At 72.1% G+C, this 115,343-nt stretch carries 88 protein-coding genes and 3 pseudogenes (1 of these 91 running past the window's edge); 47 read left to right on the top strand and 44 right to left on the bottom strand.

Annotated features, from left to right (window positions below; all coding sequences use genetic code 11):
* Both ACFY3I_RS02130 and ACFY3I_RS02125 read left to right on the top strand, forming a co-directional pair.
* Positions 1–1,602 carry the 3' portion of a hypothetical protein gene (locus tag ACFY3I_RS02130; RefSeq protein ID WP_390858928.1) on the top strand. It extends 1,338 nt beyond the left edge of the window, so 1,602 of the gene's 2,940 nt are visible here — the last part of the coding sequence; the start codon falls outside the window, past its left edge; the stop codon is at positions 1,600–1,602.
* Positions 1,603–2,153: 551 nt separating this feature from the next.
* On the top strand, positions 2,154–5,480 hold the full coding sequence (locus tag ACFY3I_RS02125; protein ID WP_390858927.1) for a GH92 family glycosyl hydrolase: 3,327 nt from the start codon (positions 2,154–2,156) through the stop codon (positions 5,478–5,480).
* Between the two features lie 257 nt (positions 5,481–5,737).
* On the opposite strand, the gene ACFY3I_RS02120 is transcribed toward ACFY3I_RS02125, so the two are convergent.
* Positions 5,738–7,444, bottom strand: a complete 1,707-nt coding sequence (locus ACFY3I_RS02120) for a carbohydrate binding domain-containing protein (protein WP_390858926.1) — start codon at positions 7,442–7,444, stop codon at positions 5,738–5,740.
* 311 nt (positions 7,445–7,755) lie between these two features.
* Positions 7,756–9,018 carry an MFS transporter gene (locus tag ACFY3I_RS02115; RefSeq protein ID WP_390858925.1) on the bottom strand — a complete coding sequence of 421 codons (1,263 nt, stop codon included), beginning with the start codon at positions 9,016–9,018 and terminating at the stop codon, positions 7,756–7,758.
* A gap of 933 nt (positions 9,019–9,951) precedes the next feature.
* Between ACFY3I_RS02115 and fusA the strand changes: the two genes are divergently transcribed.
* From fusA to ACFY3I_RS02075, 8 genes are all read left to right on the top strand, one after another.
* Complete coding sequence (fusA, locus tag ACFY3I_RS02110; RefSeq protein WP_390858924.1) at positions 9,952–12,000, top strand: elongation factor G; 2,049 nt, start codon at positions 9,952–9,954, stop codon at positions 11,998–12,000.
* A gap of 619 nt (positions 12,001–12,619) precedes the next feature.
* Entirely contained in the window at positions 12,620–13,936 is a 1,317-nt protein-coding gene (locus tag ACFY3I_RS02105; RefSeq protein ID WP_365288433.1) for a sugar ABC transporter substrate-binding protein, read from the top strand.
* Between the two features lie 5 nt (positions 13,937–13,941).
* Entirely contained in the window at positions 13,942–14,934 is a 993-nt protein-coding gene (locus ACFY3I_RS02100) for a sugar ABC transporter permease (protein WP_365288435.1), read from the top strand.
* Positions 14,927–15,787 carry a carbohydrate ABC transporter permease gene (locus ACFY3I_RS02095; protein WP_390858923.1) on the top strand — a complete coding sequence of 287 codons (861 nt, stop codon included), beginning with the start codon at positions 14,927–14,929 and terminating at the stop codon, positions 15,785–15,787. Before ACFY3I_RS02100 ends, ACFY3I_RS02095 begins: the two co-directional genes overlap by 8 nt.
* 38 nt (positions 15,788–15,825) lie before the next feature.
* Positions 15,826–17,184: a GH1 family beta-glucosidase gene (locus ACFY3I_RS02090; protein ID WP_390858922.1), complete on the top strand. Its 1,359-nt coding sequence runs from the start codon at positions 15,826–15,828 to the stop codon at positions 17,182–17,184.
* 147 nt (positions 17,185–17,331) lie between these two features.
* Complete coding sequence (locus ACFY3I_RS02085; protein WP_390859411.1) at positions 17,332–19,206, top strand: discoidin domain-containing protein; 1,875 nt, start codon at positions 17,332–17,334, stop codon at positions 19,204–19,206.
* Between the two features lie 269 nt (positions 19,207–19,475).
* Positions 19,476–20,165, top strand: a complete 690-nt coding sequence (locus ACFY3I_RS02080; RefSeq protein ID WP_390858921.1) for a hypothetical protein — start codon at positions 19,476–19,478, stop codon at positions 20,163–20,165.
* Between the two features lie 51 nt (positions 20,166–20,216).
* Positions 20,217–20,936, top strand: a complete 720-nt coding sequence (locus tag ACFY3I_RS02075; RefSeq protein ID WP_390858920.1) for a YcnI family protein — start codon at positions 20,217–20,219, stop codon at positions 20,934–20,936.
* Positions 20,937–21,465: 529 nt separating this feature from the next.
* Here the strand turns inward: ACFY3I_RS02075 and ACFY3I_RS02070 are convergent.
* Positions 21,466–22,218, bottom strand: a pseudogene (locus tag ACFY3I_RS02070) (CDP-alcohol phosphatidyltransferase family protein); the annotation flags it as partial.
* Positions 22,219–22,339: 121 nt separating this feature from the next.
* On the opposite strand from ACFY3I_RS02070, the gene ACFY3I_RS02065 reads away from it, so the two are divergent.
* From ACFY3I_RS02065 to ACFY3I_RS02045, 5 genes and pseudogenes are all read left to right on the top strand, one after another.
* Complete coding sequence (locus tag ACFY3I_RS02065) at positions 22,340–23,323, top strand: dehydrogenase (protein ID WP_390858919.1); 984 nt, start codon at positions 22,340–22,342, stop codon at positions 23,321–23,323.
* A 150-nt stretch (positions 23,324–23,473) separates the two neighbouring features.
* Entirely contained in the window at positions 23,474–23,872 is a 399-nt protein-coding gene (locus tag ACFY3I_RS02060; RefSeq protein WP_390858918.1) for a 6-pyruvoyl tetrahydropterin synthase family protein, read from the top strand.
* Positions 23,869–25,080, top strand: a complete 1,212-nt coding sequence (locus ACFY3I_RS02055; RefSeq protein ID WP_390858917.1) for a glycosyltransferase family 4 protein — start codon at positions 23,869–23,871, stop codon at positions 25,078–25,080. Before ACFY3I_RS02060 ends, ACFY3I_RS02055 begins: the two co-directional genes overlap by 4 nt.
* Positions 25,081–25,196: 116 nt before the next feature.
* On the top strand, positions 25,197–26,144 hold the full coding sequence (locus ACFY3I_RS02050; RefSeq protein ID WP_390858916.1) for an SAM-dependent methyltransferase: 948 nt from the start codon (positions 25,197–25,199) through the stop codon (positions 26,142–26,144).
* A pseudogene (locus ACFY3I_RS02045) lies at positions 26,141–27,022 on the top strand (YbhN family protein); the annotation flags it as partial. The gene ACFY3I_RS02050 and the pseudogene ACFY3I_RS02045, both read left to right, overlap by 4 nt.
* A gap of 98 nt (positions 27,023–27,120) precedes the next feature.
* Here ACFY3I_RS02045 and ACFY3I_RS02040 read toward each other — a convergent pair.
* Positions 27,121–27,879 carry a creatininase family protein gene (locus ACFY3I_RS02040; RefSeq protein ID WP_390858915.1) on the bottom strand — a complete coding sequence of 253 codons (759 nt, stop codon included), beginning with the start codon at positions 27,877–27,879 and terminating at the stop codon, positions 27,121–27,123.
* 38 nt (positions 27,880–27,917) lie between these two features.
* On the opposite strand from ACFY3I_RS02040, the gene ribA reads away from it, so the two are divergent.
* Entirely contained in the window at positions 27,918–28,577 is a 660-nt protein-coding gene (ribA, locus tag ACFY3I_RS02035) for a GTP cyclohydrolase II (protein WP_365288459.1), read from the top strand.
* A 276-nt stretch (positions 28,578–28,853) separates the two neighbouring features.
* Here ribA and ACFY3I_RS02030 read toward each other — a convergent pair whose 3' ends face one another.
* Positions 28,854–30,077, bottom strand: coding sequence for a serine hydrolase domain-containing protein (locus ACFY3I_RS02030; RefSeq protein WP_390858914.1), 1,224 nt, complete (start codon positions 30,075–30,077; stop codon positions 28,854–28,856).
* A 303-nt stretch (positions 30,078–30,380) separates the two neighbouring features.
* Between ACFY3I_RS02030 and ACFY3I_RS02025 the strand changes: the two genes are divergently transcribed.
* The 3 genes from ACFY3I_RS02025 to ACFY3I_RS02015 all read left to right on the top strand — a co-directional run bounded on the left by ACFY3I_RS02025 (position 30,381) and on the right by ACFY3I_RS02015 (position 31,709).
* Positions 30,381–30,806: a PPOX class F420-dependent oxidoreductase gene (locus ACFY3I_RS02025; protein WP_390858913.1), complete on the top strand. Its 426-nt coding sequence runs from the start codon at positions 30,381–30,383 to the stop codon at positions 30,804–30,806.
* A gap of 105 nt (positions 30,807–30,911) precedes the next feature.
* Complete coding sequence (locus ACFY3I_RS02020; protein ID WP_390858912.1) at positions 30,912–31,322, top strand: VOC family protein; 411 nt, start codon at positions 30,912–30,914, stop codon at positions 31,320–31,322.
* 45 nt (positions 31,323–31,367) lie between these two features.
* Positions 31,368–31,709, top strand: coding sequence for a VOC family protein (locus tag ACFY3I_RS02015; RefSeq protein WP_390858911.1), 342 nt, complete (start codon positions 31,368–31,370; stop codon positions 31,707–31,709).
* Here ACFY3I_RS02015 and ACFY3I_RS02010 read toward each other — a convergent pair.
* The 3 genes from ACFY3I_RS02010 to ACFY3I_RS02000 form a co-directional block, all read right to left on the bottom strand.
* Positions 31,606–32,820 carry a glycosyltransferase gene (locus tag ACFY3I_RS02010; protein ID WP_390858910.1) on the bottom strand — a complete coding sequence of 405 codons (1,215 nt, stop codon included), beginning with the start codon at positions 32,818–32,820 and terminating at the stop codon, positions 31,606–31,608. The two genes, ACFY3I_RS02015 and ACFY3I_RS02010, sit on opposite strands and share 104 nt — an antisense overlap.
* Positions 32,821–32,895: 75 nt before the next feature.
* Complete coding sequence (locus ACFY3I_RS02005) at positions 32,896–34,218, bottom strand: nucleotide sugar dehydrogenase (protein WP_365288471.1); 1,323 nt, start codon at positions 34,216–34,218, stop codon at positions 32,896–32,898.
* A gap of 79 nt (positions 34,219–34,297) precedes the next feature.
* Positions 34,298–35,719, bottom strand: coding sequence for a glycosyltransferase family 4 protein (locus ACFY3I_RS02000; protein WP_390858909.1), 1,422 nt, complete (start codon positions 35,717–35,719; stop codon positions 34,298–34,300).
* A gap of 101 nt (positions 35,720–35,820) precedes the next feature.
* Between ACFY3I_RS02000 and wecB the strand changes: the two genes are divergently transcribed.
* From wecB to ACFY3I_RS01980, 4 genes are read left to right on the top strand one after another with little or no spacing between them, the layout of a single operon-like run.
* Positions 35,821–36,909, top strand: coding sequence for a non-hydrolyzing UDP-N-acetylglucosamine 2-epimerase (gene wecB, locus ACFY3I_RS01995; RefSeq protein WP_365288475.1), 1,089 nt, complete (start codon positions 35,821–35,823; stop codon positions 36,907–36,909).
* The gene (locus ACFY3I_RS01990) at positions 36,902–37,573 is read left to right on the top strand and encodes a class I SAM-dependent methyltransferase (protein ID WP_390858908.1); all 672 of its coding nucleotides are present in this window, start codon (positions 36,902–36,904) and stop codon (positions 37,571–37,573) included. Before wecB ends, ACFY3I_RS01990 begins: the two co-directional genes overlap by 8 nt.
* Entirely contained in the window at positions 37,573–39,381 is a 1,809-nt protein-coding gene (locus ACFY3I_RS01985; protein ID WP_390858907.1) for a hypothetical protein, read from the top strand. Before ACFY3I_RS01990 ends, ACFY3I_RS01985 begins: the two co-directional genes overlap by 1 nt.
* On the top strand, positions 39,378–41,564 hold the full coding sequence (locus ACFY3I_RS01980; RefSeq protein ID WP_390858906.1) for a glycosyltransferase: 2,187 nt from the start codon (positions 39,378–39,380) through the stop codon (positions 41,562–41,564). The genes ACFY3I_RS01985 and ACFY3I_RS01980 overlap by 4 nt, the downstream gene beginning before the upstream one ends.
* An 86-nt stretch (positions 41,565–41,650) precedes the next feature.
* Here the strand turns inward: ACFY3I_RS01980 and ACFY3I_RS01975 are convergent, their stop codons facing one another.
* Positions 41,651–42,655 (bottom strand): acyl-CoA desaturase, encoded by a 1,005-nt coding sequence (locus ACFY3I_RS01975; protein WP_390858905.1) that lies wholly within the window; start codon positions 42,653–42,655, stop codon positions 41,651–41,653.
* 227 nt (positions 42,656–42,882) lie between these two features.
* Here ACFY3I_RS01975 and ACFY3I_RS01970 point away from each other — a divergent pair, with 227 nt between their 5' ends.
* Complete coding sequence (locus tag ACFY3I_RS01970) at positions 42,883–43,188, top strand: hypothetical protein (protein WP_390858904.1); 306 nt, start codon at positions 42,883–42,885, stop codon at positions 43,186–43,188.
* Positions 43,189–43,231: 43 nt separating this feature from the next.
* On the opposite strand, the pseudogene ACFY3I_RS01965 reads toward ACFY3I_RS01970, so the two are convergent.
* Positions 43,232–43,891 (bottom strand): annotated as a pseudogene (locus tag ACFY3I_RS01965) (TetR/AcrR family transcriptional regulator); the annotation flags it as partial.
* 290 nt (positions 43,892–44,181) lie between these two features.
* On the opposite strand from ACFY3I_RS01965, the gene ACFY3I_RS01960 reads away from it, so the two are divergent.
* Positions 44,182–46,047: an ArnT family glycosyltransferase gene (locus ACFY3I_RS01960; protein WP_390858903.1), complete on the top strand. Its 1,866-nt coding sequence runs from the start codon at positions 44,182–44,184 to the stop codon at positions 46,045–46,047.
* A 186-nt stretch (positions 46,048–46,233) separates the two neighbouring features.
* Here ACFY3I_RS01960 and ACFY3I_RS01955 read toward each other — a convergent pair whose 3' ends face one another.
* The 7 genes from ACFY3I_RS01955 to tkt are packed head-to-tail and all read right to left on the bottom strand — an operon-like array spanning position 46,234 to position 55,105.
* Positions 46,234–46,827: a histidine phosphatase family protein gene (locus ACFY3I_RS01955; protein WP_365288489.1), complete on the bottom strand. Its 594-nt coding sequence runs from the start codon at positions 46,825–46,827 to the stop codon at positions 46,234–46,236.
* Positions 46,828–46,833: 6 nt separating this feature from the next.
* Positions 46,834–47,712, bottom strand: a complete 879-nt coding sequence (gene gnd / locus ACFY3I_RS01950; RefSeq protein WP_365288571.1) for a phosphogluconate dehydrogenase (NAD(+)-dependent, decarboxylating) — start codon at positions 47,710–47,712, stop codon at positions 46,834–46,836.
* 6 nt (positions 47,713–47,718) lie between these two features.
* On the bottom strand, positions 47,719–49,359 hold the full coding sequence (gene pgi, locus ACFY3I_RS01945) for a glucose-6-phosphate isomerase (RefSeq protein ID WP_390858902.1): 1,641 nt from the start codon (positions 49,357–49,359) through the stop codon (positions 47,719–47,721).
* The gene (gene opcA / locus ACFY3I_RS01940; protein WP_390858901.1) at positions 49,352–50,287 is read right to left on the bottom strand and encodes a glucose-6-phosphate dehydrogenase assembly protein OpcA; all 936 of its coding nucleotides are present in this window, start codon (positions 50,285–50,287) and stop codon (positions 49,352–49,354) included. The genes pgi and opcA overlap by 8 nt, the downstream gene beginning before the upstream one ends.
* Entirely contained in the window at positions 50,284–51,852 is a 1,569-nt protein-coding gene (gene zwf, locus ACFY3I_RS01935) for a glucose-6-phosphate dehydrogenase (RefSeq protein ID WP_365288495.1), read from the bottom strand. The genes opcA and zwf overlap by 4 nt, the downstream gene beginning before the upstream one ends.
* A complete protein-coding gene (gene tal / locus ACFY3I_RS01930) occupies positions 51,852–52,994 on the bottom strand; it encodes a transaldolase (protein ID WP_390858900.1) in 1,143 nt (380 codons plus the stop codon). Before tal ends, zwf begins: the two co-directional genes overlap by 1 nt.
* A gap of 32 nt (positions 52,995–53,026) precedes the next feature.
* Positions 53,027–55,105, bottom strand: coding sequence for a transketolase (tkt, locus tag ACFY3I_RS01925; RefSeq protein WP_390858899.1), 2,079 nt, complete (start codon positions 55,103–55,105; stop codon positions 53,027–53,029).
* 145 nt (positions 55,106–55,250) lie between these two features.
* Between tkt and ACFY3I_RS01920 the strand changes: the two genes are divergently transcribed.
* The gene (locus ACFY3I_RS01920) at positions 55,251–56,147 is read left to right on the top strand and encodes a helix-turn-helix domain-containing protein (protein ID WP_390858898.1); all 897 of its coding nucleotides are present in this window, start codon (positions 55,251–55,253) and stop codon (positions 56,145–56,147) included.
* A gap of 54 nt (positions 56,148–56,201) precedes the next feature.
* Here the strand turns inward: ACFY3I_RS01920 and ACFY3I_RS01915 are convergent, their stop codons facing one another.
* On the bottom strand, positions 56,202–57,614 hold the full coding sequence (locus ACFY3I_RS01915) for a glycoside hydrolase family 16 protein (protein WP_390858897.1): 1,413 nt from the start codon (positions 57,612–57,614) through the stop codon (positions 56,202–56,204).
* Between the two features lie 612 nt (positions 57,615–58,226).
* Here ACFY3I_RS01915 and ACFY3I_RS01910 point away from each other — a divergent pair.
* Positions 58,227–60,920 (top strand): FAD/NAD(P)-binding protein, encoded by a 2,694-nt coding sequence (locus ACFY3I_RS01910; protein WP_390858896.1) that lies wholly within the window; start codon positions 58,227–58,229, stop codon positions 60,918–60,920.
* A gap of 574 nt (positions 60,921–61,494) precedes the next feature.
* Positions 61,495–63,279 carry a sulfatase-like hydrolase/transferase gene (locus ACFY3I_RS01905; RefSeq protein ID WP_390858895.1) on the top strand — a complete coding sequence of 595 codons (1,785 nt, stop codon included), beginning with the start codon at positions 61,495–61,497 and terminating at the stop codon, positions 63,277–63,279.
* A gap of 7 nt (positions 63,280–63,286) precedes the next feature.
* On the opposite strand, the gene ACFY3I_RS01900 is transcribed toward ACFY3I_RS01905, so the two are convergent.
* The 9 genes from ACFY3I_RS01900 to ACFY3I_RS01860 all read right to left on the bottom strand — a co-directional run bounded on the left by ACFY3I_RS01900 (position 63,287) and on the right by ACFY3I_RS01860 (position 76,267).
* Positions 63,287–64,618, bottom strand: coding sequence for a lanthionine synthetase LanC family protein (locus ACFY3I_RS01900; RefSeq protein ID WP_390858894.1), 1,332 nt, complete (start codon positions 64,616–64,618; stop codon positions 63,287–63,289).
* 9 nt (positions 64,619–64,627) lie between these two features.
* Positions 64,628–65,356, bottom strand: coding sequence for an IclR family transcriptional regulator (locus tag ACFY3I_RS01895; RefSeq protein ID WP_390858893.1), 729 nt, complete (start codon positions 65,354–65,356; stop codon positions 64,628–64,630).
* Positions 65,357–65,504: 148 nt separating this feature from the next.
* A complete protein-coding gene (locus ACFY3I_RS01890; RefSeq protein ID WP_390858892.1) occupies positions 65,505–67,175 on the bottom strand; it encodes a histidinol-phosphatase in 1,671 nt (556 codons plus the stop codon).
* A 23-nt stretch (positions 67,176–67,198) separates the two neighbouring features.
* Positions 67,199–69,031 carry a LamG-like jellyroll fold domain-containing protein gene (locus ACFY3I_RS01885; RefSeq protein ID WP_390858891.1) on the bottom strand — a complete coding sequence of 611 codons (1,833 nt, stop codon included), beginning with the start codon at positions 69,029–69,031 and terminating at the stop codon, positions 67,199–67,201.
* A gap of 49 nt (positions 69,032–69,080) precedes the next feature.
* Positions 69,081–72,008 carry a glycoside hydrolase family 2 TIM barrel-domain containing protein gene (locus ACFY3I_RS01880; RefSeq protein ID WP_390858890.1) on the bottom strand — a complete coding sequence of 976 codons (2,928 nt, stop codon included), beginning with the start codon at positions 72,006–72,008 and terminating at the stop codon, positions 69,081–69,083.
* Complete coding sequence (locus ACFY3I_RS01875) at positions 72,005–72,865, bottom strand: carbohydrate ABC transporter permease (protein WP_365288516.1); 861 nt, start codon at positions 72,863–72,865, stop codon at positions 72,005–72,007. Before ACFY3I_RS01875 ends, ACFY3I_RS01880 begins: the two co-directional genes overlap by 4 nt.
* Before the next feature lie 14 nt (positions 72,866–72,879).
* A complete protein-coding gene (locus ACFY3I_RS01870) occupies positions 72,880–73,836 on the bottom strand; it encodes a carbohydrate ABC transporter permease (protein ID WP_390858889.1) in 957 nt (318 codons plus the stop codon).
* Complete coding sequence (locus ACFY3I_RS01865; RefSeq protein WP_390859410.1) at positions 73,836–75,122, bottom strand: ABC transporter substrate-binding protein; 1,287 nt, start codon at positions 75,120–75,122, stop codon at positions 73,836–73,838. The genes ACFY3I_RS01870 and ACFY3I_RS01865 overlap by 1 nt, the downstream gene beginning before the upstream one ends.
* Before the next feature lie 125 nt (positions 75,123–75,247).
* Positions 75,248–76,267 (bottom strand): carbohydrate kinase family protein, encoded by a 1,020-nt coding sequence (locus ACFY3I_RS01860; RefSeq protein WP_390858888.1) that lies wholly within the window; start codon positions 76,265–76,267, stop codon positions 75,248–75,250.
* Between the two features lie 126 nt (positions 76,268–76,393).
* On the opposite strand from ACFY3I_RS01860, the gene ACFY3I_RS01855 reads away from it, so the two are divergent.
* The 5 genes from ACFY3I_RS01855 to ACFY3I_RS01835 all read left to right on the top strand — a co-directional run bounded on the left by ACFY3I_RS01855 (position 76,394) and on the right by ACFY3I_RS01835 (position 83,902).
* A complete protein-coding gene (locus ACFY3I_RS01855) occupies positions 76,394–77,158 on the top strand; it encodes a DeoR/GlpR family DNA-binding transcription regulator (RefSeq protein ID WP_390858887.1) in 765 nt (254 codons plus the stop codon).
* Complete coding sequence (locus tag ACFY3I_RS01850) at positions 77,155–78,492, top strand: 6-phospho-beta-glucosidase (protein WP_390858886.1); 1,338 nt, start codon at positions 77,155–77,157, stop codon at positions 78,490–78,492. The genes ACFY3I_RS01855 and ACFY3I_RS01850 overlap by 4 nt, the downstream gene beginning before the upstream one ends.
* Before the next feature lie 43 nt (positions 78,493–78,535).
* Positions 78,536–81,580: an alpha-mannosidase gene (locus ACFY3I_RS01845; protein WP_390858885.1), complete on the top strand. Its 3,045-nt coding sequence runs from the start codon at positions 78,536–78,538 to the stop codon at positions 81,578–81,580.
* 4 nt (positions 81,581–81,584) lie between these two features.
* Positions 81,585–82,835 (top strand): alpha-L-fucosidase, encoded by a 1,251-nt coding sequence (locus ACFY3I_RS01840; RefSeq protein WP_390858884.1) that lies wholly within the window; start codon positions 81,585–81,587, stop codon positions 82,833–82,835.
* 176 nt (positions 82,836–83,011) lie between these two features.
* Complete coding sequence (locus ACFY3I_RS01835; RefSeq protein ID WP_390858883.1) at positions 83,012–83,902, top strand: sulfotransferase family protein; 891 nt, start codon at positions 83,012–83,014, stop codon at positions 83,900–83,902.
* Positions 83,903–83,930: 28 nt separating this feature from the next.
* On the opposite strand, the gene ACFY3I_RS01830 is transcribed toward ACFY3I_RS01835, so the two are convergent.
* Positions 83,931–85,613 carry a carbohydrate binding domain-containing protein gene (locus ACFY3I_RS01830; protein ID WP_390858882.1) on the bottom strand — a complete coding sequence of 561 codons (1,683 nt, stop codon included), beginning with the start codon at positions 85,611–85,613 and terminating at the stop codon, positions 83,931–83,933.
* Between the two features lie 205 nt (positions 85,614–85,818).
* A complete protein-coding gene (locus ACFY3I_RS01825; protein ID WP_390858881.1) occupies positions 85,819–86,949 on the bottom strand; it encodes an ATP-grasp domain-containing protein in 1,131 nt (376 codons plus the stop codon).
* Positions 86,950–87,305: 356 nt separating this feature from the next.
* Between ACFY3I_RS01825 and ACFY3I_RS01820 the strand changes: the two genes are divergently transcribed.
* Both ACFY3I_RS01820 and ACFY3I_RS01815 read left to right on the top strand, forming a co-directional pair.
* Positions 87,306–88,211 (top strand): metallophosphoesterase, encoded by a 906-nt coding sequence (locus ACFY3I_RS01820; protein ID WP_365288536.1) that lies wholly within the window; start codon positions 87,306–87,308, stop codon positions 88,209–88,211.
* A complete protein-coding gene (locus ACFY3I_RS01815) occupies positions 88,159–88,839 on the top strand; it encodes a 4'-phosphopantetheinyl transferase (protein WP_390858880.1) in 681 nt (226 codons plus the stop codon). The genes ACFY3I_RS01820 and ACFY3I_RS01815 overlap by 53 nt, the downstream gene beginning before the upstream one ends.
* 4 nt (positions 88,840–88,843) lie before the next feature.
* Here the strand turns inward: ACFY3I_RS01815 and ACFY3I_RS01810 are convergent, their stop codons facing one another.
* From ACFY3I_RS01810 to ACFY3I_RS01800, 3 genes are all read right to left on the bottom strand, one after another.
* Positions 88,844–89,074 (bottom strand): hypothetical protein, encoded by a 231-nt coding sequence (locus tag ACFY3I_RS01810; protein ID WP_360488262.1) that lies wholly within the window; start codon positions 89,072–89,074, stop codon positions 88,844–88,846.
* Between the two features lie 350 nt (positions 89,075–89,424).
* Positions 89,425–89,994, bottom strand: a complete 570-nt coding sequence (locus tag ACFY3I_RS01805; protein WP_390858879.1) for a toxin-antitoxin system, toxin component — start codon at positions 89,992–89,994, stop codon at positions 89,425–89,427.
* Between the two features lie 30 nt (positions 89,995–90,024).
* Positions 90,025–90,681: a helix-turn-helix transcriptional regulator gene (locus ACFY3I_RS01800; RefSeq protein WP_365288542.1), complete on the bottom strand. Its 657-nt coding sequence runs from the start codon at positions 90,679–90,681 to the stop codon at positions 90,025–90,027.
* Positions 90,682–90,928: 247 nt separating this feature from the next.
* Between ACFY3I_RS01800 and ACFY3I_RS01795 the strand changes: the two genes are divergently transcribed.
* A complete protein-coding gene (locus tag ACFY3I_RS01795; protein WP_390858878.1) occupies positions 90,929–91,597 on the top strand; it encodes a hypothetical protein in 669 nt (222 codons plus the stop codon).
* Positions 91,598–91,721: 124 nt separating this feature from the next.
* Here the strand turns inward: ACFY3I_RS01795 and ACFY3I_RS01790 are convergent, their stop codons facing one another.
* Positions 91,722–92,501 (bottom strand): cache domain-containing protein, encoded by a 780-nt coding sequence (locus ACFY3I_RS01790; protein WP_390858877.1) that lies wholly within the window; start codon positions 92,499–92,501, stop codon positions 91,722–91,724.
* Between the two features lie 39 nt (positions 92,502–92,540).
* Positions 92,541–93,281, bottom strand: coding sequence for a GntR family transcriptional regulator (locus ACFY3I_RS01785; RefSeq protein WP_365288548.1), 741 nt, complete (start codon positions 93,279–93,281; stop codon positions 92,541–92,543).
* A gap of 123 nt (positions 93,282–93,404) precedes the next feature.
* Here ACFY3I_RS01785 and ACFY3I_RS01780 point away from each other — a divergent pair, with 123 nt between their 5' ends.
* The 9 genes from ACFY3I_RS01780 (at position 93,405) to ACFY3I_RS01740 (ending at position 103,434) form a co-directional block, all read left to right on the top strand.
* The gene (locus ACFY3I_RS01780) at positions 93,405–94,436 is read left to right on the top strand and encodes an ABC transporter ATP-binding protein (protein ID WP_390858876.1); all 1,032 of its coding nucleotides are present in this window, start codon (positions 93,405–93,407) and stop codon (positions 94,434–94,436) included.
* A 77-nt stretch (positions 94,437–94,513) separates the two neighbouring features.
* Positions 94,514–95,704, top strand: coding sequence for an ABC transporter substrate-binding protein (locus ACFY3I_RS01775; RefSeq protein WP_390858875.1), 1,191 nt, complete (start codon positions 94,514–94,516; stop codon positions 95,702–95,704).
* Positions 95,705–95,707: 3 nt separating this feature from the next.
* Entirely contained in the window at positions 95,708–96,571 is an 864-nt protein-coding gene (locus tag ACFY3I_RS01770; protein ID WP_390858874.1) for an ABC transporter permease, read from the top strand.
* Positions 96,572–96,582: 11 nt separating this feature from the next.
* Positions 96,583–97,398 (top strand): ABC transporter permease, encoded by an 816-nt coding sequence (locus ACFY3I_RS01765; RefSeq protein WP_390858873.1) that lies wholly within the window; start codon positions 96,583–96,585, stop codon positions 97,396–97,398.
* A 55-nt stretch (positions 97,399–97,453) separates the two neighbouring features.
* The gene (locus ACFY3I_RS01760; RefSeq protein ID WP_351314784.1) at positions 97,454–98,449 is read left to right on the top strand and encodes a LacI family DNA-binding transcriptional regulator; all 996 of its coding nucleotides are present in this window, start codon (positions 97,454–97,456) and stop codon (positions 98,447–98,449) included.
* A 150-nt stretch (positions 98,450–98,599) separates the two neighbouring features.
* Positions 98,600–99,955, top strand: coding sequence for an ABC transporter substrate-binding protein (locus ACFY3I_RS01755; protein ID WP_390858872.1), 1,356 nt, complete (start codon positions 98,600–98,602; stop codon positions 99,953–99,955).
* 6 nt (positions 99,956–99,961) lie between these two features.
* Positions 99,962–100,918, top strand: coding sequence for a carbohydrate ABC transporter permease (locus ACFY3I_RS01750; protein WP_390858871.1), 957 nt, complete (start codon positions 99,962–99,964; stop codon positions 100,916–100,918).
* Positions 100,915–101,796, top strand: coding sequence for a carbohydrate ABC transporter permease (locus tag ACFY3I_RS01745; protein WP_365296527.1), 882 nt, complete (start codon positions 100,915–100,917; stop codon positions 101,794–101,796). Before ACFY3I_RS01750 ends, ACFY3I_RS01745 begins: the two co-directional genes overlap by 4 nt.
* Before the next feature lie 30 nt (positions 101,797–101,826).
* Positions 101,827–103,434 carry a glycoside hydrolase family 13 protein gene (locus ACFY3I_RS01740; protein ID WP_390858870.1) on the top strand — a complete coding sequence of 536 codons (1,608 nt, stop codon included), beginning with the start codon at positions 101,827–101,829 and terminating at the stop codon, positions 103,432–103,434.
* Positions 103,435–103,444: 10 nt separating this feature from the next.
* Here ACFY3I_RS01740 and ACFY3I_RS01735 read toward each other — a convergent pair whose 3' ends face one another.
* The 8 genes from ACFY3I_RS01735 to ACFY3I_RS01700 all read right to left on the bottom strand — a co-directional run bounded on the left by ACFY3I_RS01735 (position 103,445) and on the right by ACFY3I_RS01700 (position 110,973).
* Complete coding sequence (locus tag ACFY3I_RS01735; RefSeq protein WP_390858869.1) at positions 103,445–104,239, bottom strand: ABC transporter ATP-binding protein; 795 nt, start codon at positions 104,237–104,239, stop codon at positions 103,445–103,447.
* Between the two features lie 24 nt (positions 104,240–104,263).
* Complete coding sequence (locus tag ACFY3I_RS01730) at positions 104,264–105,040, bottom strand: ABC transporter permease subunit (protein ID WP_365296521.1); 777 nt, start codon at positions 105,038–105,040, stop codon at positions 104,264–104,266.
* On the bottom strand, positions 105,037–105,828 hold the full coding sequence (locus tag ACFY3I_RS01725; RefSeq protein WP_365296519.1) for an ABC transporter permease: 792 nt from the start codon (positions 105,826–105,828) through the stop codon (positions 105,037–105,039). The genes ACFY3I_RS01730 and ACFY3I_RS01725 overlap by 4 nt, the downstream gene beginning before the upstream one ends.
* Positions 105,825–106,790 (bottom strand): ABC transporter substrate-binding protein, encoded by a 966-nt coding sequence (locus ACFY3I_RS01720; RefSeq protein WP_390858868.1) that lies wholly within the window; start codon positions 106,788–106,790, stop codon positions 105,825–105,827. The genes ACFY3I_RS01725 and ACFY3I_RS01720 overlap by 4 nt, the downstream gene beginning before the upstream one ends.
* A gap of 156 nt (positions 106,791–106,946) precedes the next feature.
* A complete protein-coding gene (locus ACFY3I_RS01715) occupies positions 106,947–107,885 on the bottom strand; it encodes a PDR/VanB family oxidoreductase (RefSeq protein WP_390858867.1) in 939 nt (312 codons plus the stop codon).
* Positions 107,882–108,052 carry a hypothetical protein gene (locus ACFY3I_RS01710; protein WP_390858866.1) on the bottom strand — a complete coding sequence of 57 codons (171 nt, stop codon included), beginning with the start codon at positions 108,050–108,052 and terminating at the stop codon, positions 107,882–107,884. The genes ACFY3I_RS01715 and ACFY3I_RS01710 overlap by 4 nt, the downstream gene beginning before the upstream one ends.
* Positions 108,049–109,113 carry a Rieske 2Fe-2S domain-containing protein gene (locus ACFY3I_RS01705; RefSeq protein WP_390858865.1) on the bottom strand — a complete coding sequence of 355 codons (1,065 nt, stop codon included), beginning with the start codon at positions 109,111–109,113 and terminating at the stop codon, positions 108,049–108,051. The genes ACFY3I_RS01710 and ACFY3I_RS01705 overlap by 4 nt, the downstream gene beginning before the upstream one ends.
* A gap of 288 nt (positions 109,114–109,401) precedes the next feature.
* Positions 109,402–110,973: an oxidoreductase gene (locus ACFY3I_RS01700; protein WP_390858864.1), complete on the bottom strand. Its 1,572-nt coding sequence runs from the start codon at positions 110,971–110,973 to the stop codon at positions 109,402–109,404.
* A gap of 329 nt (positions 110,974–111,302) precedes the next feature.
* Here ACFY3I_RS01700 and ACFY3I_RS01695 point away from each other — a divergent pair, with 329 nt between their 5' ends.
* Positions 111,303–113,036, top strand: a complete 1,734-nt coding sequence (locus ACFY3I_RS01695) for a protein kinase (RefSeq protein WP_390858863.1) — start codon at positions 111,303–111,305, stop codon at positions 113,034–113,036.
* 286 nt (positions 113,037–113,322) lie between these two features.
* A complete protein-coding gene (locus tag ACFY3I_RS01690; protein ID WP_390858862.1) occupies positions 113,323–114,045 on the top strand; it encodes a hypothetical protein in 723 nt (240 codons plus the stop codon).
* A gap of 206 nt (positions 114,046–114,251) precedes the next feature.
* On the opposite strand, the gene ACFY3I_RS01685 is transcribed toward ACFY3I_RS01690, so the two are convergent.
* Both ACFY3I_RS01685 and ACFY3I_RS01680 read right to left on the bottom strand, forming a co-directional pair.
* Positions 114,252–114,803: an RDD family protein gene (locus ACFY3I_RS01685; protein WP_390858861.1), complete on the bottom strand. Its 552-nt coding sequence runs from the start codon at positions 114,801–114,803 to the stop codon at positions 114,252–114,254.
* Between the two features lie 243 nt (positions 114,804–115,046).
* Entirely contained in the window at positions 115,047–115,208 is a 162-nt protein-coding gene (locus ACFY3I_RS01680; RefSeq protein WP_365294217.1) for a hypothetical protein, read from the bottom strand.
* Between the last annotated feature and the right edge of the window lie 135 nt (positions 115,209–115,343).

The raw sequence follows: 115,343 nt of genomic DNA, 5'->3' as shown, positions 1-115,343 counted from the left end.
GACCTGCTGGCCGACGAGGCGGCCCGGGTGGGCGACAAGGAGGACTTCGACGGGGCGGCCGCGCTGTGGCAGGAGGCCGCGAGCCGGTACGACGAGGCCGGGGAGCCGGGGCACGCGGCGCTCGCCCGGGCCTGCGCCCTGCTCCCCGCCTCCGAGATCCCCACGCCGGACGGCGACCAGGAAGCCGGGGCGAAGGCCGCCGCGCTGACCGCCGCCCACCGGGCCCTGGTCCGGCTGCACGAGGAGGAGGCGGCCGGCCTCGCCCCGTACCAGGAGGCCCGGCTGCTGCGGCTGCGGGCGAGCGCGCTCGGCCTGCGGCTGCAGGAGACGAGGAACGAGGAGGACATCGCGCCGGTCCTCGCCGAGGTGGACCTGCTCCTCGACTTCGCGACCCGGCACGGCATCGCCGGACAGGCCTCCGGCGCCCGGCTGCTGCGGGCCACCACGCACGCCCTCTCCGGCGACCTGGACACCGCGGTCGAGCAGACCGACGCCCTCGTCGCCCGCCTGCGGGAGGACGGACCCGCCTGGCACCTGCCCCGCACGCTCGGCCTGCGCGGCCGGCTCCGGCTCGGCCTCAAGGACGCCCAGGCCGCGCACGCCGACCTGACCGAGGGCCTGCGGCTGGCCGCGGACTGGCCGTCCGACTCGTCCGACACGGCACGCCTGTACACCGACCTGGCCCAGGCCTGCATGCGCCTGGACCGCCCCGGTGAGGCGCTGCGGCACCTGACCCGGTCGGCGGAGCTGGCACTGCGCCACGGCAGCCGGACGGAGGCGTTCTGCACCTACGGGACCGCGGCCCAGATCAGCCTCGAACTCGGCCGCGTGGAGGACTGCATCGCGCTGCTCGACTCCGTCCTGGCCGAACCGGACGTCGCCGCGGGCGAGGTGGACGACCGGCTCGTCGCCCAGCTGCGCCTGTACCGGGCCCGCGCCCTGCACGCGGGGGAGGACCTCAAGGCCGCCACCGCGGAGTTCGCCGCTCTCGCGGCCGAGTCGGCAGGGTGGGACGACGACCCCGGGAGCCACGGCCTGATCGCCGCGGAGACCGCCGTACTCCTCGCGGAGTCCGGTGAGTTCGGCCGCGCCCGCGAGGCCGTGGACCAGGCACTCGCCGCCCACGCCCTGGCCCCGAACCACGAGCAGCTCAGCAGCAGTCTGCGTGAGATCGCCCGCCTCCAGGCGCAACGGCACGGTGCCGAGGCGCTGGCCGACGCCCGCGCCCTGCTCGACGACGCGGGCAAGGTCGCCGACGAGGCGCGGGACGCCGGGTACGAGGCCCGCGACCGTTCCCTGGACAGCGCCCTCGCCTACGAACACGGGCGGGTCAACGCCTACGCGGGTGAGTACGGGACCGCCCTGGCCGCACTCGAGCGGGCCCTCGGCCTGCTCGGCGAACCGGGACCCGGCGACGGCCACGCCGGCGAGTGGGCCGAGTGCGTCCGGCTGGCGTCCGTGGTGGAGGGCCTCTACCTGGAACGCCCCGCCCCGGCCCTCGCCCGTCTGGACGCGGCCGTCGACCGCCTCACCGCCCTGGGGCGGACCGAGGAGACCGAGTCGCTGACCTCGCTCGCGGCCCAGCTGCGCGACGAGGGGTGAGCGCGAGGGGTGTGGGGGCGGTGCGCCGCCCCCACACCCCGGCGCACACCGGCCGTGAGCTGGCACTTCCGGGTCAACTGGCCAACCCTGCCGAGGCCTTCGGCCGCCGGGCCAGGGCTGTTTGCCGCGGATCCGTAACTCCCGCAAGGAATGGCGTGGTTCGGGCCCGGGCTCCGGGCCGTTCCGCGGCGGGGGCGGTGCGGTTCGGCGAGGGCCCGGACCGGCGTGGATGGTCCGGCTCGGCCCGGCCGCCGGGGACTCCGGTACCTCATACCGTGAACTTCGCGCTCAGAAAGTCTTGTTGGCCTCGTTGACAGTCCGCAAGCGCAGGCGTTTCACTCGACACTCGTGCATGGCAACGTTGTCAGGCCGTGAGAGCGGCCCGAACCGTTGCCTGTCGCCGGCATTCCGGTGTTTTTCGGCGCGCCGACACCTGATGTGCGAAGCACGAACCGCTGCGGAGGCAACCGATGGTGAGACCCCGACGTCCAGTAGCACCAGCCGACCGAGCCAGATTCCGCCGACGGCTGGTCGCCGTGTGCGTCCTGGGCATGGCAGCACTGCCGCTCCAGGCGGTCGGCAGTGCCCAGGCCGCGGGCAACGCGACACCGCCCCTCGTGAAGGATCCCGCGTCCCTCGTCAACCCCCTCATCGGCACCTCCGGTGCGGTGGACACCTTCCCCGGCCCGGACATGCCGGCGGGCATGGTGCAGTGGGGCCCCGACACCACGCCGCACCGCCCCGACGGCGGCGGCTACGAGTACGCCGACAGCAAGATCTCCGGCTTCAGCCTCACTCACATCTCCGGCCCCGGCTGCCCCGTGGCCGGCGACCTGCCGGTGCTGCCGGTGACCGGCGCCCTGTCGGGCGACCTCGGCAGCACGTCCGTCGGCTTCGGCCACGACAAGGAGCAGGCCGCCATCGGCTCCTACAAGGTCACCGACGCCAACGGGGTCGCGACCGAGCTGACCGACACCACCCGGGCCGGCATCGGCACCTTCACGTTCCCCGCGGACCGGCAGGCGAACCTGCTGTTCAAGCTCAGCGGGGGTGCCACGCAGGTGGACGGAACCCGCGTCCAGGTGGTGAACAGCAAGGAGATCAGCGGCGCGATCGACAGCGGTCACTTCTGCGGCGCCGCCAACCGGTACACGCTGCACTTCGACGTCAAGTTCGACCGGCCGTTCACCGCCAGCGGCACCTGGGTCGGCAGCACCGTCACCCCCGACGCCACGTCGCTGAAGGCGGGCAAGGTGGCGCAGACCCCGAAGAAGTCCACCTCGGCACCGCTGAAGGAGAAGCACTTCACCGTCCCGGCGAAGCCGGCCCCGACCGTCCACCGGAGCGCCGCCAAGTCCTCCTCCACGGCCTCCCCGGCGCCGGTGTCCGGCGCGGTGGCCCGGTTGTCGAAGGCGGCCGGAGCGGCCCAGCCGCCGACGACCGGCGCGAACGGCATGTACCTCACCTTCGACACCTCCGCCAACCCCAAGGTGACGGCGAAGGTCGGCATCTCGTACACGAGTGACGCGAACGCCTCGGCCAACCTCGGCGCGGAGATCGGCGGCTGGAACGTCGCCGCCGTCGAGAAGGCCAACCACGACGCCTGGAACACGGTGCTGAAGAAGCTCCAGGTCGGCGGCGGATCCACCGACCAGCAGACGCAGTTCTACACCGCGCTCTACCACGCGCTGCTGCACCCGAACGTCTTCTCCGACACCAACGGCCAGTACATGGGCATGGACAACCAGGTCCACAAGCTCGCCAAGGGCCAGCAGGCCCAGTACGCCAACTACTCGGGCTGGGACACCTACCGCTCCCAGACCCAGCTGATGGCGCTGGTCGAGCCCAAGGTCGCGAGCGACGTCGTCACCTCGATGCTCAACGGCTACGACCAGACCGGCCTGCTCCCCAAGTGGGCCTCCAACAACGGCGAGAGCTACGTGATGGTCGGTGACCCGGCCGCCGGCATCATCGCCGACGCGTACGCCTTCGGTGCCACCGACTTCGACACGGCCAAGGCCCTCGCGGCCCTCCAGCACGAGGCCACCGTCCCGAACAACGACCGCCCGGGCGAGTCGGTCCGGGACGACAAGGGCTACCTCCCACTCGACGGGAGCTACGGCTGCTGCAACTTCTACGGCCCGGTCTCCACCCAGCTGGAGTACGACTCCGCCGACTACGCGCTCGCCGCCTTCGCCAAGTCGCTCGGCAAGACGTCCGTCTACGAGAAGTTCGCCACCCGCGCCCAGGACTGGATGAACGTCTTCAACCCGCAGTCCGGCTACCTCCAGGCCAAGAACAAGGACGGCCAGTTCGCGACCGGGTTCACCCCCGGCACCTCCAACGGCTTCGTGGAGGGCACCTCGGCCCAGTACACCCCGATGGTCCCCTTCAACCTGAAGCAGCTCATCCAGGCCCGGGGCGGCGCCAAGGCGTACTCGTCCTACCTGGACAGCCTGCTCGACGACATCACCGCTCCCGGCGGCACCGACGCCGACCTGAGCAACGAGCCCAGCGTCGAGATCCCCTGGGAGTACAACTACACCGGTGAGCCCTGGAAGACCCAGGCCGCCGTCCGTGACGCCCAGCAGGGCCTGTACTTCAACGCCCCGGTCGGCTCGTTCGGCAACGACGACCTCGGCGCCATGAGCAGCTGGTACGTCTGGTCCGAGCTGGGCATGTACCCGGAGACCCCGGGCGCGGACACCCTGGTGCTCGGCAGCCCGGTCTTCCCCGTGGCCCAGGTGACCCTCGGCAACGGGAAGACGGTGCGGATCAACGCCCCGCAGGCCGCGACCGACGCGCCGTACGTGCAGTCACTGAACGTCAAGGGCAAGGCCTGGAACGCCTCCTGGCTCACGTACCAGCAGTTCAAGGGCGCGGGCACGCTCGACTACACGCTCGGTACGCAGCCGAACACCGCCTGGGCGTCCGCCCCGTCGGCGGTGCCGCCCTCGGACACCACGGGCGGCGGCCGGGTGCTGGCGGCGACCGGGCCCGGCAACGGCCTGGTCCTCCAGCCGGGCGCGAGCGGCGACGCCACCCTCGACCTGACCAACCTCGGCGACAAGGCCGTCACGGTCGACTGGACGGCGACGGCACCGGTCGGCGTCACCGTGGACACGGCGTCCGGCTCGCTGACCGTACCCGCCTCGGGCAGTGCCGAGGCGAAGGTCCGCGTCACCGCGGGCCAGGACGAGGGCACGTTCCCGGTCGCCTTCGCCCTGACCGACCACGGCAGCGGTACGGCCCTGTCCGGGGCGGCCCTCAGGGTCGCCGTGGCCAAGCCCGGCGCCCTGTGGCCCTACGACACCAACGAGGGCGTCTACCCCGACGGCAGCACCTACTCGGGCGGATTCGACGGCGGTGGCTGGGCGTACTCGCAGAACGCGCTGTCGGCGGCGGGTGTCGGCAGCGGCTCCGCCCTCACGGTGGACGGAGTCGCCTACACCTGGCCGACGGTGAAGTCCGGGCAGGCCGACAACCTGGAGATGGCCGGCCAGACCATCCCCATGCCGGCCGGCACCTCGGGTGCGTCGCTGGGTCTGCTGGGGTCGGCGGCCAACGCGCCGACGGACGGCAGCGGGACCTCGGGCACGCTGACCGTCACCTACACGGACGGCAGCACCGCGCGGGCCACGGTCGGCTTCTCCGACTGGACGCTCAACGGAGGGTCGGCCAAGCCGCTGCCGAGTGACACGACGGCGGTCACCACCGGCTACCGCAACACCGGAAGCGGCGGGCGGGACAACGTGAAGACCTTCGTCTTCGCCACGAAGGTCCCGCTGGACCCGGCCAAGCAGGTGGCGTCGGTGACGCTGCCGGTGACCGGCTCCACCGGCACCGCCCACCTGTTCGCCTACGGCTTCGGCCAGTAGCCGGTACCGCGGCACGGAAGAGGGGGGCGGGGGGGGGGGGGGGCGGGGCGGGGGGGGGGGCCCCGCGGGGGGGGGGGCGGGGGGGGCGGGGGGCCGCGGCCGCCCCCCGCCCCCGGGGGGGCGGGGCCGGCCCGCCCCCCCCCCCCCCCCCCCCCGGGGGGGCCCGGGGCCCGGGGGGGGCGCCCCGCCGCCCGGGGGGGGGGGGGGGGCCCGGGGGGCCCCCCCCCCCCCCCGCCCCCCTCCGTGATGTGCCGCTCTCAGCTCAGACTGAAGTCGTCCGCGTTCACGTTGCCCTGGCCGTACCAGCCGTGTACGAAGACGGTGACGGTGCCGTCGGCGCCGGTGGTGAAGGTGACCTTGAGCTGGTTCCAGCTCGTGCCGTTCGACCAGGTGCTCGCGGTGGCACCGCCGCTGACCCCGACGTAGGCGTACGGGCCCTGCACCCAACCGGACAGCGTGTAGGTGTGGTTGGGGGAGAGGGTGACGGTCTGGTCGCACTCTCCGGTGGCGCCGGCGCTCGGCGTCACCTGGAGGCTGTGGCCGCCGCTGTGGACCGGAGCGGAGACGACCGAGCTGCCGCCGGTGCAGGTCCAGGGGCTCGGACTGCCGCTCTCGAAGCCCGCGTTGGAAAGTGAACCGCCGCCTCCACCGCCACCGCCGCCGGACGAGGTGACCGTGAGGGTGTAGGTCGCGCTGTGGCTGCCGCTCGCGGCCGTCCCGGTCACCGTGACCGGGTAGCTGCCCACGGCCACCGACGAGCCGACCGTCGCCGTCAGCGTCGAACCGCCCCCGGACGTCACGGATCCGGGGCTGAAGGAGACGGTGACGCCGGAGGGCGCGCCGGAGGCGGAGAGCGCCACGGACTCGGCGCCGCCGGAGGTGACGGCGGTGCCGACGGTCGCGGTCGCCGAGCCGCCCTGGGCGACCGAGGCGGAACCCGGCGACAGGGAGAGGGAGAAGTCGGTGGCGCCGCCGCCTCCGCCGCCCGAACCCGCGTAGGGCACGAAGGCGTCGGTGAAGGCGAGCGGGCTCTGGCTGATCTGGCTGCAGGTGGAGAGGGAGTTGGCGTTCCCGCCGCACGGCTGGTCGCGGTTGGCCGACCAGAAAGCCAGCCGTCCCACGCCGTTCTGCGCCGCGAAGCTCTCCACCGTCTGGGCGTCGGCCAGGGTGAAGGTGGATCCGTCGTCGTTCTTGCCGATCATCGGGGTGATGCCGAGGTTGGCGTAGCCGTAGCCGGAGTCCACGGACTGCATCTGCGCCAGGGTGGCACGGGCCGCGGAGAGGGCGGCCTGGCCCATCTGGGTGCCGGTGCCGGCGTAGTAGTCCATGGTCATGATGTTGACGACGTCGATCTTGACGCCGGCGTTCTTCGCGGCCTTGAGGATGTTGACGCCGTCGCCGGTCAGCCCGCTCGTCAGCACCGGCAGGGTCATGGAGAACTGGAGGCCGGGGTTGGCGGCCTTGAGGTCCTTCATCGCCTGCATCTGACGGGCCGCGGCCGCGGTGTCGGCCACGGCGGCGCCCTCGACGTCGAAGTCGAGCCGGGTGACGCCGTAGTCGTCGATGATGGCCTGGTACCCGGCGTCGATGCTGCCCTGGTTCGAGCACGTCCACGCCAGCGGTTCGCCGCTCGCCCCGCCGGAGGAGATGATCACGGAGGCGCCCTCGGCCTTCGCCCGGGCGATCTCGGGGTCGGTGAAGGAGTCGTTGCCGATGGGGAGCGTGTCGCCCCAGATCTGGTTGCAGCCCACGCCGAGGACGAAGGCCGCCGTGTAGGCCTTGAGGCGGTGGCCGGTGATGGCGGTGTCGAGCAGGCCTTCCTGACCGTTCGACATGTCGACGTAGGGAGCGACGGAGTAGACGCTGCCCGCCGCGGCGGTGCCGGCGGGGGCCACGGCGACGGCGGCGCCGGTGGCCGCGAGGGCCAGGGCGCACGCGGAGGCCGCAAGTCTTGCCAGGTGCATGACAGTTTCCCTTTCGGGATGCCCGGGGAGGGCGGAGGAGTGGGGGTGGACCCGAGCGGTATTGGTACATACCAAACTCCCCGTGGTCTTCGCCGTCAAGAGGACTAGACCAAAGGCTCCGTCAAGACACGTGTCTGCCAGGCTCGTCGGCGGACAGCGGCCGGCCCACGGTCCTGGTGTCGCCGGCACCGCAGTTGAACACGATGCCTACGGCGCCCGCGTACTCGTGACCGCCCGCCGGGCAAGGTGGCCCGAGCGGGGTGAGGCCGACCGGCAGGCGGCTCGGGGACCGGCGCGTCCGCTCGGGACGCTCAGGCCGGTGGCGGCGACGGCGTGGAGGGCGCCGGGGGCTCCGTGACCGTGCTCTCGCCGCGCCGGGCGAAGGCCAGGCCCGCCCATGCCATGGCGACCAGCGGGATGACTCCCGAAACGATCACCTGGCCCTGGCTGGAGACCAGGCCGTTCGGGGTGCCCAGCAGATAGCCGACGCCGATGCAACTGCGGGACAGCGCCTGGAAACACGCCCAGGCACTGCCGTGCACCTCGGCCGGGACCCGGGTGTGCACGGCGTTGCGCAGACCGACGTTGCAGGCGCCGTTGCCGAAACCGGCGATCAGGAACAGCGGGAAGATCACCCCGGCGACCGGTATCAGACCGGTGAGGAGCAGGCCCAGACCGATGCCCCCCACCCCGCCGACGATCAGCAGGGTGTGCCGGTCCGCCCAGCCGGCGCGGCCCGCGAGCAGGGCGCCGGGGACGGACCCCAGGGCCCAGGTGGCCAGGAACAGCCCGAAGACGGTGTCGTTGCCGTTGACCACGTCACGCAGGTAGAAGACGCCCGCGACGCTCTCGATGCTGGTGGCCACCATCGCCGCCGCCAGGGCCGGCATCAGCGTGCCCACCACCGGGGCGTCACGCAGCGCCCGGTAGCCGTCCGCCAGCTTCGTGGCGGGGCGGCGGCCGATCGACACGTCCACGGAACCCGGCACCGCCAGCATGGTGCAGCCCGCGAGCACGAGGAAGGACACGGCGTCCACGCCGAGGAGTACGCCCGTGCCCCACCGGGAGTTGAGGAAGCCTGCCAGGGGAGGGCCGAGCAGTCCCGCCACGGACAGCCCGGCGGTCAGCAGGCTGTTGGCCCGGCCGGTGTGCCGGTCACCGGCGACGGCGGGCAGCATCTTGAACCCGGCCGCCACCGAGGCCACTCCGGCCAGGGCGGACAGTGCGATGAGCGCGACCCTGACATGGAATCCGCCGGTCGCGGTCGCCGCCCCCAGGAACAGGGACTGGGCCAGCAGTGCCCACAGGCAGACCGCCCGGGCGCTGAAACGGTCCACCAGGGAGCCGATCAGCGGAGCCGCGAGGACCGTCGGGATGAGTTCGGCGAGCATCACCTCGGTCACCCCGAACCGGATGTCCCGGTCCGCGGCGTGCAGCACCAGTCCCAGCGAGGCGAGGCTGTCGCCGAACCGGGAGAACAGCGTTCCCGCGATGAGCACTTGCGCGGCCACCGGCATGGCGGTGGTCCGGCGCGGCGCGCTGAACGGCGTTCTCCTCGTCTTGTGCGTGTCCAAGCCAGTCCAATCCGTCCACTCGCCGTGCCCGTCCAGTCTGCTCGCCGATCAGATTAGGCCTGCTCGTGAAGTGGTGGAGCGTCCACCGGCCATCGGGACGGGCTGCTTTCCGGCCTTTGGGCGGACGTTCGGAGGCTCATGGGCGATCCCGATTTCTCGGCCACGAACGGTGCTTCACCGAATATCCACACATGTTCCATGTCCCCTGCGGCCGGACCGGAAGCAGCAGGTGCGTCCCCTGTTGCCACCCGCGACGATGTGCATCCGGGGCGTACCGGACGTCCATTCCCGAGTCGGCGGGACCGGCGGCGGGGATGGGTGTGCCGATGTCCCGCTGGGTACTGGAAAGCGTGCTTTCGGCCAATCGCTTGAGTTGCGCCGATCTCTTCCGGCGAACCTCTTCCGCGCCGTTCGCCGAACCGGAAAGCGCCTTCCGTGGCGGCGGAGTTATCGAGGCCGTCCGGATGAATGTCCGGAAAATGTCGGGACAACGGCACACTCCTTTCCATGACGGGTACCGAAACGGGAACGAACCGGCCGGGGGGAAGCGCAAGTCCGCTGGTGGGAAAAGCGCGTGCCGAGTCCGGCGCCGACCGCCTACACTCGCCCGGTATCACGCACCGTAGCCGCGGAAGACGAACGCGGCGCACCGGTGCGACGAGTTCGGGCGATTGAGGGGAGAGGGCCATGCGTGACCGCGCGAGCGCCGTCTCTTCCCGTTCCCGCTACGAGGTGATCCTCGTGTCCCCGTCCCTCCGGTACCCGCCGCGCGGCCGGTACCGGACTCCGTGACGCCCCACCGGGACCTTCAACTCTTGTCATGAGTACGGGCATTGACATGCCGTCAGTCGTGAACCGGTGAACTCCGCAGCACGGAAATTGCGCGCCCATTCCAGGAACCCTCCGGGAACCGCATTCGAAAGGCAACGGGCCATGCGCGCCGAACTCCACCCGAACTCCGTCACCTCCCTCGCGGCCGTTCGCAACCTGGGCATCCTCGCCCACGTCGACGCCGGAAAGACCACCGTCACCGAACGCATCCTCTTCGCCGCCGGTGCCATCCACAAACGCGGCGAGGTGCACGAGGGCACCACCGCCACCGATTTCGACCCCCAGGAACGGGACCGCGGCATCACCATCTTCGCCGCCGCCGTCAGCTGCGCGTGGGCCGGACACCGCGTCACCCTCATCGACACCCCCGGCCACGTCGACTTCGCCGACGAGGTCGAACGCTCCCTGCGCGTCCTCGACGGCGCGATCGCCGTGTTCGACGCGGTGGCCGGCGTGGAGCCGCAGAGCGAGTCGGTGTGGCGGCAGGCCGACCGGCACGGCGTCCCCAGGATCGCCTTCGTCAACAAGCTGGACCGGGCGGGCGCCGACCTCGACGGAGCGGTCGAGTCGATCCGCCGCCGGCTGCACCCGGCGCCGCTCGTCGTCCAGCTGCCGATCGGCACGGAGGACGGCTTCATCGGCGTCGTCGACCTGGTGCGCATGCGTGCGCACACATGGCCGGACGGCGAGGGCACGGCGGTGCCGGGGCCGGTCCCCGACGGGCTGCGCGCGGAGGCGGAGCGCCGGCGGCGCGCGCTGGAGGAGGCGGTGGCCGCCCTGCACCCGGGCGCGCTCGACGAGTTCTGCGGGCCGGCCGGGCGCCTCTCCGACGGCACGCTGCACACCGCCCTGCGCGACCTCACCCTGACCGGTGAGGGACTCGTCGTGCTGTGCGGCTCCGCCTACCGCAACCGGGGCATCGAACCGCTGCTGGACGCGGCGGTGGCCTGGCTGCCGTCCCCGCTCGACGTCCCCGCCGTACGCGGTGTGCACGAGGGCGTCGAACGGCGGCGGGCCGCCGACCCCGAGGAGCCGTTCGCGGCGCTCGCGTTCAAGGTGACCGTGACGCCCACCGGGCGCCTCACCCACCTCCGCGTCTACTCCGGCACCGTCGAGAAGGGAGACACCGTGTGGGACCCCGCGACCCGTCGCACCGAACGCGTCGGCCGCGTCCTTCGCGTCATGGCCGGGCGCCACGAGGCCGTGGACCGGGCGGTGGCCGGTGACATCGTCGCCGTCGCCGGACCGAAGGCGGCCCGCCCCGGCTCCACGCTGTGCGCGCCGGACGCCCCGCTGCTCCTGGAGCCGCCCCACGCCCCGGAGCCGGTGGTGTCCGTCGCCGTCGAGGCCCGCCGCGGCACCGACACCGGCCGGCTGGCCCAGGCGCTGGCCCGGCTGACCGAGGAGGACCCCTCGCTGGTGGCGCGCACCGATCCGGAGACGGGACAGACCGTGCTGTCCGGGATGGGCGAACTGCATCTGGAGGTCGCCGTGGCGAAGATGCGCGGGGACGGCGGCCCCGAGGTCGCGGTGGGCCGGCCACGGGTCGCCCTGCGGGAGGCCGTGGTGCGCGGGGTGACCGGCTTCGTCCACCGTCATGTCCATCAGACGGGCGGCGCCGGGCAGTTCGCGCACGTCGTGCTGGACGTCGAACCGCTGGACCACGAGGCGGGCTTCGAGTTCAGGTCGGCGGTCGTCGGCGGCCGGGTGCCCCAGGAGTACGTCCGCGCGGTCGAGGCCGGCTGCCGGGACGCGCTCACCGAGGGTCCTCTCGGCGGGCACCCGGTCACCGGGCTGCGGGTCGTCCTCACCGACGGCTCGACGCACGTGAAGGACTCGTCCGACACGGCGTTCCGCACGGCGGGCAGGCTGGGTCTGCGCGAGGCCCTGCGGGACTGCGTAATGGTCCTGCTGGAGCCGGTCGCGGACGTCACGGTGACCGTGCCCGAGGACGCGGTCGGCGCGGTACTGGGCGATCTGGCAGCGCGGCGGGGCAGGGTCACCGGTTCCGTGGCGCGGGGCGGGTCGGCGGTGCTGACCGCCACCGTGCCGCTGGCCGAACTCTTCGGCTACGCGACGCGGTTGCGGGGTCGCACCCGGGGCCGGGGCACCTTCACCACCCGCCCGACGGGCTACGCCCCGACCCGCTGACCCCGCGACAGCGGGCGCCCGGTGTCCGACTCCCTCGGCCACGGGCGCCCGCTGTCCGACTCCCGCAGCCACGGGCGCCCGCACCCCGGCAGGCCCACGGCGCCCGGAGCCGGTCCCTCCGGGCGCGACGGCGGGCCCGGGACGCGGGTCACCGCGACGGGCGTCGCCCGGAGCCGGGCCGGTTGGCGCGCAGTACCGGATCGGTCGGCGTGCGGGGGTCGGGCCGGTCGTCGCGCGGAGCCGGGCCGGTCCTCATACAGGACCCGGCGCCGGGCCTCAGGCGGGGCATGCGTCGGGCGGCAACCCCGCGTCGAAACACAACCGTTGTGGAACGCCCCGTGGGCGGTCTTCGCCCCGGTTGCCCGGCTCCGGCGCAGGTCACGCCGTATGGGGTGGGTGCGGCAGCGGGGCGGAACCGGCTGTTCCCCGTCCCGCCTGCGCGGATACCCGTGCCGGATCCCTTGACGAGTCACTGATCGGGGGATTAACTCACGTCCTAAATTAAGCCATGAGGGGGCTTCCGAAGCCGAACGGTCGTCTCGGTCTCCGCACCTGCGGGCACCGGCCGCCGCGAAGCCCTCTCGGGGTTCTCGACTCCCGGAAAGGCACAGCTGGAGCCATGCGCAGCATCCGAGCCGCGGCCGTAGGCGCCGTCACCATGTCTCTCGCCCTCGCGGCCACGGCCTGCGGTGGCGGTTCGTCCACCGGGGGCGGGTCCAACGACTCCCCGAAGACGCTCACCTACTGGGCCTCCAACCAGGGCGCCAGCATCGAGATCGACAAGAAGACGCTCCAGCCGGAGCTCGACAAGTTCCAGAAGCAGACCGGCATCAAGGTCAAGCTGGAGGTCGTGCCCTGGTCCGACCTGCTCAACCGCATCCTGACCGCGACCACCTCCGGCCAGGGCCCCGACGTGCTGAACATCGGCAACACCTGGAGCGCCTCGCTGCAGGCGACCGGCGCGCTGCTGCCCTGGGACGCCAAGAACTTCGACAAGATCGGCGGCAAGGACCGGTTCGTCGACTCCGCGCTCGGCTCCACCGGTGCCGAGGGCAAGGACCCGGCGGCCGTCCCGCTGTACTCGATGGCCTACGCCCTCTACTACAACAAGAAGATCTTCGCCGACGCCGGCATCGCCAAGCCCCCGGTCACCTGGGACGAGCTGGTCGCCGACGGCAAGAAGATCCAGGCGAAGGGCAAGTCGGTCCTCGGCGCCGAGGGCGGCAACGTCTCGGAGAACATCCACCACGTCTTCGTCTTCGCCAAGCAGCACGGCGCGGACTTCTTCACCGCCGACGGCAAGCCCAACTTCACCGATCCGAAGGTCGTCGACGCGGTCAAGCAGTACGTCGACCTGATGGCCAAGGACAAGGTCATCCCGACCGGCGACGCCGAGTACGCGCAGAACCAGTCCGTCAGCGACTTCGCCAAGGGCAAGCAGGCGATGCTGCTGTGGCAGTCGGCGTCCGCCAACCTCAAGTCGCAGGGCATGAGCGAGAGCGACTACGGCATCGCCCCGGTGCCCGTCCAGTCCGGCACCCCCGGCACCGGTGCCCAGGTCAACTCGATGGTCGCCGGCATCAACATCTCCGTCTTCAAGAACTCCAAGAACCTCGACGGCGCGACGAAGTTCGTGAAGTTCATGACCAGCGACGACGAGCAGAAGATCCTCAACACCGCCTACAGCTCCATCCCGCCGGTCAAGGCCGCCCAGGAGGACGCCGCCTTCAACTCGCCGGCCAACGCGGTGCTCAAGAACACCCTCGCCACCTCCGCCGCCGCGCTTCCCCAGGTGGCCGCCGAGTCGCAGTTCGAGACCACCGTCGGTACGGCCGTGAAGAACCTGTTCGCCGCCGTCGCCGCCGGTCACGCCGTCACCACCGACTCCGTGAAGGCCGAGCTGGAGAAGGCCCAGCAGCAGATGCCGGCGGCCTGAACGCGATGACGACCACCACCACCGCCGTAACCGAGCCGGTGCGTGCGAACTCCCCCGGGACGGCGGGCGGCTCGGGCCGCCGTCCCGGGCGGATCCGCCGGATCGGACTGCCCTACCTGCTGCTCCTGCCCGCGCTGCTGCTCGAACTCCTCGTCCATCTGATCCCGATGGTCATCGGCGTCGTGATGAGCTTCAAGGAGCTGACCCAGTTCTACATCCGCGACTGGACCACCGCCCCCTGGAGCGCGTTCGACAACTACAAGATGTCGGTCGACTTCGACGCCCCGGTCGGCAAGGCCCTGTTGCACTCCTTCTTCGTCACCGTGACGTTCACGCTGCTGTCGGTCGGCCTGTGCTGGCTGATCGGCACCGCGGCCGCCGTGTTCATGCAGGACACCTTCAAGGGCCGCGGCCTGCTGCGCGCCCTGTTCCTGGTGCCGTACGCGCTGCCGGTCTACGCGGCCGTCATCACCTGGGTGTTCATGTTCCAGCACGACAACGGCCTGGTGAACCATGTCCTGCACGACCAGTTGCACCTCACCGACAAGCCGTCGTTCTGGCTGATCGGTGACAACAGCTTCTACGCGCTGCTGATCGTGTCGGTGTGGAAGGGCTGGCCGTTCGCCTTCCTGATCGTGATGGCCGGCCTGCAGAACATCCCGAAGGAGCTCTACGAGGCGGCCGCGCTGGACGGCGCCGGCATGTGGCAGCAGATCCGCCGCATCACGATGCCGTCCCTGCGCCCGGTCAACCAGGTGCTCGTCCTGGTCCTGTTCCTGTGGACGTTCAACGACTTCAACACGCCCTACGTGCTGTTCGGCAAGTCCGCGCCCGAGGCCGCCGACCTCATCTCCGTCCACATCTACCAGGCCTCCTTCGTCACCTGGAACTTCGGCACCGGCTCGGCCATGTCCGTGCTCCTGCTGCTCTTCCTGCTGGTGGTGACCGGCGTGTACCTGGTGTTCACCTCGCGCGGACGGAGGACCGCCGATGTCTAGCCCCGCCTCGCCCATGGCCCCGCCGCGCTCCTTCCTCTGGGCCCGGGGGATCTTCCTCACGCTGCTCACCGGGTTCGTGCTGATCCCCGTGTACGTGATGATCTCCAGCTCGCTGAAGCCGCTCGCGGACGTCACCAGCAAGTTCCGCTGGCTGCCCAGTGGCCTTACCATCCGTCCGTACATCGACATCTGGTCGACGGTCCCGCTCGCCAAGTACTTCGTGAACTCGCTGATCGTGTCGGTCGCGGCCACCGTCTGCTCGGTCGTCGTCGCGGTGTTCGCCGCCTACGCGGTGAGCCGTTACGAGTTCCGCGGCAAGCGGGTCTTCACGGTCACCGTGCTGTCCACCCAGATGTTCCCGGGCATCCTCTTCCTGCTGCCGCTGTTCCTCCTGTACGTCAACATCGGCAACGCCACCGGCATCGCCCTGTTCGGCTCCCGCGGCGGCCTGATCCTCACCTACCTGACGTTCTCGCTGCCGTTCTCGATCTGGATGCTGATCGGGTACTTCGACTCGGTGCCCAGGGACCTGGACGAGGCGGCGCTGGTGGACGGCTGCGGGCCGCTCGGCGCGCTGCTGCGGATCGTCGTACCCGCCGCGATCCCCGGGATCGTCGCGGTCGCCGTCTACGCCTTCATGACCGCCTGGGGCGAGGTGCTCTTCGCGTCGGTGATGACCAACGACACGACCCGCACCCTGGCCGTCGGCCTCCAGGGCTACTCCACCCTCAACGACGTGTACTGGAACCAGATCATGGCCGCCTCGCTCGTGGTGAGCGTCCCCGTGGTGGCCGGCTTCCTGCTGCTCCAGCGCTACCTCGTCGCCGGGTTGACGGCCGGCGCCGTCAAGTGAAACCCCCTAGTTCCGAAGCTTGTCGCGAAAGGAATTCCGTGACCATCGACCTCGCCGCACTCCCGCACGACTTCCTGTGGGGAACGGCAACCGCGGCGTACCAGATCGAGGGAGCCGTCGCCGAGGACGGCCGCGCACCCTCCATCTGGGACACCTTCTCGCACACCCCGGGGAAGATCGCGGGCGACGACAACGGCGACATCGCCTGCGACCACTACCACCGCTGGCGTGAGGACATCGGCCTGATGGGCCGGCTCGGCACCAACGCCTACCGGCTGTCGGTCGCCTGGCCGCGGGTGCGGCCCGGCGGCGACGGCCCGGTCAACGCCAAGGGCCTCGACTTCTACGACGAGTTGATCGACGCCCTGCTTGCGGCGGGGATCACCCCGTCGGTCACGCTCTACCACTGGGACCTGCCGCAGGCCCTCCAGGACCGGGGCGGCTGGCCCGAGCGGGAGACCGCCGAGCACTTCGCCGCCTACGCCTCCGTCGTCGCCGAACGCCTCGGCGACCGGGTCAAGCACTGGACCACGCTCAACGAGCCCTCCTGCTCGGCCTGGATCGGACACCTGGAGGGCACGATGGCCCCCGGCTGGACCGACCTGACGGCCGCCGTCCGCGCCTCCTACCACCTGCTCCTCGGCCACGGCCTGGCCGCCCAGGCGATCCGCGCCGCCGCGCCCGGCGCCGCGGTCGGCATCGTGAACAACCTCTCCACGGTGTTCGCCGCCTCGGACCGCCCCGAGGACCAGGCCGCCGTCCGCCGCCACGACGGGCACGTCAACCGCTGGTGGCTGGACCCGGTGCACGGCCGAGGCTTCCCGGCCGACATGGTCGAGACGTACGGCGTCGAACTCCCCGTGCGCCCCGGCGACCTGGAGACGATCGCCACCCCGCTCGACTGGCTGGGCCTGAACTACTACTTCCCGGCCTACATCGAGGACGACCCGAACGGTCCGGCCCCGTACGCCCGTTCCGTGCACCGTCCCGACGTGCCGCGCACCGGGATGGACTGGGAGATCGACGCGAGCGGCATCGAGACGCTGCTGCTGCGCCTGACGAACGAGTACGGCGCGCGCAAGCTCTACGTCACCGAGAACGGCTCGGCCTACCCGGACGTGATCCGCCCCGACGGCACGATCGACGATCCGGAGCGCCAGGAGTACCTGATCGGCCACCTCGCCGCCTGCGCGTCGGCGGCCCGCAAGGGCGCCCCGCTGGCCGGCTACTTCGCCTGGTCGCTGCTGGACAACTTCGAGTGGGCCTACGGCTACGACAAGCGGTTCGGCCTGGTCCACGTCGACTACAAGACCCAGGTCCGCACCATCAAGGGCACCGGCCACCGGTACGCGGACGTCATCCGCGAGCACCGGGGACAGGCCCGCCAGGCGGCCTGACCTGATCGGCGGTGGACGCGGTCCAGGGGAGTTCCGCGTCCACCGCGCCATCCCGCTCCTTTGCGCGCATGCACGACGGGCCGCGAACACCGCCCTCTGATCTGTCATGAACACAACATGTGCACCATGGACACTCAGGAGACCCGCATGCCGACCAGCGTTCCCCGCACCCTCCTGGCCGCCCTCGCGACGGCGGCCCTGCTCGCCTCGGGTCCGGTCCTGGCCGCCCCCGCGTCCGCCGCCGCGGCCGCCGTGACCTGGGACACCGACCGCGCGAACACCGCCTTCACGGCGAACCCGAACGCCGTCACCGCCTCCGGCAGCGAGAACGGCGGCACCACGCCCGGCCTGGCCTTCGACGGCAACGGCGGCACCCGCTGGTCCAGCAACTTCGCCGACGACGCCTGGATCCGCATCGACCTGGGCACCACCCTCCGCATCGACCGGGTGGTCCTCGACTGGGAGGCCGCCTACGGCAAGAGGTACGTCCTGGAGGCCTCGAGGAACGGCACCGACTGGACGCCGTTCTACACCGAGACCGCGGGCACCGGCGGCTCCGTCACCGCGAGCACCTACCCGCAGGAGGTCACCGGCCGCTACGTCCGGATGCGCGGCATCGAGCGCGCCACCCCCTACGGCTACTCCCTGTGGAACTTCAAGGTCTACGGTGGCGAACCCGCCCCGGCCTCCTCGGCCGTCACCAACCTCGCCCTCAACCACCCGGCGTTCTCCAACTACTACCAGCACGCGGGCAACTCGCCGGCCTTCGCCACCGACGGCGGCTGGCCCGCCGACCTCAAGGGCGACTCCACCCGCTGGTCCAGCGACTGGAACGCCGACCGCTGGATCTCCGTCGACCTCGGCGCCCGGTCCACGATCTCCTCGGTGGACCTCTACTGGGAGTCGGCGTACGCCGTGGACTACCTCCTCCAGGTCTCCGACGACAACACCAACTGGCGCACCGTGTACGAGCCGTCGGCCGCCCAGATCGCCTCCCGCCGCGCGAACGTCGCCGCCCCCGGGGACGCGGTGGGCCTGCACGACACCGTCACCCTCCCCTCCCCGGCCACCGGCCGGTACGTCCGGATGCTCGGCAAGGAACGCCGCAGCTTCTACAACCCGGCCCCCTACACGGCCCAGTTCGGCTACTCCCTCTACGAGTTCCAGGTCTGGGGCACCGGCGGCAGCGCGGCGGCCGCCTACCCCGCCCTCCCGGCCGACCAGTCCGGCGCCTACCAGACCACGTTCTTCGACGACTTCACCGGCAGCTCCCTGGACCGCTCCAAGTGGCGGGTGGTGCGCACCGGCACCGAGATGGGCCCGGTCAACGGCGAGTCCCAGGCGTACGTCGACTCGCCGAACAACATCGTGACGCAGAACGGCGAGCTGCTCCTCAAGGCGAAGTACTGCAAGGGCTGCACCCAGGCGGGCGGCGGCACCTACGACTTCACCTCCGGCCGCATCGACACCAACACCCACTTCGACTTCACCTACGGCAAGGTCAGCGCCCGTATGAAGCTGCCCGTCGGCGACGGCTACTGGCCGGCCTTCTGGCTGCTCGGCAGCAACGTCGACAACCCCTCGGTCTCCTGGCCGGCCTCCGGCGAGACCGACATCATGGAGAACATCGGCTACCCGACCTGGACCAGCACCGCCCTGCACGGCCCCGGCTACTCGGCCGACGGCAACATCGGCGCCCGCCAGACCTACCCGAACGGCGGCACCGCCGACCAGTGGCACACCTACGCGGTGGAGTGGACGCCGACGGGGATGCGCTTCTACGTCGACGACATCCTGGTCCAGGAGACCACCCGCAACAAGGTCGAGTCCACGCGCGGCCAGTGGGTCTACGACCACAACCAGTACGTCATCCTCAACCTCGCCCTGGGCGGCGCCTACCCCGCCGGCTGGAACCAGGTCACCACCCCCTACTGGGGCCTCCCGCAGTCCAGCGTCGACAGGATCGCGGCCGGGGGAGTGCAGGCGGAGGTGGACTGGGTGCGGGTGGAACAGAAGAAGTAGCGGCACGGGAGGAGCGGGGCGCGCGCGGACGGTGCGTCACCGCACGCGGTCGTTCCGCGCGCGGTGCGCCGGTCCCGCCGCCGGGCCGGGCGCGTCGATCGCGGGCGGTGACATGCCCTGACACGCCCGGACGTATCCGGGGGGCGGACGTACGCGGGGGTGGCCGGAGGTGCCGCACCGCACTGGACGGTCACCCCCACGGGCCCGGCCCGCCGTGAACGCGCCGTCCGCGCCGCGCGTATCTCCCCACCGTGGGAGGATCACTCACCATGAGTGCGTCACCGGCGGTACGGAGCCTGCGTGCCGCGGTGTTCGCCGCGGTGTGCGTGCTGCTGGCCGCCGCCGGACACGCGCTCGCCATGGGCCGGATGCCGCCGCTGTGGGCCGACGCGGCCGGGCTCGTCGCCGTGTTCGGCCCGGTGCGCGCCCTCGCGGGGCGGGAGCGCGGGCTCCCGGAGATCGCCGTCGGCATGCTGCTCACCCAGACGGGCCTGCACTTCGGCTTCGCCGCGACGACCCCCACTCCGCCGGGCACCATGAGCATGGCGGGCATGTCGACCGCAGGCATGTCGACCGCAGCCATGTCGGCACCACACATGTCGGCAGCACACATGTCGATGGGACACATGCGGATGCACGGCGATGCCATGGTGGCCATGGCGCAGCGGTATCCGCAGGCCCACGCCCTGACCGCGCACGCCACCCTCGCCCATGTGCTCGCCGCCCTGGTCGCATCCTGGTGGCTGCGCCGAGGCGAGGCGGCACTGTGGTCGCTGCTGCGCCGAGCGGTCGCCCTCGTACCCGGCCTGGCGGCCTGGTGGCGTGACGCCCCACTGCCCAGCCCGGCCACCGGCCCGCGCCGCGCCCCCGCCGGGCCGGCCCGCCCCCGCCGACTGCGCGCCCTGCGGCACGCGGTGAGCCGGCGTGGCCCGCCAGCCGTGATCCCGTACCCGGTCTGACACCCGCAGTACCGTCCACCCAGACTTCACCCGTACGGAGATCACTCACCCATGTCTGCCAACTCCGCCCTGCGCCGCGCCGGCGCCGTCACCGCGCTCACCGCCGCCTCGGTCCTCCTGGCCGCCGGCGTCGCCTCCGCGCACGTCACCGTCCACCCCGAGAGCTACGCCAAGGGCGCCACCGACGGCGTCCTGACCTTCCGCGTGCCCAACGAGGAGGACACCGCATCCACCACCAAGGTGCAGGTCTTCCTGCCCACCGACCACCCGGTCCTCGGCGTCCTCGTCTCCCCGCGTGACGGCTGGACCGCGAAGGTGACCACCACCAAGCTCAAGACGCCCGTCAAGACCGACGACGGCACGATCACCGACGCCGCCTCCGAGATCACCTGGACCGGCGGGAAGATCGGCGCCGGGCAGTTCGAGGACTTCGACGTGGCGTTCGGCCAGCTTCCCGAGGACACCGGCCGGCTGACCTTCAAGACCCTCCAGACGTACTCCGACGGCAAGGTCGTCCGCTGGATCGAGGAGGCCGCGGACGGCGCGGAGGAGCCGGAGAACCCGGCGCCGACGCTCGAGCTGACGGCGGGCGGCGGCGACACCGCCCCGACCGCGCCGACGAAGAGCAGTGCGAAGGCGACGCCGGCCGCGGCGGCCGACGCCAGCGACTCCACCGCGCGGGGCCTCGGCATCGCGGGCCTGATCGTCGGCGTACTGGGCCTGGCGGCGGCCACGTTCGCCTTCGTGCGTACGCGGGGAGCGCGGTCGTAGGCCTGGATTCATAGGCAAACGCCGGGTTGGCAAACGCCCACAGGTCAAGGCCGGTTGGCCAACGTCCGTGGGTGAACACAGGTTGGCAAACGCCGGTGGGCCAACGCCCGTGGGCAAGTGCCGCTAGGTCAGCGCCCGTTGGCAAACGCCCGTTGGCCAACCCTGGTAGGCCAACGTCCGTGGGTAAACGCCGGTTGGCCAACGTCCGTAGGCCAACACCCGTGGGTCAACGCCGGTAGGCCAACTCCAGTAGGCCAACACAGGTAGGCCACCCCCGGCCAACACCCGCAGGCAAACGGCAGGGCCCGGACCATCCCCCGGTCCGGGCCCCGCGTCGTGCTCGGTCAGTTCGTCGGGCGGATCACCGTACCGCCGCCGCCAGTTCCCGCATCTTCCGCTCCTCCGTGCGCACCGCGACCCGCGCCCTCGCTCCCGCGCGCACCGTCAGCCGCAGCCCGGCCGCCCGGGCCGCCCCCGGCCCCTCCTCCGTGCCCGCGGCCACCGCGGTCACCGCGGGCTTCGCCGCCGGCACCGTCTCCGTGTCCGGTGCCTCCGACCGCGCCCGCGCGGTACGCGAGTTGTGCCACAGCCAGATCACGTCCCGGCCGAAGGACCACACCAGGGAGCCGAGGGCCAGCAGTACCACGGCCAGGTTGGCCAGGTGGGGGAGCAGGTCCGCGCCCGCGAGGAGCAGGAAGACGCCCTGCACCGCGGCGACGGTCTTGCGGGCCATCGACGGCGGCAGCGCGGCGTTCAGCCAGGGCGCGACCTTGGCCACCGCGACGAACACGTAGCGCATCGCGCCGATCAGGAGTACCCAGGCGCCCAGTTGCGTGGAGACGTACACGCTCAGCACCAGGATGAGGAACGCGTCGACCTCCATGTCGAAGCGCGCGCCGAGGGCCGTCGAGGTACCCGTGTGCCGGGCCACCTTGCCGTCCACGCCGTCGAGGATGAGCGCCACGGCGGTCAGGCCGACCAGGAGCGAGACCGGCGGGGAGCTCTCGAAGGAGTCGGCGACCAGCGCCGTCACGCCGCCGACCAGGATCGCGCGGCCGAGGGTCACCCGGTTCGCGGGGCCGAAGGAGCGCGGGCGGGTGCGGTGCAGGGCCCGGGAGAGCACCGCCCAGGTGGCTATCGCGAACGCGAGCCCCGTCAGCCATCCGGCCGGCCCCATGCCGATCGCCGACCCGAGCAGGGCCAGCAACAGGATCTGTACGCCCGCTCCCACAGCGGTCTCCTGCTGGACCAGCCTGGCTTCGTATGTGTTGTTCAGGGCCACCGCACGTCCTCCGGCCGAGTGACAGAGTCGATCATCGCCGCGTACTGTGCGCGGCCTGTGCACTTCTCGCTGTGCACAACTCGGTACGTGAACAACTTCCCGATCGTTCAGGAGGAAGCCGATGAACCGCTCGGCCCGTGCGTTCTGGCTCCGCTCCCCGGGCCACGGAGAACTGCGTGACGTCGCCCTGGCGGAGCCCGCCGAGGGCGAGGTGCTGGTGCGCGCGCTGTACTCCGGGGTCAGCCGGGGCACCGAGACCCTGGTCTTCCGGGGCGGGGTGCCGGAGAGCCAGCACGCGGTGATGCGGGCGCCCTTCCAGGAGGGCGAGTTCCCCGGGCCGGTCAAGTACGGCTACCTGAGCGTGGGTGTCGTGGAGGCGGGCCCCGCCGAGCTGACCGGCCGTACGGTGTTCTGCCTGTACCCGCACCAGACGCGCTACGTCGTCCCGGTGAGCGCCGTGACGGTGGTACCGGAGCGGGTACCACCGGCGCGCGCGGTACTCGCGGGCACCGTGGAGACCGCCGTGAACGCGGTGTGGGACGCCACCCCGCTGATCGGCGACCGGATCGCGGTGATCGGCGGCGGCATGGTGGGCTGCTCGGTCGCCGCGCTGCTCGCCAGGTTCCCCGGCGTGCGGCTCCAGCTGGTCGACGCCGATCCGGCCCGCGCCAAGACCGCCGAGGCGCTGGGGGTGGACTTCGCGACACCCGAGGACGCTCTCGACGGCTGCGACCTGGTGGTCCATGCCAGCGCCACCGAGCAGGGTCTCAACCGCGCCCTGGAACTCCTCGCCCCGGAGGGCACGGTCGTCGAACTCAGCTGGTACGGCGACCGGCGGATCACCCTCCCGCTCGGCGAGGCCTTCCACTCCCGCCGCCTCACCGTGCGCAGCAGCCAGGTCGGCACCGTCTCCCCGGCCGCCCGCGCCGGCCGCGGTTACGCCGAACGGCTGACGCTGGCCCTGGACCTGCTCGCCGATCCGGCGCTGGACGCCCTGATCACCGGGGAAAGCGCGTTCGACGAGCTGCCGGAGGTGCTTCCGAAGCTGGCCTCCGGGGAGATTCCGGCGCTGTGCCACCGGGTCCGCTACGGCGATCCGCACTGACGCGACGTCCAATACGGTCCGCCAAGAGGTCCTGACCTGAGAAAAGAGTCAGAGTGGACTGAACGGCGGAACGCCAAGCGCCGTATTAAGGGCATCCCCCGGCAGGGATCCGCCGGGGGACCAGACGCGCCGCACCTGGAGGGTCGTCCGTTGTTCAGCATCACCGTCCGCGATCACATCATGATCGCCCACAGCTTCCGCGGCGAGGTGTTCGGGCCCGCGCAGCGACTGCACGGCGCCACGTTCCTGGTGGACGCCACCTTCCGGCGTGAACAGCTGGACGACGACAACATCGTCGTCGACATCGGTCTCGCCACCCAGGAACTCGGTGCCGTGGTCAGCGAACTGAATTACCGGAACCTCGACAACGAGCCGGACTTCGCCGGTGTCAACACCTCCACCGAGTTCCTGGCCAAGGTCGTCGCCGACCGGCTGGCCGAACGGATCGCGAAGGGCGCCCTGGGCGAGGGCGCCCGGGGCCTGGCGGGCCTGACCGTCACCCTGCACGAGTCGCACGTCGCCTGGGCGAGTTACGAGCGTGCCCTGTGACGGACGTGACCGTCGGCCGGCCACCGGCCCTGACCTACGTGCCCGCGCAGCGCGCGGCGACCACCGACCCGGCCGGCGAGAACGCCCCCGCGAACATCGGGATCCTCCCCATGTCCCTGCGCATCGTGCACTTCGTCATGCCCGGCGGTGTCGACGACACGGCCAACCCGAGCGGCGGCAACGCCTACGACCGGCGGGTCTGCCTGGACCTGCCCGGCTTCGGCTGGCAGGTCAGCAGGCACGCGGTGCCCGGTTCCTGGCCACGCCCCGACGCGGCCGGGCGGGACGCCCTGGCCCGCACCCTGCGGGGGCTGCCCGACGGCGCGGTCGTCCTCCTCGACGGCCTGGTGGCGTGCGGGGTCCCGGAGATCGTGGTCCCGGAGGCCGAACGCCTGCGACTGACCGTCCTGGTGCATCTGCCGCTCGGCGACGAGACCGGGCTGGACCCGGCCGTGGCCGCCGACCTGGACGCCCGGGAGCGGGCGGTGCTGCGTGCCGTGCCGGCCGTGGTGGCGACCAGCGACTGGGCGGTACGACGGCTGGTCTCGCACCACGGCCTGGCACCCGAACGGGTGCACGTGGCCACCCCGGGCGCCGACATCGCTCCCCTGGCCGGAGGCACCGACGGGGTCTCGCACCTGGTGTGCGTCGCCGCCGTCACCCCGCGCAAGGGCCAGCACCGGCTGGTCGAGGCGCTCGCCGCGGTCCGGGACCTGCCGTGGACCTGCACCTGCGTGGGCGGTCTCGGCCAGGACCCCGAGTACGTCGCCCATCTGCGGTCACTGATCGCCCGGCACGGCCTGACGGACCGGCTGCACCTCGTCGGCGCGCGCTCCGGCGCCGACCTGGACGCCAGTTACGCCGCCGCCGACCTGATGGTCCTCACCTCCTACGCCGAGACGTACGGCATGGCGGTCACCGAGGCCCTCGCCCGGGGCATCCCGGTGCTCGCCACCGACGTCGGGGGCCTTCCGGAAGCGGTGGGGAGGGCGCCCGACGGCGGGGTACCCGGCATCCTGGTGCCGCCGGAGGATCCCGCCGCGCTCGCCGCCGAACTGCGCGGCTGGTTCGGCGAGGCGGACGTACGCCGTCGCCTGAAGGCCGCCGCGCGCGGCCGGCGGGCGGCGCTCGACGGCTGGGCGACCACCGCGCGCAGCCTGGCCGGGGTCCTGCTGAGGCTCCCCGACGAACCCCGGAGGGCGGCATGACCGGCGACACCACGACGACCACGGCGACCACGGCGACCACGACCACCCCGGTCGGCGCGATCCCCGCGCAGCCCGGGCCCGGGGATGTCACGGACGCGGGGACGCAAGGAGAGCGCATGGATGCCACAGCCTCAGGTGAGCCGGGGCGGTCGGAGGTCATAGCCGGCGCCGGTCCGGTCGTCCGGCTGGGCGAGCGGGCCACCGTACGCCTGCGCGAGAACGCGCCCGAGGAGCCCGCCCGGTACGCCCCCGAGTGGCTGGAACTGCGGGAGAGCGCGGACGCGGCCGCCCGGTCGAACGACCTGCTGGACCCGCTGCGGATCCGGCTGGCCAACCTGCCCGGCAGGGCGGGCGGTCTGGTCGTGCACGACCTCGGCTGCGGCACCGGGTCCATGGGCCGCTGGCTTGCGCCCCGGCTGGACGGCGCCCAGCACTGGATCCTGCACGACCGTGACCCCTACCTCCTGCACTTCGCCGCCGTCGCCTCGCCCCGGGTGGCCGCCGACGGCAGCCGGGTCACGGTGGAGACCCGCCGGGGTGACGTCGCGCGGCTCAACCCCGACGCGCTGAAGGGTGCCTCGCTGGTGACCGCCTCCGCGCTGCTCGACGTGCTCACCCTGGAGGAGATCGACACCCTCGCCGAGGCCTGCACCGGCGCCGGCTGCCCCGCGCTGCTCACCCTCTCGGTGGCCGGGCGGGTCGAGTTCGGCACCCCGCACCCGCTGGACGCGGAGCTGACGGAGGCGTTCAACGCCCACCAGCGGCGCGGCGGGATGCTCGGCCCGGACGCGGTCACCGTCGCCTGCGAGGCGTTCGCCGACCGTGGCGCCACCGTGAAGCTGAACCCGAGCCCCTGGCGGCTCGGCCCCGACGAGAAGGCGCTCACCGAGCAGTGGCTGCGCGGCTGGGTCGGCGCGGCCGTGGAGGAGCGCCCCGAACTGGGCGCCCGCGCCGAGGCCTATCTGGCCGAGCGGCTCGCCGCCTGCGCGGCCGGGGACCTTCGGGTGGTCCTGCACCACAGCGACCTGCTGGCGCTGGCCCGGCCGACCGGAGGCCACTCGTGACCACCCCCACCCTGGTCCGCGAGGCGGCACCGGCCGCTCCGGAGGCCGTGGCCCGGCGCCGCACCCTCCGCGCCGTCCGCACCCATCTGGGCACCGTCGCCGGAGCCGCCATCATCGCCGTGCTGCTGTGGCGGCTCGGCACCGGCGTGTTCTTGGACGGACTGCGCCGCATCGACACCCCGACGCTCCTCGTCGGTCTGGCGATCGGCGCGGTCACGACCGTGCTCAGTGCCTGGCGCTGGCAGTTGGTGGCGCGCAGCCTCGGGCTGCGGCTGCCGCTCGGACCCGCCGTCGGCGACTACTACCGCGCGCTGTTCCTCAACGCGGCCCTGCCCGGCGGGGTGCTCGGCGACGTGCACCGGGCGGTCAGGCACGGGCAGAGCGAGGGCGACATCGGGCGGGGGGTCCGCGCGGTCGTGCTGGAACGCGCCGCCGGACAGATCGCGTTGACGGTGTTCGGCGCGGCCGCGCTGCTGATCCTGCCCTCGCCGGTCCGTGAACAGGCCCGCAGCTTCGCCCCGTTGGTGGCGGCCGCGCTGGTGGGCGCCTGCGCGATCGCGGTCGCGGTCCGGATGAACAGGTCCCCGGGCAAGCGCGGCGGCGCCCTGCGCGCGACGCTCGCCGAAGCCCGCCGGGCGCTGTTGTCACGCCGGAACGGGCCCGGTGTCGCGCTGTCCTCCGCGTTGATCCTCGCCGGTCACGTCGTGATGTTCGTGGTGGCCGCGCGGGTCGCCGGCTCGGCCGCCTCGGTGGCCGAGCTGACGCCGATCGCGGTGCTCGCCCTGGTCGCCATGGGCCTGCCGCTGAACGTCGGCGGCTGGGGTCCCCGGGAGGGCGTCACCGCCTGGGCGTTCGCCGCGGCCGGCCTCGGCGCGGACAGCGGGCTCGCCACCGCCGTCGTCTACGGCGTCCTCAGCTTCGTGGCGGCCCTGCCGGGACTGGTGGTCCTGGTCGTCCGCTGGTATGCCGGGATGCGCTACTCCCGTTCGGAGACGAGCAGTTCGAAGACCGCGCCGAAGGACTCGGCGAGGCTCGCCAGGAGTTCCTTCCCCTTTTCCGCCGACCCCAGGGAGGGGCGGCCGATGACACCCGACTCGGTATAGGCGGACATTCCCAGGGTGAGGAGATGGCGACGGTCGTCAGCGGTGAAATCGGCGGACTCGTGACCAGGGCGGACCAATTCGGGATGAGCGTGCAGCAGAATCGAGGTCTCGATTTCTCCCGCGTGCATGTCGGTGAGTGCCGAGGTCTGCACTCCGGCCCGCGAAAGCGCCGTCTCCCAGTCCTCCGCGGCCGGGTAGAGCGCCATCCGCTCGCCCCGCGCGGACGCCTCCTGGACGACGTTGCCCAGCACGTAGTTGCCGCCGTGGCCGTTGACCACGACCAGCGCCCCGACACCCGAGCGGCGCAGCGATTCCGCTATGTCCCTGACCACCGCGTGCAGGGTCACCGCGGAGATGCTGACGGTCCCCGGCCAGGCCGCGTGCTCGTGCGAGCAGGACACCGTCACCGGTGGAAGGAGGTGCACCGGGAAGCTGTCGGCGATCTCCCGGGCCACGGCGCAGGCGACGAGCGTGTCCGTCGCCAGCGGAAGGAAGGGGCCGTGCTGTTCGAAGCTCCCCACGGGAAGGACGGCGACCTGAGTTGAAACGCCCGCGCCTCTGGTCCGTACCTCTTCCGTGGTGTCCGTCGGCAACCAGCCGTATGCCGCCGTAAGCGCGCCCGAACCATTCATCTTTTCAAGGCCTTTCGTCTCCTCTTAGGAATCAGATCATGACAGAGAACATCGGCGTACTCGGCAAGAAGTCCCCACGGCGTTCGGGCGTGGAACGCGTCGTCAATGCACCGCTGCCCACCGTCTACGGGAAATTCCAGGCGATCGGCTACCTGGACCACGACCGCGGTGACGAGCAAGTGGCCCTGGTCTACGGGGACATCGGCAGCGAGCGGGTGCTGACCCGGCTGCACTCGGAGTGCCTCACCGGTGACGCCTTCGGCTCCCAGCACTGCGAGTGCGGCGACCAGCTGTCCGCCGCCCTGCGCGCGGTCGTCGCCGAAGGCAGCGGCATCGTCGTCTACCTGCGCGGTCACGAGGGCCGTGGCATCGGACTGCTCGGCAAGCTGCGTGCCATGGCGCTCCAGGCGGAGGGCCTCGACACGGTCGAGGCCAACCTCGCGCTCGGCCTTCCCGTCGACGCCCGCGACTACGGTGTCGCCGCCGGGATCCTGCGCGACCTCGGGGTGGCCTCGGTCCGCCTGATGTCCAACAACCCGCGCAAGCGCGAGTCGCTGGTGCGGCACGGCATCGAGGTCGCCGAGACGGTTCCGCTGCTCATAGAGCCGTGCGAGAACAACATCACCTACCTGCGGACCAAGCGCGAGCGCCTCGACCACGTGCTGCCCCACCTGGACGCGGTCGCCCACTGGTCCTGAGGGTGCCGGACGGCCTCCCGGGAAGGGACCGGAGGAGAGCGACGGTGCGCGCCCGGATCCCCGCCGAGCTCGACGCCCGGACGGGCGCGCGGTCCGGAGCCCCTCGTCCGCCTCGGCGGGGAGACCGGGTGCGGCATCGGGCCGGGCCGCGCCCCCTCGGGGACGTCCGCCCGCTCGGCGCCGACCGGTTCGCGGCCGGCGCGGCCCGCCCGGAGACCGGCCCCGGGTGAGCGGCCCGGGTGAGTGGACCCGGGTGAGCGGGCCCCGGTCCGGGACTCAGTCCAGGATCGTCTCGTGGACCAGCCGGCGCAGCTCCGGGAGGACCCTCAGGGACTTCGGCCGCAGCTGGGTGTGGAACTGCACGGTCAGGTCGTGCGTGGGGTCGACCCAGAAGGCGGTGGTGGCCGCGCCGGTCCAGCCGTAGGTGCCCATGCCGCTGGGCGACAGGGTGCGGGCGGGGTCGATCACCACCGAGACGCCGAGGCCGAAGCCGAGGCCGTCGTTGCCGGGCTCCTGGTGGGGCGGGGCCCCGAAGGCGCGCAGATCCGTGCCGCCGGGCAGCTGGTTGGCGGACAGCAGCCCCACCGAGGCGGGGGAGAGCAGGCGTACGCCGTCCAGTTCGCCGCCCCGGCGCAGCATCTCCGCGAACCGGTGGTAGTCGTACGCCGTCGCCGCGAGGCCGCCGCTGCCGGACAGCAGCCGGGGCCGGCCGCGCAACGGCAGTCCGGGGATCGCCTCGATGCCGCCGTCCTCGGTCTCGCCGTACAACTCCGAAAGCCGGTCCGCCTGTTCGGGCACGATGTGCAGACCCGCGTCCGGCATGCCGAGCGGGCCGAAGATCCGGTCGGCGAAGAACTCGTCGAGCCGCTGTCCGGAGACCACCTCGATGACCCGGCTGAGCACGTTGAAGCCGACGGAGTAGTTCCACTGCGTGCCCGGCTCGAACTGGAGGGGCATCCGCGCGTACACCTCCATCGTCTCGGCCAGGTCCGCGCCCGCCGGTACCGAGAACTCCAGCCCGGCCTCCCGGTAGCGGGCGTCCACCGGGTGCGAGTGGTAGAACGCGAAGGTCAGCCCGGCGGTGTGGGTGAGCAGGTGCCGGATCAGGATCGGACCGTCGGCCGGCCGGGTCACCATGTCCGCGCCCGAACCGCTCACGTACACCCGGGGCTCGGCGAACTCCGGCAGCAGGCGGCCGACCGGATCGTCCAGCGACAGCAGCCCGTCCTCGACCAGCAGCAGGACGGCCACCGCGGTGACCGGCTTGGTCATCGAGTACACCCGCCAGATGGTGTCCGGCTCGACCGGAAGCCCGGCCGCGCGGTCACGGTGGCCCTGCGTGGTGAGGTGGGCGACGCGGCCGCCGCGCGCCACGGCCACCAGGTAACCGGGCAGGCGCCCTTCGTCGACGTAGTGGGCGAAGTGCTGGTCGAGGCGGTCCAGGGCCTTCACGTCCAGCCCGACCTCACTGGGGTCGACTTCCTGTCGCAGCTGTGCCATCGCTCTCCTCCGGTCGTGTCGTCCCGCCGTGCGGTACGACCTCGGGCCTCATCGTCGCGCAGGAGGCGGGGGACCGGCCCGCTCATCCGCGTGTGGTGTGACGGACGCTATAGAAGAGGCGCCGGGTGCGGGGATCGCGACCGCCACGCCGGACGCGGCCGGGAACGCCCGTACGAGCGGCGGTCTCACGGTCCCGGACCCCGACAGGCCGCCCCCGTGTACATGCCCCCGTCTTCCCGTGTCCACTCCGGGTACACCCGGTCCGCCGGGGAATGCGGGCCGGGCCGGGCGGGTTCTCCCCCCATGACCCAGGACGCGCTCGTGAAGCTGCTCGCCGAAGGCCACGACGGGGTGCTGGTCACCCTCAAGAGCGATGGCCGCCCCCAGCTGTCCAATGTCAACCACGCCTACTACCCCGACGAGCGGACCGTGCGCGTCTCGCTCACCGACGACCGCGCCAAGACCCGCAACCTCCGCCGGGACCCGCGCGCCTCCTACCACGTCACCAGCGCCGACCGCCGGGCCTACACGGTCGCCGAGGGCACCGCGGAGCTCTCACCGGTCGCGCGGGACCCGTACGACGAGACCGTCGAGGAGCTCGTCCGCCTCTACCGGGACGTCCGGGGCGAGCACCCGGACTGGGACGACTACCGCGCCGCGATGGTCCGCGACCGCCGACTGGTGCTGCGGCTGCGCGTGGAGCGGGCGTACGGCATCCCACGCGCCTGAGGCGACGGCCTACGACCTCTGGACCAGGGCGATCGGCCGATGGCCGGGCGTGGGATGGCCGCCTAGGCTTCCGGACAGGGAACGGCGGTTCAGGAAGAGGTCACCATGCCCGTCAACGGACGCAGTCATCTCCGCGTGGCCCGGCCCTCCCGGGACCTGGCCGCGGCCGAGCGGTTCTGGGTGCGCGGGCTGGGCCTCGGGGTGGTCTGGCGGGCCGAGGCCGGACCGGAACCCGGCGAGCACGACCTGCTGATGCTCGGCTGGCCGGACGCCGGCTGGCACCTGGAGCTGGTGCGCGACCCCGCCGGGCCGGTGGAACCCCGGCCCACCGAGGAGGACCTGCTGGTGATCTACGTCGACGGCCCGGTGCCGGAGGAGCTGGTGGCCCGCCTGGAGGAGCACGGTGGCAGACGGGTGCCGTCACCCAACCCGTACTGGAACCGCTGGGGCGTCACCGTCGAGGACCCGGACGGATACCGGCTGGTGCTCTGCGAGCGGGGCTGGTCCAACACGTAGTCGCGGACGCTTGCCGCACGCCCGCGCCGCCGCTAGCCTCCGCGCGTGATCAATGGGGCACATGTGGTGATCTACACGCGCGACGCGGACGCGGACCGCGCCTTCCTCCGGGACGTCCTGGGCTGGCCGCACGTCGACGCCGGAGGCGGCTGGCTGGTCTTCGGGCTGCCGCCGGCCGAGGTGGCCTGCCACCCGGCCGACGGCGAACCGTCGCACGAACTGATGCTGATGTGCGACGACCTCGAAGCCACCACCGCCGAACTCGCCGCGAAGGGCGTGGATTTCAGCCGACCCGTCCAGGACGCGGCCTGGGGCCGGGTGACGGGCTTCCGGTTGCCGGGCGGAGGCGAGGTCGCCTTGTACGAGCCGCGCCATCCGCGCGCGTAGCACCGCTCTCCTCCCGCGCCCAGGCCTCCAGTGTGTGGATGAACTCGGCTGCCTTGTCGGGCCAGTTGAAGTGGGTCACCGCTGCCTCCCGGCCGCGCTGGGCCGCGGTGTGCCGCAGGATCGCGTCGCCGCTCAGCCGTCGTATCGCCGCCGCGGCGGCGCGCGGGTCCTCGTACGGGACGACGAGCCCGCAGCCGTGCCGTTCGACCATGTCGGCCGCCAGCGGGGTCGGCGTGGTGACGACGGGCACGCCGTGGGCCATGTACTCGACGACCTTGGTGGGCCGTGAGTGACGGTAGTTGGGCTGGTCGTGCAGGAGGGAGAGGCCGGCCAGCGCGCCCGTGAGCAGTTCCAGCGCGCGGTCGTTGGGCAGGAAGCCGTGCCAGCGCAGCACGCCGTCCCGGTCGGCCGCCGTCAGCGCGTCCCGGACGTCCGGGTCGGCCGCGCCGGCCACCTCCACGCGCAGCCCGGGTCCCAGGTGCCGGGCGGTCTCGATCAGGTCCAGCGCGCCGCGGGCCCGGGACAGGTGGCCGACGTAGACGACGCGTTCGCTGCCCGGTGGCTCGGGAGCCCGCAGGGGCGCCGTCGTGAAGTTGGGCACCACGGGGTGCACGCGGCGGAACCGCTCCTGGTAGGAGTCCTCGGCCAGCAGCAGCCGCAGATGGCGTTCCGCCAGCCGTTCGGCCGCCCGCACCCCGAGGCGCAGCGGCGACCGCAGCACTCGGGGCACCCAGCGCTTCATGGCGAGGGCGGCGGCGGTGTCCTCGTGGACGTCCCAGACGACCACGGGGGCCGCGCCGGACCGCCGCCACCGGCGCAGGGTGCCGGGCAGGGTCAGCAGCAGCTCCGGGTCGTGCAGGAGGATCACGTCCGCCTCGTGACCGCGGTCGGCGAGCAGGGCGCGGGCCGCGCCCACCGCCGCCCGGCGGCTGCGGCCCGCCGCCCGGGGCAGGTCGATGCCCTCGAGGTCCGCGCGCGGCCGTGCCTCGCGCGCCGAGAACGGTGCCGCGTAGACGACGTGGTGGCCCCGGTCCCGCAGGGCGGTGATCTGCCGGTGGAGTATCCGCGCGTCCTCGGGGTGGTGGACGACGGTGACGACGAGTATCCGCATCTGAGCGCCTTTCGACGCCGCCGCCCGGAGCCCTCGGACTCCGGGCGGCGGCTGGGGAGTTGCCGCGGAGGCGGCCTACAGCACCTCGACGCCGGGCCGGAAGATCCGCCCGCGGGTGTCGAAGAGCAGCCGGGCCTCGTCGCCGATGGCCGGCAGGTCGTAGGCGGAGTGGTCCTGGAGCAGGATCGTCAGGTCGTGCGAGCGCACGGCCGCCATGACGTCGGTGACCCGCGGCACGGCCTCGCCGTCCACGAACCAGGCGGGTACGAACGGGTCGTGGAAGGCGACGTCGGCCTCCCGGGCCCGCAGCAGCCGGGCCACCGGCACGGCCGGCGCCTCTCGCCGGTCGGCGACGTCCGGCTTGTAGGTGACGCCGAGCAGCAGCACCCGGGAGCCGTGCAGCGCGCGGCCCTCGTGGTTGAGGAGGTCCTGCGCGCGCCGGACGACGTACTCCGGCATGTGCGCGTTGATCTCCCGCGCCAGTTCGACGAACCGGAACTCGTAGCCGATCGAACGCACCTTGTACGAGAGGTAGTTGGGGTCGATGGGTATGCAGTGGCCGCCCACCCCGGCACTCGGCCGGAAGGCCTGGAAACCGAACGGCTTGGTGCCGGCGCAGCGGATCGCGTCCCATACGTCGACACGCAACTCCTGGCACAGAATGGCCAGTTCGTTGACCAGGGCGATGTTGACGTGCCGGTAGGTGTTCTCCAGGAGCTTGGCCATCTCGGCCTCGCGGGTGCCCTTGGCCTGCACGACGGTGTCCACGACCTTGCCGTAGAAGGCGGCCGCCCGCGCCGAGCACGCCGGGGTGAGGCCGCCCACCACCTTCGGGGTCTCGCGCAGCCCGTGGGTGGTGTTGCCGGGGTCGATCCGCTCGGGTGAGAACGCCAGCGCGAAGTCGTCGCCGGCCCGCAGCCCCGACTCCTCCAGGATCGGCTTCACCACCTCCTCGGTGGTGCCCGGATAGGTCGTCGACTCCAGGACCACGAGCCGCCCGCGGCCCAGCCTGCGGGACACCGCCCGCGCGGCGGAGGTCACCGCGTTCAGGTCGGGACCGCCGTCCTCGCTGAGCGGGGTCGGCACACAGATCACGATCGTCTGCGCACGGGCGAGGCAGGCGTCGTCCGTGTACGCGGTGAAGCCGGCCTGCCGCATGCGGGCGACGTCGTCGTCCGAGACGTCGTCGACATGGGAGTGCCCGGCGTTGAGGCCTTCCACGATCCGTGGGTCGAGGTCGAGCCCCGCCACTCTCAGCCCGACCAGCGACGCCTCCCGCGCGAGCGGAAGTCCGACGTAACCGAGCCCGATGACGGCCAGTTCGTAGCCGTCGGTCCGTTCCTCATCCCCGAGCGATTCGCTCGATTCCCCGAGCGGTACGGCCTTTTCGACCTGCATAGGGACACTCCGCCCTCAACGGCAGACGCCGTGTGGATCCGAAGGGCCCGGACGGTGCGATTCCGGGCGACGGCGGGCCTCAGACACTTCCAAGAGCGCGATACGCCTCTCGGGTCGTGGCAGCGACCCTCTTCCAGGTGCGATCACGCGCCACCAGAGCGCGGGCGGATGCTCCCCATTCATGCCGCCGTTCTCGACTGTAAAGCAATACTTCGAGAGCTTCTGCCCAAGCATGGGGGGATTCGGGCGTGATCAGCTGTCCGTTGACCTCCGGCTGGACAACTTCCCGCAGCGCGGTGAGATCGCTGGCCGCGACCGGCACACCGCTCGCCATCGCCTCGACCGGCTTGAGCGGGGTGACCAGACGGCAGACCCGTTCGTCGGTGCGCGGCACCGCGAAGACGTCGAGAACCGCGTGGTAGGAGCGCACCTGGCGGTGCGGCACGCGCCCGGTGAACAACGCGACGCCGGCGCCGAGCCCCAGCCGTTCGGCGAGTGCCTCCAGCGCCCCGCGCTCGGGTCCGTCACCGACGATCAGCAGCCGCAGCGGTACCCCCCGGCGGCGCAGTTCGGCACCCGCATGGAGCAATGTGCCGATTCCCTCGTGTGGAGTAAGGGTGCTGACGGTGCCCACCACGTAGTCGTCCGCCGCGATGCCGAGCCGGGCGCGCAGCTCCGCCCCGTCCGGCGGCGGGGCGAGGAAGGTGTCGTCCACCGCGTTGGGCACCACCAGGACCCGGTCTTCCGGCACCCCGCGGGACACGATCTCGGCCTTCATCGCCGCTCCGAGCGTCAGCACCAGGTCGGCCTGGCGCATGCAGTACGTCTCCAGGGCGCGCCGCGCACGGTAGGTCCGGTCGTCCGGAGTACGGCCCGCCGCCTGGGTCAGCCAGGTCTCCTCCAGGAAACCGCGCACCTCGTACACCACCGGCAGCCCGTAGGTCTCCCGCAGGGCCAGCGCCACCCGCCCGTTGCCGTGGTCGGTCGCCGCGTGCAGCACCGCGGGCCGCAGCCGCTCCACCAGGCGTCCGGCCAGCTCCGCGTTGCGGGCCAGCACCGGGCCCTGCCCGTACGGCAGGAGCAGCGGCAGCAGCCGGTGCTGCGGCACCCCGTTCACGATCTGCAGCGGACGGGCGTCCAGGACCCCCTGCGCCACCGGGAACCCGACACGTGTCACCACGTGCGGATCCAGCCCGGCCGCCCGCTGGGCCTCGGCGAGGGCCTGGGTGCGCACCGTGTAGCCGGCGTGCTTGAACGGCAGCCCGTTGGTGACCAGATGCAGCACCCGGCCCGGCTCGGGACGCACCGGCCGCCCCGCGGGCGGCCGCACCCGGGCGGCGGACGGCGCCGCGGCCGGACCGGCCGTCCGGGCCCGGCCGGCGAGCCGCCGCTCGACCGGCCGCAGCCCGCGCCGCACCCGTACCGGCAGCAGCCGCACCCCGAGCAGCGCCGCCCGGGCCGGGTCGCCGCGCAACTCGCCCCATGCGACGGATGCGGCCAAGCTGAGTGCACGGGGGATCCAGAGAACACGGCGCGGCACGGGACGGAACAGAAGTCGGGCCATGTCGTCAAGGTAGGCCGACAGAGCGGAGAACGTACGACATGAACGGCCGCGTACTCCATGTCGTAGGGACCAGACCGAACTTCGTGAAGGCCGCGCCCGTCGTCGCCGCCCTGCGCACCACCGGGCACGACCAGGTCCTGGTGCACACGGGCCAGCACTACGACGAACGGATGTCGCACGTCTTCTTCCGGGAGCTGGGCCTGCCCGCCCCGGACACCGATCTCGGCGTCGGCTCCGGCAGCCAGGCCGGGCAGACCGCCGACCTGCTGGTGGCGCTGGAGCGCGAGCTGCTGGCCCGCGCCCCGGCCCTGGTCGTCGTGTACGGCGACGTGAACTCCACCCTCGCCGCCGCGCTGGCCGCCGCCAAGCTCTCCATCCCCGTCGCGCACGTCGAGGCGGGCCTGCGCAGCTTCGACATGACGATGCCGGAGGAGGTCAACCGGCGTCTGGTGGACCAGCTGGCCGAACTGCTCTTCGCGACCAGCCCGGAGGCCGTCGGCCACCTCGCCCGCGAGGGCGCCGACCCGGGCCGGGTGCACCTCGTCGGCAACCCGATGATCGACACCCTGCTCACCCATCTGGACCATTTCGACCCGGCCGCCGCGCGCGCCGCCCACGCGCTGCCCGAACGCTACGGCGTGGTCACCCTGCACCGCCCGGCCAACGTCGACGACCCCGAGGCGGCCGCGGCCGCCGCCCGCGCCCTGACCGAGGCGGCCGGCCAGCTCGACCTGGCCGTGCCCCTGCACCCGCGCGGCCGGGAGGCGCTGCGTGCGGCGGGCCTCGCCGACGCGCCCGGCATCCACCTGCTCGAACCGCTCGGCTACGTCGAGTTCATGGGCCTGGTGCGCGGCGCCGCCGCCGTGATCACCGACTCCGGCGGTGTCCAGGAGGAGACCACCGTGCTGGGCGTCCCCTGTCTGACACTGCGCACCACGACCGAACGCCCGGTCACCGTCACCCACGGCACCAACCGCCTGGTCAGCCACGGCGAACTGGTGCCCGCCCTGCGCAAGGTCCTGGACGGCCGTCCCACCGCCGGCCCCGAGGGCCCACCGCTGTGGGACGGCAAGGCCGGCCCCCGCATCGCCCGCGTGCTCACCGAGTGGCTGGAGCGCCATGACTGACGCCACCCGCACCCGCCCCGACGGTCCCCGCCCCCTCGGGCACACCGTCCGCAGCTACTGGGACACCCGCCACCGCGAGCGCGACGACCTCGCCTCCGGCGGCCACATCGGCCTCGACCGGCCCGGCAACGAGATCTTCTACGCGGTACGCCTCGGCCAGCTCCTCACCCTGATCGGGGACCTGTCCAGCCCGGCCTCCCCGCTGTTCGTGCTCGACGCCGGCTGCGGCAAGGGCCACTTCGCCCGCGCACTGGCCCGCTGCGGCCACCACGTGGACGCCTTCGACGCCAGCGAGGAGGCCATCGCCCAGGCCCGGGCCGAGGGCGGCGGCCCCCGCTACAGCCTCGCCTCCCTCGACGAGTGGCGCAGCCCCTGGCTCTACGACGTGGTGATGGGCGTCGACGTCCTCTTCCACGTCATGGACGACGCGCGGTGGGCGGCCGGACTGCGCAACCTCGCCTCGCTGGTCCGCCTCACCGGCCGGCTGATCGTCACCGACGAGGACACCGACGAATCGGTGGAGCGCGGCGACTACATCGTGCACCGGCCGATCGCCGCCTACCGCGAGGAACTCGAGCCCGTGGGCCTGACCCACTCCCTCTTCCGGCCCTACGGCTTCCGCGAGAACCGGGTCGGCTTCCACGTCTTCACGAGGACCAGCTGATGCGCCTGACGGATCTGCTCCACCCGCACCTGAACGATGTGACCTCGGTCGTGGACGCGACGAGCGGCGGCCTGCGTCTCGACCCCTACCTGCACCTTCCGCCGGGCGTCGACCTGACCCGGCACGAACGGCCGGTCGGCGAGGGGGAGCTGATGCTCCTCTGCCACGGCCCGGACCCCGCCCTGCACGGCGACGAGACGGACTGCCTCACCGCCCTGGAACGGATGCGGCCCGGCGGCCGCGGCCTGATCGTCTTCGGCCATCCCGGCACAGACCTGCCCTACCACCGGCTCCTGGACGCGCTGGTGGCCCACCGCTGCCAGGTGCTGCACGCCGCGGCGCTCGGCTACACGCATCTGCACGCGGGCGCGGTGTTCGCCTGCACCGAGGAACTCCTGCCGCCGCACGACTGGTTCGGGCGCCCCCTGCCGGCCGACGGCTTCGCCACCGCCCTGCGGATCGCCGACGAGTACGTGCTCGCCGACTTCGTCTCCCGCTCCCAGCGGGCCCGGCTGATCGACCTGGAGCGGGCGGCCGAGGAGAGCGCCCGCGCCCTGGAGACCGCCCGCGAGGACGGCCTCGCCGAACGGCTGGCCGCCGCCCTGCGCGACAAGGACCAGCTCTCCTCCGCCCTGCGCGGGGCCCGGGCCAGGAACGGGGTGCTGGAGGCCCGGGTGGCCATGCTGGAGGGCTCGACCTCGCTGCGGGTCGGCAAGGCGCTGGTGTCGGCGGCCCGGTCGCCGAAGCGCGGCGCCACCCGGCTGCCCGGGGAACTGTACGGGCTGTGGCGGCAGCGGAAGGCCAAGGGGCGGCCGGTGCGGGCCGCGAGCGCCGCCCCGGTACCGGAGGCGCCCGGCGACGACCGCTTCCACCTCTCCCACCGCGCCCTGTCCGTGGCACCCCGCGACCGGCTGGTGATCACCGGCGTGCTGACCGACCGCACCGCCGCCGACTTCGCGGCCGACGCCGTGGTCAGCCAGGTGCTGCCGCACGACGGCCGGCTGCTGGTCGAGCGCACCGACCCGGACGTCTTCCTCGTCCAGCTGGGCGCGTGCACCGGCGAGGCCGGTCCCTGGACGCTCACCGGCACCGGCCACGCCCCCGACCTGGACCGGTGCCTCGCCGAACTGATCGGTCAGGCAAGGGGACTGGGCCGGAAGGCGGTGCTGTGGCGGGACGGTCCGGCCTCGTCCGCGCCGGGTCTGTCCAGGCTCCCCTGGGACGCCGTCCTGGACGGCGACACCGGGACGGCGCTGGCCCGGCTGGACCCGGTCACCGACGGCCGCGACCGGCTCCGGGACGTCTTCCAGGCGGACAGCACCCGGGTACGGCTGGGCCGCCTCGCCGCGCTGGCCGGGGCCCCCGACCCGACGGCCGAACGCCGGGTCGCCGTCCTGGCCGCGCCCCGGAACGCCACCGACGTGGCCCGGCTCGTCGCCCAGACGCTCTGCCAGCTGCACCGGCCGGTCGAGGTGGTCGTCGCCGACCCGGCGGGACTCGACCTCGGGGAACTGACCGCCGCCGCGGTCACCGTGCACTCCGGGGCGCCCACCGCGCCCTGGGTCGCCGACTGGACGGACCTGACCGAGGACCGTCCCGACACCCTGCTGCTCGACCTGCTCTGCGCCCAGGAGTTCTCCGGCGCCGACGCGGTGGGCCGCACCCCCGCCTCCGACGACTACGCCTTCGTGCCGACCCTGACACCGCTGCTCGTCCGCCGGGCCCTGCTGGACTCCGGCACCCCGCCGGACAACTGGTCGCGGGCCGGGCACCGCCTGTTCGCCGTGCGTGGAAAGGAACCCTCATGACCCGCACCCTCCGGGCGCTCGTCTACGGCGACGTGGACCTCAACCTCATCGACGGTTCCGCCGTCTGGGCCCAGTCGACGGTGCAGGCGCTGTCCCGCGCGGGCTGCCGGACCCGGCTCGTCCTGAAGGCCCCCGTGGAGACCGGCCGGCTGACCGACCCGCTGGCAGGACTGCCGGGCGTCACCGTGGTCCGCCCGTACGAGGAACATCTCGTCCCGGGCCAGGGCGCGCATCCCCTGTCCCCCTACCAGGCCTCGCAGTTGCTCACCCGGCTCGACGCGGAGGAGCCCTGCGACCTGCTGGTGCTGCGCGGCCGCCGGCTGGTCAAGCAGATCGTCGGCGACGGCCGCTTCGACGGGCGCATCTGGGCCTATCTCACGGACATCCCCCAGTCCCCGGCCGAGATGACCGAGCAGGACCGCGCCGACCTGGCCCGCATCGCCGGCGCGTCCCGGCAACTGCTGTGCCAGACGGAGGAGTTGCGCTGCTTCCTGGAGGCCTGGGTGCCGGAGGCCTGTGGCCGGGCCGTGCTCTGCCCGCCCGCGGTGCCCGACCCCGGCTTCGCCGTGCCGCGCCGCGACGCGCCGCACGATCCCGTACGCCTCGTCTACACCGGCAAGTTCGCGCCCCGCTGGAACACCCTGCCCATGACCCTGCTGCCCGCACGGCTCGCCGAGCGCGGCATCCGGGCCGAACTCCACGCCGTCGGCGACAAGATCCACAAGGATGCCGCCCACCCCGGCTTCGACACCGCCATGGCCGAGGCGCTGCGCACCACCCCCGGGGTGGTCCACCACGGCGGGGTGCCCCGCGAGGAGGCCATGCGGATCGCGGCCGACTGCGACCTCGGCCTCGGCTGGCGCGACTCCTCCCTCGACTCCAGCCTCGAACTCTCCACCAAAGTGCTGGAGTTCGGCTCCCTCGGCCTGCCCGTCGTGCTCAACCGCACCCCCGCCCACGAGGCACTCCTCGGCACCGACTACCCGCTGTTCGTGCCCGGCGACGCCGCCCTCGCGGACGCGGTGGACGCGGTCGCCGCGGGCGTACGCGACGCGGGGGCCAGGCAGCTCGCGGCCGAGCGGTGCGCGGCGGCGGCCCGGCAGTACACGATGGACGCCGCGGCGGCCCGCTGGCGTGCCCACCTCGACGGCGCCTTCCCCGCCGCGCCGGCCGCCGTCGCCTCCCGCGGCCGCCCGCTGCGGATCGGCGTGGCCGGCCACGACCTCAAGTTCCTCACCCGGCTGCTCGACCACTTCCGCGCCCTGCCCGGCTTCGACGTACGTGTCGACGCCTGGCCCGCACTCGCCCAGCACGACCCGGTCGCCAGCCGTGAACTCGCCGACTGGGCCGATGTGGTGGTCGTCGAGTGGTGCGGTCCGGCGGCGGTCTGGTACAGCCGCCACAAGCGGCGCGGCAGCAGGCTGATCGTCCGCCTGCACCGCTTCGAACTCGACGCCGGCTACCCGCAGCAGGTCGACATCGACGCCGTCGACCAAGTGGTCTGCGTCAGCCCCTACTACGCCCGCAGCACCCGGGAGCGCACCGGCTGGCCCGCCTCGAAGATCACCACGATCGGCAACTGGGTCGACGTCGACCAGCTCGACCGGCCGAAGGCGCCCGGCGCCCACCACCGCCTCGGCATGATCGGCATCGCGCCCAGCCGCAAGCGCCTCGACCTCGGGCTCGACGTGCTGGAGGCGCTGCGCGCCCACGACCGGCGCTGGCACCTCTCGGTCAAGTCCAAGCCGCCGTGGGAGTACTGGTGGATCTGGAACAAGCCCGAGGAACGCGCCCACTACGAGGCGATCCTGCGCCGCATGCAGACCTCACCGCTGCTCGAAGGGGCCGTCGTCTTCGACCGGTTCGGCCCGGACGTGCCGAACTGGCTGCGCCGCGTCGGGCATGTCCTGTCCACCAGCGACGACGAGAGCTTCCACCTGGCCCCGGCCGAGGGCATGGCCTCCGGCGCGGTGCCCGCGCTGCTGCCGTGGCCGGGCGCGGACGAGATCTACGACCGGCGCTGGATCCACGACACCCCGGAGGCGATGGCCGACTCGATCGCTCGGCTGGGCGAGCGGGAGGACTGGCGGACGGCCGGGGAGACGGCCCGCGGGCAGGTACGCGAGGGCTTCTCGCTGGACCGGGTGGCCGGGCAGTGGACGGACCTGCTGGTCTCCGGCTGAGCCGGCCTCCGGTCGCGGTCGCGGGGCCGCCCACGGCGCGAGCGCCGTGGGCGGGTACCGGGTACTGGGTGCCGGGGCAAGGGGTGTCAGGCCGCGGACTCCTGCTGGGCGGCGGCCGGTTCGGGCAGCAGGCGGGCGCTGAGCCGGTCCGGGCTCGGCCAGCGGACGTCGTGCGCCCAGCCCAGCTTCTCGAACATCCAGATCAGGCGGGCCGACGGGTCGATCTGACCCGGCAGTACGCCGTGCCGCGCGCCCGTGGGGTCGGCGTGGTGCGAGTTGTGCCAGCTCTCGCCGAAGGACAGCAGCGCGAGCGGCCAGAAGTTGGTGGCCTTGTCCCGGCTGGCGAACGGGCGCCTGCCCGTCACGTGGCAGACCGAGTTCACCGACCAGGTGACGTGGTGCAGCAGCGCCATCCGCATCACACCGGCCCAGAAGAACCCGGTCAGCGCACCCGCCCAGGTCCCGGTGACGAGCCCGCCGACCAGTGCGGGAGCCAGCAGCGAGACGACGGTCAGCGGACCGAACAGCCGGCCGATCAGGCGCAGGTCGGGATCGGCGGCGATGTCGGGCGCGAACCTGGTCCGGTTGCTCAGCTCGCGCTTGAGCATCCACCCGATGTGCGCGTGCAGCAGCCCCTTGAGCAGCGCCCGCGTGTCGGTCCCGAAACGCCAGGGGGAGTGCGGGTCGCCCTCGCGGTCGGAGAAGGCGTGGTGGCGGCGGTGGTTGGCGACCCACTGCACCGGCGAGCCCTCGACCCCCAGCGAGCCCGCGACGGCCAGGGCGATCCGCAGGCCCCGCTTCGCCTTGAACGACCGGTGTGTGAACAGGCGGTGGTAGCCGACCGTGAGGCCGAAACCCGACACCAGGTAGGCGACCGCGGCCATGGTGACGTCCAGCGCGGACAGGCCCCGTCCCCACACCAGCGGCACGGCGACGACCAGGCAGAGCAGCGGGCCGATGACGAAGATCCACATCGCGACGCCGGCCGCGGCGTTCTGCGGGGCGTCCAGGAGCGGCCTGGCCCCTGACGCGGTCTCGGCGTCGCCGTCGGCGACGGTGTGTTCCAAACGATCGGCTTTGCTCGGGTTCATCGGTTCCCCGCCATTGCTCAAGGGTGTCGGACACGGTGCCGGACCGACCGGCGGCCTACGGCACACCATCGCACCGGACGGCATCCCCGCAGGTCACCACTCATGTCCAGGGTGTGAACGGCGCGGGACCAAATCGGCGTCGCCGCACGGCCGGAACGCTTGATCTCAAGTCCGCTCGAGGTTCTAGAGTCGACTGCGCTGACGCCGAGCTACGGGAGGGAACGGCCATGAGGACACTGGTGCTCGGGAGGATGCCCGCGAGGGTGCGGGCCGTGCTGGCGACGCTGCGCGCGGACGGCTTCGAGGCCGAGGGGGTGAGCACCGACGACGAGGCCAGGAGCCTGCTGGCCACCGGGGAGTTCGGGGTGCTGATCATCGGCGGCGGGGTGGGGCCCGAATCCCGGGCCGGGATCAAGGAGTTCGCGGCCGGGCACCGGGTGCGGCGAGTGATCGACGGGGCGCTGTCGGAGCCGTTCGACGTCTACGTGCGGCGGGAGTTCGAGCCGCTCATCCGGGAGGCCGCCGCGGGGTGACGGCCGTGTCCGCCCGGGCACCGGTCCGGGCGGACACGGGGGGTGCCGCCCGCTCCGCGGTGAGGTAGGCGATCACCATGTCGCCGAGCATGGTCCGGTAGTGCCCGCGCCGCGCCGGGTCCACCAGGTCACGGCCGAAGAGGGCGCCGAACGTGGCCCGGTTCGCGACCCGGAAGAAACAGAACGAGCTGATCATCGCGTGCAGGTCCACCGCGTCGACGTCGGACGTGAACAGGCCGGACTCCCGGCCCTGGTGCAGGATCCGGCGGATCACCTCCAGGGCCGGCGAGCCGATCGTGCCGAGTTTGTCCGAGGCCCTGATGCGCCCGGCGCCGTGGATGTTCTCGATGCCGACCAGGCGGACGAAGTCGGGGTGCCGTTCGTGGTGGTCGAAGGTGAGTTCCGCGAGCTTGCGGATCGCCGCGACCGGGTCGAGGTGTTCGACGTCCAGCTGCTGCTCGGCCTCCCGGATCACGCCGTACGCCCGTTCCAGGGCCGCCGTGAACAGTTGCTCCTTGCCACCGAAGTAGTAGTAGATCATCCGCTTGGTGGTGCGGGTGCGGGCCGCGATCTCGTCGACGCGGGCGCCGTCGTAGCCGGCCCGGGCGAACTCCCGCGTGGCCAAGTCGAGGATCTCGGTCCGGGTGCGGGCGGCGTCGCGGACCCGTCCGCCTGTCTGTGCCGGTTCGTCGACGCTCGTCATCGGGTTCCTTCGGGAGTGCGGCTCCGGTGCCGGCGATTCTAGAAGGCGGGCCCGGCCCGGCCGCCGGGTGAGCCCGTGGTGGGGGACGGGGTGAGCCCGCGGTGAGAGGCGGGTGAGACACGGCCCGGATTCCGGCCGCGTGACGGCACGTCGGCGGATACTCACGAAGGTCCGGAATGTTCTTACCGTTCCGGATGTGACCTTCGTCGACTTCCGCCCGTCCTAGAGGCCGTAGCGATCCAGGACGTACCGGAAGTCCTGGAATCCGGGAGTCCTGGAGGCCGCCTCCGATGCCGAGCCCAGCCGTCACCGCGCCGCACGTCCGTGTCCCGCCCCCGCCGCCTCCGCCGACCCCGGCGCGGACCTGGGCCGAGCGCCACGAGCGCCCGCTGCTCGGCGCCGTCGCCGCCGTCGCCGCGCTCCTGTACTTCTGGGGCATCTGGCACAGCGCCTACCACGCCTTCTACGCGAGCGCGGTCCGCAGCATGACCGACAGTCCGCTCGCCTTCCTCTACGGCTCCTTCGACCCGGCGGGCTCCATCACCCTCGACAAACTGCCCGGATTCCTGTGGCCGCAGGCCCTGTCGGCGCTGCTGTTCGGCTTCCACCCCTGGGCGCTGGTGATCCCGCAGGCCCTGGAAGGCGTCGCCGCCGTCCTGCTGCTGCACGTGGTGGTACGCCGCTGGGCGGGCCCGACGGCCGGACTGCTGGCCGCCCTGTTCCTCACCCTCACCCCCGTGACGGTGGGCCTGGCCCGGTCCGTCACCGAGGACGCGCCGTTCGTGACGGTGCTGCTGCTGGCCGCCGAGGCCGCCCAACGGGCCACCGCCCGCGCCCGGTTGCGCACCCTCGTCCTGGCGGGCGGCTGGGTCGGGGTGGCCTTCCAGTGCAAGATGCTGGAAGCCTGGGCCGTGCTGCCCGCGCTGGCCGTGCCCTACCTGGTGGCCGCGCCGACGTCACTGCGCCGCAGGATCCGCGACCTGGCCGTGTCGGGGGCGGTCATGCTGGCGGTGTCCCTGTCCTGGATGCTGGTCGCCACGCTCACCCCGTCGGCCGCCCGCCCCTACCTGGACGGCACGACCGACAACTCGCCGTTCGGGCTGGTGGTCGGATACAACTTCCTGACCCGTTTCCGGGAGCTGGGCGTCGACGCGGCCGGCACCGGCAGCATCGTCGCCGACCGGGCGCACGGCAGGGTGCCGGCGGGCATGGGGGACGGCGCCTGGAAGATGTTCAGCCCCGGAATCGCCACCCAGACCGGCTGGCTGTATCCGCTGGCGGCGCTCGGCCTGGCGGCCGGACTGGTGACGCTGTGGCGGCGCCGCGTCCCGCGCACCGACCCCGCCCTGGCCGGACACCTGATGTGGGGCGTCTGGCTGGTGACCTTCTTCCTGGTCTTCAGCTTCGGCAGCGTGACCGGGCACACCTACTACATGGGGGTGGTGGCGGTGGCCCTGTCCGCCCTGGCCGCGGCCGGCGTGACACAGGTGCGCGGGCGCCGGCTGCTGTGCGCGGTGTTCGCGGTCGACGTCGCCTGGTGCGCGGCGCTCGCCCTGACCTGTCCGCGCTTCTTCCCGTGGTCGGCCGCCGTCGCCGCGGGCCTGTGCCTGCCGGGCCTCGCGCTGCTGGTCGCGGACCGGCGGTCCCGGCACCGCACCGGCCTCGCCCTCGCGCTCGCCGCCGTCCTCGTCGTCCCCACGGTGTGGTCCGCGTCCGCGCTGTCCCTGCGCTACAACCAGCCCGGCGGCTTCGGCCGGGTGGGCCCGGACAGCGTCCGCGTCCACAACCCCGCCTCCGCGCTGACCCCGGCCCAGCGGCGGGTGCTCGCCTACCTCACCGCACGTCGCGACGGCGCCAGGTATCTGGCGGCCGTGCCCCGCTGGCAGGCGGCGGCACCGTACATCCTCGCGGCCGACGCCCCGGTCCTGCCGGTCGGCGGCTTCACGGCCCGTGTGCCCTACCCCGCCGCCCCGGCCTTCCACCACCTGATCGCCACCGGCGGGCTCCGGTACGTGGTCCTGGGCCGCGCCGACCTCACCCGTCGCGCCCGGGGTGCCAGGACCCCGGGGCGCGCCCTGATGCGCTGGGTGCTCGGCCACTGCGCGCCAGTCCCCGTCTCGGGCTACACGGTCTACCGCTGCGGGCCGGGCGGGTGACCGGTCGGCCCCCGGAGAGGAAGAGGAGGAAGAGGAGGACGAGCGGCGGCGGCAGGACCGGGACGGCGGTGGCCCCGGGGATCCGGTGGAAGCCCACCCATCGGACAGGTGCTCCGGGGGCGGGGAAGACCCCGGCACGTGCGAACGGCCCGTCGGTGGTCACCGACGGGCCGTTCGGAGAACTGTCTACGGCTGCTTGTTCCACTCGGCGACCACGGGCCACCCGTGTTCCATGGACAACCGGCTGACCGTCCCGGTCGCCAGCTGGAACAGCCGGCCCTCGGCCGGCGGCAGGCCCAGCCTGCGGGCGGTGAGCACCCGCAGGAAGTGCGCGTGCGCCACCAGCACCACGTCACCGCCGCCGTCGGCGAGCGCCCGTTCCACGGTGGCGAGCACCCGGTCGGCGCGGGCCCCGATCTGCTCCGGCGACTCGCCGGGGTGCCCGGCCGGGCCCGGCGGCACGCCGTCGGTCCACAGGTACCAGTCGGGGCGGGAGCGGTGGATCTCCGCCGTGGTGATGCCCTCGTAGCCGCCGTAGTCCCATTCGTGCAGGTCGGGGTCGGAGACGACCCCGTCGAGGCCGGCCAGCTCGGCCGTGCGGGTCGCGCGGTGCAGCGGGCTGGCCAGAACCAGTGCGTAGGTCCGGCCGGTGAGCAGCGGGGCGAGGGACTTGGCCTGTTCCTCGCCGTGCCCGGTCAGGGGCAGGTCGGTCCAGCTGGTGTGCCGGCCCGACAGGCTCCACTCCGTCTCACCGTGGCGGACCAGAAGAAGGTCCCCCACGGCGCGCTACTCCTTCGACTCGACCGCGTGGCCGCCGAACTGGTTGCGCAGCGCCGCGATCATCTTCATCTGCGGGGAGTCGTCCTGGCGGGACGCGAACCGCGCGAACAGGGAGGCGGTGATCGCCGGCAGCGGCACCGCGTTGTCGATGGCCGCCTCGACGGTCCAGCGGCCCTCGCCGGAGTCCTGGGCGAAGCCCTTCAGCTTGTCCAGGTGCTCGTCGTCGTCCAGGGCGTTGACCGCGAGGTCGAGCAGCCAGGAGCGGATGACGGTGCCGTCCTGCCAGGAGCGGAACACCTCGCGGACGTTGTCCACCGACTTGACCTTCTCCAGGAGCTCCCAGCCCTCGGCGTAGGCCTGCATCATGGCGTACTCGATGCCGTTGTGGACCATCTTGGAGAAGTGCCCGGCGCCGACCTTGCCGGCGTGCACGTAGCCGTACGGGCCCTCGGGCTTGAGCGCGTCGAAGATCGGCTGCAGCCGCTCCACGTGCTCCTTGGTGCCGCCGACCATCAGGGCGTAGCCGTTCTGCAGGCCCCACACCCCGCCGGAGACACCGGCGTCGACGAAGCCGATGCCCTTGATGCCGAGTTCGGCGGCGTGCTTCTCGTCATCGGTCCAGCGGGAGTTGCCGCCGTCGACCACCGTGTCGCCCTCGGACAGCAGGTCCTTGAGCTCGTCCATGACGGACTGGGTGGCGGTGCCGGCCGGCACCATCACCCAGAGGGTGCGCGGCGCGTCGAGCTGCCCGACGAGTTCTTCCAGGGACTTGACGTCGGAGACGTCCGGGTTGCGGTCGTAGCCGATGACGGTGTGGCCGGCGCGGCGGATCCGCTCGCGCATGTTGCCGCCCATCTTGCCGAGACCGATCAGTCCGAGCTGCATGTCACTTCACTTCCTGAGTGTGCGGTACGTCGAGACGAGGGCGCTGGTGGACGGGTCGAGACCGGGGACGTCCGCGCCCTCGGTGAGGGCCGGCTCGATGCGCCTGGCGAGGACCTTGCCGAGCTCGACGCCCCACTGGTCGAAGGAGTCGATGTTCCAGACGGCGCCCTGGACGAACACCTTGTGCTCGTAGAGCGCGATCAGCTGGCCCAGCACGGACGGCGTCAGCTCGCGGGCGAGGACGGTCGTGGTCGGGTGGTTGCCCTGGAACGTGCGGTGGGCGACCTGCTCCTCGGCGACGCCCTCGGCGCGGACCTCCTCGGCGGTCTTGCCGAAGGCCAGCGCCTGCGTCTGGGCGAAGAAGTTCGCCATCAGCAGGTCGTGCTGCGCCCTGAGTTCACCGCTCAGCTCGGCGACGGGCTCGGCGAAGCCGATGAAGTCCGCCGGGATCAGCTTCGTGCCCTGGTGGATCAACTGGTAGTAGGCGTGCTGCCCGTTGGTGCCGGGCGTGCCCCAGACGACCGGGCCCGTCTGCCAGTCCACCGGACGGCCTTCGCGGTCCACCGACTTGCCGTTGGACTCCATGTCCAGCTGCTGGAGGTAGGCCGTGAACTTCGACAGGTAGTGGGAGTACGGCAGCACCGCGTGCGACTGGGCGTCGAAGAAGTCGCCGTACCAGATGCCCAGCAGGCCCAGCAGCAGCGGCGCGTTGGACTCGGCGGGGGCGGTGCGGAAGTGCTCGTCGACCAGGTGGAAACCGTCGAGCATCTCGCGGAAGCGGTCCGGGCCGACGGCGATCATCAGCGACAGGCCGATCGCGGAGTCGTAGGAGTAGCGGCCGCCGACCCAGTCCCAGAACTCGAACATGTTCTCCGGGTCGATGCCGAAGCCGGTGACCTTCTCGGAGTTGGTCGACAGGGCCACGAAGTGCTTGGCCACCGCCTTGTCGTCGCCGTCCAGGCCGTCGAGCAGCCACTTCCGCGCCGAGGTCGCGTTGGTGATCGTCTCGATCGTGGTGAACGTCTTCGACGCGACGATGAACAGCGTCTCCGCCGGGTCCAGGTCGCGGGTCGCCTCGTGCAGGTCGGCGCCGTCCACGTTGGACACGAACCGGAACGTCAGCTCGCGTGCCGTGAAGGCCCGCAGCGCCTCGTAGGCCATCGCGGGACCGAGGTCCGAGCCGCCGATGCCGATGTTGACGACGTTCCTGATGCGCTTGCCGGTGTGCCCGGTCCACTCGCCGGAGCGGACGCGGTCGGCGAAGCCGTTCATCTTGTCCAGGACCGCGTGCACCTGCGGTACGACGTTCTCGCCGTCGACCTCGACCACCGCGTCCCGCGGGGCGCGCAGCGCGGTGTGCAGCACCGCCCGGTTCTCGGTGATGTTGATCTTCTCGCCGCGGAACATGGCGTCCCGCAGCCCGAACACGTCGGTGGCGCGGGCCAGTTCCTGGAGCAGGACGAGCGTCTCGTCCGTGATCAGGTGCTTGCTGTAGTCGATGTGCAGGTCGCCGACGCGTACCACGTAACGCTCGGCGCGGGCCGGGTCCGTCGCGAACAGCTCACGCAGGACCGGCCGGCCCTGGGCGCGGTGGTCCTCCAGGGCGGCCCACTCGGGCCGCTCGGTGAGCCGGGGGGTGTCAGACATCGGAAGCGGTCTCCTTGGTGGCCTCGCCGCGCAGGGCGATGGCGTACATCTCGTCGGCGTCGAGGCGGCGCAGTTCCTCGGCGATCAGTTCGGAGGTGGCGCGGACCTTCAGCGCGAGGGTGCGCGGCGGCTGGCCGGGCAGGGTGAGGGTGGCCAGCGGGCCCTCGGGGCGGTCGATGACGATGTCACCGCCCGCGGTGCCGAGCCGGACGGCCGTGACGACCGGGCCGGGGGAGACCACGCGGTCCACCTTGACGCCCAGGCGGGCCTCCAGCCAGCGGGCGAGGAGTTCGGCGCTGGGGTTGTCCGCCTCGGCCTCGACGGCCGCCGAGGTCACGGCGGACCGGGCCTGGTCGAGGGCGGCGGCCAGCATGGACCGCCACAGGGTCAGCCGGGTCCAGGCCAGGTCGGTGTCGCCGGGCGCGTAGTTGCGGCCGCGGGCGTCCAGCACCTCCATCGGGCGCTCGACCGCGTACAGGTCGGTGATCCGGCGCTGGGCGAGGGCGCCGAGGGGGTCCTTGGACGGGTTGTCGGGAGCCTCCACCGGCCACCACACGACGACCGGGGCGTCCGGCAGCAGCAGCGGCAGCACCACCGAGTCGGCGTGGTCGGAGACCTCGCCGTAGGTCCGCAGCACGACCGTCTCGCCGGTGCCTGCCTCGGAGCCGACGCGGACCTCCGCGTCCAGGCGGGAGGCGGTGCGGTCGCGCAGCGTGCGGGCGTGCCGCTTGATGACGACCAGGGTGCGCGAGGGGTGCTCGTGCGAGGCCTCCTCGGCGGCCTTGATCGAGTCGTAGGCGTTCTCCTCGTCCGTGACGATGACCATCGTCAGGACCATGCCCACCGCGGGGGTTCCGATGGCGCGGCGGCCCTGCACCAGCGCCTTGTTGATCTTGCTTGCCGTGGTGTCGGTCAGGTCGATCTTCATGGCCTGCGCCAGCTCCGTCCGTCTCGTGCGAGCATCTCGTCGGCTTCCTTGGGTCCCCAGCTGCCCGACTCGTACTGCGCGGGCTTGCCGTGCTTCGCCCAGTACGTCTCGATCGGGTCGAGGATCTTCCAGGACTCTTCCACTTCCTGGTGACGGGGGAACAGATTGGCGTCACCGAGGAGTACATCCAGGATGAGCCGCTCGTACGCCTCCGGAGACGACTCGGTGAACGACTCGCCGTAGGCGAAGTCCATCGACACGTCCCGGATCTCCATGGAGGTGCCCGGCACCTTGGAGCCGAACCGGACGGTCATGCCCTCGTCCGGCTGGACCCGGATGACGATCGCGTTCTCGCCCAGCTCCTCGGTGGCCGTCGAGTCGAACGGCGAGTGCGGGGCCCGCTGGAAGACGACGGCGATCTCCGTCACCCGGCGGCCGAGCCGCTTGCCGGTGCGCAGGTAGAAGGGGACGCCCGCCCAGCGGCGGTTGTCGATCTCGACCTTGACGGCGGCGTAGGTGTCGGTCTTCGACTTGCGGTCGATGCCGTCCTCTTCGAGGTAGCCGATGACCTTCTCGCCGCCCTGCCAGCCGGCCGCGTACTGGCCGCGCACGGTGTGCTTGCCCAGGTCCTCCGGCAGCCGCACCGACTTGAGGACCTTCAGCTTCTCGGTGAGCAGCGCGTCCACGTCGAACGCGATCGGCTCCTCCATGGCGGTCAGCGCCATCAGCTGGAGCAGGTGGTTCTGGATGACGTCACGGGCCGAGCCGATGCCGTCGTAGTACCCCGCCCGGCCGCCGATGCCGATGTCCTCGGCCATGGTGATCTGTACGTGGTCGACGTAACTGCGGTTCCAGATCGGCTCGTACATCTGGTTGGCGAAGCGCAGCGCCAGGATGTTCTGGACGGTCTCCTTGCCCAGGTAGTGGTCGATCCGGAACACCTGGTCCGGGTCGAACACGTCGTGCACGACCCGGTTGAGGTCCTGCGCGGAGGCCAGGTCGTGGCCGAACGGCTTCTCGATGACCGCCCGCCGCCAGGCCCCGGCCGGCGGGGTCGCCAGCCCGACCTTCTTCAGCTGCTGCACGACCTTCGGGAAGAACTTGGGCGGCACGGAGAGGTAGAAGGCGAAGTTGCCTCCGGTGCCCTGGGAGCCGTCCAGCTCGTCGACGGCGTCCTTGAGCTGCTTGAACGCGGTGTCGTCGTCGAAGTCACCGGGGATGAACCGCATGCCCTGGGCCAGCTGCTGCCAGACCTCCTCGCGGAACGGGGTCCTGGAGTGCTCGCGGACCGCGTCGTGCACCTCCTGCGCGAAGTCCTGGTCCTCCCAGTCCCGGCGGGCGAAGCCTACGAGCGAGAAGCCCGGGGGCAGCAGGCCCCGGTTGGCCAGGTCGTAGACGGCCGGCATCAGCTTCTTGCGGGACAGGTCACCGGTCACACCGAAGATGACGAGGCCGGACGGCCCGGCGACCATCGGCAGCCGCCGGTCGCGCGCGTCCCGCAACGGGTTGTCCCAGTCGGCGGCGGGCGCCACCGGCACCCGCGCCTCCTTGTCCTTCTTGCTCATTACGCGTCAACTCCCTTGCTGTTCAAGGACTTCGTGACGGCGTCCAGCAGCTCCTGCCAGGCCACCTCGAACTTGGCGACGCCCTCGTCCTCCAGCTTGCCCACGACCTCGTCGTAGGAGATACCCAGCCGCTCGACGGCCGCCAGGTCGGCGCGGGCCTGCTCGTAGCCGCCGGTCACCGTGTCGCCGCGGACGTCGCCGTGGTCGGCGGTGGCGTTGAGCGTGGCCTCCGGCATGGTGTTGACCGTGCCGGGCGCGACCAGCTCGTCGACGTAGAGGGTGTCCTTGTACGACGGGTCCTTGACGCCGGTGGAGGCCCACAGCGGGCGCTGCCGGTTGGCGCCCGCCGACTCCAGGGCACTCCAGCGGTCTCCGGCGAAGACCTGCTCGTAGGCCTCGTAGGCCAGTCGCGCGTTCGCCAGCGCGGCCCTGCCCTTGAGGGCGAGGGCCTCGTCCGTGCCGAGGACGGTCAGCCGCTTGTCGATCTCGGCGTCGACGCGGGAGACGAAGAAGGAGGCCACCGAGTGGATGGCGGCCAGGTCCAGGCCCTTGGCGGCGGCCTGCTCGAGACCGGCCTGGTAGGCGTCCATGACCTCGCGGTAGCGCTCCAGCGAGAAGATCAGCGTGACGTTGACGCTGATGCCCTGGGCGATGACCGCGGTGATCGCGGGCAGACCGGCCTTCGTCGCCGGGATCTTGATCATCACGTTGGGGCGGTCGACCAGCCAGGCCAGCTGACGGGCCTCGGCCACGGTGGCGGTGGTCTCGTGCGCGAGGCGCGGGTCGACCTCGATCGACACCCGGCCGTCCCGGCCGCCCGTCGCCTCGTACACCGGGCGCAGCACGTCGGCGGCGGCCCGCACGTCCTGCGTGGTCATCATCCGCACCGCCTCGTCGACCGTGACGCCGCGCACGGCCAGGTCGGCGAGCTGCTCCTCGTACCCCTCACCGGAGCCGATGGCGGCCTGGAAGATCGACGGGTTCGTGGTCACGCCCACGACGTGGCGGTCCCCGACGAGCCCGGCGAGGTTGCCGGTGCTGATCCGCTTGCGCGACAGGTCGTCCAGCCAGATCGAGACGCCCTCGTCGGACAGGCGCTTCAGTGCTCCCGCGGTGGCGGTTGCTTCGGTCACAGTGATCATCTTCCTCTACTGAACTGATTCTGGCTGGTGGATCAGGCGGTGCGGGCGGCCGTGCGGGACTCGCGGGCCGCCGCGGCCACGTGCTCGGCGGTGAAGCCGAACTCGGCGAACAGGGTCTTGGCGTCGGCGGACGCGCCGAAGTGCTCCAGGGAGACGATCCGGCCGGCGTCGCCGACGTAGCGGTACCAGGTCAGGCCGATCCCGGCCTCGACCGCGACCCGCGCCCTCACGGCCGGCGGCAGGACGCTCTCGCGGTACTCGACGGGCTGCTCCTCGAACCACTCCACGGACGGCATCGACACCACCCGGGTGCCGATCCCCTCGGCCTCCAGGAGGTCCCGTGCCCCGACGGCGAGGTGCACCTCGGAACCGGTGGCGATCAGGACCACCTCCGGGGTCTCGGTCGACGACTCGCGCAGTACGTATCCGCCCTTGGCCGCGTCGGGGTTCGGCGCGTACGTCGGCACGCCCTGGCGGGTCAGCGCGAGCCCGTGCGGGGCCGGGTGCGTGGCGTGCCTCTTCAGGATCTCGGCCCAGGCGGTCGCGGTCTCGTTGGCGTCGGCCGGGCGGACGACGTTCAGGCCCGGAATCGCCCGCAGCGAGGCCAGGTGCTCGACCGGCTGGTGGGTGGGGCCGTCCTCGCCGAGACCGATGGAGTCGTGGGTCCAGACGTAGGTGACCGGGAGCTGCATGAGCGCGGCCATCCGGACGGCGTTGCGCATGTAGTCGGAGAACACGAGGAAGGTGCCGCCGTAGATCCGGGTGTTGCCGTGCAGCGCGATGCCGTTCATCTCGGCGGCCATCGAGAACTCGCGGATCCCGAAGTGGACCGTACGGCCGTACGGGTCGGCCTCGGGCAGCGGGTTGCCCTTCGGGAGGAAGGAGGAGGTCTTGTCGATGGTGGTGTTGTTGGAGCCCGCGAGGTCGGCGGAGCCGCCCCACAGCTCGGGCAGCACCGCGCCGAGCGCCTGGAGGACCTTGCCGGAGGCGGCCCGGGTGGCGACCGACTTGCCCTCCTCGAAGACGGGCAGCTCGGACTCCCAGCCCTCGGGGAGCTGGCCGGCCACGACCCGGTCGAAGAGCCGCGCGTTCTCCGGCCGGGCGGTGCGCCACTCGGCGATCCGCTTGTCCCAGGCGGCGTGCGCCTCGGCGCCCCGGTCCAGTGCCCGGCGGGTGTGGGCCAGCACCTCGCCCGCGACCTCGAAGGACTTCTCCGGGTCGAAGCCGAGGACGCGCTTGGTGGCGGCGATCTCGTCCGCGCCGAGCGCGGAGCCGTGCGAGGCCTCGGTGTTCCGCGCGTTCGGCGCCGGCCAGGCGATGATCGTGCGCATCGCGATGATCGAGGGGCGCCCGGTCTCGGCCTGCGCCGCCTTCAGGGCCGCGTGCAGCGCGTGCACGTCGACGTCCCCCTCGGCGGTGGGCTCGATGCGCTGGGTGTGCCAGCCGTAGGCCGCGTACCGGCCGAGGACGTCCTCGGAGAACGCGGTCGCGGTGTCGCCCTCGATGGAGATGTGGTTGTCGTCGTAGAGGAAGACCAGGTTGCCGAGCTTCTGGTGGCCGGCCATCGAGGAGGCCTCGGCGGAGACGCCCTCCTCCAGGTCGCCGTCGGAGACGATCGCCCAGATCGTGTGGTCGAAGGGGGAGGTGCCCTCGGGGGCCTCCGGGTCGAACAGGCCGCGCTCGTAGCGGGCGGCCATCGCCATGCCGACCGCGTTGGCGACGCCCTGGCCGAGCGGCCCGGTGGTGGTCTCGACGCCGGCCGTGTGGCCGTACTCGGGGTGGCCGGGCGTCTTCGACCCGTGGGTGCGGAAGGCCTTGAGGTCGTCCAGCTCCAGCTCGTACCCGGCGAGGAAGAGCTGGGTGTAGAGGGTGAGCGAGGTGTGTCCGGGGGAGAGGACGAAGCGGTCGCGGCCGGTCCACTCGGGATCGGCCGGATCGTGCCTCATCACCTTCTGAAAGATCGTGTAGGCGGCCGGGGCCAGGCTCATCGCGGTGCCGGGGTGCCCGTTGCCGACCTGCTGCACCGCGTCGGCCGCGAGCAGGCGCGCGGTGTCCACGGCACGCCGGTCGAGGTCGGTCCACTCGAAGCCGTCCGATGTCTGCGTGCTCATCTTCAAGAAGTCCTCGTTCGAAGCGTTCTGGCTGGCCTGACGCGTTCAAAACTAAAAGTCTGACTTTTGGGAAGGAAGGTCGGAGTGTGTCAGCCTGTGGTGAAAGTGGGACACGGATCTTCGACAGGGACGGCACGAGAAGGACATGGCGGACAGAACGCCCGAAGGGGCGGGTGACGGTGACGGAATCAGGACCTTCCCCTTCCCGGTGGATCTGAGCGTCGGCGGCGTCGGCATACAGGTCGGCCAGATGGGGACCGAGCGCGTGTGGCACGCCGACGCCCCCCTGGAACGCGTCCACCGCATCGACTTCCACGTGGTCATGCTCTTCACCGAGGGCCCCGTCCGCCACATGATCGACTTCGCCGAGTACGAGGCACACGCCGGCGACCTGCTCTGGATCCGCCCCGGACAGGTGCACCGGTTCTCGCGGACCTGCGAGTACCGCGGAACCGTGTTGACCATGCAGCCCGGCTTCCTGCCGCGGGCCATCGTGGAGGCGACCGGCCTGTACCGCTACGACCTGCCGCCGCTGCTCCGCCCCGACGCGCCGCAGCTCACCGCCCTGCGGGCGTCGCTCGCCAACCTGCGCCGCGAGTACGAGGACGACGCGACCCTCCCGCTGAGCCTGCACACCTCGGTCCTGCGGCACTCGCTCACCGCGCTCCTGCTGCGGCTCGCGCATCTGGCGGCCAGTTCGGCGGAGGCGGCCCGCCGCCAGGCCGACACCACCTTCACCCTCTTCCGGGACGCGGTGGAGAAGGACTTCGCCGCCAACCACAGCGTCAGCGCCTACGCCGACGCGCTCGGCTACTCCCGCCGTACGCTGGTCCGCGCGGTCCGCGCCGCGACCGGGGAGACCCCGAAGGGCTTCATCGACAAACGGGTCGTCCTGGAGGCCAAACGCCTGCTGGCCCACACGGACCTCCCGATCGGCCGGGTGGGCGCGGCGATCGGCTTCCCGGACGCCGCGAACTTCTCCAAGTTCTTCCACCTGCACACGGGCCAGACCCCGGTGGCGTTCCGGGCGGAACTGCGCTGACACGGCGACGGCGCCGGGGGAGGTCCCCCGGCGCCGCACGACCCGACTCCCGCGTCAGTGGCCGAAGCCGAACCAGTTCACGTTCACGAAGTCGGCCGGCTGGCCGCTGCTGAAGGTCAGGTAGACGTCGTGGGTGCCCGTCACCGCCCCGATGTTGGCCGGAACCGTCTTCCAGGTCTGCCAGCCGCCGGTGTTGCCCACCGCGAAACTGCCGACGGGCGCGTTGCTCCGGCTGTCGAGGCGGACCTCCACCAGTCCGCTGACGCCGCTCGCGGCTCCGCTGGCCACCCGCGCGTTGAACTGGGTGGCCGCCGACGAACCGAAGTTCACGCCCTTGTAGAGCGCCCAGTCGCCGTTCGCGACGTAACCGATGTCCTGGCCGCCGCCGGTGTCGGTCGTCGTCTCGGTACTCACACCGGACTGGCTGTCGTACGACTCGGCCTGGATGGCGCTGTAGGCGTCCCGGTTGCCGGACGGCGGGGGCGTGGTACCGCCGCTGCCGCCGGCCTGGAGCACCTGCACGTAGTCGACGACCATCGGGTGGCCCGGCTCGGTGGTGCTGTAGGGGCCGCCGCCGAACGCGCCCGGGAAGCCGCCGCCCATCGCCACGTTCAGGATGACGAAGAAGCCGTGGCTGGTGGCGTTGGACCAGGTGGTGGCGTCGACCTGACCGGCCGTCACCGTCTGGTAGTTGACACCGTCGACGTAGAAGCGGATCGCCTCGGGGCTCACCGAGCGGTCCCACTCCATCGTGTAGGTGTGGAAGCCGGACTGGCAGGTGGAGCCGGGGCAGGAGGTGGAGTTGCCGAGACCGGTGGTCTCGTTGCACGGTCCGCCCGGGCTGCTGCCGCAGTGCATGGTGGCCCACGTGGTGTTCAGGCCCTGTACGTTCTCCATGATGTCCAGCTCGCCGACGGACGGCCAGTTCTGGTAGTTGCCGCGGAACGGAGCGCCGAGCATCCAGAACGCGGGCCAGTACCCCTGCGCCGCCGTGCCGGTGACATTGGGCATCTGCAGCCGCGCCTCGACGCGCAGCTTGCCGCCGGACGGGGGCTGGAAGTCGGTGCGGGTGGTCTCGATCCGGCCCGACGTCCAGTGGCCCGACGCGTCGCGGCGCGGGGTGATCTGCAGGTTGCCGTTGCCGTCCAGCGCGACGTTGCTGGTGGACGAGGTCATCGTCTCGACCTCGCCCGTGCCCCAGTTGGCCGCGCCGCCCGGATACGAGGTCCCGGTGTCGTACTGCCAGTCGGAAGTGTTGACGCCGGTGCCGGCGGTGCCGTTGAAGTCGTCGAGGAAGACCTGGCTCCAGCCGGAGGGCGTACCGGGTGCGGAGGCGCTCGCGGGCAGGGTGGCCGTCGTGGCGGCGGCCGCCGCCAGAACCGTCGTGGCGAACACGGCGACGAGCACGCGGCGGACGGAGCGCCGTCTTCCGTGATCCGCGGGGGAGATACCGGAGGTGTCACTCATGGGGTGCCTCTCGGGTACGGAGTGGGGGTGCGGGGGATGCCTCCGAGAGCGTCGGAAGGTGTTGCTGAGAGCGCTCTCAAAGTGCGCCCAATGTGCTCTCCGCGCCTGCGGCCGTCAAGGGTTGAAACAGATAATCTCCTTACCGCGCCCCGGAGTTCAGGCGGTGAAGGCGGCGGGCGGTCGGACCGCGCCGTCCGCCTCCCGGTCCGACCAGGACGGCTTTCGGCCACCGGGCGGTCGGCCGCGCCCCGGGCGTCGTGCGGGCCGGCACGGCCGTGGCCGGGGTCCCGGCCGCCGCGCACCGGGGCGGACGCCCACTCGCTGCCGTGCGCGAAGGTGCCGGAGGCGGGCCGGGCGGAACCCTCGTCGCCGGTGACGGCCACGGAAGTCGGCGGGTCCTCGGCCGCCACCGACCTCGACCGGGCCGGTGGAGCCGGATTCCGCCGAGGAGCGACGGGTATCGAGTCGACCGGAACCCCGGTTGTCCGCGCCTCCGTTCGTGAACAGAGTATGAACGCCCGACCGGCGGCCTGATTTTCCGGTGAGATCCCCCTCCCGGCATGGCTTCCCCACCTGCCCGATCGGAACAGTTCGGAAAAGTGAAGAAGCAGCATGCCGACCCCTCGCCGGAGGTATTACGTGACCGACGTCCGCAAGCGGCAGAGCGTGGCCGTCGTGGGAGCCGGCGCGGCGGGCACCCTCACCGCCGTCCAGCTCTGCGAGACGGCGCACCGCCGCCGTACCCCGCTCGAACTCGTCCTGATCGACCCGGCCCCGGAGGCGGGCCGCGGCACCGCCTACGCCACCCGCGACCCCAGACACCGCCTCAACGTGCCCGCCGGCAACATGAGCGCCTACCCGGACGACCCCGGACACTTCCTGCGCTGGCTGTGCCGGCACGGCGAACCCACCGTCACCGCGGCCGACTTCGCCACCCGCTACCGCTACGGCGCGTATCTCGCCGACACCCTCGGCCAGGCCCTGGTCCGCGCCCACGGCACGGTCGCGGTCCGCCGTCTGCGCACCCGCGCCGAGTCCTGTACCGACACCCCCGACGGCCGGGTGGAACTCCACCTCGCCACCGGGCGCCCCCTGCCGGCGGACGGCGTGGTCCTGGCCACCGGTCCCGCCGGGGCCACCGGCGCCTGGGCCCCGCCCGCCCTGCGCGCCGACGGCCGGTTCGTCGCCGCCCCGTGGGCGCCGGGTGCCCTGGACCCCGTACGGGACAGCCCCGAGGACGTCCTGCTGGTCGGCTCCGGACTCACCGCCGTCGATCTCGCCCTCACCCTGGACCGCCCCGGACGTACCGTGCACGCCCTGTCCCGCAGCGGGCTGCTGCCCCAGCCGCACGCCCTCGGCCCGGCCGGCGCCATGCCCGCCCCCGAGGACCTCGACGACACCTCCCTGGGGCGGCTGCGCCGCGCGGTCTACCGTCAGCTGAGCCGCTCCGTGCGCACCCACGGCGACTGGCGCCCGGGCCTGGACAGCCTCCGCCCGCACACCGCACGGCTGTGGCGCAGCCTCACCCCCGAGGAACGCGAGGAGTTCCTGGCCCGCGAGGGCGCCCTGTGGAACACCCACCGGCACCGGATGGCCCCCGCCACCGCGGAACACGTCTCCCGCGCCCGCACCGCGCGCCGCCTGCACGTCCACACCGGCACCGTCTCCCGGGTCACCGCCGGCGAATCCGGCACACTCACCGTCGAGTTGTCGAACGGCCGCGCGGTGGAGGTCGGTTGGGTGGTGGACTGCACCGGACCCGGCCGCCGTCCGGACACGCCTTTGTGGCAGGCCCTGTTCGCCGCCGGGACCGCCGTACCCGGGCCGCTGGGCATGGGAGCGGCCACCCGGGACGGCAGGCTCCTCGACGCCGAAGGCCGCGCGGAACGGCCCCTGTTCACCCTCGGCGCCCCCCGCCGGGGCGAACTGTGGGAGACCACGGCCATCCCCGAGATCCGCGTGCAGGCCGCCGAATTGGCCCACCGTCTGCTGCCGCCGCCCACGCCCAGGCGCACCTCCCGGCGTCCCCTCGACGGCCACGGGCTGCCGCTGTCCACCCGTGCAGAGGCGGCCGCCGCCTACCGGGGCGGCCTCGACCGGGTCCTCAAGGTGCGCTCCGGCGCCGAGCACGCCCTCGCCCGCGCGGTCGCCCTCGACCCCGGCTTCGCCCTCGGCCACGCGGCCCTCGCCCTGCTGGGCCACGAGTGCGCCGCCGCCGTCGACGTGCCCCGCGCCCTCGCCGACGCCCAGCGCTCGGCGCGTGAGCGGGCCGACGACCGCGAGCGGTCCTTCGTGGACGTGGTGACCCGCCGGGTGGCCGGCGACGACGGGGACCGGGCGCTCGTACGGCACCTGCGGGAGCACCCCGGGGACGCGCTGGCGCTCGCCGCGGCCGTGCCCACCATCGCCTTCTCCGGGGTGAGCGACCTCCAGGACGACGACGCCGTACGCCTCCTCGACCTGACCTCGCCCGCCCACGACGGCCACTGGTTCCACACCTCGCTGCTGGCCTTCCTCCGCCAGGAGCAGGGCAGGCTGCACGAGGCGGCGGAGCTCGCCCACCGAGCCCTGGCCGCCGAACCCGCCTCCGGGCACGCGGTGCACGCGCTGGCGCATGTCCACTACGAGTCCGGGGCGCACGAGGCGGGCCGGGACTGGCTGGACCGCTGGGTGTCGGGGCGCGGGCGCGGGGCGGTGCACCGGGCGCACTTCTCCTGGCACATCGCCCTGCACGAGCTCGCCCTCGACGACGCCGCCGCGGTCCGCCGCCGCTGGTTCGCGCAGCTCGCCCCGGGCCGGGTGCGCGGGATCCGGGCACTGGTGGACTCCGGCTCGCTGCTGTGGCGGGCCCGGCTCAGCGACAGCTGGGACGGTGAGCTGCCGGCCGCGGACGTCCTGGACTCGGTCGCCCGCGAGGTACTGGAACAGCCCGCGACCGCGTTCACCGCGCTGCACGCGGCCGTCGCCCTCACCGCCGCGGGCGACCTGCCCGCGCTGCGCAGACTGCGCGACCACGCGGCCGGCGCCGACCCGGTGCAGCGGGAGGTGATCGCGCCGCTGTGCGAGGCCTTCGCGGACCTCGCCGAGGAGCGCTTCCACGAGGCGGCCCGCGGACTGGACGCGCTGCTTCCCGCACTGCGCAGGGTCGGCGGCAGCGCGGCCCAACGGGACGTCGTCGAGGAGACGTTGCTGTACGCCCTGGTGGAGGGCGGCCGCCGCGACGCGGCCCGGCGGCTCCTGGACGCCCGGCTCGAGCGCAAACCGGCGCCCCGTGACCGCAGACTCCGGGCGGCCCTGCCCGCCTGAGCCGGCCCCGTCGTCCGTCCCCGCCGCACGGACGACGGGGACGGCCATGCCAGGGAGCGCGTCCGAGGGCCGGCCCGAACCGCCGGACTCCGCCACCCGCCCGGTCGCCGGCCGGACTCGGCTGGATTCGGCCGCCCGGTCGCCTGCCGGACTCGGCCGCCGGGCTGCCTGCCGAGCTCTGCCGCCGGTCTTCCCGCCGGACTCGGCCACCCGGTCGCCCGCCGGACTCCGCCGCCCAGTCGCCTGCCGCCGCCGGGGCTCCGCCGCCGGGCTGCCCGCCGGACTCCGCCGCCCGGCTGCCCGCGCGCCTCCGCCCTCCGCCCGCCGGGCTCCCCCGCACGCGCCGCCGAGCCGGTCTCGCGCGCAGGCGCCCCCCGCGGAGCGGGCGCCCGGGTTCGGTGAACCGCCGTCCGCCGTGGGATCATTCCGACGCCGTGCGGAGGGAACCCGAGGCCCTGGGATTCCCTCTCAGGAGTCGAAACAGAGCGTTCACAGCGTGTGCATGGCCTCGGACCGACGGCCGCGACCACCATCGGTCCCAGCCGCACGCACCGCCGTCACCGGGGGAACCCCTATGCCCAGCCGCCGTCGTTTCCTCACCGGGGCCGCCGCCGCGCCCGTCGCGCTCACCTCGGTGACCGCGTGCGAGGACGGCGACGCGGCACAGCCCGCGGCGCGGGGCCGGCACACGGTCTCGCCGGCCGCGGCGGCGCCCGCCGGAAGGACCGCGTCGAACCGGCTCAACTTCGTGGTGATCCTCGCCGACGACCTCGGCTACGGCGAGGTCGGCGTCTACGGCCAGCGGTTGATGCACACCCCGCGACTGGACGCCCTCGCCGCGGAGGGCCTGCGCTTCACCCAGGCCTACGCCGCCGCCCCGGTGTGCGCGCCCTCGCGCTGCTCGATGTTCACCGGCCTGCACAGCGGGCACGCGACAGTACGCAACAACCCCTGGGGACCGGGCGGTCAGGGCGCCCTCACCGACCAGGACTTCACCTTCGCGGAGGCGCTCAGGGCGCTCGGCTACCGCACCGGCCTGATCGGCAAGTGGGGCTTCGGGCCCAACGCCCCCGGCCAGCCGAGCCACCCCAACTCCCGCGGCTTCGAGGAGTTCCACGGCTACCTCACCCACCACCACGCCCACGACTACTTCCCCGCCTACCTGTGGCACAACGGCACCCGCGAGGAGATCCCGGACAACCAGGGCGGCGCGCAACGGGTCTACGCCCCCGACCTCCTGTCCGAACACGCGCTGCAGTTCGTGCGCACCCACCGCGACGAGCCTTTCCTGCTCTGCCTGACCCCGACCGTCCCGCACGCCCCCAGCAAGGACCCGCATCCCGGCGAGTACGCCGACCGCCCGTGGACCGGCCCGAACAAGCGGCACGCGGCCCAGGTGACCACCTTCGACACCCAGGTCGGGGACGTCGTCGACGAGCTCACCGCGCTCGGCCTCGCCGACCGCACCGTCGTCCTCGTCACCAGCGACAACGGGCCGCACGAGGAGGCGGGCACCGACCCCGATCTCTTCGACGGCAACGGCCCGTTGCGGGGCTACAAGCGGAACCTGTACGAGGGCGGCATCCGCGTCCCGCTGATCGCCTGGTCCCCGCGGCACGTCCGGTCCGGCACCACGGACCGGCCCACCCCGCTCACCGACCTGCTGCCCACCCTGGCCGACCTCGCCGGAGCACCCGCCCCCACCGACGTCGACGGCCTGTCGGTCGCCCCCCTCCTGCGCGGCTCCGCGCATCCGGCCCGCCACGACAGCCTGTACTTCTACCGCAACCACGCGGGCGTCACCGCACGCCAGGACGCCGTCGACCACGGCCGGGGCGACCGGCTCGCCGAGGCGCTGCGGCGCGGCGACCTCAAGGCGGTCCGGTTCGCCCCGGGCCGGAGCCTGCGGGCCCCGGACGACCAGTGGGACGTGGAGCTGTACGACCTGGCCCGGGACCCCGGTGAGGAGCACGACCTCGCCGCCGCCCGGCCCGCCCAGGCGGACGCGCTGGTCAGGCTGATGCGTGCCTCGTGGGCGCCGGTGTACCCGCGCAGGCCCTTCGGCGTGACCCTCGAAGTCGGCGGCGGCGAAGCGGAGTTCGACGTCACCGCCACGCTCGCCAACGGATCCGCGCGCCCCTGGCACGCCGCCCGGCTCACCCTCGACGTCCCGAGCGGCTGGCCGGTGCACGCCCAGGGACCGGCCGGCACCGACCGCCTGGACCCCGGTGAACGCCTCACGGCCCACTGGCGGGTAGGCCGCCCCCGGGTCTCCACCGCCACCACCCTCACCTGCCGGGGCACGGCCCACCACGGGGACGACGAGGTCGGCTACACGGCCACGGTGACGCTCGCCTGACCCGCGCTCAGGTGCCGTGCACGTGCCGGATCCCGGCCGGTACCGCCCACCACTGGTCCGGGCGGTCCACCACCGGGGCGTCCGGGCCGGTGTCGAGATACCGGGCCAGGCGCATCAGGTAGGCCGCGATACCTGCCGCGCCCTGCATCCACGACGTGCCCGGTGGCAGCAGCGGGTCGTCGACGCGGTACTCCACGAACCGCCAGCGGGCGCCGGCCGCGTCCATGACCGCCCGTTCCACCAGGGCGTCGCCCATCCGGAGCGCGCCGTCCGCCAGTGCCCGCGCCCTCGGCGTCCCCGCGCAGTCCTGGGCCGCGTCCAGGAGGACGTCCCCCACCCCGGCGGTGCCGCAGCAGCGGCCGTCGTTGTCCCAGAACCCGGGGCGCAGCCGCTCCGGGAGTCCCGAGGTGAGGACCGAGGTCATGCAGCGCTGCCGCAGTTCCCCGACGTCGTGCCCGGCCACCTCGGTGACGCCCGCGTGGGCGAGCGCGGTGAACAGGTGCGAGGTGCCCGTCGGCCCGTGGCACCAGGTGTAGGTGACCGGCTCCACCTCGCGCCTCGAGGGCGGGATCGTGTGCGGGACGACGAAGCCGCCGTCCGCCGTCGACCCCACGGACAGCACGTGCCGGGCCCCCGCCACGGCGGCCGCGACGAAGTCCTCGCGGTGCAGGGCCGCGCCCGCCACCGCCAGGGCGGAGGCCACCCCGGCGGCGCCGTGCGAGTAGTTCGGGCACCGCGACTCCGTGCTCGGCGAGATCCCCCAGTCCAGGCCCGCCTCGGTGCGGTCGGCCATCCGCAGCAGGGCCTCGCCGCCGGTCGTCGCGATCGCTTCCGCGTGCTCTCCGCCCGCCCAGACGGCCGTCATGACCACGCCCGCGACGCCCATGATGATGTCGGTCAGGGGCGCGTCGGAATCCGGCACGAACCCGGTGGTGGTCCGCCAGCCCCCGGGGGTCGCCAGCTCGGCGAGCCGCCCCAGCGCGACCGCCTCGCTGCCCGGTTCGAGCAACCGCAGCGCCGTGGCGTGGCCCGCCAGGCCGAGGTAGAGGGAGGGTTCGGCCACGGCGGGGGCCCGCTCCGACAGGCGGCGCACGATCCCGGCCGCCAGGGCCTGTTCCCGTTCGCCGAGCGCCCGGTACCGGGCGATCTCCGCCAGCACCGGGGCCAGCCCCGCGATGCCCGCGTACAGCGAGTCCCGGTCCTCGGTGGGCGCGGGGTCCCCGGCGTCCGCCTCCGGCACGTCCTCCGGCAGCCAGGGGCCCTCGTCGTCCCGCACCTGGTCCAGCACCCACGACCAGGCGGCCTCGCCCAGTTCCCTGTACACCTCGCTCGCTGTCACCCGGTCACGCTACACGGACTGATCCGTCCGCTCCGGCCGCCAGCCCAGGCCCCGGGAGATCCCGCGGGCCGCCAGCCGCACGGCCGGGACCAGCGCCGGTACCTCGGCGTCCGCCTGCGGCACCACCACCGACACGGCGGCCGTCACCTGCCCGTCCGCGCCGCGCACCGGGGCCGCCACCGACAGCGCGTCCTCCGTGACCTGACGGCTGCTCACCGCGACTCCCGTACGGCGTACTTCGGCCAGCGAGCGGCGCAGGCACCCCGGATCCGTGATGGTGTACGGGGTGAAGGCGGCCAACGACCCGGCGCAGTAGCCCTCCTGGAAGGCCGGCGTCCCGTGGGCGAGCAGGACCAGGCCCACCCCCGTCGCGTGCAGCGGCCAGCGGGCGCCCACCCGTATGTGCACGCCGACCGCCGAGCGCCCCGACAGCCACTCGATGTAGACGACCTCGGTTCCGTCCCGCACCGCCAGCTGGACGTTCTCGTGGGTCGCTTCGTAGAGGTCCTCCAGGTAGGGCAGCGCGACCTGCCGAAGGGCGAGGCCCCGGGGCGCCAGCGCGGCCAGCTCCCAGAGCCGCAGCCCCACGTGGTACAGGCCCTCGGCGTCCCGCTCCAGCGCGCCCCACGCGGTGAGCGCTGCGGTCAGGCGGTGGGCGGTGGTCAGGGAGAGCCCGGCCCGGCGGCTGATGCCGCTGAGGCTCAGCGCCGGATGCCCGTGGTCGAACGCGGCGAGCACCGCCAGCAGCCGGTCGGGAGCGGAGCGGGCGGCGGCGTGCTGGCGGGCGATGGCGGCCTCCCCGGTCCCGACCCCGGTGGCGGCGGGGCGACATGCGGCAGGGCTGCCAGCATGGCACCCGGCACGCCGGGCCGGAGCCCCCGCCGCCTCAGGAACCCAGCACGTCCACGAAGACCGGGTTGGAGTAGAACCACGTGTCCGCCCACGGGTCGCCGTTGCCCGGCTCGTGGGTGAGCGGGCCGTGCGGGTCGACGGACGCGCCCAGGTAGCCGGTTCCGTTCCGGTTGCCGTCGCTGCCGCGGAGCCGGACGTAGAAGGACTCGTCGCCCGCGGTGATCGGGATGCGCAGGGTGTAGGTGCCCTTGCGGCCGGAGACGTCCTCGGTGCGGACGACCCTGGTGTCCGGCGCCCGCCAGGTGTCGCGGTCGGCGACCGGGCCGCGGACCGCGCCGCGGATCACGTCCACGTGCGCCAACCTCGGGAGGATTCCTTGGTCGTTGGTCCGGGACGCGGAGGTCACCGTCACGTCCAGGGTGATCCGCTCGCCCCTGCGGACCCGCAGCCGGCCGCCCAGGGTGACACCGTGGCCGTGGTCGCCGTGCCGCTTCAGGCGGACGTCCAGACCGTCCAGCAGGTGCCCGTGGTCCAGCCAGACCCGGCCCGCGCGCAGCCCCGCCATCACCGCGCGGTGGCCGTAGCGGGTGACGCCCACGTGGGTGCGGCTGAACTCGCCGGGCCAGAAGTCGCTGCCGGGCTGCGGGGTGTCGGTGTTCACCGGATCCGGCAGCCTGCCGGTGTTGTCGAAGTTCTGCCCCGGCGCCCAGTCGCCGTTCTTCCAGGTGTCGAAGACCGTGCGGTGGTTGTCGGAGTTGGTGGTGATGGTGAACAGCCGGCCCTCCGACAGCATCGCGTCCCACAGGCCGCCCACGGTCGCGGTGGCCCAGTCGAAGCCGCCGTACGTCAGGTAGGCGTCCGCCGGGTAGCCCGCCCAGGACTGCGCGGAGGGCCTGTTCTCGTACTCGCCGCGGATCGAGGTGGCACCCCGCCGGCCGGGGATGGCGGCACCCTGGGCGCCGGGCGCGCCCTCCATGCCGATCATGATCTCGGGGGCCGCGTCCCGCCAGTTGCGGATCTCGTGCGGGGAGTCGATACCGAGCCGCAGCGGATGGTTGGCGAGCACCAGGACGTCGTCGACGTACCCCGAACGGCGCTGTTCCGCCAGCCACTTGATGGCCTTGACGGCGTGCGCCTCGTTGCGGGCGGTGTCCGTGTCGGCCACCCCGCCCTTGTCGTAGCCGAGCAGCTTGCCGTCGTAGGCCAGCTCGAACCGGGTGAGCAGGTCCGTCTCGTGGCGGCCCGGTGCGGCGAACACCGTGCAGTGCTCGGCGGCCGGGATGTACCACTCCAGGCCCTGGAAGATCAGCTGGCGCGGGTTCTCCCGGCGGGCCTTCAGGATCTCGGCGTGCTCCAGTTGCGCGCCGTAGGAGGCGTGGCCGAAGTTGGCGTGCTCGTTGAAGACCATCCAGTCCAGGCCGAACCGGGCGGCGGCGCTCGCCTGCTGGGAGAACGTGTACTTCGCGTCGTGGCTGTACACGGAGTGCACGTGGTGGTCGCCGACCAGGTAGGCGAGGCGGGGATCCTCGCCGCCCGGGCCCCGTCCGCCGGCGGCCGCCGCGGGGGCGGCCGCCGACCCGAGGGCGAACGCGGCACCGAACAGGCCGGCGCGGCGCAGGAGTCCGCGCCTGGACACGCCCTGCGCGTCCAGGTCGGCGGGGGAGACGGCGGGATCGGCCCAGACGGGCAGCTGCTGCTCGGTCATGATGATGATCCTCGCGAGGGGAGTCAGTGGGTCATGAAGGAGGAGACGGGCAGCGCCCGGGAGACGATCCGGACGTCGCCGAGGCGGCCGTGCAGGATCTGGTCGATCCGGTCCGCGTACTCGTAGCCGCCGAGCAGCCACGGCTTCCCGGACGAGGCGATGCCGGTCGCGCTGGCGTGCGGGTTGCGGGCCACCGGGCAGCCCTGGACGTACATCGTGGTGTGCCGCCCGTCGTTGACGACGGCGAGGTGCCACCAGGTCTCACGCGCGGTCTCGTCGCCCCAGTTGGTGACCAGCTGCCGCTGGTTGAGCGGGTGCGTCGCCCACTGCGTGCCCGGACCGTCGGTGATGGAGAGGGTGGCCAGCGGCTCGTCCGGGTCGTCGGTGACGGTCCCGACCGACCCGTTGCGACCGGACCGGCTGACCAGGCCCGACCAGGCGTGGTGCGAGGCGTCCCAGTCGGCGGGCAGCCAGTAGAACGCCTCGATGGTGTAACCGTCCCTGAAGGTAGCCGAGTTCAGCGGGGCGCCGTCGACCGTCCGCAGGTAGGCGCCCTTGAGCGGCGACTTGTAGCCGGTGAACTCCAGGCTGCCGTGGCCCGGCTGGTCCGGGTGGTGGTCCGCGGACCAGCCGAGGGTCCCGCCGCCCACCGGGACGACGGTGAGGTCGTTGCCGTTGCCGGACAGGTCGCGGACCGTGCCGGAGACCGGCGAGTCGAACCGCCAGTAGGCGGCGGTGCCCCGGACCAGCAGCTGCGAGGCGGGCCGCGCCGGACGGACCGGCACCGGGGCGAAGCCGGCGAAGCGTTCCTCGAAGTCGATGCCGACGGAGAAGCGGTCGCCGTCGCCGCTCAGCTCCATCTCCTGGCGCTCCAGCTCGTTGAGGCCCTTGGCCGCCCGGCCGAGGATCCACGGCGAGACCGTCTCCACGTCGATGACGTTCCGGTCCAGGTCGAAGTGGTAGAGGCGGATCATCGCCGCGCCGCCGTAGTAGCGGTTCTGGTAGTTCGTCAGGTGCAGGTGCACCTCGTTGCCGGCGGCGTTCGTGCGCACCGCGCGGCGGGCCGGCCAGAAGTGGCCGTTCAGGGTGAGGAAGATCTGGTCGTGCCCCTCGATCAGCTGGTCCCACAGCTGCTGCCCGTACGAGGACAACTCGTCGTCGTCCACGACCAGTTCGTGGGTGGTCAGGATGACCGGCGCCTTCGGGTGCCGTGCGATGACGTCCTTCGCCCAGGCGTAGCCCTGGGCGGACAGCCGCCAGTCGAGCGCCAGCACCAGCCACTCGCGTCCGGCCGCCCGGAACAGATGGAACGTGTTGTAGCCGTCCGGGGAGGCCCCGCCGAACGTCGGCTTGTCCTCGAAGCGCCGCGGCCCGAAGGTGTCCAGGTAGGGCGAGGGGCCGCGCTGGTCGTCCGTGGACGACCTGATGTCGTGGTTGCCGGCCAGCACGCTGTAACCGACCCCGCGCCGGTCCAGGATCCCGAACGCCTTGCCGATCGCCGCGAACTCCTCCTCGGCGCCGTTCTGGGTGAGGTCGCCCAGGTGGCTCAGGAAGACGATGTTCTCGTCGCCCGCGCCGCCCTGCTCCAGGAGGTACCGCAGCGACGCCTCGATCGGCGCCGGGTTGATGCTCGGCCCGTCGAAGAGGTACTGGGTGTCCGGCATCACCGCGAGGGTGAAGCGACGGCTCTCCGGATCGGGGCGTCGACCCGAGCCGCCGGACGCCTCGGCGAGGGACGGCAGCGCGACCCCCGCCGTGGCGGCGGCGCCGAGCAGCGCGGTGGCCCTCAGGAAGTTGCGTCGGCCGGCTCCGGCCTGTGCGGCCTCGCCCTCGGTGTGGTCATGCGACGTACACACGTGCGCTCCGTGGTTGACGAGAAGTGACGACGAGGGGCGTGGGGGGATCTCAGAGGGTGCGCAGGGTCCAGCTCCAGCGGTGGACGCCCGGCGCGACGAGGTAGGAGGGGAGGGTGTCGGGGCCGCACGAGGCGGTGCCGAGGCCCCGGTGGGCGGCGTCGATGTGGACCACGCAGCCGGCCCGGGGCACGAGTTCGTCGTGGTGGGCGACGGCGGTGAGGTCCTCGGCGCGGTAGCGGCTGACGGAGACCTGGCGGGGCTCGTCCAGCTCGACCGCGAGTCCGGTGGCGTCCGGCGCCGACAGCGTGAACCGCCGTACGCCGTGCCGGCCACCGCTCTCCTGCGGGCGCAGGTACGGGGTGAACAACTCGTCCACCGGCAGGCGGTGATGGCCGACCGGGGCACCGGCGGCACGGTCGGGGTACGACTCCCAGGGACCCCGGCCGAACCACTCCAGCAGATCGGGCCCGGCCACCGTCTCGAAGACCGAGCCGACCCGGGCCACGTCGTCGAACTCGGCGGGCAGCTCGGCCGACTCCTCGACGCGGATACCGCCCTCCACCGCGGTGAACTCCTGCCGGTGCCGCACGACCCCGGTCGTGCCGGCGTACTCGGCGTGCACCGTCACCCGGTCGTGGTCCCGCCGTACCGAGACCACCTTGCGCACCAGGCTGTCCAGGCCCCAGGCCCGCCAGCGCGGCGCGATCCCGCCCAGCTCGTCGTTGTCGGTGGGCGCCCGCCACAGGGACAGCGTCGGCGCGGCGGCCAGCAGCGGATGGCGCAGCAGCCCCTCGCCGTCCACCTCGACGCCGGGTCCGCCGGGCACGGGCGCCGGGACCGGGGCCGGGCCGGGGGCCCGCAGCCGGATCTGCGGCGCGCACACCTCCGTGCCGGCCGGTGCCCACGCCTGGTCCTCGGCCGTGCTCACGCGCAGCGTCAGCCAGGCCTCACCGCCGTCCGACGGGATCCCGAAGGGCAGCGGCACGGCCGCGGTCTCGCCGGGGCACAGCTCGGGCAGCTCGGCCGGACCGGTCAGGGTACGGCCGTCGGCCAGCGCCAGCTCCCAGGTCGCGGTCAGCCACTCGAAGCCCCGGAAGTGCTGGTGGTTGGCGAGCACGATGCCCTCGTGCCGGAAGCACCGGATGCGGACCGGCGCCGCGGTCTCCCGGTGCTCGTACATCGCCGGCTTGGGGGTCCGGTCGGGGAAGACCATGCCGTCCGCGACGAACGCCCCGTCGTGCGGGGACTCGCCGAAGTCGCCGCCGTACGCCCAGCGGTGGCCGGGCGCGGCGACACCGTTGTCGTACAGTCCGGCGCCCGCGCGCCCGACCGGTCTGCCGTCGCTCACCCGCTGGAGAATTCCGTGGTCCCAGAACTCCCAGATGAACCCGCCCTGAAGCCCCGGAGTGGACTCGATGGCGGCCCAGTGGTCGGCGAGCGTGCCGTTGCTGTTGCCCATGGCGTGCGAGTACTCGCACTGGATCAGCGGTTTCGTCTGCTCCCCGGAGAGCGCGTGGGCCACGCAGTCCTCCAGGGGCGCGTACATCGGGCAGGCGATGTCGGAGGCCACGTCCGGATCCGCCCAGCCCCGCTTCGCCGCCCCCTCGTACTGGAGCGGCCGGGTCGGGTCGTGCCGCCGTACCCAGCCCGCCGCCGCGTCGTGGTTGGCGCCGTAGTCGGACTCGTTGCCCAGCGACCAGACGATGACCGACGGGTGGTTCTTGTCCCGGCGCACCATGCGTGAGACCCGGTCCACGAAGGCGTTCAGGTAGCGCGGGTCGTCCGCGATCTCGTGCGCGTGGTCGTGGGACTCGATGTCTGCCTCGTCGACGACGTAGAGGCCCAGCTCGTCGGCGAGGTCGTAGAACGCCGGGTCGTTCGGGTAGTGCGCGGTGCGGACGGCGTTGAAGCCGAACCGCTTCAGCAGCACCAGGTCCGCGCGCATGTCGTCGTACGAGACCGTGCGCCCGGTCAGTGGGTGGAAGTCGTGCCGGTTGACGCCGCGGACGAACACCCGCTCGCCGTTGACCAGCAGGTCGCGGCCGGTGATCTCGACGTCCCGGAAGCCGACGCGGTGGTGCGAGGCGTCGGCGACCGTGCCGTCCGGGCGGTGCAGCCGGACGGTCAGCCCGTACAGCTCGGGCTGTTCCGCGTTCCAGGTGCGCACCCCGGGCACGTCGGTCTGGATGCGGGCCTCGCCCAGGAAGTCGGAGACCCGGTCGTCCTCGGCGTTGAGCCGGTCGAACTCGGCGTCCTGCGCGAGGGGTTCCCCGTCCAGGTCACCGGTGACGTACCAGCCGTCCGGCAGTGCGCCGCGGCTGTCCCGCACCGCGCAGTCCACCCGCAGTCCGCCGTCCCGCCGTGCCCGCACGGTCACGTCCGCGAGGTGCAGCGGGTCGGTCGCGTACAGCAGCACGGAGCGGGTGATCCCGCCGTGCCACCAGTGGTCCTGGTCCTCGACGTGCGAGGCGTCCGACCACTTGACGACGGTGAGGCGCAGCACTGACCGCACCCCGGGGCGGACGACCGCGGTGAGGTCGAACTCGGCGGCCAGGTGGGAGTCCTTGGAGACGCCCACGGGCCGCCCGTCCACGTGCGCGAGGAGCACGCTCTCCGCCGCGCCCACCTGGAGCACGATCCGGCGCCCGGCCCACTCGGCGGGGACGTCCACCTCCCTCTCGTAGACCCCCGTCGGGTTGGCGGCGGGGGAGTGCGGCGGGAACTCGGCGAAGGGCATCGTCACGTTCGTGTACCGCGGCAGGTCGCCGGTGTCCTGCGTGGTCCAGGGACCGGGCACGTGGGCCGTCGTCCACGCACCGCCGACCGGCGCGTCCGGAGCCGGCAGCAACCGGAAGCGCCAGTCGCCGTCCAGGGGGAGCGCTCCGGAGCGCCGGTCGACGGCGTTCATGGGCAGCCGCCCCCAGGAGGTCACCTCGGGTGCCTCCCAGGGGCGGAGCGCGACCAGCGGGTCGGTCACTTGACGGCTCCCTTGGCCAGGTCGCCGATGATCTGGCGGGCGCCGACCGCGAACACGACCAGCAGGGGGACGAGGGCGAGGAGCGCGCCGGTCATGACCATTCCGTAGTCGGTGGTGCCGTGGGTGCCGTTGAGCTGGGACAGCGCGACCTGGAGGGTGACGTTGTCCGGGTTGGTGAGGGCGATCAGGGGCCAGGCGTAGTCGTTCCACTGGCCCATGAAGGTGAAGATGCCGAGGAAGGCGAGGCCCGGCCGGACCACCGGGAGGGCCACGTGCCAGTACTGGCGGAGGAAGTTCGCCCCGTCGATGCGGGAGGCGTCGAGGAGTTCGTCGTGGATGGCGCCCTTCATGTACTGGCGCATCCAGAAGATGCCGAACGCGTTGGCCGCCGCCGGCACGATCAGCGAGGTCATCGAGCCGATCCAGCCCAGCTTCGCCATGATCACGAACTGCGGGATGGCGGACAGCTGGGCCGGGACCATGAAGATGACCATCAGCAGTGCGAACAGCACGTTCTTGCCGGGGAAGGCGAACTTGGCGAAGACGAAGGCGGCCAGCGAGTCGAAGAACAGGACCAGGAAGGTCACCGATCCCGCGACCAGCAGCGAGTTGGCCATCGACCCGAAGAAGTCGATGTTGTCGAAGAGGCTGCGGGCGTTCTCCAGGAAGTGCGAGCCCGGCAGCAGCTTCGGCGGGTAGGAGAAGATCTCCGACGTCGTGTGCGTCGACATGATCACGGCCCAGTAGAACGGGAAGGCCGAGAGCAGCAGACCGGCGACCAGGACGGCGTGCAGGGCGACACCGCGGCCGCGGGTGCCCCTGACGGCCCTGGGGCGTGTCGTGCGTATGGATGCCATGGCGTGCGGCCTCCCTAGTCCTCGCCCCGGCGCTGCACCAGGCGCCAGTTGACGATCGAGAAGATGATGACGACGAGGAAGATGCCCCAGGCCACGGCGGCGCCGTAGCCGAAGTCGTTGTTGTCGAAGGTCTGCTGGAAGAAGTAGAGGACCATGGTCTGGCCGGCGTGGCCCGGACCGCCCGCGAACGTCGAGTCGTTGGAGGTGGTCTGGAGCAGCACCTGGGGTTCGGAGAAGCTCTGCAGACCGGTGACGGTCGACACCACGAGTACGAACAGGAGCACCGGCCGCATCATGGGCAGTGTGATCCGGAAGAAGGTCTGCACGGGTCCGGCGCCGTCCATGCGGGCGGCTTCGTACAGTTCACCGGGGATCGTCTGGAGCCCGGCGAGGAAGATGATCGCGTTGTAGCCGGTCCACTGCCAGGTCATCAGGGTGGCGATGGCGATCTTGATGCCCCACGGGGTGTTCAGCCAGGCCACCTGGTCCAGCCCCACCGCCTGGAGGAAGGCGTTGACCAGGCCGAAGTTGGTGGAGAACACCGAGCCGAAGATGATCGCGACCGCGACCACCGAGGTGACGTTCGGCAGGAAGTAGGCGAAGCGGTAGACGTTCTTGAAGCGGACCGCCGAGTTGAGCATCACGGCCGTCACCATCGCGAGGAAGACCATGGGAAAGGTGGCGAGCGCCCAGATGACGATCGTGTTCCCGACCGCGGTCCAGAAGTCGGTGTCGCCCAGCAGGTACCGGTACTGCGACAGGCCTGCCCACTCCATCGTGCCGAGACCGTCCCAGCGGTGCAGGGATACGTAGAGCGAGAAGCCGACAGGGATCAGGCCGAAGCAGAGGAAGAGCAGGTAGAAGGGGGAGATCGCGGCGTAGAGGTGCCAGTACTTGCGCAGTCCGGTGCGGGGGCCGGCCGTGGCGGTCCGTGCCACGGCCGCCGGAGGCTTCTGCAGTGCGGTGGCCATCAGACGCTCACCCCCAGGTGTTCGGCGATGCGCCGGCATTTGCTCATGGCGTCCTTCCAGGCCTGACCGGGGTTCTTGCCGAGGACGCCGACGTTCCTGATCTCGTCCTTGAGGGGCTGCCCCAGGGCCACGTCGAACGGGCTGTTGTAGGCGACCGCGATCTTCCGCGCGGCGGGCCCGAAGACGTCCATCGTGACCTGGCCGCCGAAGAACGGGTCGGGCGCGCGCAGGGTCTTCAGTCCGTACGACTGCGGCGTGGAGGGGAAGAGTCCCGCGTCGACGAAGCCCTGGGCCTGGTTGGCGGGGTCCAGCATCCAGGTGATGATCCGGAACGCCTGCTCGGGCTCGCGGCACTCCTTGGTGATCGACAGGAAGGAGCCGCCGTTGTTGGAGGGCCGTACCGGCATCTGGGCCACCCGCCACCGGCCCTTGGTCCTCGGTACGCCGGTCTTGATGTCGTTGGTGGCCCAGGACGCGTTGAGCTGGCTGGGCAGCTTGCCGTCCTGGAGCGCGGAGAGCTGGTCGGGCGTGCCGCTGACCAGGTCCGAGACGATCCCCCGGCGCTTCGCCTCGACGGCCAGTGCCCAGGCCCGGCGGACGTGGTCCTGGTCGCCGATGAAGTGCCGGTCCTTGTCGACGTACCGCGCGCTGCCCTGCGTCACCACGTTCTCGAAGACCGCGTTGACGTCGGAGAGCAGGCAGGTCCTCGGGATCCGCTTCTTCAGCTGCTCGCCGGCGGCGAAGAACTTCTCCCAGGTGTCCAGTCCGGCGGAGACGTCGTCGGGTTCGTAGGGCAGCCCGGCCTTCCGGAAGACCTCGTACTGGTAGAAGTGGGCGACCGGGCCGCAGTCGATCGGGAAGCCGACCATGGTGCCGTCGTCGGCGATGCCCTGGTCCCACTTCCAGGACAGGTACCGGTCGCGGTACCCGTCCGCGCCCAGCGTGCGCAGGTCCACGAACTGGTCCGCGTTCGGGAGGTAGGACGCCATGTCCTCGCCCTTGAGGCCCGCGATGTCCGGGATGTGGGCCCGGCCGGTCATCGTGGTGAGCAGCTTGGAGCGGTAGTAGCCGCCGATCTTGACGGCCTGCAGGGCGACGTCCGCGCCGTAGCGGGCCTTGGCGTTCTTGACGACCGTGTCGCCGAGGCCGCCGTCCCAGTACCACAGGACCATGTTCCGGCCGGTGGAACCGGTCGGAACGGCACAGCCGGATGCCAGGCCGCCGAGCGCCGTGGCGGCCGAACCGGCCAGGCCCGCGCGCAGCAGGCCTCTTCGTGAGAGCCGCACAGCTCCCACCGCCTTTCGGATCTTTCGGATCTGTTCGGGACTTTCGCGTGGAACGCAGAGCGTGGAGCGTGGGGGAGCGGGAGGCGTGGGGGCCGCCGTGGGGGCGCAGGGCCGCGGTGCGGGGGTCAGGGCCGCGGTGCGGGAGGTGTGACGGGTGCGTGGCGTACGGGCGGGCCGGGGTCGGCCGGCAGCCGGTCGGTGAGGAAGCCGTAGGCGCGCCGCGGTTCGGGGTCGGTGAGCGAGCGCCACCAGCGGTCGACGCCGTACCAGCCGGGGGCGGCGAGCGCCCCGCCGTGGTGGCCGACCGAGAGCCCGGCGGCGAGCACGGCGAACCGCAGCCGTTCGGCCAGCGGCCAGCCGGCGAGGGAGGCGGTCACGAAGCTCGCCCCGAAGACGTCCCCGGCGCCCGTCGCGTCGAGGACGTCCACGGCGAGGGCGGGGACCTCCGCGTACTCGCCGGTGGTCTGGTCGACGGCGACCGCGCCGTCACCGCCGCGCGTCACCACGGCCACCGGGACCAGTTCGGCGAGGCTCCCGAGAGCCGCCGCCGCGCTGCCGGTGCGGGTGTAGGCCATCGCCTCGGTCTCGTTGGGGAGGAAGGCGTGGCACAGGGCGAGCTGGTCCAGGAGGTCGCGGGACCACTGCCGGGTGGGGTCCCAGCCGACGTCGGCGTAGATCCGGGTGCCGTTCGCGGCGGCCTTGGCGATCCACTCGCGGGGTTCCGCCTCGATGTGGACGAGGGCGGTGCGGGCCTCGGGCGGGTCGCCCATCAGCACGTCCTGCGAGTACGGCGGCTGCGAGCCGTGGGTGACCAGGGCCCGGTCCCCGCCGTGGGCCAGGGCGACGGTGACCGGGGTGGGCCAGCCGTCGGCGGTACGGGACAGGGAGAGGTCGACGCCCTCCTGCCCGGCGAGGACCTCCCGGCAGTGGGCGCCGTAGAAGTCGTCGCCGAAGACCGTGGCGAGCGAGGTGCGCAGGCCGAAACGGGCGGCCGCGACGGCGAGGTTGGCGATGCCGCCGGGGCCGCAGCCCATGCCGGCCGTCCAGACCTCCTCGCCCGGTGTCGGCGGCTTTCCGAGCCCGGTGAGGACGAGGTCGTAGAAGAGGAGTCCGGTCAGCAGCACGTCGGGCATGTCGTCGTCCACACGCCACCCTCTCGTCAAAACTCGTCAATTTCGATGACGGAATCGTGCGCTGCGACGCGAGATTGGTCAATACACGAGCAGAACTGAGCATAGAAATGATTGGAGATGATGAGTACTGTTCATCGCGTGCTGGCAGAACGACGACACCAACTCATCCTGCGGGCCCTGCGCTCGGGCGGCCCCGCGGCCGTGACCGACCTCTCCGAGCAACTCGGCGTGAGCCCCGCCACCGTCAGGCGCGACCTGCTCAAACTGGAGGAGGAAGGGCTCCTGACACGGGTGCACGGCGGTGCCGTCGCCGACGAGGGCGACCAGCCCTTCGCCGAGGTCGCCGAGGTACGGGTCGCGCAGAAGGACGCCATAGCCGCGCACGCGGCGGCCCTCGTCGCGGACGGCCAGTCGGTCCTCCTGGACATCGGCACCACCGCCTACCGGCTGGCCCGCCAACTGCACGGCCGCCGGCTCACCGTCATCACCAGCAACCTGGTGGTCTACGAGGAACTGGCAGACGACGAGGGCATCGAACTGGTGCTGCTCGGCGGCATGGTCCGCCGCGAGTACCGCTCCCTGGTCGGGTTCCTCACCGAGGACAACCTGCGCCAGCTGCACGCCGACTGGCTCTTCCTCGGCACCAGCGGGGTGCGCCCGGGCGGCCAGGTGATGGACACGACGGTGGTGGAGGTGCCGGTCAAACGGGCGATGATCGGCGCGAGCGACACGGTGGTGCTGCTCGCCGACGCCGCCAAGTTCCCGGGTACGGGCATGGCGAAGGTCTGCGGTCCCGAGGACCTGGACATGGTGGTGACCGACGCACCGGTCGACCCGGTGACCCGGTCCGCCCTGGAGGAGGCCGGTGTCGACGTGGTCCTGGCAGGAAAGGCTCAAGCGTGAGACTGACGATTCTGGGCGGCGGCGGATTCCGGGTGCCGCTCGTGTACGGGGCGCTGCTGACCGACCGCGGCGCGGGCCGGGTCACCGAGGTCGTGCTGCACGACCTCGACGCCGGCCGGCTCTCCGCGGTCGCCCGGGTGCTGGCCGAACAGGCGGCCGACGTCCCCGGCGCCCCCGCCGTGACCGCCACGACCGACCTCGACGAGGCCCTGCGCGGCGCCGACTTCGTCTTCTCCGCGATCCGGGTCGGCGGCTTGGAGGGCAGGGCCGAGGACGAGCGGGTGGCCCTCGCCGAGGGTGTCCTCGGACAGGAGACGGTCGGCGCGGGCGGGATCGCCTACGGACTGCGGACCGTGCCCGTCGCCGTCGACATCGCCCGCCGGGTGGCCCGACTCGCCCCCGACGCCTGGGTCATCAACTTCACCAACCCCGCGGGCCTGGTCACCGAGGCCATGTCCCGCCACCTCGGCGACCGCGTCATCGGCATCTGCGACTCCCCGGTCGGCCTGGGCCGCCGCATCGCCCGGGTGCTCGGCGGGAACCCGCGGGAGGCGTGGATCGACTACGTCGGCCTCAACCACCTCGGCTGGGTGCGCGGTCTGCGCATCGCGGGCCGCGACGAACTCCCGCGCCTGCTCGCCGACCCCGCCCTGCTCGGCTCCTTCGAGGAGGGCAGGCTCTTCGGCGTCGACTGGCTCCAGTCCCTCGGCGCGATCCCCAACGAGTACCTGCACTACTACTACTTCAACCGCGAGGCCGTCCGCTCCTACCAGCGGGCGGAGAAGACCCGCGGCGCCTTCCTGCGCGACCAGCAGGCGCGCTTCTACGAGACGGTCACCGGCCCGGGCGGCGGGGCCCTGGACGCCTGGGACCGTACCCGCGCCGAGCGCGAGGCGACGTACATGGCCGAGAACCGGGAGAGCGCGGGCGCCGGCGAGCGCGACGCCGACGACCTCTCCGGAGGCTACGAGAAGGTCGCCCTGGCGCTGATGCGGGCCATCGCCCGCGACGAGCGCACCACCCTGATCCTCAACGTCCGCAACCGCTCCACCCTGTCGGTGCTCGACGGCGAGGCGGTGATCGAGGTGCCCTGTCTGGTCGACGCCAACGGCGCCCACCCGGTCGCGGTCGCCCCGTTGCCCGACCACGCCACCGGTCTGGTCTGCGCGGTCAAGGCCGTCGAACGCGAGGTGCTCGCCGCCGCCGAGTCCGGCTCGCGCACGACGGCCGTGAAGGCGTTCGCCCTGCACCCCCTGGTGGACTCGGTGAACGTGGCCCGCCGGCTGGTGGAGGGGTACACCGAGGTCCATCCGGGGCTGGCGTATCTTAAGTAGGCAGCCTCGGAAAGCGCTTTCCATCCTTCTTCTGGAGACTTCCATGCACGACGAACGCCGCCGGATCGAGGAGCGCGTGGAGCGCCTCCACAACCAGCGCATCAAGCCCGCCCGCTACCCGGCCTCCGTTCCCTTCGAGGTGTCCGCCTGGCAGGCCCCCGGCGAGCCGGTGCCCTTCGAGGAGGCCGCGGCCGCCCACTACGAGCCGTTCACGACGGACACCCCGTGGGGTCCGCCGTGGGGCACCACCTGGTTCCGGATGCGCGGACAGGTCCCCGCCGGGTTCGCGGGCCGCCGCGTCGAGGCCGTCATCGACCTCGGCTTCGTGGGGGACTGGCCGGGCAACCAGGCCGAGGCGCTGGTCCACCTCGCCGACGGGACCCCGCTCAAGGCCGTCAACCCGCTCAACCAGTACGTGCGGATCGCCGACCCCGCCACCGGCGGCGAGGTCGTCGACTTCCTGGTCGAGGCCGCCTCCAACCCCGACATCCTGGCGAACGACTTCGCGGCGCCGACCCCGCTCGGCGACGTGCTGACCGCCGGCGACAAGCCGCTCTACACCCTCCGGCGCGCCGACATCGCCGTCCTGGACGAGGAGGTCTTCCACCTCGACCTCGACGTCCAGGTGCTGAAGGAGCTGATGCTGGAGCTCGGCGAGCACGATCCGCGCCGGCACGAGATCGCGCACGCCCTCGACCACGCCATGGACCTGCTCGACCTGGACGACGTCGCCGGCTCGGCCGCCGCCGTGCGCGAGGCCCTGAGGCCGGCCCTCTCCAAGCCCGCGCACGCCAGCGCCCACCGCGTCTCCGGCGTCGGCCACGCGCACATCGACTCGGCCTGGCTCTGGCCGATCCGCGAGACCAAGCGCAAGACCGCCCGCACCTTCTCCAACGTCACCTCGCTGGCCGAGGAGTACGAGGAGTTCGTCTTCGCCTGCTCGCAGGCCCAGCAGTACGAGTGGGTGCGCGACAACCACCCGCGGGTCTGGGCCCGGATCCAGGAGTCCGTCAAGAAGGGCCAGTGGGCGCCGGTCGGCGGCATGTGGGTGGAGTCCGACGGCAACCTGCCGGGCGGCGAGGCCGTCGCCCGCCAGTTCGTGCACGGCAAGCGGTTCTTCATGGAGCACTTCGGCATCGAGACCAAGGGGGTGTGGCTGCCGGACTCCTTCGGCTACAACGCCGCCTACCCGCAGATCGCCAAGCTCGCCGGCAACGAGTGGTTCCTCACCCAGAAGATCTCCTGGAACCAGACCAACAGGTTCCCCCACCACACCTTCTGGTGGGAGGGCATCGACGGCACCCGCATCTTCACCCACTTCCCGCCCGTCGACACCTACAACGCCCGCTTCAGCGGCGAGGAGATGTCCCGCGCGGTCCGCAACTACGCGGAGAAGGGCGGCGCCACCCGCTCGCTGGCCCCGTTCGGCTGGGGCGACGGCGGCGGCGGCCCCACCCGCGAGATCATGGAACGGGCCCGCCGGCTGAAGGACCTGGAGGGCTCCCCGCGCGTCGAGGTCGAGCACCCGGACGCGTTCTTCGCCAAGGCCCGCGCCGAGTACGAGGACGCCCCGGTCTGGGTCGGCGAGCTCTACCTGGAGCTGCACCGCGCCACCTACACCTCGCAGGCCCGCACCAAGCAGGGCAACCGGCGCAGCGAGCACAAGCTGCGCGAGGCCGAGCTGTGGGCCACCACGGCCGCCCTGCACGCGCCCGGCTACCGCTACCCGCACGAGAGGCTCGACCGGCTCTGGAAGACGGTCCTGCTCCACCAGTTCCACGACATCCTGCCGGGTTCCTCGATCGCCTGGGTGCACCGTGAGGCGGAGGCCGAGTACGCCCGCGTGGCGGGGGAGCTGGAGGCGCTCACCGCCGAGGCGGTCGCCGCGCTGGGCGACGGCCCGGCCCGGGTCTTCAACACCAGCCCCTACGACCGCGCCGAGGTCGTCCGCGACGCCGCGGGCACCCTGGTCCACGTCGAGGTGCCCGCGGGCGGCAGCGCGCCGCTGAGGGCCGCCGCCGATGCCCCGCGGCCGGTGACGGTCGAGGGCCGGGTCATCGACAACGGACTCGTCCGGGTGGAGATGGCCGAGGACGGCACCCTGGCGTCGGTGTACGACCACCGGGCCGCCCGCGAGGTCCTGGCCGGCCAGGGCAACCTGCTGCGGCTGCACACCGACCTCCCCAACTACTGGGACGCCTGGGACGTCGACAAGCACTACCGGAACCGCTACACGGACCTGCTGGACCCCTCCGAGATCACGGTCGCCGAAGCGGACCCGCTGCTCGGCTCGATCCGGGTCACGCGCCCCTTCGGCAACGGCTCGAAGATCACCCAGACCGTCACCGTCCGGGCCGGCAGCCCCCGGATCGACTTCGAGACGGACATCGACTGGCACGAGGCCGAGAAGTTCCTCAAGGCCGGCTTCCCCGTGGACATCCGCGCCGCGCACTCCTCCGCGGAGATCCAGTTCGGCCATGTCCAGCGGCCCACGCACACCAACACCAGCTGGGAGGCGGCCCGCTTCGAGGTCTCCGGCCACCGCTGGGTGCACCTCGCCGAACCCGGTTACGGCGTCGCCGTCGTCAACGACTCGACGTACGGCCACGACGTCTCCCGCACGGTCCGCGAGGACGGAGGCACGACCACCACGGTGCGCCTCTCCCTGGTCCGCGCCCCGCGCGTACCGGACCCGGGCGCCGACCAGGGCCGCCACCGCATCACCTACTCCCTGCTGCCCGGCGCGAGCATCGGGGACGCGGTCGCCGCGGGCTACGCCCTGAACCTCCCGCTCCGGGTGGCCGACGCCGCGGGCCCGCCGGAGCCGGTCGTCTCCGTCTCCGGCGAGGGCGTGACGATCGAGGCGGTCAAGCTCGCCGACGACGCCTCCGGCGACGTCGTGGTCCGGCTCTACGAGTCCGGCGGCGGCCGCGCCCGGGGCGTGCTGCGCACCGGCTTCCCGCTGGCGGGCGCCCAGGTCACCGACCTGCTGGAGCGTCCCCTGGAGGACGCGGCCACCGACGGTGACACCGTCGCGGTGGAGCTGCGCCCCTTCCAGATCCTCACCCTGCGGCTGCGGAGGAGCTGACCCGATGGCCGTGCAACCCTGGTTCACCGACGCCAAGCTGGGGATCTTCGTGCACTGGGGCATCTACGCCGTCGACGGGGTCCAGGAGTCCTGGTCCTTCTACGACGACATCGTGCCCCACGAGCGGTACATGTCCCAGCTGGAGCGGTTCACCGGCGCCCGCTACGACCCGAGGGCGTGGGCGGACCTGTTCGCCCGCGCCGGGGCCCGGTACGCGGTGCTCACCAGCCGCCACCACGACGGGGTCGCCCTGTGGGACACCGCGTACGGCTCCCTGAACCTCGGCAGGGACTACCTCGGCCCCTACGCCGAGGCCCTGCGGGAGAAGGGCCTCAAGGTCGGCCTGTACTACTCGCACTCCGACTGGAACCACCCCGACTACGCCTCCACGCGCAAGCCGGGCCGCCCACCGGAGCAGGAGGACAACCGCTACTCGGAGGTGGCGGCCGGACACGAGGACCTGGCGGCCTGGGAACGCTTCCTCGCCTACCGCGACGGCCAGATCACGGAACTGGCCTCGCGGATCCGGCCGGACCTGATGTGGTTCGACGGGGAGTGGGAACGCAGCGAGGAGCAGTGGCGGATACCCGAACTGGCCGCGCTCGTCAGGTCGTACGTCCCGGACGTCGTCTTCAACGCGCGGATGCTCGGCGAGGGCGACTACGCCACCCCCGAGCAGGGCGCCCCCGTCGTGGCGCCGGACGGCCCCTGGGAGCTGTGCCTGACGATCAACGACTCGTGGGGCTACCGACACCACGACGACAACCACAAGTCCCTGGCCCAGCTGATCCGCTACTTCACCGAGACCATCGGGGGCGGCGGCAACCTGCTGCTCGACGTCGGCCCCATGGAGGACGGCACCATCCCGCCGCCGCAGGTGGAGCGGCTGGAGGGACTGGGCGAGTGGATCAGGCGGCACGCCGGGGCCGTGTACGGCACCGGGCGCGGGCTGCCGGCCGGGCACCACTACGGGCCCAGCACCCTCTCCGCCGACCGGCGCACCCTGTATCTCACCCTGTTCGACGCGCCGCGCGCCGAGATCGGGGTCCGGGGTCTGGCGACCGTGGTGAGCAGGGTCACGGTCCTCGGCACCGGCGCCGGGCTCGGCCACCGGGTGGTGGGCGGGCTGCACGAGGCGGTCGGGGTGCTGTGGATCGACCCGCCGGCGGCGGCCGACCTCGACCCGTACGCCACGGTCCTGGCGGTCGAGCTGGACGGGGAGCTGGAGCTGTACCGGGGGTCCGGCCGGTTCTGAGCCGTTTCGCCCCCTCTGCAGATAAATCTCATATGAAGAATTAAGAGAACGGTAAGTTGGCTGGTCGCGGCGGCTTTCCAGGCCGTCGCGACCCCTTTCGTTGCCCTTTTGTACATCTGTGGTTCGCCTTTCACCCCTGGGATGCGGAACGGCAGGGACGAGAGAGAGGCATCACCGTGCGAGACCCGCGAATGTCAGCGATCGCCAAGGGGCTCAAGCGCCGCGGACGGCTCATGGCGCAGGCGGTGAGTCCTCCGCGCAAGCCCCTGGACGCGATCCCGACCCAGCGCCCGGCGCGTCCGCTGCCGCAGCCCGCGGAGGCCTACGTGGCCCCCCGTGCGCCGCGCCTGGTGGAGAGCCCCGTCTTCGTCCTCTCCTCGGTGCGCTCCGGCTCCACGCTGCTGCGCGTCCTGCTGAACAGCCACAGCCGGATCCGCGCCCCGCACGAGATGCACCTGCGCACGGTCCACGTGCGGATGTCCCGGGAGTTCACCGCGGACGCCATGAAGGAGCTGGCGCTCGACCGCGAGGAGCTGGAGCACGTCCTGTGGGACCGGGTGCTGCACCTGGAGCTCGACCGCAGCGGCAAGGACGTCATCGTCGACAAGACCCCGCCGAACACCCTGATCTGGCCCCGGCTGCACCGATGTTGGCCCGAGGCGCGGTTCGTCCTGCTGCTGCGCCACCCCGGCGCCGTCATCCAGTCCCTGACCAGCCGGCGCGCCGATCCCGACCACGAGGCCATCCAGGCCGAGGTGCTGGGCTACGCCGAGAAACTCGAGGAGGCGCGCCTGAACCTCCCCGGTGTCCATGTGATCACCTACGAGGACCTGACCGCGGACCCGGAGCGGATCACCCGCGGGCTGTGCGCCTACCTCGGTGTCCCCTGGGAGAGCGGGATGCTCGACTACGGCAAACAGGACCACGGCACGTTCAGGCCGAAGCTCGGGGACTGGAGCAAGGAGATCAGGTCCGGCCGGATCCAGGCCGCCCGCCAGGCCGACCCGGCGGCCGAACTCCCGCCAAGGCTGGCGGAGATAGCGAAGGCGTGGGGGTACCCGGTCTAGGCACCCCCACGCCCGCCCCGTTCGACGCTCAGCCGGTGAAGCCGGCCGTGATCGAGGTGAACTGCCAGTTGCTCTGGCTGATACCGGAGCAGTTGCTCACCACGCCGCCGCCGGCGCAGCCGCGGTCCCGGTTCGCCGCCCAGAACGCGAGCCGGGCGATGTGGTGGGAGTTGCCCCAGTCCCGGATCTGCGTCCAGATCGCCGGGGTCGTGTTCTCCTGCTGGTCCGACAGACCGTTCATGCCGGAGATCCCGATGTGCGCGTAGGCCGTCGCGTCGTCCCATCCGAAGGTGGACTTCAGCTTGGTCTTCAGCCCCTCGGCCGCGGCCACCGTGTTGCCGTACATGTCGGCGCCGCCGCCGAAGTCGAACGGCATGATCGTGAAGACGTCGATGTTCGCGCCGAGCGACTGGGCCTGCTCGATGAGCCGGTTGCCGTAGTACGTCGGCCCGGTGGTGGACGTGCCGAAGGTGACGATCGTCCTCAGGCCGGGGTTGTTGGCCTTGACCGTCTTCAGGGCGGTCAGGATCCTCGCCTGCACGGCCTCGTTCTCGAACTCGTCCGTGTTCTCGACGTCCATGTCGACGGACTTGAGGCCGTAGGCGTCGATCACCTTCTGGATCGCTCCGGCCAGCGCGCTCGCCGAGGAGCAGTTGGCGCCGAGCTTGCTGCCCTGCCAGCCGCCGAAGGACGGGGTGATGTCACCGCCGGCCGCCCGGATCTGGTTGATCGCGCTCTGGTCGGCGCCGCCGGTCAGCGCCCGGCTGCCGTCCCAGGCCGGTGTGCAGCCGCCCGAGTCCAGCACGAAGGCCATGGTGAAGTTCTTGATCCCGGTCGCGCTCATCACCGTGGCCGGGTTCGGCGGATCGCCCCAGCCCTCGTACAGGTAGGGCGCGGCCTGCTTGAACCCGGTCCCGCCGCCGGTGCCCGTGTCGGTCGTGACGCTCACGGAGTTGGAGGCGGCCGAGACGTTGCCCGCCGCGTCCCTGGCCTTCACGCTGAACGTGTACGCCGTGGCGGCCGACAGGCCGCTCACCGTGGCGGACGTCCCGGAGACGCTCGTCGCCAGGGTCGAACCACGGTAGACGTCGTACCCCGTCACGCCCACGTTGTCCGTGGCGGCCGACCACGACAGGGAGACGCTCGACGAGGTCTTGCCGGTGGAGGTGAGGTTCGTGGGCGCGGTGGGCGCCTGGGTGTCGGAGCCTCCGCCGCCGGGCCCGTCGAGGCTGATGTCGTCCGCGTAGTAGGTGCCCTGCGCGTACCAGCCGTGCACGTAGATCTGGGCGCTGGTCTGCGAGGCCCCGGTGGTGAAGGAGACGCTCAGCTGGCTGTACGCGGACGGTGAACTGGTCCACGTGGAGGTGCCGCCGGTGACCCCGAGGTAGACGTACGAGCCGCGGACCCAGCCGCTGAGCGAGTAGGTGGTGTTGGGCTGTACGGCGACGGTCTGCGTGCACTGGGCGGTGTCACTGGAACTCACCGCCCCGGCGAGGGCCTTGGACCCGCCGTGCACGGGGGAGGAGACGACCGAGCCGAGGTTCCCGGTGCAGGACCAGGGCGACAGGCTCCCCGACTCGAAGCCGGGGTTGGACAGGACGTTGGCCGCCTGCGCGGTACCGGGCAACGCGATGGCCCCGGCGAGCGCGAGGGCGGCGGATCCGACCAGTGCGAGTATCCGACGTCTGGAACGTCCGAGTGAGTTGCGCACGCGATCTCCCTGTGGGGATGGGGGTGTTGGGGAGGTGCACGAAGGTGCGAAGGTGCGAGGGGGGTGCGCAACAAAAATGGTATGGACCAATCCAGCTGTCAAGGAGACAGGCGTGAATTGGTCCATACCGGTGAGCTCAAGCGCCCCGCGAGGGGCGCGGGGAACTGCGCGGCCGGCCACAGCGGACGGGCAGTCGGCGTCATGTCTAGAGGGGCAGCACCTCAGCCGCGGCCTCCACCGACCCCACGGCAACAGGAGCAGTCACGGCCGCCTGCAGCATCACCTCGTCGGCCTCCTCCCGCTGCACGGGAACCGACGGGAGGACGGGCTTCGGCCCCGACACCACCGCGTAGTCCTGCCCGAGGAACGGCGGCTCGATCACCCCGGGGTCCTCGCCCAGTGCCAACTGCACAGCGGCCCAAGGGGCGTTGACTCCACAGAGCGACAGCTGGTGCAGCCCGCCCGCCGGCCGCGTGTTCACGTCGAGCAGCACCGGCTCGTCGCCGTACATGCGGAACTGGATGTTGGACAGGTAGTACAGTCCGAAGCCCTCGGCGATCAGCCGGGCCGGCCTCAGCCAGCGCTCGTCCAGGGTGAAACCGCGGCGGCGGCCCTTCTTCGTGCGGCCCACCGCCAGCCGAATCCGGTTGTCGGGCCCGGTGAGGCAGTCGACGGACACCTCCGGCTCCTCCAGACGCGGCATCACCAGCCAGTTCACGGGCTCCTCGGCACGGCGCAGCGCGTCGAGGACCAGGTCGAGCTGGACGTACGGGCCGGGGAAGCCGTTGAGGTGGAAGAGCGAGAAGGGGCCGCGCGTGATCACCCGGAAGCCCACACCGCCCGCACCCGCGGCCGGCTTGAAGCAGGCCTTGTGCCCGTCGGCCTCCAGCTTCTCCACCGCGCAGACCAGTTCGTCCGCGGTGCGGACCCGCCACCAGGGCGGTACCGGGACGCCGACCGCGCTGACCGCCTCGTACGCGGTCGCCTTGTCCTCGAAGACGGCCGTGCCCTCCGGCGTCGGCGCCAGCAGGGCCGTCCCGACCGCCTCGAAGTCGGCCCGGTGGGCGACGATCGCGCTCTGGTGCAGCCGGGGGACGAAGACATCGATGCCACGGCGCTGGCACTGGTCGAGCGCGTACTCCACGTAGCCGGCCGGGGAGAGGCCCTCCGGCTCCAGCTCGGCGGTGTCGGCGGCGGCCAGGACGGGGGAGTCGGGATCACCGTGCGTCGCATGGATCTCGACCGCCCGGTCGCTGGGATTTCTCCGCAGCTGATCCATGAAGAACACGTTCTCCGCGTACGTGCGGTTGAGCCAGACGCGTACGCGAGAGATCATGCAGGGCCGCCTTTCGGGGGTTTTCGGGCAGGGCTGAGCGCGCCCGGCCCGGGCAGGGCGCTTGGAGGGTCACCAAACCGCCCTGGACGGGGGGAAGTTCGTGGCGGTGGTGTTGGGGGGATCATACGGCTTTCAAGGGGCCCCGCGTGCAACGCCCGTGTTACGGATTCCCCGGTACTGTCCACACGCGTTTTCCTGCACCGTCCACGTCGGTTTCCTTGACTGGCCGGCACCGCTCGGCGGACCGCCGGCCGGTGTCCGCCGAATGGCCGCCGACAGGCCGACAGGTCCTCTTGTTCCGTCGGCCCGACCTGTGCTGAGGTGGGTGGCGACGACATGATCGGAAGGGGTGCGAGGTGGAGTCCACGGCCGGTGCCGGACGGTTGCTGGCCATCAGCGACCTGCACATCTCGTACCCGGAGAACCGCGAACTCGTCGAGAGGATGCGCCCGGAGACGGACGACGACTGGCTGATCGTGGCCGGTGACGTCGCGGAGACCGTCGCCGACATCCGCTGGGTCCTGGAGACCTTCGCCGACCGCTTCGCCAAGGTGCTCTGGGCCCCCGGCAACCACGACCTGTGGACCCACCCGAAGGATCCGGTCACCCTGCGCGGGGTCGCCCGCTACGAGCACCTCGTGGGCCTGTGCCGGGAGCTCGGCGTGGTCAGCCCCGAGGACCCCTATCCCGTCTGGGAGGGGCCGGGCGGCCCGGTCGCGGTCGCACCGCTCTTCCTCCTGTACGACTACTCCTTCCTGCCGGCCGGCTGCGCCACCAAGGAGGAGGGCCTCGCCTACGCGCACGGCACCGGCATCGTGTGCAACGACGAGTACCTGCTGCACCCCGACCCCTACCCGACCCGCGAGGACTGGTGCCGGGCCCGGGTCGAGGCCACCGAGCGCCGGCTCGCCGAACTGCCCGGGGACCTGCCGACCGTGCTGGCGGCCCATTACCCGCTGGACCGGCACCCCATGGACGTCCTCTGGTACCCCGAGTTCGCCATGTGGTGCGGCACCACCCGTACCGCCGACTGGCACCGCCGGTTCCGCGTGGACACCATGGTCTACGGTCATCTCCACATCCCCCGGACCACCTGGCACGAGGGCGTCCGCTTCGAAGAGGTCTCCGTGGGATACCCCCGCGAGTGGCGCAAGCGCTCCCAGCCCCCGGGCAGGCTGCGCCGCATTCTGCCGATGGAGGTCGGAACAGGTGATCGAGGAGCTGCTCCCGGACTCGGTGGTGGCCGTGGAGATGCTCGGTGACGAGGCGATCCGCGAAGCCCCCCTCTACCCCGGGGAGGCGGAGCTCGTCGCACGCGCCGTGCCCAAGCGCCGCCGCGAGTTCTCCGCCGTGCGCGCCTGCGCCCGGCGGGCGATGGAGAAGCTCGGGGTCCCGGCGCAGCCCGTCCTGACCGGTGAGCGCGGCGCACCGCGCTGGCCGGCCGGGCTGGCCGGCAGCATGACCCACTGCGAGGGCTACTGCGCGGCCGCCCTGGTCCGCGCCGGTGATCTGGCCTCCCTGGGCATCGACGCCGAACCGCACGCGCCGCTGCCCGTGGGCGTCGCGGAGGCCGTCCTCCTGCCCACGGAGCAGGAGCGGCTGCGCCGGCTCGCGGCCGAGCGGCCCGACGTGCACTGGGACCGCCTGCTGTTCAGCGCGAAGGAATCGGTCTACAAGGCGTGGTTCCCCCTCACCGGCAAGTGGCTGGACTTCATGGAGGCCGACATCGAGCTCGCCCCGGAGCCCGAAGCCCGGCCGCACGGCACCCTGCGCGCCCGCCTGCTGGTGCCCGGTCCCCTCGTCGGCGGGCAGCGGGTACAGGTCTTCGAGGGCCGCTGGAGCGTGCGGCACTCGCTGGTGGCCTCGGCCGTGACGGTGCCGCACCGCTGACGGCTCAGGTGGGTGGGCACCAGTCGTGCAGGAGGCGGAAGAAGGCCTCCTCGTTGCCGGCGAGGCCGGCCCCGGCCAGGGCCTCCTCGGCCTCGGCGAGTACGGCCGGCGGCACCAGGAAGGGGCGCGGAGCGCCGTCCGGGGGGCCGTCGAAGGCCGCGCGGACGGTGTGCAGCAGCCTCAGATAGGCCTGGACGGCGGTGCGCTCACGGTCGGTCAGTACGGCGGTGGGCATGGCTCGGCTCTCCCCGTCGGTCGTCTCGGTCACGCGCCCGGACGGCGCGGCCGCACCGCGTGTGCGGTACGCACCCACCAGCTTGCCGTCCGCCACTGACAACGCCTGCCCGCTGCGCCTCGGTTCGCCCGCTCAGCCGACCCCGAACCGCCTCCGCGCCCGGTTCGGGGCCGTGCCCCTGCCCGCACCGGGCTGCCGAGCCCTGCCGGACGGTCCCGCCCAGGCCGGAGCCCCGCCGATCCCGGCGGCAGACCGGGACCCGTGCCAGACCCGGACCGGCGGCGGACCGGGGCCGGTGCCAGACCGGAACCGGAGGCGGACCCGGACCGGAGGCGGACCCGGACCGATGGCTACTTGCCGGGATAGCCCAGGGAGGCCTCGATGCGGCCCGCCACGTCGTGTCGCCTGACCGGGCCGCGCAGCGAGGAACCCGCGAGCCAGGTCCGGCACTTGCTGGCCAGCAGCAGCCCGAAGGTCTCCGCGTCCTGTTCCGCCGCCTGGTCGAAGCGGGTGCGGGCGGCCATCCGCCGGACGGCGGCCTGCACCGCGTCCCGCTCACCGCCCGCCCCGTCACCGGTGCCCTCGGCGACGATCCGTGCCGCCACCGCGACCCCGTCGACGTCGTGGCCGTGGTGGTCGGCGTGCATGTGCCACAGCTCGTGACCGAGGATGACCAACTGGTGCTCCGGTGCGGTGCGTTCCTCGAGCACCACCAGGTCCCGGTCGGCCAGGTCGAGCCACAGGCCGCTGGCCGTGCCGGGTGGGAAGACCGCGGTACGGAACAGCACCGGGCGGCCCCGGCGGCGGCTCATCGCGTCGCACAGTGCCCGGTACAGCTCCCGCGGCGGGGCGGGCGCGGGCAGGGTCAACTCCCCGACCAGCGCGCCGCTCAGCCGGCGCATGTCCCTGCCGATGGCCATCGTCTCCTGGTTCTCCTGTTCCCTCTCAGCTCACGACTCGGGCCGCTTGACGCTCTCCAGGAGCATGTCCAGCCATTCGGCGACCTTGTCGCGGTGCTGGTCGGTGGGGAGCTGGGCGGCCCGCCAGGCGATGCCCCGCACCCCGTGGTCCTGCAGCAGCCGCTCCAGGGGGTCCGCCGCGGCCTCGGCCGCCGCCCGCTCCCGGTCGGCCAGCTTCTGCAGCAGCTCCTGCTCGACGCGCTGGAGGGCCCCCGCCAGCGCCTCGGGGTCCGCGGCGGTGAGGAATCCGGCGTGCACCCGGAAGAACCGCTGGAGGGCGTCGCAGTGCTCCATGGTCGGCCGCCGGTCGCCGTTGAGCAGGGCCCCGGCCTGCTGCCGGGACATGCCCGCGCCGTCGGCTATCTCCTGCTGGGTGTGTTTCCGGCCGTTGGGCTTGAGGCGGGTGCGGCGCAGCAGGTCGAGGCGTTGCAGGAAGCGCTCCTGGACATCGGGTTCGCCCGCGGGCCGGCCGCCGAGCAGGGCCTTGACCACGGGCTCGGGGACGCCGCAGGCGTAGGAGAGCCGTCCGATGTCGTAGACCCCGGCGTACGCCACGCCCAGCCGGTCGGCCAGCGCGGTGACGCGGGAGACGACGGCCGGCAGCTGGGCGGTCGCCGTGGCGCCCGGATCCTCGTAGCCATCCGTCACCGACCGAACTCCTACGTCTCTCAGAGGAATCATGGGCTTCGCACATGTGGTCGCCGGGGACCCGCCCGGCGCGAACCTCCCGGAGGCTACCGGGTCGTTCGAACTCACATCCAGGTGTCGCCACAACTGTGGCCAATTTCGGCCGTCAACAGGCATGAAATGCCACGATAGTTGACATGCCTCCGGGTGGGGCAGCAGGATCACATCGCCGCGAGAAGGCCGCATAGGCAAGAGGGGTGACCTCCCGATGGCATATCAGGCAGGTGGGCGGCGGCCGGCGCCGCGGCCCGTCCCCGAGAGTCTTGAGGCCCAGGCGTACCTCCAGGACTACGCAGTGCTGGTGGACGCGGTTCCGTTCCCGTCCCTCGTGGTGGACCACCGCTGGGACGTGGTGCTGGCGAACGACGCGTTCGAGACACTTTTCGGGGAGGTCGCCCCGCATCCCACCGCCATGCCGGGCGAGAACTTCCTCCGGTTCGTCCTCTTCCACCCGGACGCCGGTTCGGTGCTCGGCGCACACGAGTCGGGCTGGTGCCTGCCGCTGCTGGCCCAGTTCAAGGCCACCCTGGAGCGGTACGGCCACGACCACGAACTCCAGTCGATCCGGCGGGAGATCGCGCAGGACCCGATCATGGAGGCGGCCTACCGCCACGGGCTGCCGCACTGGCTGCGCGCGGTCGGCGAGGCCGGTGCCCGGCTCGACGGCGCCGTCCGGCCGGTGCGCCACCCCGATCCGCTGCTGGGGGACACCGAGTGCCGGGTGGTCGGCGAGACCCCGGAGTGCCTCGGGGCCATGGGCTACGCGCGTTACACCCTGGTGCTGCGTACCGCCGCCCGGCCCGCCGCCCCACGGCGCTCCCGCCGGCCCGGCGGCCTGGGCGCCCATCTGACCGTGGTTCCCGCCCCCGACGCCTGACCCGGCACCGTCGGCGTTCAGGTCGCCGACGGCGCCGGGCCGGACGCCCTCCCACCCCGACGCCACCCGTCGGGCCGCCGCGCGGCGGGACGTCGCACGGTGGTGTGCCGCCGCGGGGCGCGGCTCATCCCGTGGCCACCGCCAGCACGAGCGGTACGCCCCGGCAGGGCACCAGCCGCAGCGCGCCGAACACGCCGGGCCGCCCGCTCTCCAGCACGGCCGCGAAGTCCGGCCCCCTGGTCAGCGAGCCCGCCAGGTGCGCGGGGTCGGCCGACGCCGCCACCCGGCCACGGGCGTTGACGAGCCTGGCGGGGCCGGGCAGCGCCCGCAGCAGGGGCAGCGCGGCGGTCTCGAAGTGCCGTAGGTACACGTCCGCGGCGGCCACGCCCAGGAAGCGGCCCGCCCGTTCCACCGGCGCGGACAGCGTGAGGCTGTACTCGTCCGAGCAGAGGTAGTCGACGTACGGCCCGGCCACCGCCCGCCGCCCGGTGTCCCGGGGCAGCGTGAACCAGTCCCAGTGCGTGTAGTCGGAGTAGGCCGAGGTGCGCGGGTCGAGGTCGAGCAGCAGCGGCCGCAGGTCGCCGTCGGTGCCGCTCTGCCACCACTCCAGCCAGGCCGGCACGTCGGCCAGCAGTCCTGGTGCCGTCACGAAACCGACACCCGAGACCAACTCCTCGCGGGTCAGCCGCAGATGGAGCCCGGGCCGCAGTGCGGCGAGGTCCGCGGTCACCGGCATGCGGTCCTCGGCGGCCACCCGTGCCAGCAGCGCGGCGGTGTCGGCCCGGGTCTGCGCGACGGCGTCGAACACCGCCTCCAGGGCGCGGCCGACCCGCTCGGCGACGTACTCCTCGGCGGCGTCCGGTGTGGTGGCCACGGGAGTGGAGGGGACGGTGCCGCGGCTCATGCTGCCCTCCGGCGGACGGGGGAGCGGGGCGCGGCGCGGCTACAGGGTCAGCCGCAGGGCGATGAGCCGTGCCGTCGAGTCCCGCACGCACCGCTCGGCCAGCTCCCTGGCCGATGCGTCCGCCCCATCCTGCACGGCCGAGATCACGGACCGGTGACGGTCCGCCACCTCTTCACGATATTCGTCGTCGCCGAGCACAAGGCACAGCAGCGCACCGACCTCCGTCTGGAGGCCGACCTGTTCCCGGGTGAGCCGGGCCGACTGGGCGGCGGCGGCCAGCTCCACCTGGAAACGGCCGTACAGCCGGCAACGCGCGGACGCGCCGCGGGCCTTGCGCAGCTCCTCGGTGGTCCTGCGGAGCTGGTCCAGGTCGTGGTCCTCGGTGCGCTGCGCGGCGAGGTGCGCGGCGGTGCCGGACAGGGCCGCCCAGTGGTCGCCGAGGTCGCGCAGTTCCTCCGGGCTCCAGCCGCGCAGCCGCGCCAGCAGCCGCTCCCGGCCCGGGGTGTCCGGCAGGGCGACGAAGCTGCCGCCGCCGCGGCCCCGGCGGGTGACGACCAGCCCCTGCTGGCGCAGGGCCATCAGGGCCTCCCGCAGGGTCACCGTGGACACCCCGAGCTGTCCGGCCAGCTCGGTCTCGCCGGGCAGTTGCTCCCCGTCCGCGAGCAGGCCGAGTTCGATGGCGTCGCCGATCCGGCGTACCACGGCGTCCACCCGGGCGCTGCTGTCCACCGGGGCGAAGACGGCCTTTCGGGCGCCGCCGTCCGTCTGCTGCTGTTCCACGGGCCACCACCCTATGCGTTGACCCAAGCTTTACCTCGGCAGGGTCTTGAGCTTTGAACTATGACTTCATATCTTTCCGGTCACCAGGTGCAACGCAGGAGAGCGTCAGAAAGGTTCCCGCCCATGGAGGCCAGCGCGATCCGGTTGCGGGATCTGCGGAAGACGTTCGGCGACACCAGCGCCGTGGCAGGCGTCGACCTGGAGATCCGTGACGGCGAGTTCTTCTCGATGCTCGGCCCCTCCGGCTCCGGCAAGACCACCGTCCTGCGCCTGATCGCCGGCTTCGAGACCCCCACCTCGGGCGTGGTCGAGCTCGCCGGACAGGACGTCACCCGCCGCGCCCCCTTCGAACGGGACGTGCACACCGTCTTCCAGGACTACGCCCTGTTCCCGCACATGACCGTCGAACAGAACGTCGCCTACTCCCTCAAGGTCCGCCGGGTCGCCAAGGCCGAACGCCTGGTCCGCGCCCGCAAGGCCCTGTCCGAGGTCCGCCTCGACGGCTTCGGCGCCCGCCGCCCCGCCCAGCTCTCCGGCGGCCAGCGCCAGCGCGTCGCCCTCGCCCGCGCCCTCGTGGGACGCCCCCGCGTCCTGCTGCTCGACGAACCCCTCGGCGCCCTCGACCTCAAGCTGCGCGAGCAGATGCAGCTCGAACTCAAGTCCCTGCAACGGGAGGTGGGCATCACCTTCGTCTTCGTCACCCACGACCAGGAGGAGGCCCTGACGATGAGCGACCGCGTCGCCGTCTTCCACCAGGGCCGCATCGAACAGGTCGGCACCCCGGCCGAGATCTACGAACGCCCCGCCACCGCGTTCGTCGCCTCCTTCGTCGGCACCTCCAACCTGCTCACCGGCGAGCCCGCCCTGCGCGTGCTCGGCGAGAGCGGCACCCACAGCGTCCGCCCCGAGAAGATCCGGGTGCTGAAGGAGAGCGCGGAGCCGGGCGGACCGGACCACGCCGACGCCGTCGGCACCGTAGCCGAGGTGGTCTACCTCGGCGACGCCACCCGCTTCCTGGTCGACCTGGACGGCGGCGGCCGGCTCACCGCGCTCCAGCAGAACCTCGACACCTCCGCCGAGGACGTCGCCGCCTACCGCGGCACCCGCGTCCGGCTGCGCTGGCAGCGCCGGCACACCGTCCACGTCCCCGGCTGACCCGCCACCCCGCACCACCGGATCCGCCGTCCTCGACCCCGGCACCCCTGGCACCTCTGGCATCCCTGGAGTACGTCGTGCGCCTCATCCGTCCCCGCGCCGCGGCCGCCGTCGCCGCGCTGCTGCTGGCAGCCACCGCCTGCGGCTCCTCCGGCTCCGGCTCCTCGTCCGGACTCAACCCGCCCGACCTCAGGCCCCTCGCGAAACTCGGCAGGAGCGAGGGCGCGGTCAACCTGATCGCCTGGGCCGGCTACGTCGAGGACGGCTCCGACGACCCCAAGGTCGACTGGGTCGGCGACTTCGAGAAGCAGACCGGCTGCCAGGTCCACTCCAAGGTCGCCGCCAGCTCCGACGAGATGGTCAAACTGATGAAGACCGGTGAGTACGACGCCGTCTCCGCGTCCGGCGACGCGTCGCTGCGCCTGATCGCCTCCGGCGACGCGGCCCCGGTCAACACCGGGCTCGTACCGAACTACAAGTACATCTTCGGCGGCCTGAAGAACGGCGCCTGGAACTCCGTCAAGGGCCAGATGTACGGCATCCCGCACGGCCGCGGCGCCAACCTGCTGATGTACAACACACAGAAGGTCAGCCCCGCGCCGACCTCCTGGTCCGCGGTCTTCGACGACGCGGCGAAGTACCAGGGGCATGTCACCGCCTACGACTCGCCGATCTACATCGCCGACGCGGCCCTGTATCTCAAGGCCACCAAGCCGGAGTTGAAGATCAAGGACCCCTACGCGCTGGACCAGAAGCAGTTCGACGCGGCCGTCGCCCTGCTGAAGAAGCAGAACGCGGACATCGGCGAGTACTGGAGCGACTACCTCAAGGAGATCTCCGCCTTCAAGAGCGGCGACTCCGTGATCGGCACCAGCTGGCAGGTGATCGCCAACCTCACCGCCGGGGAAGGCGCGAAGGTCAAGGCCTTCGTGCCCAAGGAGGGATCCACCGGCTGGTCCGACACCTGGATGGTCTCCGCCAAGGCCAAGCACCCCAACTGCGCCTACCGGTGGCTGAACTGGATCGTCTCGCCGAAGGTCAACGCCGAGGTCGCCGAGTACTTCGGCGAGGCCCCCTCCAACGCCAAGGCCTGCGACCTCACCAGTGACAAGAGCTTCTGCGCGACCTACCACGCGGCCGACGAGAGCTACTGGAAGAACATCGCCTTCTGGAACACGCCCATCGAGCAGTGCCTGGACGGCCGTACCGACGTGAAGTGCGTCCCGTACGCGAAATGGGTGCAGGCCTGGACCGAGATCAAGGGCTGAGCCATGACCCTGCCCACCCGGACCGCGGGGGCGCTGCACCGGCGCCCCCGGCTCCGCCTCGCCCTGCTGCTGACCGCTCCGCTGCTGTGGCTCGCGGTGCTCTACCTGGGCTCGCTGGCGGTGCTGTTCGTCTCCGCGTTCTGGACGACGGACTCCTTCACCTCCGAGGTGGTGAAGGTCTGGTCGACCGACAACTTCCACGAGCTGTTCACCACGCCGGTGTACCGGCAGGTGGTCCTGCGCAGCGTCGGAGTCGCCCTCGCGGTGACCGTGCTGTGCGCCGTGATCGCCTTCCCGGTCGCCTTCTACACCGCCCGGGTGGCCAGGCCCCGGCTGCGCCCGCTCCTGGTGGTCGCCATCCTCACCCCGCTGTGGGCGAGTTACCTGGTCAAGGTGTACGCCTGGCGGCTGATCCTGTCCGAGGGCGGGCTCGCGGACTGGCTGCTGAAGCCCTTCGGGCTCAGCGGGCCGGGGTTCGGGCTGCCGGCCACCGTGCTCGCCCTGACCTACCTGTGGCTGCCGTACATGATCCTGCCGATCCACACCGCGCTGGAGCAGCTGCCGGACAACCTGCTCGACGCGTCCGCCGACCTCGGCGCCCGGGCCGGCCGCACCTTCCGGTCCGTGGTCCTTCCCATGGTGCTGCCGTCGGTCGCCGCCGGGTCGGTGTTCACCTTCTCGCTCAGCCTCGGCGACTACATCACCGTGCAGATCGTCGGCGGCAAGACCCAGCTCATCGGCAACCTCGTCTACGCCAACATCGAGCTCAACCTGCCCATGGCCGCCGCCCTCGCCACCGTCCCGGTCGTCGTCATCGTGCTGTACCTGCTCGCGATGCGCCGCACGGGCGCGCTGAGCAGCCTGTAGAGGAGTCCGCCGTGCAACTCTCCCGTTCCGCGCGGATCGCGGTGCGCGCCGCCGCCGGCCTCGGCTTCGCGGTGATCTACGTGCCGCTGCTGCTGGTCCTGGTCAACTCCCTGAACCCGGACCGCAGCGCTAGCTGGCCGCCGCCCGGCCTCACCACCCGCTGGTGGTCCGCCGCCTGGCACAGCTCGGGCGCCCGCGAGGCCCTGTGGACCTCGGTGAAGGCCGGGCTCGGCGCCACCGCGATCGCCCTGGTGCTCGGCACCCTGATCGCCTTCGCGGTCGCCCGGTACCGCTTCTTCGGCCGGGGCGCCCTGTCCTTCGTGGTCGTCCTGCCGATCGCGCTGCCCGGCATCGTCACCGGCATCGCCCTCAACTCGGCCTTCGGCACGGTCCTCGCGCCGCTCGGCGTCGGACTCGGCCTGTTCACCGTGGTCGTCGGGCACGCCACCTTCTGCGTGGTGATCGTCTTCAACAACGTCGTCGCCCGGCTGCGCCGCACCTCCGGCAACTACGAGGAGGCGGCGGCCGACCTGGGCGCCCACACCTTCCGCGCCTTCGCCGACGTCACCTTCCCGCTGGTGCGCTCCGCGCTGCTCGCGGGCGGACTGCTCGCCTTCGCGCTCTCCTTCGACGAGATCGTGGTCACCACCTTCACCGCGGGACCCGGCGTCCGGACCCTGCCGCTGTGGATCTACGACAACATGACCCGGCCCCAGCAGGCGCCGGTGGTGAACGTGGTGGCGGCCGTGCTCGTGCTGCTGTCGGTGATACCGATCTATCTCGCCCAGCGGCTGTCGGCGGACACGGCGACCGGCAGCCGCGTCTGACCCCGTCCTTCCGCTTACGCAAGCAGCTTGCGTAAATTGCGCTACCCTTGCGCTCATGACGCGACGACTTGCGGAAGTGGCCAAGAAGGTCGGGGTCAGCGAGGCCACGGTCAGCCGGGTGCTCAACGGCAAACCCGGGGTCTCCGAGGCCACCCGGCAGGCGGTGCTCTCGGCCCTGGACGTCCTCGGCTACGAGCGCCCCACCCAGCTGCGCGGCGAGCGGGCCCGGCTCGTCGGTCTGGTCCTGCCCGAGCTGCAGAACCCGATCTTCCCGGCCTTCGCCGAGGTCATCGGCGGCGCGCTCGCGCAGCTGGGACTGACCCCGGTGCTGTGCACCCAGACCAAGGGCGGGGTCTCCGAGGCGGACTACGTGGAACTGCTGCTGCAACAGCAGGTCTCCGGCGTGGTGTTCGCCGGCGGTCTGTACGCCCAGGCCGACGCGCCCCACGACCACTACCGGCTGCTCGCCGACCGCAACATCCCGGTGGTGCTGGTCAACGCGGCCATCGAGCACCTCGGTTTCCCGGCCGTGTCCTGCGACGACGCCGTCGCGGTGGAGCAGGCCTGGCGGCACCTCGCCTCCCTCGGCCACGAGCGCATCGGCCTGGTCCTCGGCCCCGGCGACCATGTCCCCTCCGCCCGCAAACTCGCCGCCGCGCGGGCCATCGCCGAGGTCCCCGAGGAGAACGTGGCCCGCGCGATCTTCTCCATCGAGGGCGGCCACGCGGCCGCCTCCCGGCTGATCGACCGGGGTGTCACCGGCATCATCTGCGCCAGCGACCCGCTCGCGCTCGGCGCGATCCGGGCCGCCCGGCGCAAGGGGTACGAGGTGCCCTCCCGGATCTCCGTCGTCGGCTACGACGACTCGGCCTTCATGAACTGCACCGAACCCCCGCTCACCACGGTCCGCCAGCCCATCGAGGCCATGGGCCGGGCCGCCGTCGAGCTGCTGAACGTCCAGATCGGCGGTACCGCCGTACCGCCGGAGGAACTGCTGTTCGAGCCGGAGCTGGTGGTGCGGGGCTCGACAGCGCAAGCGCCCAAGGTCTGATTCACAACGGATCCAAGGCGCTGCCAATCCTCTGTCGAATAATTACAGATTCTGCGCGACATCTTGCGCCCGGCTGTCCCCGGTGCTTGAGTGTGCGGCGCCCACCGGTCCCGGTGCGGCGCCACTGCTCCTGTACTGGGGGGTCCACCGATGTCCAGCACCGGGTTCCGCCGTGCTCTCGTCGCGACAGCCGTCTGCTCGTCCCTCGCACTCTCGGCCTCGGCCTGCGGGTCGGGCGACGACGACGACGCGGGAAGCGGCAAGACGCGTATCACCGTCAACTGCGAGCCGCCGAAGAGCGCCAAGGTCGACCGTTCGTTCTTCGACCAGGACACCGCCGACTTCGGCAAGAAGAACCCGGACATCGACGTCGTCATGCACGACGCGTTCCCGTGCCAGGACCCGAAGACCTTCGACGCCAAGCTCGCCGGCGGCCAGATGGAGGACGTGTTCTACACGTACTTCACCGACGCCAAGCACGTGGTGGACATCAACCAGGCAGCCGACCTCACGCCGTACCTCAAGGACCTCAAGAGCTACGACACCATCCAGAAGCAGCTGCGCGACATCTACACCGTGGACGGCAAGGTCTACGGCATCCCGCGCACCGGCTACAGCATGGGCCTGATCTACAACCGCGCGCTCTTCCAGAAGGCCGGCCTGGACCCCGACAAGCCGCCGACGACCTGGGAAGAGGTCCGCGCCGACGCCAAGAAGATCGCCGCCCTCGGCAACGGCACCGTCGGCTACGCCGACTACAGCGCGCAGAACCAGGGCGGCTGGCACTTCACCGCCGAGCTGTACTCCCAGGGCGGCGACGTCGTCTCCGCCGACGGCAAGACGGCGACCGTCGACACCCCCCAGGGCCACGCCGTCCTGCAGAACCTGCACGACATGCGGTGGACCGACAACTCGATGGGCAGCAAGCAGCTCCTCATCATCAACGACGTCCAGCAGATGATGGGTTCGGGCAAGCTCGGCATGTACCTCTCCGCCCCGGACAACATCCCGATCCTGGTCAAGGAGAAGGGCGGCAACTACAAGGACCTCGCCCTCGGCCCGATGCCCGGCGGCCAGGGCACGCTCATCGGCGGCGACGGCTACATGTTCAACAAGAAGGACACCCCGGCACAGATCAAGGCCGGCCTCAAGTGGCTCGACTCCATGTTCCTCACCCCCGGTGACGGCTTCCTCGGCGACTACGCCCGCGCCAAGAAGAACAACGCGCCCGTCGGCCTGCCCGAGCCGCGGCTGTTCACCGGCGCCGCCGACGCCAAGGACCAGGAGGTCAAGAAGGCCAACGCCAACGTCCCGGTGGAGAACTACCAGGCCTTCCTGGACGGCAACCAGTCCCTGCAGATGAAGATCGAGCCGCCCAACGCCCAGCAGATCTACTCCGTCCTCGACGGCACGGTCTCCGCCGTCCTCACCAAGAAGGACGCCGACATCGACCAGCTCCTCAAGGACGCCAACGAGAAGATCGCCGGCATCCTGGCCCGGGGCTGACCCGCGATGACCAAGACGGCCGAGCGCCGGCCCGCCCCCGTGGCGGCCGGCGCCCGACAGGCCCCGGCGCCGCCCCCGGCAGGGGACCGGAGGCGGCGCCGGCTCCTCGACCAGGTCCGCGCCTACGGGTTCCTGCTCGGCGGACTGATCTGCTTCGCGCTGTTCTCCTGGTACCCGGCGATCCGCGCGGTCGTGATCGCCTTCCAGAAGTACACGCCCGGCTCGTCCCCCGAGTGGGTCGGCACCGCCAACTTCACCCGGGTCCTGCACGACCCCGAGTTCTCGGCGGCCTGGCGCAACACCCTGACCTTCACACTGCTGGCACTGCTGATCGGCTTCGCGGTCCCGTTCGTGCTGGCCCTGGTCCTCAACGAACTCCGCCACGCCAAGGCCTTCTTCCGGGTCGTGGTCTACCTGCCGGTGATGATCCCGCCGGTCGTCAGCGCCCTGTTGTGGAAGTGGTTCTACGACCCGGGCGCCGGCCTCGCCAACGAGACGCTGCGCTTCCTGCACCTGCCCACCTCGAACTGGTCCAACGGCGCCGACACCGCCCTGATCTCCCTGGTCATCGTGGCCACCTGGGCCAACATGGGCGGCACCGTCCTGATCTACCTGGCCGCCCTGCAGTCCATCCCCGGCGAGCTCTACGAGGCCGCCGAACTGGACGGCGCGGGCCTCCTGCAACGCGTCCGGCACGTGACGATCCCGCAGACCCGGTTCGTGATCCTGATGCTGATGCTCCTTCAGATCATCGCGACCATGCAGGTGTTCACCGAACCGTTCGTCATCACCGGCGGCGGCCCCGAGAACGCCACGGTCACCGTGCTCTACCTCATCTACAAGTACGCCTTCCTCTACAACGACTTCGGCGGCGCCTGCGCCCTCAGCGTCATGCTGCTGGTGCTGCTCGGTGTCTTCTCCGCCGGCTACCTGCGCCTGACCCGCTCCGGGGAGGACGGATGAGCAGCGCCACCCGAACCCTGATCTCCCCGGCGACCCTGGCCCGCCCGCGCGGCAAGGCCGTCTACTGGACCGTCTTCACCACGGTCGTCCTGCTCTTCGCGCTCGCCTTCCTGTTCCCCGTGTACTGGATGGTGACCAGCGCGATGAAGTCCCCGGACGAGGTCGCCCGGACCCCGCCCACGCTGATCCCGAAACACCTGCACGTCTCCGGGTACACCGACGCCTGGGACCTGATGCAGCTGCCCCAGCACCTGTGGAACACGGTGGTGCAGGCGGCCGGCGCCTGGGCCTTCCAGCTGGTGTTCTGCACGGCCGCCGCCTACGCCCTGTCGAAGCTGAGACCGGCCTTCGGCAACGTGGTCCTCGGCGGCATCCTCGCCACCCTGATGGTCCCGGCCCAGGCCCTGGTCGTACCCAAGTACCTGACCGCGGCCGACCTGCCCTTCATCCACACCAGCCTGCTCAACGACCCGCTCGGCATCTGGCTGCCGGCCGTCGCCAACGCCTTCAACCTCTACCTGCTCAAGCGGTTCTTCGACCAGTTGCCGCGTGACGTGCTGGAGGCCGCCGAGATCGACGGCGCCGGAAAGCTGCGCATCCTGTGGTCGGTGGTGCTGCCCATGTCCCGCCCGGTGCTCGGGGTGGTGTCGATCTTCGCCCTGGTCGCGGTGTGGCAGGACTTCCTGTGGCCGCTGATGGTCTTCTCCGACACCGACAAGCAGCCCATCAGCGTGGCCCTGGTCCAGCTGTCGCAGAACATCCAGCTCACCGTGCTCATCGCCGCGATGGTGATCGCCAGCATCCCGATGGTCGCGCTGTTCCTCGTCTTCCAGCGGCACATCATCGCCGGGATCAGCGCGGGCAGCACCAAGGGCTGACGCCCTTCCTCCGACAGAAAGGCACGCACAGTGGGACAGCCCAGCCATGCCCCGAAGGACCTCGACTGGTGGCGTTCGGCCGTCATCTACCAGGTGTACGTCCGCAGCTTCGCGGACGGCGACGGCGACGGCACCGGCGACCTCGCGGGCGTCCGCGCCAAGCTGCCGTACCTCGCCGAACTGGGGGTGAACGCGCTCTGGTTCAACCCCTGGTACCTGTCACCGCTGAAGGACGGCGGCTACGACGTCGCCGACTACCGGGCCATCGACCCGGCGTTCGGCACCCTCGCCGAGGCCGAGAAGCTCATCGCGGAGGCGGAGGAGCTGGGCATCCGGACGATCGTGGACATCGTCCCCAACCACGTCTCCGACCAGCACCCCTGGTTCCGGGCGGCGTTGGCGGCCGGACCCGGCAGCCCCGAGCGCGAACTCTTCCACTTCCGCCCCGGCCGCGGCGAGCACGGCGAACTCCCGCCCAACGACTGGCCGTCACAGTTCCTCGGCTCCACCGAACCGGTGTGGACCCGGCTGCCGGACGGCGAGTGGTACCTGCACCTGTTCACCCCGGAGCAGCCCGACCTCAACTGGGCCCATCCGGTGGTCCGCCAGGAGCACGAGGACATCCTGCGGTTCTGGTTCGAGCGCGGAGTGGCCGGCGTCCGCATCGACTCCGCCGCCCTGCTCGCCAAGGACCCGGACCTGCCCGACCTGGCCACGGACCCGCGGCCGCACCCCTTCGTCGACCGCGACGACCTGCACGACATCTACCGTTCCTGGCGGGCGGTGGCCGACGCCTATGACGGTGTCTTCGTCGGCGAGGTCTGGCTCCCCGACACCGAGCGCTTCGCCCGCTACCTGCGCCCCGACGAACTGCACACCGCCTTCAACTTCTCGTTCCTGTCCTGCCCCTGGGACGCGGAGCGGCTGCGGGCGTCGATCGACACCACCCTCGCCGAGCACGCCCCGGTCGGCGCGCCCGCCACCTGGGTGCTGTGCAACCACGACGTGACGCGCACGGTCACCCGCTACGGCCGCCGGGACACCGGCTTCGACTTCGCGGCCAAGGCCTTCGGCACCCCGACCGACCTGGAGCTGGGCACCCGCAGGGCGCGCGCGGCCGCGCTGCTGTCCCTGGCGCTGCCCGGCGCGGTCTACATGTACCAGGGGGAGGAACTGGGGCTGCCCGAGGCCGAGATCCCGGTGGACCGCATCCAGGATCCGATGTACTTCCGGTCCGGCGGCACCGACCCGGGCCGGGACGGGTGCCGGGTCCCGATGCCCTGGGCGGCCGGCCTGCCGTACGCGGGATTCGGATCGCGCGAGGAGCCGTGGCTGCCGCAGCCGGCCGGCTGGGAGGCGTACGCGGCCGACCTTCAGCGGGACGACGACGAGTCCATGCTGACCCTCTACCAGCGGGCCGTCGCCGCCCGACCCCGCTTCGGCGACGGCCCGCTGACCTGGCTGCCCGCTCCGGACGGCGTCCTCGCCTTCACCCGCGCCCCGGGAGCGGTCTGCGTGGTCAACCTCGGCGCCGACCCCGCCGAACTACCCGCCCACACCCGGCTGCTGCTCACCAGCGGTCCGCTGGACGGCGCCGGCCGGCTGCCCCAGGACACGGCGGCCTGGCTGTCGGTCTGACCGCCACCGGCTACGGGTCCACACCGGGCCCCCGGTCGCCGCCGCGCTTCGCCGCCTGGATCTGCTCGTACACACGGGTACGCAGTTCGGCGAAGCGCGGGGCGACCCGGGTGTGCAACTGGTCGCGTTCGTCGGGCAGGTCGACCTTCAGCTGCTCCCGGACGACGGTGGGGGAGGCGGACAGCACGACCACCCGCTGACCCAGGTAGACCGCCTCGTCGATGTCGTGGGTGACGAACAGGACCGTGATCCCGCGCTCCCGCCACAGACCCCGGACCAGATCCTCCAGATCGGCCCGGGTCTGTGCGTCGACGGCCGCGAACGGCTCGTCCATCAGAAGCACCCGGGGCTCGTAGGCCAGGGCCCGCGCGATCGCCACCCGCTGCTGCATGCCGCCCGACAACTGCCAGGGATAGGCGGCGGCGGCATCGGTCAGCCCCACCGAACGCAGCGCGTCCAGGACCAGCTCAGCGCGCCGCTCCCGTGACAACCGCTTCTGCCTCAGCGGAAGCGCGACGTTCTCGGCGACCCGCATCCAGGGGAACAGGCTGCGGCCGTACTCCTGGAAGACGAACGCCATCCCGGGCGGCGGCCCCGTGACCGCCTTCCCCTCCAGGAGGACCTCGCCGCCGGTCGGGGTGAGCAGGCCGGCCACGCACTTGAGCAGAGTCGTCTTGCCGCAGCCCGACGGGCCGACGAGACACACGAGTTCGCCCGCCTCCACGGTGAAGGTGAGGTCCCGTACCGCCTCGACACGCCGACCGGAACCGTCGTAGACCTTCCTCAGACCGCGCACGTCGAGCATGGACCGCCCCTTCCCGGTACGCACTCAGGACCGCCGGGTCGTCGCGCGCAGCCCGTGGTACCAGCCGAGCACCCGGCGTTCGACCAGTTGGAATACCACCGACAACGCGAAGCCGAGCAGGCCCAGCAGCAGGATCCCGGTCCACATGCCGGGGATCGCGAAGCCGCGCTGGAACTGCACGATGGTGAAGCCGAGCCCGTTGCTGGCCGCGAACATCTCGCTGACGACCATCAGGATGATCCCGATCGACAGCGCCTGCCGCAGGCCCGCGAAGATCCGCGGACTCGCCGAAGGCAGTACCAGCGTACGCAGCCGGGTCACACCCGTGATGCCGTAGGAACGGGCCGTCTCCGCCATCACCGGGTCCACCGCCCGTACGCCCTCGACGGTGTTGAGCAGCACCGGCCACACGCAGCCGCAGGCGATCACCACGATCTTCATGCCGTCGCCGATGCCCGCGAACAGCATGATGACGGGGACGAGCACGGGCGGCGGCACCGCCCGCAGGAACTCGAGGACCGGTTCGCAGACCGCCCGCACCCGCCGGTAGGAGCCGACGAGCGTGCCCGCGCCGACGCCCGCGACGGCCGCCAGAGCGTATCCGGCGAGCAGCCGCAGCACACTGCGCAGCAGGTCGTCGCGGAGTCGCTGTCCCGTCCAGACGTCCGGGAAGGTCCTCAGGATGGTACGCAACGGCGGCCAGTACACGTTCGTGCTGCCGTCGGAGGCCACCCACCACAGTGCGAGCAGCGCCGCGGGCAGGGCCAGCACGTACCCGGCTGCGAGCAGCGGCCGTCTCACACCGCCACCTCCCCGCGTACGGACTGGTGCCAGGCCAGCGCCCGCCGTTCCACCGAGCGGGCACCCACGTTGACGAGCAGGCCCAGCAGCCCGGTCACCACGATCAGGGCGTACATGTCCGGCACCGCCTGCGAGGTCTGCGCGACGGCGATCCGCTGGCCCAGCCCCGGTGCCCCGATGACCAGTTCGGCGGTGACGGTGAGGATCAGGGCGACCGCCGCGGCCAGCCGTACCCCGGTCATCACGTACGGCAGCGCCGTCGGCCACAGCACGTGCCGGACCCGGGCCCAGGTGCCGAGTCCGTACGACCGCGCGGTCTCCTCGGCGACCGGGTCCACGTCCTGGACGCCGTACATCACCTGGATCAGCACCTGCCAGAAGGAGGCGTAGACGACGAGCAGCAGGACCGAGCGGAGTTCGGTGCCGTAGAGGAGGACGGCGAGGGGGATCAGGGCGACCGAGGGGATCGGGCGGAGGAACTCGACGGTGGAGGCGGTGACATCGCGCAGATGCGGGACGACCGACAGGACGACCCCCGCCACGACGCCGGCGCCGACCGCGATCGCGAGTCCGAGGGCCCAGCCGGTGAGGGTGTCGCCGAGCGCCGACCAGAAGCCCCCGTCGGCCAGTTCGGTGCCGAGTGCGCGGGCGATCCGGCTGGTCGGCGGGAGGTAGTCCGCCTTGACCGGACCGAGCCGCGGTACCGCTTCGCCGAGGGCCAGGAAGGCCGCGAGCCCGGCGGCGCCGAGTGCCGCGTTCAGCCCCGGCCCGTCCGTCGCGTCGCTCACGGCAGCAGCTCGTCCAGGTCGGGGGCCGTCGTGAAGAGGCCGTCCTGCTCGCTGAGTTTCTCCAGGGTGTCGATCGACGCGCGGTCCGGGTCGGCGGGCCACTTCGGCAGGGTCACCGCCGCCAGCACGTCCGCGGGGGTCTTGGTGTACGTGGTGACGATCTGCCGGACCTCGTCCGGATGGGCGTCCGCGTAGGCCAGCGACTCGGCGGTGGCCTCCTGGAACCTCTTCACCACGCCGGGGTTCTGCCGGGCGTACGACGTCGAGGTGAAGTACATGGCCACGGTGAGGTTCTTCGCCACGTCGACCAGCGGCGAGGCGATCTCGGCGGCGCCCTGGAGCTTCATGGCGGCGAGCGCCGGCTCGACCGCCATGGCCGCGTCGATCTGCCCCCTGTCGAGCGCCGCCGGCATCTGGTCGAAGGCCAGCTCGACGAAGCTCACCCTGTCCGGGTCACCGCCCGCCCTGCGCACCGACTCGCGGACCGCGGTCTCGTTGATGTTCTTCAGCGTGTTGACGGCGACCTTCCTGCCCTCCAGTTGCTTCGCCGAGGTGATGTCACTGCCCTTCCTCACGACGAGGCCGCCGAAGTCCTTGCCCGCGACGCCCGTCGAGGCCACGCCGTTGGCTATCGCCCGCACCGGCACGTTGTTGGACCGGGCGATCATCAGCGAGGTCATGTTGCTGAACCCGAACTGGAACTGACCGCTCGTCACACCCGGCACGATGGCCGCGCCGCCCTGGGCGAGCGTCATCGACAGTTTCAGTCCGCGCTTGCCGTAGAAGCCCTCCTTCTGCCCGAGGTAGAGGGGGGCCACGTCGACGATGGGGATGATCCCGACCTTGACGGTGGTGGTGCCGCCCGACGGGGACGAGGTGGACGACGAGCTCCCGGAGGAGCCGCAGGCAGCCGTGACGAGCAGGGCGGTGCCGGCCGCGAGAGCGGCGAGCAGACGACGCATGGGCTCCTCCTGTGCAGACGACGGGGTTCCGACAGGGTGCGCGCACCGCGCACGGTGGTGCTCGGCCGACGGTGCTGAGCGGGACGGTAGAACCGGCCGGAGGAGCGGGTCAATGGCCCTGGCTGACAAAATCGTTGACAGTTACCGGATCGCGCTTCACAGATCCAGCACCAGGCGTTTCCCACGGCACCGGGACACGCAGACCAGCATGGTCTCCCCGGCCGCCCGCTCCTGTTCGGACAGCACCGAGTCCCGGTGGTCCGGTTCGCCTTCGAGGACATCCGTCTCGCACGTCCCGCAGGTGCCCTCGGCGCAGGAGTAGAGCACCTCGACCCCCGCGGCCCGCACGGCGTCGAGCACGGAGACCCCGGGAGCGACGGTCAGGGTACGGCCGCTGCGCCCGAGGACCACCTCGAACTCCCCTTCCGGGCGGCCCGCCGGGCTCTTGGGCCGGAACCGTTCCGTGCGCAGCACGCCCGCCGGGCAGCGCCTCTCCACGGCGTCCAGCAGCGGACCCGGACCGCAGCAGTACACGAGGGTGCCGTCCGGGACGTCGTCGAGGACCGGGTCCAGGTCCAGCAGCCCGGCCTCGTCCTGCGGGACGACGGTGACCCGCTCCGCGCCGTAGCGGGCCAACTCGGCGGTGAACGCCATGGAACGCCGGGTCCGGCCGCCGTACAACAGGGTCCAGTCCGCGCCCGCGGCCTCGGCGGCGGCCAGCATCGGCAGGATCGGGGTGATCCCGATGCCACCCGCGACGAACCGGTAGCGGGCGGCCGGCTCCAGCCGGAACCGGTTGCGCGGCCCGCGCACCCGCACCGCGGCACCCACGCCCAACCGTTCGTGCACATGGGCGGATCCACCCCGACCGCCGGGCTCCAGCAACACCGCCATCCGCCACCCGGTCCGGTCCCCGGGATCCCCGCACAGCGAGAACTGCCGCTCCAGACCCGGCCCGAGCAGGACGTCGACGTGCGCCCCGGGCTCCCACTCCGGAAGTTCCCCGCCGAGCGGGTGCCGCAGGGTGAGGGCGACGACACCGTCGGCGGCCACCACCCTGTCACCGACGACCAGTTCGGCCTCGTACAGGTTCACGCCGTCCGCTCCGGGGGCCGGTGTCCTTCGGGGTGGCCGAGCATCCACTCCCACATGGCGACCGGATCCTGCGCGGTGTGTTCGGCCCCGCAGTGGCAGGTGCCGCGGAGCACGTCGGTGCCCGGCAGCCAGTCGACGCGGTAGACCTCACCGGTGCGGGTGTTCACAGCGCCCTCTCCGCGGGCTTGTCGCCCTCCTCGACCAGCCGCGTGAGGATACGGCGGGCGGCGAGCCCGCCGGTGTCGATGTTGATGCTCAGCTCCTGGTAGCCGGCGCGCTCCGAACCCAGCGTGCGCTGCAACAGGTTCAGCGCCTCCACGTCCTGCATGACCACCGTGTGGTTGTTGGTCCGCAGGAAGTCGGTGACCTCGGTGTCGCCGGTAGCCCAGTCCCGGGAGACCATCCAGAAGTCGTACACCCTCCCGTCCGAGGACGGGGTGATGGCGTAGGTGATCTCGGTGTGGAATCCGTGCGGGTCGCCGCCGTCGGCGTCGGGCACCACACCGGCCGGGGCGATCCTGCTGTGCAGCAGGTACAGGCAGGGCGCGTGGTACTCGATGTCCTGCCAGCGGGTGATCCGCCCCTCGATCCCGGTCGAGCGGGCGTAGAACGGCGGGCACTCGGCGTCCGCCATGCGCCGGCTGACCCGTACGATCCCGGCGCCCTCGTCGACCTCCGTGGTGATCGGCGTCTCGGCGACCTCCGGGGTGCCGATGGAGCCGCCGTGCAGGTAGGTCTCGTGGGAGAGGTCGAGGAGGTTGTCGACGAGGAGACCGTAATCGGCGTCCACGGCCTCCATGCCCCGTACGGTCGTCCAGCCGGGGGCGTCCAGGTGCCGGGCCCGCGGGACGGTGCCGGCGTCGGCGCGCGCCGGGTCGCCGATCCAGACCCACACCAGGGAGTCCCGCTCGGCCACCGGGTAGGCGGCGACCCGGGCGGTCCGGGGGATGCGCTTCTGCCCCGGCACGTACACGCACGCGCCGGTCCGGTCGTAGGTGAACCCGTGGTACCCGCACACGATCCGGTCACCGTCGAGCCCGCTCGCCGACAGCGGGTAACGCCGGTGCACGCAGCGGTCGTTCAGAGCGACGACGCTGCCGTCCTCCTCGGCCCGGTAGAACACGAGCGGCTCCCCGAGCACCGTCCGCCCGAGCAACTCCCGCCCGACCTCGTGACTGTAGGCGGCGACGTACCACTGGTTCCTGGCGAACGCGGTGATGTGCGGCATGGCTGCGGCTCCCGTCGGTGGGTGGTGGCGACATCGTCGGGACGGGCGTCAGGGGGACGCAATACCGCTTCCGCCTCACGGAAGTTTTTACATGGAAGGCCTGTTCAGAGGGCTGATCTGAATACGCCGCGGTGCTCGACCTCGATGGAGGGCGCCGCCATGTCATCCGTTCTTCGGCTGCGGCTCGTGCCGTGAGTGGCTGCAGAACCCGGAGGGCAGGGGTGGTCACCGGCCCCTCCGGGAGGCCGGTCGGCCCGGGCGTGTGTGTCGCCGTCCGGCTGCCGCCACTCAGTTCTTCTGCAAAGCGCGGGTGACTCCGGCGACGAGGGCGGTCGTCAGCACCCAGCCGAGGGCGATGAGCAGGTAGGCCAGCCACTGGAGGGTGCCGTCCGGCCAGTACCAGGCCGTGCGCTGGCCGAGGCCACCGATGGGGATCAACAGGTCGAGCGTGTAGACGAGGGGCTGGAACGGAGCACCCTCGCCTTGCTGGACCGGACGCGGGGAGTGGCCGCCGAAGGAGAGCGTGCCCAGCAAGGTCAGCGCGAGGAGCCAGACACCGGCCAGCCAGGGACGGTAGCCGTAACCGACGGTCGCGTCGAGCAGGTGTCCCCACGCACGCGCGGCCGGGGGCAGTGTGTGACGCCGGTGGCGCTGTTTGGCCAGGAGCACGCGGCGGGCTTCGTCGTCGTGGCCGGACTTGCGGTACCAACTCGCCAGCTGCTCGTACGGCTGGGGGTTGTAGCCGGGGCTGCGTCGTATCCACGCCACTCGGTGGGCCACGGTGTTCCGCCGGCCCCGTGCTTCCCGGCCGGCGCCCGTCTCGGCCGTCTTGATGGAGCCGTAGACGAAGCCGTCCAACTCCACGACCCCGGGCCAGCTGTGCTCGCCGTCGTGCAGGTACGACACCTGCGCACCTTGCAGGTCCACGGTACCTGCCGGCGGTGCGGCGAGGGCGAGGTCGAAGTCGACGGCCTGCATCAACGCAGCGGTCAGGGACGGGCCGTTGCCGTCGGGCGGGCCGTTCAGGACGGCCCCCGCGAAGCTCAGGCCCGCCGAGACCCGGGCGCCCCGCAGGCTCACGGTCCCGTTCGCCACGAATCCGTCGGAGAGCATGACCGTGGAGGCCACGGAGTTCTCCAGGTTGAGCGCCAGGCCACGCGGGCTGGGCTCCTCCAGCCGCGCGCCGTTCATGTAGAGCCCGCCGGGCAACTGTGCCCCGGGTAAACGTACTTCACCCCGTGCGACGAACCCGGGCCGGCAGAAGAACCCCCCTTCCATGATGAGGCCGCCGGCAGCCAGGGCCCACCCGCCGGGCGCGTTGAGCTCGGCCTTGTTGAGGATCACCCCGCCGGTCACCCGGGCGTTGGTGAGGGACAGGGCGGTGATGCGATGGTGGAAGTGGGAAGGGGCACCGCTCTCGACGATCGAGCGGGCCAGGTCGAAGTTCCCCTCGACACGGGTCGCCCCGGCCTCGATGCCGGGCACGTGGCAGCCCTTGAACACGAGGGTCTGGGTCGTCGCCCCGAGCAGGTTCACCGCGTCCTCGAACCAGCATTCCTCCAGCCAGAGGGCGTACGCGAGCTGCGCACCGGCGAGGTCGACCGACCCGGTGATCCGTGCCCCGGCGAGCCGCAGACACGGCACGGCACCGGGCTGGCGCCCATCGTGCGCGCCCAGCATCAGCGCCGTGATCACGGCGGCCCGAATCGTCCGCTGCGGCCCCCACCGGCCGCCCTCGGCGACGCGGTCGTCGACGCGGTCTTCGCCGGGCACATCCGCGCGCAGGTCCACGGCCCGTCCTTCGGGGAACGCGTTCCACAACTCGCGCTCCGGTGAGGTCAACTCGTCGTATGAGAACACTCGTGCAGAGTAGTGATCCCGCTACGGGTTCACCTGGTCCCTGATTCTGACGGTACGTCTGAACTGGCACGCTGGAGGGAAGCAAAGGCTGCGCCGGCGGAGCCGACCGGGAGCACCGGCCCCGGCGGCGACGTTCACAGACGCGGTCCTGGACGGGGACCGGAGGCTGTCGCCCGGTGGCGCATCGCGGGACGCCGGTGGGATCCGGCTCCGGTTCCGTGCCGCCCGGACATCGACCGTAGCCGATTCCGACCTGGTCGCCGCAGCTTCGGTCCGCTGCCGGCCGACCAGTGAACCCGTGGAGCCTCACTTGTCAGTAGGGTCGTCGCATGTCTTCTGAGCGTCGCGTGGTGGTGCTGACGGCCACGATCGGCGAGCAGGCAGCGGTGCTTGCGCTGCTCGACGGGCAGGACCCGTACAACTCGGCGTCCGGGGAGCCCTACACGGTGGGCCGGCTCAACGTGGCCTCCGGCGCGTGGCAGGTGTGGGCGATGTCCATCGGGCAGGGCAATGTGAACGCGGCGCTGAAGGCAACCAAGGCCATTCAGGACCTTCATCCGGAAGTGATCGTCTTCCTGGGTACGGCCGGCGGCCTGAAGGAAGGCGTGCGACTGGGAGACGTCGTCTTCGCGACGAAGGCGTACGGGTACGAGTCCGGCAAGCAGACGGATGGGGAAGTGTTCCACCGGCCGGACATCGCACTGGCGGACCCACAGACAGAGGCCTTCGCCCGCAGGCTTGCCGCGTCCGACGAGTGGCGCCCGCCACGGAACGCCTCAGGGGACGGAACGGAGTCGCCGTGGGTGCATGTCGAGCCGATCGCGGCGGGTGAAAAGATCCAGGCCGGGCAGGCGGCCGAGTTCCGGAAGAACCTTCACAGGTCGTTCAACGACGCTGTCGCCGTGGAGATGGAAGGCCTGGGATTTCTGACTGGTGCTCAACAGTGGAAGGGCATCAGGGCCATGGTGATCCGGGGGATCTCCGATCTCCTCTCCGACAAGTCACCGAGCCACGACCATCAACTGCAGCCCGTCGCGTGCCGCAACGCGGCTCGCTTCCTCCGTGACATGCTCACCCATCTCTTCGCTCTCGAACCGCCGCCCCCGTACGACCGACGGATCGGCTCAGCCGGCTTCACCGATGCGCCCACCTTCGTACCTGCCGATGCGGCTGACAGCCGGGCAATCCTCAGCCGGGGAGATCTGCCCACAACCGACCTCACCGGCTGCACGCTGGGCTCCGGATATGTTCTGCTGCGTGAGATCGGACGAGGCTCTCTGAACGCAGTCTGGGAAGCGGAAGAACGGGCGTTCGGGCGCACCCTGCGCCGCGTAGCGGTCAAACTGCAGCCACCGGACAGCAGCAAGCGCTACCGGTACTTCACCCGCGAAGCGGCCGCGATGGCCTCCTTCGACAGTCCGTACGTGATCCCCTACCGCACCGCGGGAACCGAACAGGCAGGCCCGCTCAGCGGTTGGAGCTACATCGTCACAGGACTGGCCGGCGGATCGCTCCGGGACTGGATCAACGAAAGACCCCTCGCTGACGAGACGCTTGGCCTTCTGCTGCTCGACCTCGCCCATGCATTGCGCTACCTGCACCGTAAACGTCTTGTCCACGGTGATGTGAAGCCGGCCAACATCCTCCGCTACGGGCGCCGATGGGTCTTGGGTGACTTCGGTCTGACTCAGCCGACCGGAGCCCAGGAGCCAGAAGGCACGCTGGGCTACATGGCTCCCGAGCGATTCGAAGGAAGAGTGATAACCGCGAACGACGTGTACTCCTTCGCGGTCACCGCGATCGTCGCGGCATCGGCCACCTGGCAGGACGAACGACGCACGGTCGACAGCACGGTACGCAAAGTAGCGCAGTACCTCTCAGATGGCGTTTACCGCCGACCCGAATTCGATGCCGCCCTCTTCCCTGAGGAATTCGGTGCGCTGTTGGGCAGATGCTTCGAAGAAGATCCGTACGAGCGGCCGACCATGGCCGAAGTGATCGACTGCATCGAGCAGGAAATGCTCCCGGCTCCACGTCGTCCGGAATCCGACCGAACGAGCTGACGGGCAGGGCGGATACGACATGGAGCCGGAGGTCCCCACGGCCACTCCTGGGCCACGTCCCCGCAGGGCGAGCCGCGCTGTTCGTCGAGCCGACCGGCCGCCGTATGGGGGGACGCCGACGGTGGCGTTGTAGCGGCCGCTCCCGAGTGGCGGTCTCGGCGGCGGCGGTGATCTGTACATGATCTGGGACGCGACCCCAGCCTGGCAGCGGGGCTGCGACGGCCGGCTCGTCTCCTGTGACCCGCCGCCGATGGCATGAGTGTGAAGACAGACCTAGGAAAGAGTTATGGCGAAAGAGCGAGTCACGGTGTGCCTTCCCCCGTGCGAGCCGGGGGATGTCTTCCAGGCCATCACCGCGGCGATGGCGCCGTTCGACTACAACCGTGATCCCGGAGTGGGCGATCCGGATGTCGAGACCTGGTGGGACTACTGGCAGATCGACGGCGGGGGCTGCGAGTTCCTGGTCGTTCCGGGGCACGAGGACGACCCGCGTCTCATCCGGGGTGCCAAAACCCTGTCCGGAGAACCGCGCAACGTTCCTCCGGGACTGTGCGACGGTGGCCCGCGAGCACTGCTGGATCTCGAGACGCCGCGGGCGCGGGCGGCTGCCGAGGCACGCCGGGCCTTCGAAGCGTGGCAGGACTTCGCAGCGGCTTACCCGCCCGCCCGCGCGGCGGGTGAGTTCTGGGCCCGGCACTTCGCCGACCCCGAGAACTACCCGCGTGACCGGGCGCTGGAGGACTTCCGAACGCAGCCGGCCATCGCGGCGCTCCTGGACAACCCTGAACTGGAGGACCTCGTGGGCGACAAGCCGGTCGCCACTCTGGGTGGTGACCTCGACGCCCTGGTGCGCCACACCACGGACCTGGTCCTGTCCTCGAACGCCCTGCTGACCCTGGCCGGACGCTGGCTGGACGTCGCGAACGCCGAGCGGCGTCAGTACTTCACCGACTATCTGGTGGGACTTCCGGCCGACGCGTACGCCGTCCGAGTGCTGTACCACGGATGAGGTCTGCGCCCGCGCTGCTGCCGCGCGGGGGTGTCCTTGCGCACCGGCCGAACGCGCGGGCGTCCGCCCGTCGTTGCGGGACCTCACATCTCGTCCGCTTCCAGAGCCGGCCGCCCGCGACGGCGTAGACGTCCGCTGCGGCTGCGGCTGGGACGCAGCAGGTCTGCTGTGCGTCCCGGCCGGTGTGCCGTCGGCTGAGCCGGTGCCTACGCGGCGCGTCGGACGACGACCGAGCCCGCCATCGAGTCGACCAGGCTCTGCTTCTCGCCGCCGAGGACCTTGAACAGGTCGACCCAGACGATGACGGTCAGCGTGATCCCGCTGAGGAAGCCCATCACCAGGCCGCCGAGCAGGAAGTTGCGGACGAACATGTCGCCCCAGGTCAGCCTGGCGCCGGTGTCCTTCTTCACCAGGGTCAGGCCCAGGAGCTTCTGGCCCGGGTTCGCCGCGTCGGTGGACCAGGTGACCATGGCCCAGATCAGCCAGCCGATGCCCAGGGTGACGGTCATGAGCAGGATGTTCAGCAGGTAGGCGCCGAAGCGCAGCCCCGCGCCGACGCGCAGTTCCTTCGGCACGGTCGGTGCCACGTACATGGGGTAACCCGCCGCCTGGGCGGGGATGAGCGGCGCGGTCGGCGCCGGTCCGAATCCGGGTGCCGGCACGGGGGCGGTGGCCGGCACGGGGGCGGTGGCCGGTACGGGAGTGGCTTGCGGCGCGGTCTCGGGAGTCGTCCCGGGCGTCGTCTTGTCCATGTTCATCGTGTTGCTCCTCAGCAGGTCGCGGTGGGTCAGGAACGGGGTGGGGAGGGGGTCTTGCGGGAGGGCGCGCCGACGCGGCTTTCGGGAGGGTGCCGGCGGCCCCGGCTCGGCGAGCCGTCGGGGCGGCACCGTCGACCGGCAGGTTCGAGCCGTTCAGCTCGCCGCAGCGCGGGTGGTGGTCACCGTCGCGGGCGTCACTTCTTGGCGCTGTCTCACACCTGAGCGCTTGTTCTCGGCCCTGTGCTAGGCACCTTGCGGGACACCGCACTTGCCGGCCGGTGCGTTCTCGCCGTGGTCCAGGACCGGCTTGGCGGCCGCCGCGGGGGTCGTCGTGACCGCGTAGGACGCCGAGGCGAGGACTGCGACCGTCGCTACGGCGACGGACGGGCGGCGCGTGAGGCGCATGCGGGTTCCTTGCGAGGTGGATGTGATCGTCGCAGTGCCCGGCGGATCGGCGGAAGCGCTGGTTCCGGGCCCGGGGTGATCGTGCCACACCGTGAAGGGTCCGTGAAGGTTCGTGAAGATCTTGTGATGTGCATA

It is taken from the genome of Streptomyces sp. NPDC001068, from assembly GCF_042897315.1.
Taxonomy (GTDB): Bacteria; Actinomycetota; Actinomycetes; order Streptomycetales; family Streptomycetaceae; genus Streptomyces.
This window is presented reverse-complemented; position numbering and strand designations above follow the sequence as displayed.

Coding starts and splice junctions, on each gene's coding strand:
- ACFY3I_RS02125 (WP_390858927.1), top strand. CDS start 2,154: ATGGCAGCACTGCCGCTCCAGGCGGTCGGCAGTGCCCAGGCCGCGGGC.
- ACFY3I_RS02120 (WP_390858926.1), bottom strand. CDS start 7,444: ATGCACCTGGCAAGACTTGCGGCCTCCGCGTGCGCCCTGGCCCTCGCG.
- fusA (WP_390858924.1), top strand. CDS start 9,952: ATGCGCGCCGAACTCCACCCGAACTCCGTCACCTCCCTCGCGGCCGTT.
- ACFY3I_RS02105 (WP_365288433.1), top strand. CDS start 12,620: ATGCGCAGCATCCGAGCCGCGGCCGTAGGCGCCGTCACCATGTCTCTC.
- ACFY3I_RS02100 (WP_365288435.1), top strand. CDS start 13,942: ATGACGACCACCACCACCGCCGTAACCGAGCCGGTGCGTGCGAACTCC.
- ACFY3I_RS02095 (WP_390858923.1), top strand. CDS start 14,927: ATGTCTAGCCCCGCCTCGCCCATGGCCCCGCCGCGCTCCTTCCTCTGG.
- ACFY3I_RS02085 (WP_390859411.1), top strand. CDS start 17,332: ATGCCGACCAGCGTTCCCCGCACCCTCCTGGCCGCCCTCGCGACGGCG.
- ACFY3I_RS02080 (WP_390858921.1), top strand. CDS start 19,476: ATGAGTGCGTCACCGGCGGTACGGAGCCTGCGTGCCGCGGTGTTCGCC.
- ACFY3I_RS02075 (WP_390858920.1), top strand. CDS start 20,217: ATGTCTGCCAACTCCGCCCTGCGCCGCGCCGGCGCCGTCACCGCGCTC.
- ACFY3I_RS02065 (WP_390858919.1), top strand. CDS start 22,340: ATGAACCGCTCGGCCCGTGCGTTCTGGCTCCGCTCCCCGGGCCACGGA.
- ACFY3I_RS02050 (WP_390858916.1), top strand. CDS start 25,197: ATGGATGCCACAGCCTCAGGTGAGCCGGGGCGGTCGGAGGTCATAGCC.
- ACFY3I_RS02040 (WP_390858915.1), bottom strand. CDS start 27,879: ATGAATGGTTCGGGCGCGCTTACGGCGGCATACGGCTGGTTGCCGACG.
- ribA (WP_365288459.1), top strand. CDS start 27,918: ATGACAGAGAACATCGGCGTACTCGGCAAGAAGTCCCCACGGCGTTCG.
- ACFY3I_RS02030 (WP_390858914.1), bottom strand. CDS start 30,077: ATGGCACAGCTGCGACAGGAAGTCGACCCCAGTGAGGTCGGGCTGGAC.
- ACFY3I_RS02025 (WP_390858913.1), top strand. CDS start 30,381: ATGACCCAGGACGCGCTCGTGAAGCTGCTCGCCGAAGGCCACGACGGG.
- ACFY3I_RS02020 (WP_390858912.1), top strand. CDS start 30,912: ATGCCCGTCAACGGACGCAGTCATCTCCGCGTGGCCCGGCCCTCCCGG.
- ACFY3I_RS02010 (WP_390858910.1), bottom strand. CDS start 32,820: ATGCGGATACTCGTCGTCACCGTCGTCCACCACCCCGAGGACGCGCGG.
- ACFY3I_RS02005 (WP_365288471.1), bottom strand. CDS start 34,218: ATGCAGGTCGAAAAGGCCGTACCGCTCGGGGAATCGAGCGAATCGCTC.
- wecB (WP_365288475.1), top strand. CDS start 35,821: ATGAACGGCCGCGTACTCCATGTCGTAGGGACCAGACCGAACTTCGTG.
- ACFY3I_RS01990 (WP_390858908.1), top strand. CDS start 36,902: ATGACTGACGCCACCCGCACCCGCCCCGACGGTCCCCGCCCCCTCGGG.
- ACFY3I_RS01985 (WP_390858907.1), top strand. CDS start 37,573: ATGCGCCTGACGGATCTGCTCCACCCGCACCTGAACGATGTGACCTCG.
- ACFY3I_RS01980 (WP_390858906.1), top strand. CDS start 39,378: ATGACCCGCACCCTCCGGGCGCTCGTCTACGGCGACGTGGACCTCAAC.
- ACFY3I_RS01975 (WP_390858905.1), bottom strand. CDS start 42,655: ATGAACCCGAGCAAAGCCGATCGTTTGGAACACACCGTCGCCGACGGC.
- ACFY3I_RS01970 (WP_390858904.1), top strand. CDS start 42,883: ATGAGGACACTGGTGCTCGGGAGGATGCCCGCGAGGGTGCGGGCCGTG.
- ACFY3I_RS01960 (WP_390858903.1), top strand. CDS start 44,182: ATGCCGAGCCCAGCCGTCACCGCGCCGCACGTCCGTGTCCCGCCCCCG.
- gnd (WP_365288571.1), bottom strand. CDS start 47,712: ATGCAGCTCGGACTGATCGGTCTCGGCAAGATGGGCGGCAACATGCGC.
- pgi (WP_390858902.1), bottom strand. CDS start 49,359: ATGTCTGACACCCCCCGGCTCACCGAGCGGCCCGAGTGGGCCGCCCTG.
- opcA (WP_390858901.1), bottom strand. CDS start 50,287: ATGAAGATCGACCTGACCGACACCACGGCAAGCAAGATCAACAAGGCG.
- zwf (WP_365288495.1), bottom strand. CDS start 51,852: ATGAGCAAGAAGGACAAGGAGGCGCGGGTGCCGGTGGCGCCCGCCGCC.
- tal (WP_390858900.1), bottom strand. CDS start 52,994: ATGATCACTGTGACCGAAGCAACCGCCACCGCGGGAGCACTGAAGCGC.
- tkt (WP_390858899.1), bottom strand. CDS start 55,105: ATGAGCACGCAGACATCGGACGGCTTCGAGTGGACCGACCTCGACCGG.
- ACFY3I_RS01920 (WP_390858898.1), top strand. CDS start 55,251: ATGGCGGACAGAACGCCCGAAGGGGCGGGTGACGGTGACGGAATCAGG.
- ACFY3I_RS01915 (WP_390858897.1), bottom strand. CDS start 57,614: ATGAGTGACACCTCCGGTATCTCCCCCGCGGATCACGGAAGACGGCGC.
- ACFY3I_RS01910 (WP_390858896.1), top strand. CDS start 58,227: ATGCCGACCCCTCGCCGGAGGTATTACGTGACCGACGTCCGCAAGCGG.
- ACFY3I_RS01905 (WP_390858895.1), top strand. CDS start 61,495: ATGCCCAGCCGCCGTCGTTTCCTCACCGGGGCCGCCGCCGCGCCCGTC.
- ACFY3I_RS01890 (WP_390858892.1), bottom strand. CDS start 67,175: ATGACCGAGCAGCAGCTGCCCGTCTGGGCCGATCCCGCCGTCTCCCCC.
- ACFY3I_RS01875 (WP_365288516.1), bottom strand. CDS start 72,865: ATGGCATCCATACGCACGACACGCCCCAGGGCCGTCAGGGGCACCCGC.
- ACFY3I_RS01870 (WP_390858889.1), bottom strand. CDS start 73,836: ATGGCCACCGCACTGCAGAAGCCTCCGGCGGCCGTGGCACGGACCGCC.
- ACFY3I_RS01845 (WP_390858885.1), top strand. CDS start 78,536: ATGCACGACGAACGCCGCCGGATCGAGGAGCGCGTGGAGCGCCTCCAC.
- ACFY3I_RS01840 (WP_390858884.1), top strand. CDS start 81,585: ATGGCCGTGCAACCCTGGTTCACCGACGCCAAGCTGGGGATCTTCGTG.
- ACFY3I_RS01825 (WP_390858881.1), bottom strand. CDS start 86,949: ATGATCTCTCGCGTACGCGTCTGGCTCAACCGCACGTACGCGGAGAAC.
- ACFY3I_RS01810 (WP_360488262.1), bottom strand. CDS start 89,074: ATGCCCACCGCCGTACTGACCGACCGTGAGCGCACCGCCGTCCAGGCC.
- ACFY3I_RS01805 (WP_390858879.1), bottom strand. CDS start 89,994: ATGGCCATCGGCAGGGACATGCGCCGGCTGAGCGGCGCGCTGGTCGGG.
- ACFY3I_RS01795 (WP_390858878.1), top strand. CDS start 90,929: ATGGCATATCAGGCAGGTGGGCGGCGGCCGGCGCCGCGGCCCGTCCCC.
- ACFY3I_RS01790 (WP_390858877.1), bottom strand. CDS start 92,501: ATGAGCCGCGGCACCGTCCCCTCCACTCCCGTGGCCACCACACCGGAC.
- ACFY3I_RS01780 (WP_390858876.1), top strand. CDS start 93,405: ATGGAGGCCAGCGCGATCCGGTTGCGGGATCTGCGGAAGACGTTCGGC.
- ACFY3I_RS01770 (WP_390858874.1), top strand. CDS start 95,708: ATGACCCTGCCCACCCGGACCGCGGGGGCGCTGCACCGGCGCCCCCGG.
- ACFY3I_RS01760 (WP_351314784.1), top strand. CDS start 97,454: ATGACGCGACGACTTGCGGAAGTGGCCAAGAAGGTCGGGGTCAGCGAG.
- ACFY3I_RS01755 (WP_390858872.1), top strand. CDS start 98,600: ATGTCCAGCACCGGGTTCCGCCGTGCTCTCGTCGCGACAGCCGTCTGC.
- ACFY3I_RS01750 (WP_390858871.1), top strand. CDS start 99,962: ATGACCAAGACGGCCGAGCGCCGGCCCGCCCCCGTGGCGGCCGGCGCC.
- ACFY3I_RS01745 (WP_365296527.1), top strand. CDS start 100,915: ATGAGCAGCGCCACCCGAACCCTGATCTCCCCGGCGACCCTGGCCCGC.
- ACFY3I_RS01735 (WP_390858869.1), bottom strand. CDS start 104,239: ATGCTCGACGTGCGCGGTCTGAGGAAGGTCTACGACGGTTCCGGTCGG.
- ACFY3I_RS01720 (WP_390858868.1), bottom strand. CDS start 106,790: ATGCGTCGTCTGCTCGCCGCTCTCGCGGCCGGCACCGCCCTGCTCGTC.
- ACFY3I_RS01705 (WP_390858865.1), bottom strand. CDS start 109,113: ATGCCGCACATCACCGCGTTCGCCAGGAACCAGTGGTACGTCGCCGCC.
- ACFY3I_RS01695 (WP_390858863.1), top strand. CDS start 111,303: ATGTCTTCTGAGCGTCGCGTGGTGGTGCTGACGGCCACGATCGGCGAG.
- ACFY3I_RS01690 (WP_390858862.1), top strand. CDS start 113,323: ATGGCGAAAGAGCGAGTCACGGTGTGCCTTCCCCCGTGCGAGCCGGGG.
- ACFY3I_RS01685 (WP_390858861.1), bottom strand. CDS start 114,803: ATGAACATGGACAAGACGACGCCCGGGACGACTCCCGAGACCGCGCCG.
- ACFY3I_RS01680 (WP_365294217.1), bottom strand. CDS start 115,208: ATGCGCCTCACGCGCCGCCCGTCCGTCGCCGTAGCGACGGTCGCAGTC.